We start from the raw sequence: 111,833 nt of genomic DNA, 5'->3' as shown, positions 1-111,833 counted from the left end.
GGCCGCCCCGGCAGTCGCCGTTGTCCGTTCACCCGGAGAACGCCGCGCGAGCCAGCACCTCCGCCGTCCGCGTCCCCGCCTCGACGGCCTGCCGGGCCGTGGTCGGCAGACAGCGGGCCCGCTCCGGGACGAACTCCGTCATCACCACACCGGCGTGATCCGCGGTCACCTCGCTGAGCGACACCGGCCGCCAGTGCTCCGCCAACGCCGCCCGCAACTCGCGCGAACGCTCGACCGGCACCACCGGATCGGCCGTACCGTGCACCAGCCACACCGGCACCGGCGGCCCGCCTCCGCAGACGTCGTCGATCGGCACGGTGCCGGTGGACGGCGCCACCGACCCGTACGCGCCGGCGATCCCCACCGCGGCGTGCGGCCGCCACCCGCCGAACGCGGCGGGATTCAGCGCCGCGCCCACCGCGGCCTTGCCGCCCGGCGACCAGCCGGCGAGCACGATCCGCCCGGAATCCCCGCCGAAGTCCGCCACCCGCTCCCGCGCGAAGACCGCCGACTCCCACAGCTGCGCCCGCCCGCCGTCCGGCGCGTCGGGACGCCAGTCCGGCACCAGGGCCTGTCCGGCCGATCTTGCCGGGCGCGCGACGCCGGATCATCCGCCCCCAGCCCTGGCGGGCCGGGAGGTGCCCCCACCCCCAGCCCTGGCGGGCTGGGAGGTGCCCCCACGGACGCACCGGCAAAACATCCAAGTACACCCAGTACGAGGACGTTTCGCCGGCACGCCCAGCCGGGCGCGAAATGGGGGCACCTCCCAGCCCCCAAGGGCTGGGGGAGCCGCGCGCCGATCCGACAAGATCGGCCGGACAGGCCCTTGCACGAGGACGCCCAGCTCCGCCGCCGCGCGGGCGACCGGCGCGAGCACGTCCCGCTCGTCGGGACCCCGGCCGTGCCAGAGCAGCACCGCGGGCACCGGCCCCGACCTGGTCACCGGCCGGTGGACGTCCATGAGTCCGCCCCCGGCCCCGTACCTGACGATCACTGCTGTGCCCCCTCACTCGTCGGGCCCCACGGTATCCGGCCCGATCAGGGGAAGTCCGGGGTGCGCTCGCGGGCGCCGTCTGGGCGGACGGCGAGGGCGGGGACGCCGCGGGCGGAGAGCCAGCGCAGCGGGTCGGGCATGGCGAACGCGGCGGTGGCGAGGGCGTCGAGGCGGGCGAGCCGGGGGCCGAGCAGGGTGAGCGAGGCGAGAGCGGTGGCGGGGCGGCCGGTGTGCGGGTCGAGGATGTGCGGGCCGCGTTCGGCGGTGCCCGAGGTGGCGACGGCGAGGTCGTGCCCGGTGACGACGTGGGCGACGGCGCCGGGGCGGTGCGGGTCCGCGATGCCGATCCGCCAGGGGCCGCCCGCGGTCTGGACGTCGCCGCCGCCGCTGACGCAGTGCCGGCCGGAGCCGGCCTCGCGCAGCGCCCGGGAGGCCTCCTCGACGGCCCAGCCCTTGACGTATCCGCTTGGGTCCAGGCGTCCGCCGGGCGTCGCGCTGAAGTAGCCGTCGGTCTCGGCGGCGAGTTCCGCGCAGCGGTCCAGCACCCACCCGACCTCGGGGTCGCACCCGGCGAGCCGGACCTCGCCGCGCCCGAGCCGGCTGACGTCGCTGTCCTCGCGGTACGGCGAGAACACCGTGTCGATCCGGTGCAGGCGGGCGACGATCCGGGCCAGGGCGTCGGCGGTGCGCGGGCCGGGGTCGCGGACGGAGAAGGAGAAGACCGTCCCCATCACGTGCTCGACATGGGTGAGCGTCACTGCTTCGCCGCCTGGTCGAGGGCGCTCTGCAGGGAGCGGGTGTAGCCGTCGCTGGTGTAGGTCGCGCCGGAGACCACGTCGATGTGGGCGCTCTGCGCGGCCATCGCCTCCTGGTTGAGCTGCGGGACGGCGTAGGTGTTGATCTCCCGGTCGCGGCGGTCCCGGGTGGGGTACTGGATGACGTCGATCTTGCTGATCGCGCCGCCGTCCATGGTGACCCGCACCTGGACCGGCCCGTACCGGGTGTTGACGGCGGTGCCGGTGAGCGTCCGGGTGCCCCCGCTCTGCGGCGCCGCCGACGCCGTCCCTCCGGTGGCGGCCGGCGCGGGTGCGGGGGTGGTGGATATCGCGCCGGTGGTGGACGGCTCGTGCGGCTTCAGGGAGAGCAGCAGGACGACCCCGGCGGCGGTCGCGGAGGCGGTGATGACGGCTCGGCGCATGGCGGTGGGGGCTCCTAGAGGGCGAAGGACTCGTGGTGGATGCGGGACGGCCGCACCCCGGCGGCGCGCAGCGCGCGGACCGCCTCGGCGGTGAACGCCTCCGGCCCGCACAGGAACACCTCGTGCCGGCCGAGATCCGGCACCAGCCGGTGCAGCGCCGCGCCGAGGTCGCCGACCTGCTCGCGGCTGCCGAGCAGCTCGTGCACGCGCCGGCCCCGGCCGCCGGCCGCGACCGCCGCCAACTCGTGCCGGAACAGCACGTCCTGGTCGAGCCGGGCCCGCTGCACCAGCGTCACCGGCCCGGGCAGCGTCTCGAACAGCGCCCGCAACGGGGTGACGCCGACGCCCGCGCCGAGCAGCAGCACCGGCCCGCCGTGCCGGCGGCGCGCGGTGAACGCCCCGTACGGTCCCTCCACGCGGACGGCCGTACCGGGCCCGAGCGCGGCGACGGCGGCGCTGTGCGCGCCCAGGCCCTTGACGGTGAACCGCAGGAAGTGCGGGTGCGGGGGAGCGGACAGCGAGTACGGGTTGGCGGCCCAGCGCAGCTGCGGCGTGAGGAACTGAAGACGGAAGAACTGGCCGGGCTCGGCCCGCAGTTCGTCCAGGCGCCGGCCGGTCAGGAAGACCGACACCACGCCCGCGCCCTCGGGCCGGACCTCGGCGACCCGCAGCCGGTGCCGGCGGTCGCGCAGGAACGGCCGCAGCAGCCGGTACCAGCCGAGGACGGCGGCGGTGCCGACGTACAGCAGGGACCAGGCGGCCTTCGCGGGCCCGTCCGCCAGGTCCGCGCCGGTGGTCAGCTGATGGCCGAAGCCGAGGGCGACGGCCAGGTAGCCGGCCAGGTGCAGGTAGTACCAGGCCTCGTAGCTCAGCCGGCGGCGGGCGGCCCGGGCGGAGACCGCGCCGGTGCCGAGCAGCAGCAGGGTCCCGGCGGACGCCTTCAGCATGTCGGGGAAGTGGAAGACGATCTCCACGCCCTGGTTCCACAGGCCCTGACCGCTGGTCAGCGCATAGCCCCAGATCACCGTCAGCACGTGCACGGTGAGCAGCGACACCAGGTAGCGGCCGCCGAACGCGTGCCAGCGCGCCATCCGGTCCGCACCGACCTCCCGTTCGAGCAACGGGATCCGCGCCATCAGCAGCAGCAGGACGGGCGCGGCGTAGCCGGCCAGCAGGCCGGTGATCCGGCCCGCGCCGGTGAGCCAGTCCGCGGCGCCGGCGACCCGCGGGGTGTCGGCCCACCACAGGGCGAGCACCCCGAGCGCGCCGAGCACGATCAGGGCGAGCGCGCCGCGGCGGACGGCGTCCGGCGGGAGGCCCCGGCGCGGGGCGGCGCGGCGGGCGGCCCGGCCCGGGGTGGTCAGTGCGGTCAACGGCCCTCCTTCGGCGGTGCTCCGCCACGGTGGCACCGGAAGCTCTCAGTTCCCTATGAAAGGACGCCGCCCCGGGACCGCGCCGACAGCGTTCACGCAGGTCACCGCAGGGGCACCCGCTCCGCTGCGGTCGGATGATCTCACCGCTTTCTCATGCCGGAGCGCAAGAATGGACCCATGCAGCACGCGGACACCCCCTGGCGGGTCCTGGTGGTCGACGACGAACCCGACCTGGTCGAGGTGATCTGCGGCGCCCTGCGCTACGAAGGCTGGCAGGCCCGCGGCGTCACCGGCGGCCTCGACGCCGTCACCACCGCCGCCGCCTGGCACCCGCACGCCATCGTGCTCGACGTCATGCTCCCCGACTTCGACGGCCTCGAAGTCCTGCGCCGCGTCCACCGCACCGACCCCGAGGTCCGGGTGCTCTTCCTGACCGCCCGCGACGCCGTCGAGGACCGCATCGCCGGCATCTCCGCCGGCGGCGACGACTACGTCACCAAACCGTTCAGCCTCGAAGAGGTCGTCGTCCGGCTCCGCGGCCTGCTCCGCCGCACCGCCCCCGCCGGCCCCGCCACCCCCGACACCCTCACCGTCGGCGACCTCCACCTGGACCCGACCGCCCGCGAAACCAGCCGCAGCGGCGAGAACATCGACCTCAGCCCCACCGAATTCGCCCTGCTCCGCTACCTGATGGAGCACCCCCGCCAGGTCCTCAGCAAGGCCCAGATCCTGGACGCCGTCTGGTCCTACGACTTCGGCGGCCAGGCCCACGTCGTGGAGCTCTACATCAGCTACCTCCGCCGCAAGATCGACGCCGGCCGCACCCCCATGATCCACACCGTCCGCGGCGCCGGCTACGTCCTCAAGGCCCCCACCGGATGACGGCCGCCGGGCGGCTGATGCCCCGCACCCTCCGGGCCCGGCTGGTGGTGGGCGTGCTCGTGCTGATCGCCGTGATCTGCGGCGGCGTCGCGGTCGCCACCGGGGCGGCCCTGCGGCACTTCCTGGTCGACCGGCTCGACCAGCAGCTGAGCGCGTCCGGCGGGCGCTACGCCACCAGCCTCGAACACCCCGACCAGAACGGTCACGACACCCGCGCCCAGTCGCCCGGCACCTTCGGCGCCCGACTGCTGAACGGCACCGTCACCCACGCCGCCGTGGTCGGCGGCATCCCGCCCGGCGACGACGACCCCGTGCCGATCGTCGGCGGCGGGGCCGGCGACGCCGCCGTCCCGCTCACCGACGCCGACGTGCGCACCCTGCGCGCCCTCCCGCCGACCGGCCGGCCGCACGACATCACGCTGTCCGCGCTCGGCGACTACCGGACCGCCGCCGTCGTCGGCCACGACGGGGACGTGCTGATCACCGGCCTGCCCCTGCACCCCGTCGACGAGACCGTCCAACGCCTGCTGCTCATCGAACTCGTGGTGTTCGCCGCCGCGTTGGCCGTCGCCGCAGCCGCCGGCACGCTCGGCGTCCGGCTCGCGCTGCGCCCGCTGGAACGGGTGGTCGCCACCGCCGAACGGGTCTCCGCGCTGCCGCTGGCCAGCGGCGCGGTCGACCTCGGCGAACGCGTCCCGGACGACGACCCCGGCACCGAGGTCGGCCGGGTCGGCACCGCGCTCAACCGGATGCTCGGCCACATCGGCGACGCGCTGACCCGCCGCCAGGACGTCGAGGAACGCCTGCGCGCGTTCGCCGCCGACGCCAGCCACGAACTGCGCAACCCGGTCGCCGCCGTCCGAGGCCACGCCGAACTCGCCCTGCGGCACCCCGGGCCGGTGCCCGAACCCGTCCGGCACTCGCTGGAACGGATCACCGCCGAATCGCAGCGGATGGGCACCGTCGTCGAGGACCTGCTGCTGCTCGCCCGCCTCGACGCGGGCCGCCCACTGGCCGTCGAGGACGTCGACCTGACCCGGATCGCCCTCGACTGCGCGGCCGACGCCCGCGCCGCCGCCCCCCTGCACCGCTGGCGGCTCGAACTGCCCGCCGAGCCCGTCACCGTCCCCGGCGACCCGCACCGGCTCACCCAGGTGGTGGCCAACCTGCTCGCCAACGCCCGCACCCACACCCCCGACGGCACCGAGGTCACCCTCCGCCTCGACACCGACGCCACCGGAGCCCGACTCACCGTCACCGACAACGGGCCCGGCATCCCGCCCGACCTGCTGCCCCACGTCTTCGAACGCTTCGTCCGCGGCGACCCCACCCGCTCCCGCCGCACCGGCTCCACCGGCCTCGGCCTCGCCATCGTCCAGGCCGTGGTCCAGGCCCACGGCGGCACCGCCACCGCCCACAGCACCCCCGGCGCGACGGTCTTCCGCACCACCCTCCCCGCGCACCACCAGGGGCGCGAGGAACTGCGCGAAGGGGAACGCACCCATCTGCAAGATCGCGATCCAGGACAATGACCTGCACGTGCTTGCGACCTGACGGACCGGCCGGCGCTTGCCGCGCAGCCCCCGGCCCTGCACACCCGAAAACGCCGGAGGCCCGGGAGGACAAGTCCCCCCGGGCCCCTCTCGGACCTGGCGTCAGCGATCCGCGGACTGGGCCTTCAGCGCCCGCTCCACGCCCGCCCGCGCCTCGACGACCTGGCGGCGCAGCGACGGCGCCGGCTCGGCGTCGGCGAGCCACGCGTCGGTGGCGTCCAGGGTGGCCTGCGAGACCGCGTACGCGGGGTACAGGCCGCCGATGATCTGCTGCGAGATCTCGTGGCTGCGGGTCTCCCACACGTGCTTCACCGAGGCGAAGTACTTCTCGGTGTACGCCGCGAGCAGGTCCCGCTGGTCGGGCTGCTGGAAGCCGGCGATGACGGCCTCCTGGACGTAGTTGGTGAGGGTGTCGGAGTCCACCACGGACGTCCACGCCTCGGCCTTGGCCTCGGCGGTCGGGCGGGAGGCGCGGCAGGAGGCGGCGTGCTCCTGGCCGGAGGAGGTGTTGTCGCGGGCGAGCTCCGCCTCGATCGCGGCCTCGTCGGCGCGGCCGGTGGCGACCAGTCGGCCGAGCAGGGTCCAGCGCAGCTCGGTGTCGACGGCCAGGCCCTCGATGCTCTCCGTGCCGTCCAGCAGAGAAGCCAGCAGCGCGAGCTGACCGTCCGTCCGGGCGGAGGCGGCGAGCGCGCGGGCCCAGGCGAGCTGGTGGTCGCTGCCGGCGGGGGCCTCGCGCAGCGCCGTCTCGGCGGCGGCCGCCCAGCGCTGCAGGCCGGTCTCGCGCCACGCCGGGTCGGCGTACAGCTCCAGGGAGAGCTTGACCTGGCGGTGCACGGACTGGACGACGCCGATGTCGCTCTCGCGGCGCAGGCCGGACAGCGCCAGCGACAGGTAGTCGCGGGTGGCGAGTTCGCCGTCGCGGGTCATGTCCCAGGCGGAGGCCCAGCACAGTGCGCGCGGCAGCGAGTCGGTGAAGTCGCCGAGGTGCTCGGTGACGACGGCCAGCGAGTCGGCGTCGAGGCGGACCTTCGCGTAGGACAGGTCGTCGTCGTTGAGCAGCAGCACGGCGGGCCGCTGCCGGCCGGTCAGCTGCGGGACCTCGGTGCGCCCGCCGTCGACGTCGAGTTCGATCCGGTCGGTGCGGACCAGGTCGCCGTCGACCAGTTCGTACACGCCGATGGCGATGCGGTGCGGGCGCAGCACGGCCTCGCCGCGGGCGCCGGCGGGCAGCGCGGGGGCTTCCTGCAGGACGGCGAAGGACTCGATGCGCCCGTCCGGGTCGACGACCAGCGACGGCCGCAGCACGTTGATGCCGGCGGTCTCCAGCCAGGCCTTGGACCAGGTGCGCAGGTCGCGGCCGCTGGCCTCCTCAAGGGCGCCGAGCAGGTCGGTGAGGCGGGTGTTGCCCCAGGCGTGGCGCTTGAAGTAGGCGCGCACGCCCTGGAAGAAGGCGTCCTGGCCGACGTACGCCACCAGCTGCTTGAGCACCGAGGCGCCCTTGGCATAGGTGATGCCGTCGAAGTTGACCTGGACGTCCTCCAGGTCGTTGATCTCCGCCATGATCGGGTGGGTGGACGGCAGCTGGTCCTGCCGGTACGCCCAGGTCTTCATCTGGTTGGCGAAGGTGGTCCAGGAGTGCGGCCACTTGGAGCCGGGGGCCTCGGCCTGGCAGACGGCCTCGGCGAAGGTGGCGAACGACTCGTTCAGCCAGAGGTCGTTCCACCACTCCATGGTGACGAGGTCGCCGAACCACATGTGGGCGAGCTCGTGCAGGATGGTCGCGGCGCGCAGCTCGTAGGAGGCGTCGGTGACCTTGGAGCGGAACACGTACTGGTCGCGCAGGGTGACGGCGCCCGCGTTCTCCATCGCGCCGGCGTTGAACTCCGGGACGAACAGCTGGTCGTACTTCGCGAACGGGTAGGCGAAGTCGAACTTGTCCTGGAAGTAGTCGAAGCCCTGCTTGGTGACGGCGAAGATGGCGTCGGCGTCGAGGAACTCGCGCAGCGAGGGGCGGCAGTAGACGCCGAGCGGCACGTTCTGCGCGCCGTTCCGGTAGCTGTCGAAGACGCCGACGTAGGGGCCGGCCACCAGCGCGGTGATGTAGGTGGACATCCGCGGGGTGGGCTCGAAGGTCCACACCCGGGTGTCGCCGTCGCTGGTGGGCTCGGGGGTCGGCGAGTTGGAGATGACGACCCAGCCGGCCGGGGCGGTGACGGTGAAGGCGAAGGCGGCCTTCAGGTCGGGCTGCTCGAAGTTGGCGAACACCCGGCGGGCGTCCGGGACCTCGAACTGGGTGTAGAGGTAGGTCTCGCCGTCGGCCGGGTCGACGAAGCGGTGCAGGCCCTCGCCGGTGTTGGTGTAGGCGCAGTCGGCGACGACGCGCAGCTCGTTGTCGGCGGCCAGGTCGGGCAGCGCGATGCGGCTGTCGGCGAAGTTCTCCAGCGGCAGCGGGCTGCCGTTGAGGACGATCTCGGTGACCGCGGGGGCGACCAGGTCGATGAAGGTGGAAGCGCCGGGCTCGGCGGCCGTGAACCGGACCACGGTGGTGGACCGGAACGTGCCGCCCTCACGCGCCGAGCTCAGGTCGAGCTCGATGTCGTACGCCTCCACATGCAGGAGCGCGGCCCGGGTACGGGCCTCCTCACGGGTCAAGTTGGTGCCAGGCACGCAGGACTCCTTCGTCAGAGCTTGGATACCGGGCATCCTCCCACGTGCGTAACGATCCGTGTTCGTACTTGACTGCCCCTCCGACAGGTACCTGAGCATAGGGTTCAGAAGTTGAAGCTGAACGCTGAACGAACTCAAGCGCGCCCTGGAGGGTCGAACATGTCGACGGACACACCGGGATCGCAGTCCTCGCTGCACCGGGCGAATCTCGAACGGGTGCTGCGGGCGGTGCGGATGGCCGGATCGCTGACCCAGGCCGAGATCGCCCGGGGCACGGGTCTGTCGGCCGCGACGGTGTCCAACATCGTCCGGGAGCTCAAGGAGTCCGGCACCGTGGTGGTCGCCGACACCTCCTCGGGCGGGCGCCGGGCGCGCAGCGTCTCGCTCAGCGGGGACGCCGGGATCGTGGTGGGCGTGGACTTCGGCCACACCCACCTGCGGGTGGCGGTCGGCAACCTGGCCCACCGGGTGCTGGCCGAGGAGAGCGAGCCGCTGGACGTGGACGTCTCCGCGCAGCAGGGCTTCGACCTGGCCGAGCGGATGGTGGCGCGGCTGCTGGAGCAGGCCGGCTTCCCGAGCGACAAGGTGATCGGCGTGGGCCTGGGCGTGCCCGGCCCGATCGACCAGGAGACCGGGGCGCTCGGCTCGACGGCGATCCTGCCGGGTTGGACGGGCGTGATGCCCGGTCAGGAACTCGCGCAGCGCCTCGGCATGCCGGTGCACGTGGACAACGACGCCAACCTGGGCGCGCTGGGCGAGCTGGTGTGGGGCGCCGGCCGGGGCCTGGGCGAGCTGGCGTACATCAAGGTGGCCAGCGGCGTCGGCGCCGGCCTGGTGATCAACGGCCAGATCTACCGCGGCCCGGGCGGCACCGCCGGTGAGATCGGCCACATCACGCTCGACGAGGCGGGCCCGGTGTGCCGCTGCGGCAACCGCGGCTGCCTGGAGACCTTCGTCGGCTCCCGCTACCTGCTCAACCTCTTGAACGCCAACCACCCGGGCGAACTGACCCTCGGAAAGGTGGTGCAGCTGGCCCAGCAGGGCGACCTGGGCTGCCGTCGGGTGATCGCCGACGCGGGCCGCCAGATCGGCATGGGCGTGGCCACCCTGTGCAACCTGCTCAACCCCCGCCGGGTGATCCTGGGCGGAGACCTGGCCGAGGCCGGTGAGCTGGTGCTTTCCCCGATCCGGGACTCGGTGGCCCGGTACGCGATCCCCAGTGCCGCGCGCCAGCTGTCGGTGGTCCCGGGAACGCTCGGCGGCCGGGCCGAAGTGCTCGGCGCACTGGCCCTGGTGATGAGTGAGATGGGGGAGACGGGCGGTCTCTGAGCGGCCCCGTGGGACGCGGAAGTGGCCGTCCGGTATCGGGTCAGCCTTCAGGAAGATAACGAAAGGGTCTGAATCCCGAGGCCTGATGCTTTACTTATTGACGACAAGCTCGGTGACGGGGTTGACTCCTGCCCACCTCGCCGCAACGTTGCGGCTCTGTCAGGGAGGCACCCCTCACCATGAACGCAATGATGCGTCGCGTTGTCGTCGGCACCGCCGCCGTCTCGATGGCTCTGACCATGGCCGCCTGCGGCAAGGCCGGCAGTGACAAGAAGGACGGCGCGGCCTCGGGCAACAACAAGTCGATCGGCCTGCTGCTGCCGGAGAACGCGTCCTCGACCCGTTACGAGTCCTTCGACAAGCCGTTCATCGAGGCGAAGGTCAACGCGCTCTGCTCCGACTGCAAGGTCGAGTACAGCAACGCCGAGGGTTCTGCCTCCAAGCAGAAGCAGCAGTTCGACACCCTGATCGCCCAGGGCGTCAAGGTGATCATCCTGGACGCGTTCGACGCCAAGTCGACCCAGTCCTGGGTGAAGGAGGCCGCCGACAAGGGCGTCAAGGTCATCGCGTACGACCGCCTGGCCACCGGCCCGGTCTCCGCCTACGTCTCCTTCGACAACGAGAAGGTCGGCGAGCTCCAGGGCCAGGCCCTGGTCGAGGCCCTCGGCGCCAAGGCCGCCGACGCCAACATCGTGATGATCAACGGTGACGACGCCGACCCGAACGCCGGCAAGTTCAAGTCCGGTGCGCACAAGGCGCTGGACGGCAAGGTCAAGAAGGTCGTCTACGAGCAGAGCGGCGAGTGGAAGCCCACCGTCGCGGGCCAGAAGATCGGCGCCGCCATCTCCTCGCTCGGCAAGGACGGCTTCCAGGCCGTCTACTCGGCCAACGACGGCATGGCCGGCGCGATCATCACCCAGCTGAAGGCCCAGGGCATCAACGTCCCGGTCGGCGGCCAGGACGCGGGCCTGGACGCGATCCAGCGCCTGGTCTCCGGCGACCAGGCCTACACCATCTACAAGGCCTACAAGCCGCTGGCCGAGGGCGCCGCCGAGCTCGCGGTCAACCTGCTCCAGGGCAAGGACATCAAGGGCGTCGCCACCGCGACCGTCGACAGCGACACCGACAAGGGCATCCCGGCCACCCTGCTGGAGCCCAAGGTCGTCACCAAGGCGAACATCAAGGACACCGTGATCGCCGACAGCCTGTACAAGGTCTCGGACATCTGCACCGCCGACTTCGCCGCCGCCTGCACCGCGGCCGGCCTGCAGTAATTCCCGTCCGGCGGGGGCTTCCTGACCACCCGGAAGCCCCCGCCGGCCCCTTTTGTTCCCGCAGTCCCACCCCGCGCGCCCGGACCGGCGCGCGGGTCGCCCGTGTCGGAAACGTCAGGTCCGACACGGAACTCAAGGAGATGGTTCACGTGACAGGCGCACCCGTACTGGCGTTGCGCGGGGTCTCCAAGCGCTTCGGCGCCGTCCAGGCACTCACCGACGTGCAGCTGGAGGTCCATGCGGGCGAGGTCGTCGCCCTGGTCGGCGACAACGGCGCCGGAAAGTCCACCCTGGTCAAGACCATCGCGGGCGTCCACCCGATCGACGAGGGCGTCATCGAGTGGGAGGGCAGGCCGGTCTCCATCGGCCGCCCGCACGACGCCCAGACGCTCGGCATCGCCACCGTCTACCAGGACCTCGCGCTCTGCGACAACCTCGACGTGGTCGGCAACCTGTTCCTCGGCCGCGAGCTCAAGCGCTTCGGCACCCTGGACGAGGTCGCCATGGAGAAGCGCGCCCGCGAACTCCTCGACACCCTGTCGATCCGCATCCCGAGCGTCCGGATCCCGATCGCCGGCCTGTCCGGCGGCCAGCGCCAGGTGGTCGCGATCGCCCGCGCCCTGGTCGGCGACCCGAAGATCGTGATCCTGGACGAGCCCACCGCCGCCCTCGGCGTCGAGCAGACCGCCCAGGTCCTCGACCTGGTAGAGCGGCTGCGCGAGCGCGGCCTCGGCGTGATCCTGATCAGCCACAACATGGCCGACGTCAAGGCCGTCGCGGACACCGTCGCGGTGCTCCGCCTGGGCCGCAACAACGGCAGCTTCGAGGTGGCCACCACCTCGCACGAGGAGATCATCTCCGCCATCACCGGCGCCACCGACAACGCGGTGACCCGTCGTCAGGCCCGTATCGCGGAGGACGCCAAGTGACCACCGAAACCCCCACCACGCCCACCCCGCCCGCCGTCGACCCGCGCCTGCTGGTCCGCAAGGAGGGCCTGGCCGGCTACTTCGAGGAGTTCGGCCGCAAGGTCCGCAGCGGCGAGCTCGGCTCGCTGCCGGTCGTGATCGGCCTGATCATCATCGCCGCCATCTTCCAGTGGAAGACCGGCTCCTTCCTCAACGCCGACAACCTCACCAACATCACCAAGTGGATCGCCGGCCCCGGCCTGATCGCCACCGGTGTGGTCTTCGTGCTGCTGCTCGGCGAGATCGACCTCTCGCTCGGCTCGGTGGCCGGCGCCAGCGCCGCGATCTCCTCGGTGCTCGCGGTCCGCCAAGGCGTCAACGAGTGGCTGGCGGTGCTGATCGGCATCGCGGCCGCGGTCGCCCTGGGCGCCCTGCACGGCTTCTTCTTCTCGAAGATCGGCGTGCCCGCGCTGCTGGTCACACTGGCCGGCATGCTCGCCTGGAGCGGCCTGCAGTACCTGGTCATCGGCAGCCTCGGTACCGTCAACAACCTCAACGACGGCGTCATCGCCAACCTGGACACCTACTTCCTGGGCGACGGCGACATCATCTGGGCCTGGCTGTTCGCGATCCTCGCCATCGTGCTGTTCGGCACCGGCCAGCTGCTGGAGGCCCGCCGCCGGGTGGCCGCCGGCCTGCCGGCCCGCCCGATCGCCGAGATCGCGCTGCGCACCGGCGCGCTCGCCGTGGTCGTGCTGGTGGTCGCCTACGTGCTCAACCAGGACCGCGGCCTGCCGCTGCCGCTGGTGCTGTTCGTCGGCATCGTCGCGCTGGGTGACTTCGTGCTCCGCCGCACCACCTACGGCCGGCAGATCTTCGCGGTCGGCGGCGGCATCGAGGCGGCCCGCCGGGCCGGCATCAACGTCGCCTGGGTGCGCACCTCGGTGTACATGATCTCGGCCGGCCTGGCCGGCTTCGGCGGCCTGTTCATCGCCTCCCAGCAGGGTTCGGCGGACAAGGGCCTCGGTGGCGCGAACATGCTGATGAACGCCATCGCGGCGGCCGTCATCGGCGGCACCAGCCTGTTCGGCGGCCGCGGCAAGACCTGGTCCGCGCTGCTCGGCATCCTGGTCATCCAGTCCATCACCACCGGCCTGGACATGGTCCACGCCCAGCAGGCCATCCAGTACATGATCACCGGCGCGGTGCTGCTCGCCGCCGTGGTCCTGGACTCGGTCTCCCGCCGCACCCAGAAGTCCAACGGACGCGGCTGACCCGGCACCACCCGCAACCGCGCGACCGGCACACCTCCCCGCCATAGCGGGGCCGGTCGCGCGGTTCGGTGCTTTTCCGCTCCCGCCACCCGAACGGGCGACGGGGTTGCCCGCCGCACTGCTGCCGGGTAATGGACATTAGACTCAAGCGGGGCGTACGCCCTCCGGGCCCATGCGGGCGCGAGAACTTGGACGAGGAGGAACGGGTGGCCCTGCTGACCCGCATTCGGGGACCGCGCGATCTCGATCGACTCACGGCCGCGCAGCTCGCGGAGCTCGCCGAGGAGATCCGCGCCTTCCTGGTGGAGGAGGTCTCCAAGACCGGCGGCCACCTCGGACCCAACCTCGGCGTGGTCGAACTGACCCTCGCCATGCACCGGGTCTTCGACTCCCCGCGCGACCGGATCCTGTTCGACACCGGCCACCAGAGCTACGTCCACAAGCTGCTGACCGGCCGCCAGGACTTCTCCCGGCTGAAGATGAAGGGCGGCCTGTCCGGCTACCCCTCGCGCGCCGAGTCCGAGCACGACGTGATCGAGAACTCGCACGCCTCGACCGTCCTCGGCTACGCCGACGGCCTCGCCAAGGCCAACAAGATCCAGGGCCACAAGGACCGTCCCGTGGTCGCCGTGATCGGCGACGGCGCGCTCACCGGCGGCATGGCCTGGGAGGCGCTGAACAACATCGCCGACAGCCAGGACCTGCCGATCGTCATCGTCGTCAACGACAACGAGCGGTCCTACTCGCCGACCATCGGCGGCCTCGCCAACCACCTCGCCACCCTGCGCACCACCCAGGGCTACGAGCGCTTCCTGTCCTGGGGCAAGGACGCGCTGCAGCGCACCCCCGTGGTCGGCCAGGCGATGTTCGACACCCTGCACGGCGCCAAGAAGGGCCTGAAGGACTTCATCGCCCCGCAGGGCATGTTCGAGGACCTCGGCCTGAAGTACCTCGGCCCGATCGACGGCCACGACCTGCAGGCCCTGGAGTCCGCGTTCACCAAGGCCCGCAACTTCGGCGGCCCGGTCATCGTGCACTGCATCACCGAGAAGGGCCGCGGCTACCACGCCGCCGAGAACAACGACGAGGACCGCTTCCACGCGGTCGGCGTGATCCACCCCGACACCGGCCTGCCGGTCAAGACCTCCGGCAAGGACTGGACGTCGGTGTTCGGCGAGGAGATGGTCGCGCTCGGCCGCGAGCGCCGCGACATCGTCGCCATCACCGCCGCCATGCTGCACCCGGTCGGCCTGGCCCCGTTCGCCAAGGCCTACCCGGACCGGATCTTCGACGTCGGCATCGCCGAGCAGCACGCCGCCGTCTGCGCCGCCGGCCTGGCCACCAACGGCCTGCACCCGGTGGTCGCCGTCTACGCGACGTTCCTGAACCGCGCCTTCGACCAGGTCCTGATGGACGTCGCCCTGCACAAGCTCGGCGTCACCTTCGTGCTCGACCGGGCCGGCGTCACCGGCACCGACGGCGCCTCCCACAACGGCATGTGGGACATGTCGATCCTCCAGGTCGTCCCCGGCCTGCGGCTCGCCGCCCCGCGCGACGCCGAACAGGTCCGCCTGCAGCTGCGCGAGGCTGTCGAGGTCGCCGACGCCCCCACCGTGGTCCGCTACTCCAAGGGCAACGTCGGCCCCGCCGTGCCCGCCGTCGGCACCGTCGGCGGCATGGACGTGCTGCGCCGTTCCGAGGACGGCTCCGCCGACGAGGCCGCCGATGTGCTCATCGTCTCGGTCGGCGCGATGGCCCCGACCTGCCTGGAGGTCGCCGAGCTCCTGGCCGAGCAGGGCATCACCAGCACCGTCGTCGACCCGCGCTGGGTCAAGCCGGTCGACGCCGCGCTGCCGGGCCTCGCCGCCCAGCACCGCCTGGTCGTCACCGTCGAGGACAACGGCCGGGCCGGCGGCGTCGGCTCCGCGATCGCCCAGGCGCTGCGCGACGCCGACGTCGACGTGCCGCTGCGCGACTTCGGCATCCCGCAGGAATTCCTCGACCACGCCTCGCGCGGCGAGATCCTGGAGGAGATCGGGCTCACCGCCCCCGCCCTCGCCAAGAAGATCGAGGCCCTGGTCAGCACCCGCTCCTTCGCCCGGAGCTGACCACCCGGCATCACCCTCGCGCACCGTCACGGGACCGCCTTTCGGCCCTGTGACGGTGCGCTTATTGTCGGACCGTCACACTCATTAGTGGACTGGCACTGACTACGCCCGTCCACGCCCGGTAGGTTGTCATCCGTGTCCCAGACCCTCACGAGCCCGCGACGTACCCTCGCCGAGCGCCTCCCAGAGCGCCTCCGCACCGGGTACTGGACCAGACTGGTCCCGCTGCTCGCCGTGCTGGCCACCCTCACCCACCTGCCGTCCTTCCTGCGGCCGGTGTGGAGCCCCGACGAGGGCTACCTCGCCACCCAGGCCCGGATGCTCGCCGACGGCGGCGTCCTCTACGACACCGTCGTCGACCGCAAACCCCCGCTGCTGCCCTGGCTGTACGAAGCCTGCTTCGCGCTCTTCGGCTCCGCCTCGCTCTGGCCGCTGCGCACCCTCGCGATCGTCGCCCACCTGGCCACCGCGATCCTGCTCGCCTCGCTCGCCCGCGGCCGCTGGGGCGACCGGGCCGGGCGCTGCGCCGGCGTCCTCTACCTGCTGGTCTCCATCGGGCTCTCGCCCGAGGACACCCAGGCCGCGACCTTCGAAGTCTTCATGCTGCCCGCCATGGTCGCCGCCTTCCGCTACGCCGAACGCCGCCGCTGGCTGGCCGCCGGCATCGCGGTCGCGCTCTGCTCGCTCACCAAGCAGACCGGCGGCGCCGTCATGCTCCCCGTGCTGTGGATGCTCCTCCAGGACACCCGCCGCCGCGGCGTCCGCTGGCCCCCTGCGCTCGCCAAGATCGGCTTCGGGTTCGCGCTGCCGATAGCGCTGGTCGCCGTCATCCTCACCAAACCCAAGGGTTTCCTGTTCTGGGTCGTCACCGGCTCCGGCGACTACGCCGGCCTCGGATCCAACTGGCCCCAGATGATCGGCCGGGCACTCGGCAACTCCGCCATCCTGATGAGCGCCGGGCTGGCCTTCCTGCTGCCCTTCGCCCACCGCCTGTGGCTGCGCCACCGCCGACGACCCGTCCCCGCCCGCGGGCCCGAGCACGGCTCGACCGTCGACCTGTGGATGTGGCTCGCCTCCTCGGTGGTCGCCGTCTCGGTCGGCTTCCACTTCTTCGGCCACTACTACCTCCAGCTGATGCCCCCGCTGGTCCTGCTCGGCGTCGGCGCCGTCGCCACCTCCGCCGTCCCGTGGAAGCCCGTCCTGGTCTACTCCACCCTCGCGTGCAGCTTCTTCTGGGGCCTCGCCGTGCTCTGGCCCGGCCAGCGCCTCACCCAGACCACCGAGGTCGCCACCGCGATCGCCGCCCAGACCACCCCGAAGGACACCGTCCTGATCTGGGGCATGCACCCCGAGCTCTACTGGCTCGCCGACCGGCGCCCCGCCACCCGCTACCTCACCGCCGGATTCCTGACCAACTTCAGCGGCGGCAAGGGCGGCGAGAAGGTCGGCGAACAGTACTCCGTCGCCGAGGCCTGGCAGACCTTCGACGACGAGATCTCCACCAACGGCTTCCCCGAGGTCGTCGTCGACGACTCCGGCACCGCGCCGTACCAGCCCGACATGGTCCCCCGGATCGCCACCCTCCTCGACACCCACTACGAGGTGGTCGGCGCCACCGGAGACACCGTCATCTACCGCCTCAAGAAGTAGCCCCGCCGACGGCCGCCGCGAAGCCCGCCAGCGCCGCCACCAGCCCCTCCGGCCGGAACAGCGGATGCGGCGGCTCCGGACACCCCGGCAGCTCCACCGCCCCCGGCACCAGCCCCAGCAGCGCGTCGGCCGTGTGTCGCTGGTGCACCGGGTTCTCCGGCACCGACGGCAGCACGGCCACCGGCAGCCGGAGCCCCGCCAACTCCTCGTCCGCGACCCCGCGCAGTACGCCGCCCGCCAGCAACGGCGCCGCCTCGGTCGGCGCCCGCCCGTCCACCCGAGGATCCCCCGCCGTCGCGGGCCACGCCAGCACCAGCCCCCGCACCCGTTCCGGCACCGCGAGCGCCAACCGCACCGCCGCCGAGCAGCCGTTCGACCCGCCCACCAGCACCACCGGCCCGTCCGGCAGCCGGGCCGCCAGGTGTTCCGCCTCCGCGGCCCAACTCCCGGCCCGCATCAGCCGATCCGGCGCCAGCACGTCGAGCCCCTCGCCCCGCAGCCCCGCCACCACCCCGGTCCGCCCCCAGAACCGCTCGGCGTCCATCTCCTCGTCCCACAGCCCGCCGTGCACCAGCACCAACACCGGCCGACCCCCTTCGCGCAGAAACGGCGCAGCATACAACGCCGACGGGCGGCACTCCCCGTCCCGGAGGAAGGGGGGTGCCGCCCGTCGTGGGTGCGCTGTGCGTCAGGCGGGGACCGAAGCCAGGCCGGGGGCCAGGAACTTCTTGCCGTTGACGCGCTCGGAGACGCCCTCGCGGTCGAGGTAGGGGGTGATGCCGCCGAGGTGGAAGGGCCAGCCGGCGCCGGTGATCATGCACAGGTCGATGTCCTGCGCCTCGCCGACGACGCCCTCGTCGAGCATCAGGCCGATCTCCTGGGCGACGGCGTCCAGGGCGCGGGCGCGGACCTGGTCCTCCGTCAGGACGGAGTCGCCGAAGGTGAGGAGGGCGAGGACCTCGGGGTCGAGGACCTGGGCGCCGTCCTGCCAGATGTAGAAGCCGCGCTTGCCGGCCTCGACGACCTTGCCGAGGTTCTCGGAGACGGTGAACCGCTCCGGGAACGCGCCGTGCAGGGTCTCGGAGACGTGCAGGGCGATGGCCGGGCCGACCAGTTCGAGCAGGGCGATCGGCGACATCGGCAGGCCGAGCGGCTTGACCGCGGCCTCGACGGTCTCGAACGAGGTGCCCTCGTCGATGATGTTCTGGATCTCGCCCATGAAGCGGGTCAGGATGCGGTTGACCACGAACGCCGGGGCGTCCTTGGTGAGCACCGCGGTCTTCTTCAGCTTCTTGGCGACACCGAACGCGGTGGCCAGCGAGGCGTCGTCGGTCTTCTCGGCCCGGACGATCTCCAGCAGCGGGAGGATCGCGACCGGGTTGAAGAAGTGGAAGCCGACCACGCGCTCCGGGTGCTGGAGCTTGGACGCCATCTCGGTGACCGACAGCGAGGAGGTGTTGGTGGCCAGGACGGTGGTCGGCGCGACCACCGCCTCCAGCTCCGCGAACACCTTCTGCTTGACGCCCATCTCCTCGAAGACGGCCTCGATGACGAAGTCCGCGTCGCCGAACGCGACGGCCTTGTCGAGGTGGCCGGAGACCAGGCCCTTGAGCTTGTTGGCCTTGTCGCCGCCGATGCGGCCCTTCGCCAGCAGCTTGTCGATCTCGCCGTGGACGTAGCCCACGCCCTTGTCGATGCGCTCCTGGTCGATGTCGGTGAGCACCACCGGCACCTCCAGGCGGCGCGCGAACAGCAGCGCCAGCTGGGAGGCCATCAGACCGGCGCCGACGACGCCGACCTTGGTGACCGGGCGGGCCAGCGACTTGTCCGGCGCGCCGAACGGCTTCTTCGCGCGGCGCTGCACCAGGTTGAAGGCGTACAGGCCGGCGCGCAGCTCACCGCTCATGATCAGGTCGGCCAGCGCGGCGTCCTCGGCGTCGAAGCCGGCCTGCAGGTCGCCGTCCTTGACCTGCTGGATGATGTCGAGCGCCTTGTACGCGGCCGGAGCGGCCCCGTGCACCTTGGCGTCGGCGACCCAGCGGCCCCACAGCACGGCGTCGTCCCACGCCTTGCCGCGGTCGAACTCCTCGCGCTCGACGACCACGTCGCCCTTGAGCACGCGAGCCGTCCACAGCAGCGACTGCTCCAGGAAGTCGGCCGGCTCGAAGATCGCGTCCGCGATCCCCAGCTCGAACACGTCCTTGCCCTTGAGCTGCTTGTTCTGGGCCATCGAGTTCTCGACGATGACCTTGACGGCCTTGGCCGGGCCGATCAGGTTCGGCAGCAGCGTGCAGCCGCCCCAGCCGGGCACCAGGCCGAGGAAGACCTCGGGCAGCGAGAACGCCGGGACGCCCGCGCTGACGGTGCGGTAGGAGCAGTGCAGGCCGACCTCGACGCCGCCGCCCATCGCCGCGCCGTTGTAGAACGCGAAGGACGGGACGGGCAGCGCGGCGATCCGCTTGAAGACGTCGTGGCCGCCCTTGCCGATGGCCAGCGCGTCCGAGTGCTCCTTGAGCACCTCGACGCCCTTGAGGTCGGCGCCGACCGCGAAGATGAACGGCTTGCCGGTGATCGCGACGGCGACCACCTTGCCCTCGGCGGCCTCGGCCTCGACCTGGTCCAGCGCCTCGGACAGCTTCGCCAGCGAACCCGGGCCGAAGGTGGTCGGCTTGGTGTGGTCGAAGCCGTTGTCCAGGGTGATCAGCGCCAGCTTGCCGGCCTGCAGCGGCAGGTCCAGGTGGCGCACGTGCGCGGTGGTGACGACCTCGCCGGGGAACAGTTCGGCGGCGCGCTGCAGCATCTCAGTGGTGCTCATGGTCACTTACCACCCTCGAAGTGCGGGTTCTCCCAGATGACGGTCCCGCCCATGCCGAAGCCGATGCACATGGTGGTCAGGCCGTAGCGGACGTCCGGGCGCTGCTCGAAGCGGCGGGCCAGCTGCGTCATCAGACGCACGCCGGAGGAGGCCAGCGGGTGGCCGAACGCGATCGCGCCGCCGTACGGGTTGACCCGCTCGTCGTCGTCCGCGATGCCGTAGTGGTCCAGGAACGCCAGCACCTGGACGGCGAACGCCTCGTTGACCTCGAACGCGCCGATGTCGTCGATGGTCAGACCGGCCTTGGCCAGCGCCTTCTCGGTCGCCGGGACGGGACCGATGCCCATCACCTCGGGCTCGACGCCCGCGAACGCGTAGCTGACCAGGCGCATCTTGACCGGCAGGCCCAGCTCGCGGGCCACGTCCTCGGCGGCCAGCAGCGAGGCGGTCGCACCGTCGTTCAGGCCCGCCGCGTTGCCCGCGGTGATGTTGCCGTGCGGACGGAACGGGGTCTTCAGGGCGGCCAGCGACTCCATGGTGGTGCCCGGGCGCATCGGCTCATCCGTGGTCGCCAGGCCCCAACCGGTCTCGCCGACCGCGGGGTTGGTGTTGCGGATCGCGATCGGCACCAGGTCCGGCTGGATGTCGCCGTTGGCGTACGCCTTCGCCGCCTTCTCCTGCGAGCGCACCGCGTACGCGTCGCAGCGCTCCTTCGTCAGGTGCGGGAAGCGGTCGTGCAGGTTCTCCGCGGTCATGCCCATGAACAGGGCGGACTCGTCGACCAGCTTCTCCGAGACGAACCGCGGGTTCGGGTCCACGCCCTCGCCCATCGGGTGCCGGCCCATGTGCTCCACGCCGCCGGCCACGACCACGTCGTAGGCGCCGAACGCGATGCCGCCCGCGGTGGCGGTGACGGCCGTCATCGCACCCGCGCACATCCGGTCGATCGAGTAGCCCGGAACGGACTTCGGCAGGCCCGAGAGCAGCGCGGCGGTGCGGCCGATGGTCAGACCCTGGTCTCCGATCTGGGTGGTCGCCGCGACGGCGACCTCGTCGATCCGCTCGACCGGCAGGCCCGGGTTGCGGCGCACGAGCTCGCGGATGCACTTGACGACCAGGTCGTCCGCCCGCGTCTCGTGGTACATGCCCTTCGGGCCGGCCTTGCCGAACGGGGTGCGGACGCCGTCGACGAAGACGACGTCCCTCGCGGTACGAGGCACGGGGGCTCTCCTCCCAGGGGGATGGCGGGGCGAGCGCGCAAATCAGCGACGCTGCTACGCGACCAATCTACCCACGAGTAACAACGGTGGGCAAGGAGATGGAAGAGTGAGCGAGAACGCACCGCGAGTGTGCGCCCCTGCTTTCGCACTCGCCCGCGCTGCTATTCGCTCGCCGTCCCGAACGCCTCCGCGAGCGCCGGTGCGACCAGTTCCGTCTGCCAGGCGCGGGCCCCCAGGGAGTGCAGTGCGTCGGCGATCGACGTCGCGTCCGGTCGGGCCGGCGGCTCCCAGGAGACGCGGCGGACCAGGTCGGGGGTGATCAGGTTCTCCGCGGGCAGGTGGTGCTGCTCGGCGAGGGCCGCGACGGCGGCCCTCGCACCGGTGAGGCGGGCCGCGGCGATCGGGTCCTTCTCGGCCCAGGCGCGCGGCGGCGGCGGCCCGTCGTGCGGGGCGGTCGCGGAGGGCAGCGCGTTCTCCGGAATCTCCCGGGCCCGTTCGATCGCGCCCAGCCACTGTTCGAGCTGACGCCGGTTCACCCGGGGCCCGAAGCCCTGGACGGCGATCAGCGCGGGCGCGTTGAGCGGCATCGCGAGGGCCGCGTTGACGATCGCGGTGTCGGCCAGCACCCGGCCGGGGGAGACGTCGCGTTCGCGGGCGATCCGGTCGCGGGTCAGCCAGAGTTCGCGGACGACGGCGAGCTGCCGACGGCGGCGGACCTTGTGCAGCTGGGAGGTGCGCCGCCAGGGGTCGACCCGCGGGGCGGGGCGGGGTGCGGCGGCGAGGGCGGCGAACTCCTGGTGCGCCCAGTCGAGCTTGCCCTGCCGGTCGAGTTCGGTCTCCAAGGCGTCGCGCAGGTCGACCAGGACCTCGACGTCGAGCGCGGCGTAGCGCAGCCAGGGCTCGGGCAGCGGGCGGGTGGACCAGTCGACGGCGGAGTGCTCCTTGGCCAGCGAGAGGCCGAGGACGTTCTCGGTCATCGGGCCGAGGCCGACCCGGGGGAAGCCGGCGAGCCGGCCGGCGAGTTCGGTGTCGAACAGCACGCCGGGGTGCATGCCGACGTCGAACAGGCAGGGCAGGTCCTGGGTGGCGGCGTGCACGACCCACTCGGTGTCGTGGATGGCCTCGTCCAGCGCGGAGAGGTCGGGGCAGGCGATCGGGTCGATCAGCGCGGTGCCCGCGCCGTTGCGGCGCAGCTGGATCAGGTAGGCGCGCTGGCCGTAGCGGTAGCCGGAGGCGCGTTCGGCGTCGACGGCGACGGGGCCGGTGCCGGTACGGAAGGCCGCGATGGTCGCGGCGAGCGCCTGAGGGTCCGACACCACCGGTGGGAGTCCGTCCCTGGGTTCGAGGAGCGGAACCGGGGCGGTCTCTTCGGGGATGGAGGCTACGGCGTCGGTCACCCCCCAAGGGTACGTCGTGTGCCGCCGCCGGGAGTGTTGTCCGACTGGTCGGACCATGTTCGGACCTCTGCCGGGCCGGGTCGGCGGGCCGGTCCGGGGGCTGCGGCGGCAGGTGACGGATCGTCGGCGGAGGGCACGGGAACGGCCCGGAGGAAACGTTCCTCCGGGCCGCCACCAGGGACGATGTGGGTCAGTGGATGATGCCGGTGCGCAGCGCCACCGCCACCATGCCGGCCCGGTCGCCCGTTCCGAGCTTGCGGGCGATGCGGGCGAGGTGGCTCTTCACGGTGAGGGCGGAGAGGCCCATCGCGACGCCGATCGCCTTGTTCGACTGGCCCTCGGCGACCAGCCGCAGCACCTCGACCTCACGGCCGGAGAGCTCGCGGTAGGCGGAGGGCTGCGCGCCGGGTGCACCGGGAGCGCCGGGGGCGCCGCCGGGCTGGCCGGGAGCGCCGTGCATGCCGGGGTGGTGGTGGCCGGGGATGCCGGGACGGCGCATCCGACCGGCCAGGCCGGCGCCGATCGGCAGTCCGGGACGGCCGGGCATCGGCATGCTGGTGCGGGTGCCGGTGACCACGTATCCCTTGACGCCGCCGGCCAGGGCCGAGCGGACCGCGCCGATGTCGTCGGCGGCGGACAGTGCCAGGCCGTTCGGCCAGCCCGCGGCGCGGGTCTCGGCCAGGACGGTCAGGCCGGAGCCGTCGGGGAGGTGGACATCGGCGATGCAGATGTCGCGGGGGTTGGAGATCCGGGGCCGGGCCTCGGCGATCGAGGAGACCTCGATGACGTCGCGGACACCGAGCGCCCATAGATGCCGGGTCACCGTGTTTCGGACCCGGGGATCCGCGATGACCACCATGGCGGTGGGCTTCGTCGGACGGTAGGCGACCACGTTTGCGGGGTGCTCAAGAAGGACCGACACCTGAGGCCTCCTGCGGGGGAGTGGCGGACGGAACCCCGAGGGGGCGGTCGGAGTGTTCCGCGTCTGGAAAGGGTCACTGACACCTTCGGCATCAACCGTGACCGGCTTTAGCGGGTGATCACGATCTGGTGAGTAACAATACGGACAAATCGCGCAGGCGACCGGTATGACGTGCCCGGAAATCGCACGGATTCGATCGTTTCCGGCGACACGACGATCGGGAACGGTCGGGTAATTGACCGGGAGCGTCTACGAAGTCACACTCCGTCAGTCCTGCGGGTGGTCGCCGGTCCAAGGCGTGCGACTGTCCCCCGGGGTGTCTACGGGGTGCGGACAGCCGTGCGAGCGGCGGAGTGGGAAAAAGGGGTGCCGGGCGGAGGTCAGTGTGGGTTGCGCGGCCGACGGCGGGCCGGCATCGGCACCACGCCGCCCAGTCCGCCGGACTCGGCGGCCGGCGCCGCCGACGGGGCGGGCGGCAGCCCGGCGCACACGCACAGCAGGTCGGCCCAGGCGGCCAGGTGCCGCTCGAAGCGGCCGTCGGCGGGCGTCCAGGAGGCGCGCAGCTCGATCTCGGTGGAGGCGCCGCGTTCGGCCAGCGCCCCGAAGTACTGCGAGTGACACCTGGTCACGGTGCCGCTGGGCTCGGCGAACCCGGCGCCGTGCGCCTGCAGGGCGTCCACCAGCCAGCTCCAGCCGACCTCGGACAGCAGCGGGTCGCCCGCCATCTCCGGCTCCAGCTCGGCCCGGGTCATGGTGACCACGCGGAAGTCCCCGTTCCAGGCCTCCGGCGCGGACGGGTCGTGCAGCAGGACGAGGGTGCCGTCGGCCAGCTCCTCGCCGTCCACCTCGACGGAGGCGGAGAGTGCGAAGGTGTGCGGGGCCAGTCGGCGGGGGGCGGGCTGCGGGGACAGCCGTACCTCGGGGCGCAGTCGCGCCCCGGTCAGCGCCTCGACCGCCTCGCGGAACTCGATCGGCGCCGACTCCCTGCCCGTTCCTCCACCCTGTGCGGATTGCCCGCCGACCGCTGCCATGTCCGGAAGCCTAGGTGGCGCGGGCTCGCAATCCGAGCACTTTCGTTCCTCCGGCGTGCCGAAATTCCGGAAATCGGCCAGGCCGGGACCGCTCTGTGCACCACGGGTGTCCGAGCTGTCCGTTTTGCCTGGTCGGCGGCCGGGGCGGGAGTGGCCGCGTGCGAGGATGTGACGCGTGAGTGAGACCCCCGCAGCCCAGTCCGGTCAGCGGCCCCGCGGCGCCGCGTACGACTCCGTCTTCCTGCGCGCCGCCCGCAACGAGCCGGTGCCGTACACCCCCGTGTGGTTCATGCGGCAGGCCGGCCGCTCGCTGCCCGAGTACCTGAAGGTGCGCGAGGGCGTCCCGATGCTCGACGCCTGCATGCGGCCCGAGCTGGTCAAGGAGATCACCCTGCAGCCGGTGCGTCGGCACAAGGTGGACGCGGCGATCTTCTTCTCCGACATCGTGGTCCCGCTCAAGGCGGTCGGCATCGACGTGGAGATCAAGGGCGGCGTCGGTCCGGTCATCGCCGACCCGATCCGCACCAAGGCCGACCTGCAGCGGCTGCGTCCGCTGGAGCCGGACGACATGCCGTACATCACCGAGGCGGTCGGCGCGCTGGTCGAGGAGCTCGGCGCCACCCCGCTGATCGGCTTCGCCGGTGCGCCGTTCACGCTGGCGAGCTACCTGATCGAGGGCGGCCCGTCGAAGTCGTACGAGAACACCAAGGCGATGATGTACGGCGAGCCCGAGCTCTGGGCGGAGCTCGTCGAGCGGCTCGCGCAGATCACCTCGGCGTTCCTGAAGATCCAGATCGAGGCGGGCGCCTCGGCGATCCAGCTGTTCGACTCCTGGGCGGGTGCGCTCGCCCCGGACGAGTACCGCCGCTCGGTGATGCCCGCCAGCGCCAAGGTGTTCGACGCGGTCGCGCCGTACGGGGTGCCACGGATCCACTTCGGCGTCAACACCGGTGAACTGCTCGGCCTGATGGGCCAGGCCGGCGCGGACATCGTCGGCGTCGACTGGCGGGTCCCGCTCGACGAGGCCGCCAACCGGGTCGGCCCCGGCAAGGGCCTGCAGGGCAACCTCGACCCGGCCGTGCTGTACGCGCCCACCCACGTGGTGGAGACCAAGGCCCGCGAGGTGCTGCACGCCGCCCAGGCGCTCGGCGGCAGCCACCACATCTTCAACCTCGGCCACGGCGTCATGCCGACCATGGACCCGGACGCGCTGACCCGACTGGTCGCCTTCGTCCACGAGGCCAGCGCCCGCTGACCTCAGGCCCGTTCGTCGCCGCCGAGGAACGCCAGCACCGCCAGGACCCGGCGGTGGGTGTCCTCGGCGGGCGGCAGGTCGAGCTTCAGCAGGATGTTGCCGATGTGCTTGGCCACCGCCGCCTCCGACACCACCAGTCGGCGGCAGATCTCCGCGTTCGAGCAGCCCCGGGCCATCAGCTCCAGTACCTCCCGCTCCCGGGGCGTCAGCCGCTCCAGCGGGTCCCGGCGGCGGGCCAGCAGCCGGCGCACCACCTCCGGGTCCACCACGGTGCCGCCGGACGCCACCGTGTGCAGCGCTTCCAGGAACTCCTCGACGTGGCCGACCCGGTCCTTCAGCAGGTAGCCCACGCCCGAGCCGTCGCCGCCCGCCAGCAGCTCCGCCGCGTACGAGCGCTGCACGTACTGGCTGAGCACCAGCACCGGCAGCCCCGGCCGTTCGGTGCGCAGCGCGATCGCCGCGCGCAGGCCCTCCTCGGCCAGGCCCGGCGGCATCCGGACGTCGGTGACCACCAGGTCGGGCCGGTGCTCGGCGACCGCCGCCAGCAGCGACGGGGCGTCACCGACGGCCGCGGACACGGTGTGGCCGAAACGTTCCAGCAGGCCCACCAGGCCCTCCCGCAGCAGGACGGAGTCCTCGGCGAGCACTAGGCGGAGCGGACGTCGGGCAGCAGGGGGCACGGGATCTCCACACGCAGCAGGGTCGGCCCGCCGGGCGGGCTGCTGACGGACAGTCTGCCGTCCACCACCGCGACCCGGTCCGCCAAGCCCGTCAACCCCGTGCCCCGGGACGGGTCCGCGCCGCCCCGGCCGTCGTCGGAGACCTCCAGCACCAGCAGCCCGCCCTCGCGGCGGCCCGCCACCCGGGCCCGGGACGCACCGCTGTGCCGGGCCGCGTTCGTCAGCGCCTCGCACACCGCGAACCAGCCCGCGGACTCCACCGCCGCCGGCAGTCGGCCCGGCAGGGCGACGTCCACGTCCACCGGGAGCGGCGAACGGTCCGCCAGATCCGCGCAGGCGTCCGGCAGTCCGCGGTCGGCCAGCACCCGCGGGTGGATGCCGTGGATCAGCTCGCGCAGCTCCGCGAGCGCCCGGTCCGCCTCGGCGTGCGCCGCTGCCAGCCGCTCCCGCAGCGGGCCGTCCGGCGGGGCGTCCAGCCGGGCCAGGCCGAGCGCCATCGACAGCGCCACCAGCCGCTGCTGCGCGCCGTCGTGCAGGTCGCGTTCGATCCGGCGGCGCTCCGCCTCGAAGGCGTCCACCAGCCGGGCCCGCGAACGCACCAGCTCGCCGACCCGCTCCTGAGCACCCGTCAGCATCCGCACCAGCGCCGCCCGGGCGCCCGCCAGCGCCGTCAGCGGGTACCCGGCGGCGGGCAGCAGCACCGCGCCCGCCGCCGCCAGCGCCCACGCCGGGCCGGGGGAGTCCACCTGCGCCACCTTCAGCACGTTCACCTGCTCGCCGTCCCACGCCAGCAGCAGCGGCGTGGCCAGCAGGGCGACCGGCACCAGCGTGCCCGCCACCGCCAGCAGGTCCAGCGGCCACAGCAGGAACGCCGACAGCACCGCGCTGCCCGACTCCCGCCAGGTCGCCCCCTCCGCGAGGCGGGTGCGCAGCCACGACCGGACGCCCGGGGCGTCCGGAAGCCGGTGCGGATCGGCCGGCGGCGCGCCCATCAGCCGCAGCAGCCGCCGCTCCCACGCCCCGAACGGCAGCCCCGCCAGCGGCAGCGCCAGCACCAGCGGCAGGCCCACCAGCAGCAGCGACAGCGCCGCGCCGGCCACCGTCCAGACCAGCAGCAGCACGCACAGCAGCAGCCCCGACACCCCGCTCACCAGCAGGTACGCCACCGAGCGCCACGGCCACGCCGTCCGCAGAAAGCCCGGCCGGCGCAGCGCCTGCCAGCAGTCCGTCGCCATCCGGTGCCCCCTCGTCGTCGCCGGTCCGCGACACCATAGGGCCCGGCCCCGGGGCGGCGCGGTGGAGCGGGCTCTACCTTTCGGGGTGGGGCTGGCGTGGCTGTGCCCGCGGGCCCGGAAGGGTTGGCTGACGGAGCATGACGACCGGAATGCTCAGGCTCGCCACCCGCTCACTGCGGGCCGGCGGGCCCGCCCTGCTCGCCCCCTTCACCGCCCTCGCCCTCGGCGTCGCGCTGATGGCCACCACCCTGCTCGGCCTCGTCGCGAGCACCGCACTGCCGCCCGGCGACGAGCGGACGGCGCTGATCGCGCAGCTCGGGACCGGCTGCGGGGTCGCCGTGTTCACCGCCGGGTTCGTGGTGGCCTCCACCTACGCGTACGCCGTCGCCCGGCGACGACGCGAACTCGGCCTGCTCCGGCTGGCCGGCGCCACCCGCGGCCAGGTGCGGCGCAGCGTGCTCGGCGAGGCCGCGCTGCTCGGACTGCTCGCCGCCTCGGCCGGCGCCGCGCTGGCCCGGGGCGGTGTTCCGCTGTTCGCCCGGCTGCTGACCGCCGCCGACCTCGCCCCCGCGGGCTTCCGGATCGGCACGCCCGCCTGGCCGCTGGTCACCGCGTTCTGCACCGGCCCGCTGGTCGCCGTCACCGCCGTCGCGGTCGCTGCCCGGCGGGCCGGCCGGGTCCGTCCGCTGGAGGCGCTGCGCGAAGCCGACGTCGACACCCGGGTGATGACCCCCGGCCGGTGGCTGTGCGGCCTCGCCCTGCTCGGCACCTCCGCCGTGCTCACCGGCACCGCGCTGATCGGCGACCCCGCCGAGCTGCTGCACCGCAAGACGTACACCCTCCAGCCGATGGTGCTGATCACCGCCGCCGCCCTGCTCGCCCCCGCCCTGGCCCGGCCGCTGCTGCGCCTGCTCACCGCCCGCCGCGGCCGGGTGACGGGACGGCTGGTGCGCGGCGGCGCGCTCACCGGCGTGCGCCGGACCGGGGCGATCACCGCGCCCGTCCTGCTGTCCGTCGCCCTCGCCGGCTCGCTGACCGGGGCCCCCGCGACCGTCGCCGCCGCCCGCGCCGCCGAAGCCCGCGAACGCACCGCAGCCGAGCAGGTGCTGACGCCCCGGGACGGCGACGGCGACGCACTGGCCGCCGCGCTGCGCGACGCCCTGCCCGGCGCGGTGGTGTCGGCGACCGCCACCGCCGGGCTGTCCGTCGTCGAGCCGGACGGCACCGCCGTGCGCACCGAGGCCCAGGCCGTCGCCGACCCCGGCGCGCTGACCGCCCTCACCCGGCTCCCGGTGGCGGACGGCTCCGTCACCGCGCTCGACGACGACAGCCTGGTGCTCGCCGAGGAGTGGGGGCACCCGGCCGTCGGCGACCGCGTGCCGGTGGTGCTCGCCGACGGCACCCGCCGCACCCTGCGGGTCGCCGCCGTCCTGCGCGACGGCACCGGCGACAACCCCGTCTACCTCACTCCGCGCAACGCCCCCGGCGCGCACACCGACCGGATCGACCTGACGACCGCCCCCGCCCCCGGCACCGGCACCGGCACCGGCACCGGGACCGAGGACCGCCTGCGGGCCGTCGCCCACGCACACGGCGCGACGCTCGCCACCCGCGCCGAATGGCTCGCCGCGTACTACCCGACCGACGACCCGAAACGCCTCCGGCGGATCGCGGGCGTCCTCGGCCTCGCCCTGCTCTACACCGCGATCGCCCTCGCCCACGCCGCCCTCACCACCACCGCGGACCGCCGCCGCGAACTCGCCCAACTCCGCCTCGCCGGCGCCACCCGCGCCCAGGCAGTCCGCCTGGTCGCCACCGAGACCTTCACTGTGGTCGTGACGGGCGCCCTGCTCGGCACCCTCGTCACGGCCGCCGGGCTCGCCGCCATGCAGACCGCCCTGCGCCTGCTCGGCACCACCGGACCGCTCGTCGTCCCGTGGGGCGCCCTGGGCGCAACGGCCCTGCTGTGTACGGCGATCGCCGTCCCGTGCGCGAGCACGGCCGCGGCCTTCGCGGTACGGGCCCGGCCGGTCACGGCGCTGCGCTGAGCGACGGGGCGACGTGGGGGCAGCGCGGTGCCGAGCGGGCGTGGGCGTTGAGATGCGGGCTCGGTGCTGCGGTCACGCTGCGCGGGGCGGTGGGCTGTGGCGGTGTGTTGTCGGGTGGGCCCGGGGGCGAGGTGGCTGTGGTGCTGTGGACCCGCCGACCGGTCGCGCGGCGCGGGCCTGGCCAGTGCGGCCACGCTGCGCGGGCCTCGGCCGTTCACGGTGCTGCGCCGGGGTGGCGGCTGGGTTCCCTTGCCTGTGGCCACGCTGCGCGGGCTGATCGCGCTACGGCCGGGACTCTGGCGCGGGCCTGGCCGCTGCGGGCCCCGGCCGTTCACGGTGCCGTCCTCCGTTGCCTGCGGCTGCACTGCGTGGGCCCGGCCGGGGGTGGGGTCGTGTGGCCGGGCCCTCGGGGGTCAGTCCTCCGGGGTGGTGGTCGGGGGGTGCTGGGGCGGGGAGGGGAAGCCGGGGCCGGTGGGGGTGGGACGGTGGCGGGGGTGGGTGCGGCGGTGGCGGTGGAGGAGCCAGGCGAGGGGGGCCAGGACGAGGAGGAACGGCGCGCCGGCGGCCAGGACGGTGAGGAGGACGCGCAGGACGGTCAGCAGGGCGTGCCAGCCGCCGGCGAGGGCGTTGGCGACGGAGGCCCAGAAGCCGTCGTCCTTGTGCTTGACGACCGCGCCGGTGGGGCGCCGGTCGTCGGTCATCAGGTCGAGGGTGACGGTGGAGAGGGAGGTGCGCGAGGACAGCTCCTGCTGCTGGCGTTCGAGCGCCTCCAGGTCGGACTCGCGGCGGGTCAACTCGCTTTCCAGGGACACCACTTCGCTGAGCGACTTGGCGTCCGTCATCAGCGCCCGGACCCGGTCCACGCTGGCCCGCATCGACTTGACGCGGCTGTCGACGTCGGCGATCTGCCCGGTCAGGTCGTCGGCCTGGCTGGTGAGGGCGAGTCGCTGTCCGAGGCCGCCGAGCGCCTCCAGGACGCCCTGGTACGCATCGGCGGGCACCTTCAGCGTCAGCGTGGCCTGCGCGCCGTCGCCCGCGCCGCGGCGGCTCTCGCTGCCGACGTAGCCGCCCGCCTTCAGGGCCACGTCGACGGCCTTGTCGCGGGCCGGTTCCAGGTCGCCCACCTTGACGGTCATCCGGGCCTGGTAGGCGATCTGTCGATTCGTCGGCTGCCCGGACGGACCGGCCGACGCCGGTGCGGTCGCACCGCCCGCCCCCGCGCCGCCCGTTCCTGCTGCGCCACCCGCCCCCACTGCGCCCGCCGCCTTGGCGTCGGCCGGCGCGACCGCCGGCACCCCGTTGTCGGCCTTGCCCACAGACGCGGCGCTGCCGCCGCTCGCACTGCACCCGGCCAGCAGCAGCACCGCCGCCAGGGCGCCGGCCGCCCCCGCGCTGCGCACCCGCACTCGCATCCTGTGTTCCTCCCCGTGTGGCGGGGCGGGCCGCTCGCCCGCCCCCTTCGGCACTGTGACGCGCGGGCCCGCGGATCGGACCCGCCTCGGCGGTACCGGACGGATCACGCCTCGGCCTCGTGGCGGTCTCGGCCCCCCGCGTGGGCCGGTGCGGGATCCGGGATAAGGGCTGGAAGACTTCGGGACATGGCGAAACCTCACGTCGTGGTGATCGGTGGCGGCATCGCGGGCCTGGCCGCGGCCGCCTTCCTCAGTGACCGGCCGGTGCGGGTCACCGTGCTGGAGGCGTCCGACCGCTTCGGCGGCAAACTGCGCGGCGGGGAGGTCGGCGGCGTCCGGGTCGACCTCGGCGCGGAATCGATGCTGGCCCGCCGCCCCGAGGCCGTCGAGCTGGCCCGGAAGGTCGGCCTCGGCGAGCGGCTGGAGCCGCCCACCACCGCCAAGGCGTCGATCTGGACCCGCGAGGGCCTGCGTCCGATGCCCGGCGGCCAACTGATGGGCGTGCCCGGCGACCTGGACGCGCTGAAGGCGTCCGGCGTGCTCACCCCCGAGGGCCTGGAGCGGGCCGCGAACGAGCAGCCCGCCGCGATCGGCGAGGACGCCGCGATCGGCGGCTACATCGCCGCCCGGCTCGGCCGCGAGGTGGTCGACCGGCTGGTCGAGCCGCTGCTCGGCGGCGTGTACGCCGGGCACGCCGACGAGATCTCGATCCGCGCCGCCGTCCCGCAGCTGCTGGCGCTCGCCCGGCGCGGCGGCTCGCTGACCGAGGCCGTCCGGGAACGCGCTGCCGCCGCCACCGCCGCCGGCCCGGTCTTCCAGGGCCTGCGCGGCGGTCTCGGCACCTTCCCCGAGGCGATCGCCGCCCACGACCGCGCGCACGGCGCGGAACTGCTCACCGACCACCCCGTCGAGGCGCTGCGCCGCACCCCCGACGGCTGGCAGATCACCACCGCCGGGCGGCAGTTGCACGCCGACGCCGTGGTGCTGGCCGTCCCCGCGCCGCACGCCGCCGCGCTGCTCGCCGCCGACGCGCCCGCCGCCGCGGCCGAGCTGCGGGAGATCGAGTACGCCTCGATGGCGCTGGTCACGCTGGCCTTCCGGCGCGCCGACCTGGCGGACAGCCCGCTCACCGGCAGCGGCTTCCTGGTGCCGCCGGTGGACCGCCGCAACATCAAGGCGTCCACCTTCTCCAGCAACAAGTGGGGCTGGCTGGAACGCTCCGCGCCCGACGCCTTTCTGCTGCGTACCTCGCTCGGCCGGCACCGCGAGGCCGCCGCGCTGCAGCTGGACGACGTCGAACTGGTCGCCCGCTCGCTGGCCGACCTGCACACCGCCGTCGGCCTGACCGCCACCCCGTACGACCACGCCGTCACCCGCTGGACCGACGGTCTGCCGCAGTACCCGGTCGGCCACCTGGACCGGGTCGCCCGGATCCGCGCCCGGCTGGACGAGCTCGGCGCGATCGCCGTCTGCGGCGCCGCCTACGACGGCGTCGGCATCCCCGCCGTCGTCGCCGGCGCCCGCCGGGCCGCCGAGGTGCACCCCGTCATCGGAACCACCCGCACAGAAGGGACAATGGGCTCATGACCGAAAGCACTGAGCAGCCCGTGAAGAAGAAGGCCCGCGACCTCAACCAGGTCATCCGCTACACCATGTGGTCGGTGTTCAAGCTGAAGGACGGCCTCCCCGAGGACCGTTCCGCCCTGGTCGCCGAGGTGGACGCCCTCTTCGAGCAGCTCTCCGCCAAGGACGTCACCATCCGCGGCACCTACGACGTGTCCGGTCTGCGCGCCGACGCCGACCTGATGATCTGGTGGCACGCCGAGAACTCGGACGACCTGCAGGAGGCGTACAACCGCTTCCGCCGCACCGAGCTGGGCCGCCGCATGGAGCCGGTCTGGTCGAACATGGCGCTGCACCGCCCCGCCGAGTTCAACAAGTCGCACATCCCGGCGTTCCTCGCCGACGAGCATGCGCGCGAGTACGTGTGCGTCTACCCGTTCGTCCGCTCCTACGAGTGGTACCTGCTCCCCGACGAGGAGCGCCGGGCGATGCTGTCCGAGCACGGGCAGATGGCCCGCGGCTACCCGGACGTGCGCGCCAACACCGTCGCCTCGTTCGCGCTCGGCGACTACGAGTGGCTGCTGGCCTTCGAGGCCGACGAGCTGCACCGGATCGTCGACCTGATGCGCGACCTGCGCCCGTCCCGCGCGCGGCTGCACGTGCGCGAGGAGGTGCCGTTCTTCACCGGCCGCCGCAAGTCGGTCGGCGACCTGGTCGCCGGACTGTTCTGAGCCGACACACCGACAGCCGCCGCCGTGCGAAGGCACGGCGGCGGCTGTCTGCGTGTCGGGGCGCGGTCGGGGGATCAGACGGGGGCGTTCTGCAGGTCGTCGATGACCAGGTCGGGCAGCCGCAGCCGGTAGTCGACCGGGATGGTGGAGCCGTCGTCCCACTGCTCGGTGAGCAGCACCGTGGTGTGTCCGGCGCCGCTGTCGCCCTGGGTGACGTTCCAGCTGGTCGGCACGTTCTGCGCCCGGAAGACCGGGTCGGCGCCGTGGTCCTCGGCCCACTGGTCGAGCCGGGCGTTCAGGTCGTCGGTCAGGTACTCGTCGCGGACCATCCTGGCCGAGTCGGGCGACCCGGCCAGGACGGCGTCGCGGTACTTGGAGAAGAAGGTGTCGACCTGCTGCTCGGCGGGCGTCAGGTACTCGTGCGACTGCGAGGCCCGGGCGAGGCGGGGCTGCTCGACGGCGTGCGCCGCCGGGGCCGGGCCGGGGGCGAGCAGGCCGGCCAGGGACAGGGCGAAGACCGCCGCGGTGGCGGTGCGGAATCGAATCATGCCGAGCAGTCTGCGAGCGGCCAACGGTCCTTCGTGTACGGCGCGCTGGTGAGGCGTCGGAAGTGGGCCCGGTCGGCTCCCGGCGGGCCGGGTCTAACGGTGGATCAGCGCGGCCCGCAGGCGCGGGTCCTGGACGGCCTCGGGGCCGCGCATCGCGACCGCCGTGAGCAGGTCGTCGGCGGCGCCGGCCCGGCAGAGGTGCGGGCGGCGCAGTGCGCGCAGCAGGTGCTGGCCGGCCGGGGCGGCCCACGCGGTGTAGGCGTGCACGTCGACCCGGGCCATCAGCAGGGTGCCGCCGGTCAGCACCAGCGGCAGGGCGTACCAGGCGACGGCCGTCCGGGCGGACCGGCCGTCGGCGTTCAGCACCACCGTGACCAGCAGCATCGCGACGGCCGTGAGCAGCGCGTACCGCACGTGCCCGACCGCCCGGCGGGCCCGGTCCCGGACCGCCGCGGGCGTCGCCAGCCCGGCCACGGCGAGCCGGTCGCCGATGTCCCGGACGGTCGGGTGGGTGGCCAGTGCGGCCTTCAACTGGGCGGTGCGGCACTGGCCTTCGGGGCCGATCGCGGTGATCAGCGCCCGCTCCAGCCGGCCCCGGCCGAGCGGGTCGACCACCGTCGTCCACCCGGTGTGCGCCAGGTGCAGCCGACCCAGCCCGGCCATCCGGACCAGCGCCAGATCGACCACCCGGGCCGGGCCGCCTGCCAGGTACGCGGTCTCGTACAGGCCGATCCCCGCGGCCCGGTCGGCGGCCGGCAGGTGCTCGACGAGCGCGTCGGCGATCGCGGCGACCCGGACCAGGCGCAGACAGGACAGCACCGCGGCGGCACAGGTCGGGATCAGCAGCAGCACCCACATGGTGTTTGTTCTAGTCCCGTGTGCGCGGCAAACGGAACTGATCCACCTGCCGCGATACCGAACTGTGACACAGGATTCGTTCAGGAACCGCAGCCCCCGCCGCCCCCGCAGCTCGAACCGGACGACCCGCACGAGCTGGACGAACCGCACGAGTGCGAGGAGCCGCCGCAGGAGTGGCCGCCCGAATGCCCGCCCGAATCCCCGCCGGAGGACGAGCCGCACGAGTGCGAGTGCCCGCCGCCGGAGTGGCCGCCGCCCGAATGCCCGCCCGAGTGGTTCGAGGACGAGCCGCAGGCGTAGGAGGCGGCCCCGCACCACGCGTTGCCCGCGGCCGCCGACCCGCCGGCCAAGCTGCTGACGGACCGGCGGCCCGCCTTCGTCAGCCGGACCGGCCGGGCCACGGCGCCGCCGAACGCCTCGCGCAGCAGGTGCTCCTCGTCGGTCAGCGCGGCGGCCCCGTCCAGGGCGAACGCGCCGACCAGCACGGCGTGCTCCCCGCTCACGTCGCGCGGACGCCACGGGCTGCTGCCGCGAACCAGTCCCAGCTGGCGCAGCCCGGCGGGCGTGATCGGCGCCTTCGGCGGCCGCCCGATCACCAGGTACAGCGCGGCGATCATGGCCAGCGCGCCGAACGGGAAGAACGGCGGAGCGCTCTGGTCCCGCGCCGGCCCGGACAGCCACTGGAGGGTGGCGGCCGTGCCCAGCGCCAGGGTGACCACCAGCGCGAGCACCACCAGCCGGCGGGCCCGCCAGGCCGCCCTGATCGCGGTGGGCCGGCGCAGCAGGCCGCGGGCGGCCAGCGGGTCGCCGATCCGCTGCACGTCCCGGCTGCCCACCACGGAGGTGCGCAGCACGGACAGGTCCCGCCCGGTGCGGCCGCCGACCGCGGTGATCAGCACGGACTCGACGGCGTCGCGCGGCTCGCTGTCGGTGACCGTCACCCGGTGGGCCCGGGAGATCACCACCCGGCCCTCGCGCTCCATCCGGACCAGCGCGGTGTCCACCGCCCGGGCCGGGCCGCCGGCCAGGTACGCGGCCTCCAGCAGCAGCATGCTGCGTCCGGGCAGGCCTTTCGGTTCGGTGACCCGGCGGCAGCGCCGGTTGAAGACCGTGGCGACGGCCACGGCCGACGCGACCAGGGCCAGGGCCACGACGAACTGGGTGTTCCACATTCCCCCGATGTCCTTTCGTGCGGTGGTGCGGGATGGCGGCGGTGCGGCGGCTACCCGTGCGCCCGGGCGGTGCGGCGCGGCAGCAGGCGGGCCCAGCGGCGGGCCGTCGGGTGGAGCAGGCGGTGCAGTGCCGGGTGCCACGGCGCGGTGGGCGCGGCGTCCAGTGCCCAGTCGGCGAAGGCGCGGGCGTCGGCCCGGTAGCCGCCGGTGAGCGGTCGGTCGGTGGCGTAGCGGCGGAACAGCGGCGCGAAGTCCGCGCCGAGCAGCTCGGGAAGTTCGGGCATCAGATGGCCGACGGTCTCGCGGCGCTTGGCGAGCAGGCCTTCGGCCTGGATGCGCAGTTGCGCCGGGTCGAAGCCGGCCGGCGCGGGGCCGCCGGCCACCAGTGCGGTCAGCAGCTCTTCCTGGCGTGCTGCCAAGTGGCGGCGGGCCAGGGCGAGTTCGGCGTCGGCGCGGTCACGGATCAGGTATTCGTCCCGTTCGGACAAGGTCGGGCTCCTCCCGATGGGCACGGGCCGTGCGGTGGACCCGGCGGATGGCGTCGAGTTCGGCGGACAGTTCGGCGGGCGGCGGGTAGGCGCCGTCCCGCTCCAGCAGCACCCCGGGCGGGTCGGTGCGTTCGCACAGCGCGGCGAGCACCTCCAGCACGGGCGCGGTGACGGGGTGGGTGTGGGTGTCGTGCCAGACGCCGTCGCGCTCCACCCCGCCCGCGACGTGCACGTAGGCGAGCGCGTCCAGCGGCAGCCGGTCGAGTTCGGCGGCCGGGTCGATGCCCAGGTTGACCCGGTTGGTGTGCAGGTTGGCGACGTCCACCAGCAGGTGCACGCCGGTGCGCTCGACGAGCTCGGCGAGGAACTGCGCCTCCGTCAACTCGTCGCCCGGCCACGCGAGATGGGCGGCGATGTTCTCCAGCGCCAGCGGCACCGGCAGCTCCTGCTGGGCGATCCGCACATTGGCCGCCACCACCCGCAGCGCCTCCCGGGTCCGCGGCACCGGCAGCAGGTGACCGGCCTCCAGACCGCCCGCCCGGACGAACGCCAGATGCTCGCTGACCAGCGGCGAACCCAGCGCCTCGGCGACCGACGCCAGCCGGGCGACGCGCGCCGGAGCGGGCTCCGCGGCATCCCCGAGACCCAGCGAGACACCGTGCGGGACGACGGTGACGCCCCGGGCCCGCAACGCCACCAGCGACGGCGGCAGATGATCGGCGCAGACGTTCTCCGCGACCACCTCCACCCAGTCCAGCCCGGGCAGCCGCTCGACGGCGGTGTCGATCTCGGGGCGCCAGCCAAGACCCGTGCCCAGCCGCGGAATTCCGTGCGACGACATATTCCACCCCTTCCCGCCGGGCCTTTCGACGGCCTCGGTCCCCCTCGCCGAGGGTGTATCCGGTCGGGCCCCTTGCCAAGCGGGACACCGGAAACTCAGAGCTGAACTTGAGCTTTCCCGCCCACTGAACACCACGGCCCGCAGGTGGGGGAAATTCAGCGGCGCGCAGGCGAACGACTGACTAACGTGACATGCCTATGACTTCGATGCCGTACCACATCCGCCCGTTCGCCCCCGAGGACGCCGCCGGGGCCACCGAGGCCTACCGGGCCGGCCGACCGCACCTGGTCATCACGCCCGAGGTGACCAACTGGCTCGTCGGCCTTCCGCACTACCACCTGCTGGTCGCCGAACGCGGCGGGCAGGTCGTCGGCTCCGCGAGGTTCGGCCCGGTCACCGAGAGCACCACCCCCCACCAGGGCTTCCTGAACGTCAGCGTGCTGCCCGAGCACCGCGGCGCGGGCATCGCCACCGCGCTGCTCGCCGCCGCCGAACGCGAACTCGCCGCGCTCGACGTCCGCGACGTCCACGGCTGGGCGGACGGCACCCCCGAAGCCCTCGGCTTCGCCGCCGCGCGCGGCTACCGCCGCGGCCGCCGCGCCCAGTTCGCCGGCCGCGACCTCACCGTCCCGCTCCCGCCGCTGCCGCCCACCCCGGCCGGCATCGAACTGCGCACCGCCGCCGACTTCCTGGACGACCCCTACCCGATCTACCTGGTCGACATCGACGGCACCCGCGCCGAACCCGGCGACCTCGCCCTGGAGGACCAGTCCTACGAGGGCTGGCTCGCCGAGATCTGGCAACGGCCCGACCAGGACCACGCCTTGACGTCGGTGGTGCTCGACGGCGGCGAGGCCGTCGCGTTCTCGGCGGCCCAGACCGACGGACGCAACTACTGGTCGGGCTTCACCGCGACCCGCTCCACGCACCGCGGGCGCGGGCTGGCCAAGCTCGCCAAGGCCCATGCGCTTCGGCGCGCCCAGGAGCGGGGGCTGGCGGCCGCGTACACCAACAACGACGGGGACAACGCGCCGATGCTCGCGATCAACGACTGGTTCGGGTACCGGGTCTGCGCGGAGGAGTGGAAACACAGCCGGACGCTGTAGGGGCGCGAAACCTGTGCCCGCGCCCCCGGGTCACTCCACCTCGACGCCGTGGTCGCGAGCCAGGCCCGCGAGGCCGTCGGACCAGCCCTGGCCGACGGCGCGGAGTTTCCAGCCGTCGGCGGGGTGGCGGTAGAGCTCGGCGACCAGCATGGCGGAGATGGCCGGGTCGGTGGGCGGGCGGAAGAGCCAGCGGGCGGGGCCGGAGGCGAGTTCCACGGTCGGGTCCACCAGGTCGGCGCAGGTGGCGTCGGTGTCGGCGTCGAGGTTGACCGAGATCGCGACCCGGTGGATCGCGGCCGGCAGCCGCGCCGTGCGGACGGTCGCGCTGCCGTCGCCCGGCTCCAGGGTGACGGCGCCGTTCTCGGCGGTCGGCTGGTGGTAGAAGACGAAGTCCTCGTCGGCCCGGACCTTGCCGCCGGTGTCGAGCAGCAGCAGCGTCAGGTCGGCGTCCGCGCCGCCGGCCCGGAAGCGCACCCGCACCTCGCCGTCGGGCAGCACGGTGTTCTGGCCGGGCGCCAACTCGACGGCGGCCGGCTCCTCGGCGCGCTGCGCCGGGATCTCGGCGGGGCCGAGCCGCCCCGGGAGGCCGTGCTCGCGGAGCAGGGTGAGCAGCATCGGGCCGTCCACCAGGGTGAGCGGCTGGCCCGCGGCGTGCTTGCGGGAGCCGGGGCCGAAGCCCGAGGTGGTGACCAGGATGCCGCGGTTGGCGCCCTGGCGGCGCATGGTGGACTCCAGGTCGCGGACGGCACTGGGGGAGACGGTGTGCCGGTAGCGCTTGGCCTGGATGACGATCTTGCCGCCGGTGATCGGGTCCGGGTCCTCGGCGAGGACGTCGACGCCCTCGTCCCCGCTGCGGGCGGTGGTGCTGGTGCGGAAGCCGCGGCGGCGGAACAGTTCGGCGATCAGCTTCTCGAACTCGATCGGGTCCATCGCGAACAGGTCCGGCTCGTCGCCGTCGACGGCGGAGGTCGCGGCGGCCGGGATCGCGGCCACCGTGTCGGCCTTCTCGGGACGGGCGGAGAGTCGTCCGCCGAGCGCCTCCAGCAGGCAGTCCAGTGGGGCGACCCGGTCCAGCGCCAGTCCGGCGAAGGTCTCCCGGTCGACCTCGACGGCCAGCAGGCAGCGGTCGCCCTCCTGGCCGGTCGCCGGGTCCGGGGCCACCACGACGCCGTTCAGGCCGACCGAGGAGATCAGCCCGCCGGTGTCGGCCCGGAACACCTCCGCCAGCACCCGCAGCGCGCACTGCGCGAGCACCTCGCGGTAGATCTCCTTGCGCTGGGTGGCCGGTCGCGCCACCTCGTCCTCGCGGTCGTCGGAGCGGACGTACCGGTACCGGCCGACGGAGGGCACCACGTCGAACGGGGGCAGCTCCCACCGCACCACCAGGCGGCGGGTGTCGGCGTCCCAGGAGGTCTCGCCGTCGGTGGGGAAGTCGTCCGGCCAGTCCTCCCGCCAGTCGATCACCGCCTCGAAGTACTCGGCGACCGCCGCCGCCTCGCCCGCCCGCAGCCGCGCTTCGAGCCGGCCCGCCTGGGTGCTCTGCCCGGCCAGCAACCGGTGCCGCTCGGTCGCCCACGCGTCGTACTGGGTGCGGTAGTCGGCGAGTTGACGCTGCCGCTGCTGCTCGGCCGCCCACGCCGCCTGCCAGTCGTACTCGAACCGGGCCCGCGCGTGCGCGGCCTGCTCCTCCCACTGGCGGCGGGCCGCCGGGTTGTACGCCTGCGCGCCCGTCAACGGCGGCACCAGGTACCAGTTCTGATCGGGCATCGGCACCGGCGTACCGAGCGGACCCGGGTCGAACGGCGGAATCGCGCCCTGTCCGCCCCGGCTCTGCTCCGCCAGCGAGAACCCGGGCCCGGCCAGGCCCGCCGCCAGCACGCCGCGCAACTCGGCCACCCGGTCGTCCAGTTCGGCCGTCCGGCGGGCCGCGTCCGCGTCCCGCTGCTGCTGGTACGCCTTCAGCGCCTCACGTTCGCCCCGGGCCGCTGCCCGCTGCGCCTCGCGCTGCGCGCGCTCGTGGTCGCGCTGCTGCGCGGCCGCCGCCTTCCGCTGCGCCTCCACGCGGCGGTGCTGCTCACGCTGCGCCTCCGCCAGTACCGACCACACCCCGGAAGACCGCCGCCGCGCCACGCCCGCCCCACCCACGTCCAGACCGATCGAGAGCGACCAGTCTTCCACGGGGCGGGCGTGGTCGCGCCCTACTCGGCGGGCTTCAGCCGCAGCGAGATCGAGTTGATGCAGTACCGCTGGTCGGTCGGCGTGCCGTAGCCCTCGCCCTCGAACACATGCCCGAGGTGGCTGCCGCAGCTCTTGCACCGCACCTCGACCCGGCGCATCCCGAGCGTGCTGTCCTCCAGGTACTCCACCGAGTCCCCGGCCAGCGGCGCGTAGTACGACGGCCAGCCGCAGTGCGAATCGAACTTCGTCTCGCTGCTGAACAGCTCCGCCCCGCATGCCCGGCAGCTGTACACGCCGACCGTCCTGGTGTCGGTGTACTCGCCGACGAACGGGCGCTCGGTGCCGGCCTCGCGGAGCACGTGGTACTCCTCGGGGCTCAGCTCGGCGCGCCACTCGGCGTCGGACTTCTCGACCTCGTAGCTCACGACACTCTCCAGGGCTCGCCGTTCGACTCAGACAGCAGGTGCAACGTCCGCCAGGGCGGCCAGAATTTCCGGGCCCAGGTTGGTGACGTCGCCCGCGCCCATGGTCAGCACCAGGTCACCGGGCCGGGCCAGGGCGGCCAGCACGGCGGGCGCGGCGGCGAACTCGTGCTCGGCGCGGACGTCCGCACCGGCCCGGCGGGCCGCGTCGATGATCAGCTCGGCGGTGACGCCCGGGATCGGGTCCTCGCGGGCCGGGTAGATGTCCAGCACCACCGAGCCGTCCGCCAGCGCCAGCGCCTGGCCCATCTCCTCGGCCAGCTGCTGGGTGCGGGAGAACAGGTGCGGCTGGAACACCACCAGCACCCGGGCCTCGCCCGCGGCCTCGCGGATCGCCTCCAGGTCGGCGGCCATCTCGGTCGGGTGGTGCGCGTACGAGTCGATCACCTGCACGCCGCGCGCCTCGCCCTTCAGCTGCAGCCGCCGCTTCACGCCGGTGTACGCGCCCAGCGCCTTCGCCAGCCCGTCCGCCGGAACGCCCAGCGCGACGCCCGCGGCCAGCGCCGCCACCGCGTTGTGCGCGTAGTGCCGGCCCGGCACCGAGACGGTGAACGCCAGCTGCTCGCCGCCCAGTTCGACCGTCACCTCGCTGGTCATGCCGCGCGCCGCCACCGACAGCACCCGCACGTCCGCGTCCTCGGCCGCGCCGACCGTCACCACGTTCAGGCCCTCGCGCCCGGCGACCCGGCGGGTCAGCTCCCGGGCGCCCTCGTGGTCGGCCGACACCACCAGGGTGCCGCCGGGGACGATCCGGCCGACGAAGGTCTCGAAGGATTCGTAGATCTCCTCCATCGACGCGTAGTTGGCGTGGTGGTCCAGCTCCACGTTGAGGACGATCGCCACCTCGGGCGCGTACTTGTGGAAGCTGCGGTCGCTCTCGTCCGCCTCCGCGACGAAGATCTCGCCCGCGCCGTGGTGCGCGTTCGACCCCGGCAGGTCCAGGTCGCCGCCGATCGCGTACGACGGCTCCAGACCCAGTTCGCCCAGGCTGACCGCCAGCATCGAGGTGGTGGTGGTCTTGCCGTGCGTGCCCGCCACCGCGAGCGCCCGACGGCCGCCCATCAGCGCGGCCAGCGCGTCCGAACGGTGCACCACCGGGACGCCGCGCTCCTGCGCAGCGACCAGCTCCGGGTTGTCGGCGCGGATCGCGCTGGAGACCACCACGCTGCTCGTCCCGGCCGGCAGGTGCTCGGCCGCGTGGCCGACGTACACCGTCGCGCCCAGCTCGCGCAGCGCCCGCACGGTCTCCGACTCCTTGGCGTCGCTGCCCGAGACGGTGGCGCCGCGCACCGCGAGGATCTTCGCCAGGCCGGACATGCCGGCGCCGCCGATGCCGATGAAGTGCGGGGCGTGCAGGTCGTGCGCGGCGTCGTTCAAGGCTGCTCCGTACAGGCGAGGTCGGAATGGGGCGTCCCGCGGCCCGCTTGCAGGGCGGTGCCACGGGACGATTCTGCCCTAATCGGGAGGGCGGTCAGGAGTCGCTGGCGAACAGCTTGAGGACGGGGACGCCGACCTCGTGCCGGGCGCGGGAGGCCCAGTCGCGGTGGAAGAACTCCTCGACGAAGTGCGGCGAGGTCAGCACCAGCACCTCGTCGGCCCGGAACTCCTCGACCACCTCGCGCAGACGCACCAGCGGCTGCTGCTCGACCACCTCGCCGACCGCCTCCGCACCGGAGCGGCGCAGGTGGCGCAGGCTGTGTTCCAGGGACTCCCCGGCCAGGGTCGGTTCGTCGCCGGCGGCCTCGTCGTGCTCGTGCACCGCCTGGTCGAGATGGCCGAGGGCCACATCGTCCAGGGCGCGCAGCAGTTCGTCCTGCTTGCCGCGCGGTTGCATCAGGACGACGAAGGACACCTTCTCCTCGCCGTGGAGCGTGGTGACCAGTTCCACGTCGGCGTCGGAGAGTGCCTTTTCGATCATCAGTACGGTCTTGAACACGCGAGTCCCTTCGCTGGTACGGGCCCCCGGGTCCGGCTCCACAGCCCCTCCTTCATAGTGCCCGGAGGAAGGATTCCTCACGCTGCACACGCGCCACATGGAACACGTGGTCCACATCGGTCAGGAAGTGGCTCAGGTGAGGGCGGGGTCGCTCGGCGAGCGGTCCGGATCGGTCGACCGCAGATAGCGGGTGAAGAGGAAACCTTTCTCCTCGATCAATGACACCAGCCGCATCCGCCGGACGTCCGCGATGTGCGGGCCGTTCACGATCCTCGGTGAATCACCGCCCGTGACCAGAGGGGCCACCGAGAGGCACAACTCGTCCAGCAGGCCGTCCGCCGCGAGCTGTCCGAGCAAGCGGGGACCGCCCTCCGTGAGCTGCCGGCGCCAACCACGCTCCGTGAGCGCCGCCACCGCCCGGGGGAGGTCCACCGAGCCCGTTCCTGCGGTGATCACGTCGGCGACCTCGGCGGTCCGGGCCAGCTTCTCGGCCGGGGCGTCCGAGACGGTGATCACCGCCGTCGGCACCAGCGGGGACGTGAACAGCGGGGCGGACAGGTCCAGGTCGAGGCTCCGCGACACCATCGCGATCACCGGCGCGGGCAACTGGCCTGCGGCCCGCCGCCGCTCGGCGAACTCCGCCCGCGCACGACCCGGCCGGTACCCCTCCGCCCGCACCGTCTCGGCCCCCACCAGCACCACGTCGCACAGCGCCCGCAGCACGCCGAAGATCCGCTTGTCCGCTTCGCTGGACAGGCCGTCCGAGAGGCCGTCCAACCGCGCGGCGCCGTCCAGCGAGGACACCATGTTCGCCCGCAGCCAGGGTGTGTCCGAGGGGTACGCGTACGCCTGGGCCAGCCACTCCAGGGTGTCGGGGGTGCCGGGGGTGTTGCCGATCAGTTGCTCCATGGCTCAAGTTTTGCAGGCAGGGCGCCGGCGGGCGGGCGCGAGCGGGCGGGCGCGAATCCAGGGGTGGTGCGTCGCCGGCGTTTCGCGCCCACCAGCGCCCGCGTCCCCCGTTTCGCGCCCACCTGTACGCTTATCGTCTGTGTCTGCACCTGCCTCGGAGTCCGAAATCCGTACCGTGACAGCCCTCGCCTCTCGGCGGCCGGTGGTTCCGGCCGAGCGGCTGGTGGCCGAGATGGTGCCGCCGCCGCGGTTCACCGGTGTGAGTTTCGGCAGTTATCTGCCGGATTCCTCGCAGCCGAGCCAGTACGAGGCCGTGCAGATCCTGGAGGGTTTCGCGGCGAGCCTGAACGCGGGTGCGGAGCCGGCGAAGCGCGGGTGGTTCCGGCGGTCCGCGCCGGTGCCGAGCGGGCCGGCGGGGATCTACCTGGACGGCGGGTACGGCGTAGGAAAAACGCATCTGCTGGCCTCGTTGTGGCATGCGGTGCCGGGGCCGAAGGCATTCGGCACCTTCGTCGAACTGACCAACCTGGTCGGCGCGTTGACGTTCCAGGGTGCGGTGAGGACGCTGAGCTCGCACCGGTTGCTGTGCATCGACGAGTTCGAGCTGGACGACCCGGGCGACACCGTGCTGGTGTCGACGCTGCTGAGCCGGCTGGTGGAGAACGGCGTCAAGCTCTGTGCGACGTCGAACACGCTGCCGGAGAAGCTCGGTGAGGGCCGGTTCGCCGCCGCGGACTTCATGCGGGAGATCCAGGGCCTGTCCGGGCACTTCCGCCCGGTGCGGATCGACGGCCAGGACTACCGCCACCGCGGTCTGCCGGCCGCGCCGCCGCCGTACACCGACGCCGAGGTGACCGCGCGGGCCGAGCAGACCCCGAACGCCTCGCTGGACGACTTCGACGTGCTGCTGGAGCACCTGAAGGAGGTGCACCCGAGCCGCTACGGCGCGCTGCTGGACGAGGTCGGCGCGGTGTTCCTGCGCGGGGTGCGGCAGGTCGACGACCAGGCGACCGCGCTGCGGCTGGTGGTGCTGGCGGACCGGATGTACGACCGGGAGCTGCCGATCACCGCGTCCGGTGTGCCGTTCGACCAGGTGTTCACCGAGGAGATGCTGCGCGGCGGCTACCGGAAGAAGTACCTGCGGGCGGTCTCCCGGCTGGTCGCGCTGGCCCGGGACTCCGCCAAGTAGTCCGGACTGTCGGTGGCCGGTCGTACCGTGGAGTGGTGCGTCCCATCACGAGTATCGAGCGGTCCGTGGCGCCTTTCGAGGTCGTCAGCCCCTTCCAGCCCAATGGTGACCAGCCGGCGGCCATCGCCGAGCTGGAACGCCGGATCCGCGCCGGGGAGAAGGACGTCGTCCTGCTCGGCGCGACCGGCACCGGCAAGTCCGCCACCACCGCGTGGATGATCGAGAAGCTCCAGCGCCCCACCCTGGTGATGGCGCCGAACAAGACGCTGGCCGCGCAGCTGGCGAACGAGTTCCGCGAGCTGCTGCCGAACAACGCCGTCGAGTACTTCGTCTCGTACTACGACTACTACCAGCCCGAGGCGTACGTCCCGCAGACGGACACCTACATCGAGAAGGACTCCTCGATCAACGAGGAGGTCGAGCGGCTGCGGCACTCCGCCACCAACAGCCTGCTCACCCGGCGGGACGTCGTGGTGGTGGCGTCGGTGTCGTGCATCTACGGCCTCGGCACGCCGCAGGAGTACGTCGACCGGATGGTGCGGCTGAAGGTTGGCGAGGAGGTCGACCGGGACGCCCTGCTGCGCCGCTTCGTGGACATCCAGTACACCCGCAACGACCTGGCGTTCAGCCGCGGCACCTTCCGGGTGCGCGGCGACACCATCGAGATCTTCCCGGTGTACGAGGAACTCGCCGTCCGGATCGAGATGTTCGGCGACGAGATCGAGGCGCTGTACACGCTGCACCCGCTGACCGGCGAGGTGATCAGCCAGGACGACTCGGTGCACGTCTTCCCCGCCTCGCACTACGTGGCCGGCCCGGAGCGGATGGAGCGGGCGGTCCGCGACATCGAGACCGAGCTGGAGCAGACCCTCGCCCGGATGGAGAAGCAGGGCAAGCTGCTGGAGGCCCAGCGGCTGCGGATGCGCACCACCTACGACATCGAGATGCTCCGCCAGATCGGCACCTGCTCGGGCGTGGAGAACTACTCGATGCACTTCGACGGCCGCGAGCCGGGCTCGCCGCCGAACACGCTGCTCGACTACTTCCCCGAGGACTTCCTGCTGGTCATCGACGAGTCGCACGTGACGGTCCCGCAGATCGGCGCGATGTACGAGGGCGACGCCTCGCGCAAGCGCACGCTGGTCGAGCACGGGTTCCGGCTGCCCTCGGCGATGGACAACCGGCCGCTGAAGTGGGAGGAGTTCCAGGAGCGGATCGACCAGACCGTCTACCTGTCGGCCACCCCCGGCAAGTACGAAATGGCGCGCGGCGACGGGCAGGTCGAGCAGATCATCCGCCCGACCGGCCTGATCGACCCCGAGGTGATCGTCAAGCCGACCGAGGGCCAGATCGACGACCTGGTGCACGAGATCCGGCAGCGGGTGGAGAAGAACGAGCGCGTCCTGGTCACCACGCTCACCAAGAAGATGGCCGAGGACCTCACCGACTACTTCCTCGGCCTGGACATCCGGGTCCGCTACCTGCACAGCGACGTCGACACGCTGCGCCGGATCGAGCTGCTGCGCGAACTGCGGGCCGGCGAGTACGACGTGCTGGTCGGCATCAACCTGCTCCGCGAGGGCCTGGACCTGCCCGAGGTGTCGCTGGTGGCGATCCTGGACGCCGACAAGGAGGGCTTCCTGCGCTCCGGCACCTCGCTGATCCAGACCATCGGCCGTGCCGCGCGAAACGTCTCCGGCCAGGTGCACATGTACGCCGACAAGATCACCCCGGCGATGGACCTGGCGATCTCCGAGACCAACCGCCGGCGCGTCGTCCAGCAGGCGTACAACGAGGAGCACGGGATCGACCCGCAGCCGCTGCGGAAGAAGATCGGCGACCTGCTCTCCACCATGGCCGGCGAGGACGTCGACACCGAGGAGCTGCTCGCCACCGGGTACCGGCAGCAGGGCAAGGGCAAGGCCGCGGTGCCGTCGCTGGGCATCGACCGGAAGCCCGCCAAGAGCCTGCCCGCGGCCGAACTCGCCCAGCTGATCCAGGACATGACCGATCGCATGCACACCGCCGCCGCCGAGCTGCAGTTCGAGGTGGCGGCCCGGCTGCGCGACGAGGTCAAGGAGCTCAAGCGCGAGCTGCGCCAGATGCGCGAGGCCGGCATGGCCTGATCCGGGCGGTCCGAAACGGTCGCCATGTCGTGGTTCTGCCACAGTCTCGCCGTCCCGGACCGGGGCGGCGGGGCGGCGGCGTAGGGTGGTGCGCGACCGGCCTGGGGCCAGGACGCTCCTGTCGCGGCCGGTCGCGCGCGAGAGGCCGGGGCAGCCCGGAGGAATGGGGTGGTCGGGGTGTCGGTGAGCCTGGCGAAGGGGCAGAGCGTCAGCCTGGAGAAGTCCAGCGGCGGGACGCTGAGCGTGGTCCGGATGGGCCTCGGCTGGAAGTCCGCCCCGGGCAAGCGCGGCTTCTTCAGCCGCCGCCCGAAGGACATCGACCTGGACGCGTCCGCCCTGCTGTACGACGGCAGGACGATGAGCGACGTGGTGTTCTTCTCGCACCTGGTCAGCAACGACGGTTCGGTGCAGCACACCGGCGACAACCTGGTCGGCGGCGCGGGCGGCGTGGACGACGAGAGCATCCTGGTCGACCTGACCAAGGTGCCGCGCCGGGTCACCCAGATCGTGTTCACCGTCAGCTCGTACAGCGGACAGAACTTCCTCGAGGTGCAGAACGCGCACTGCCGGCTGGTCGACGAGACCACCAACCAGGAGCTGGCCCGCTACGAGCTCACCGGCGGCGGCATCCACACCGGGCAGATCATGGCCAAGGTGGAGCGGGACGGCGCGGGCTGGAAGATGACCGCGATCGGCGCTCCCGCCACCGGCCGCACCTTCCGGGACATGCTGCCGTTCATCGAGCCGTTCCTGTAGGTCGGTGGGCCGAGGGCGGCCCTTTACCTTCTTTACCTTCCCTTGGCGTTCCTGTTACTCTCGACGGGAGCGGAGGGGAGTATTCCCCGTTCAGTGACCCCGTCATCACGGCTGCCCGTCGCGGCATCCCGGGGCACTGGTCGCACGGCGCCGACCGATGGGCGCGCCGTGCGGCGGAAGAGACCTCCGGCAGTGACGATGTTCGCCTAGCTGCCGGAGGAGCAGTCATGGACGTTTCCGCAGGCCTGTGGGCCGGCACCATTGCGGTGCTGGCCCTGTTGATCCTGGCCGATTTCTTCATCGGCGGTCGCAAGCCGCACGAGGTCTCGCTCAAGGAGGCCGGGATCTGGACGGCCGTCTGGGTCGTGCTGGCGGTGCTGTTCGGCGGGTTCCTGTGGTGGTACGGCGGCGGCCAACCGGCCGGGGAGTTCTTCGCCGGCTACATCACCGAGAAGTCGCTCAGCGTCGACAACCTGTTCGTGTTCATCCTGATCATGGGCAAGTTCGCGGTGCCGAGGATCTACCAGCAGCGGGTGCTGATGTTCGGTGTGATCATCGCCCTGGTGCTCCGGGCGATCTTCATCGCCGGCGGCGCGGCGCTGGTCTCCAGCTTCTCCTGGGTGTTCTTCATCTTCGGCGGGTTCCTGATCTGGACGGCCTGGAAGCTGCTCAAGGAGGCCCGGGCCGAGGAGGAGGGCGAGGAGGACTTCGAGGAGAACCGGCTGCTCAGGTCGATCCAGAAGCGCATCCCGTCCACCGACCGGTACCACGGCACCAAGCTGTTCATCCGGGAGAACGGTCGCCGGCTGATGACCCCGATGCTGATCGTGATGATCGCGATCGGCACCACCGACGTGCTGTTCGCGTTGGACTCGATCCCCGCCATCTTCGGTCTCACACAGGACCCGTACATCGTCTTCACCGCCAACGCCTTCGCGCTGATGGGTCTGCGGCAGCTGTACTTCCTGATCGGCGGGCTGCTGAAGAAGCTGGTCCACCTGTCCTACGGCCTGTCGGTGATCCTCGGCTTCATCGGCGTGAAGCTGGTGCTGCACGCGCTGCACGAGGCCGGGGTGAGCGTCCCGGAGATCAGCATCCCGGTGTCGCTGGGCTTCATCCTGCTGACCCTGGCGGTCACCACCGTCACCAGCCTGATCGCCGCGCGCAAGCAGGACGACGACTCCGACAGGCCGGAGAAGATCGACGCCTGACCGACAGCGCATGAATGAGGGCCCCCGCCTCGGCGGGGGCCCTCTTCGCATGCCGTTCACCAGCCGCGTTCGCGCCACTCCGGCAGGTGCGGGCGCTCGGCGCCGAGCGTGGTGTCGCTGCCGTGGCCGGGGTAGACCCAGGTCTCGTCCGGGAGGACGTCGAAGATCTTCCGGTTGACGTCCCGGAACAGCGAGTCGAAGGCCTCCGGGTCGCCCCAGGTGTTGCCCACCCCGCCCGGGAACAGGCAGTCGCCGGTGAACAGGTGCGGGTGGCCCTGCGGGTCGTCGTAGACCAGCACGATCGCGCCCGGGGTGTGGCCCACCAGGTGGCGGACGGTCAGCTCGATCTGCCCGACCCGGAGCACCGACCCGTCCTCCAGCGTGACGTCGGTGGGCACCTCGATGCCCTCCGCGTCGATCCGTCCGGCGGCGGTGCGCGCCCCGGTGGCGGCGACCACCTCGGCCAGCGCGCCCCAGTGGTCGTGGTGACGGTGGGTGGTGACCACCACGGCCAGCCGGTTGCCGACGGTCTCCAGCAGCACCGGCGCGTCGGCGGCCGCGTCGATCAGCAGCTGTTCGTCGGTGGCCCGGCAGCGCAGCAGGTAGGCGTTGTTGTCGTACGGTCCGACCGCCACCTTGGTGATGATCAGGTGAGCCAGCTCCCGGACGTCCGGTGCACCGCCGACCTTGACCGTTCCGTGGTACGTCATCACGCGCTCCTCGCTGCCGCTGGGTGTCCCGTCAACCGGCACCATCATCCCATCGGGGGCAGCTGGGGGAGGGCGGTGCGCGCGTCGACCAGGTGGCCGTCGCGGTGGACCTGCAGTCCGTCGCCGTCCGAGCGGCCCGACAGCCAGCCGGTGAGCGCCCGCACCGGGCCCTCCACGGTCAGCTCCGGCTCGCCCGCGCCGCCGAGCCGGGCCTCGACCCCGGCGTCCTCGGCGATCAGCCGGAGCACCGGGAGGCCCTCCAGGGCGCCGAAGTGGGTGCCCAGGCGGTGGAACTCGGCGATCGCGAACTGCTCCGGCCAGTGCGCCGGGGTGTAGCCGGCGTTCAGGTCGACGTGGTGGTACTCCAGTTCGGCCTGCCGCTTGCCGGGCAGCTGCCAGGCCGGGAACCTGTAGCCGGAGCGGTGGGTCAGCACGGCCTGCCAGTGCTCGGGGGCGAGCAGCCGGGCGGCGTCCACGAAGCGCTGCTGGCTCTCGCGGACGTCGGCCAGCTGCACGTCCAGCGGCCGGCCGGAGCCGGCCTCGATGTCGGCGTCCCGGGCGGCCGCACTGGCGTACTGGGGAAGGTCCTGGCCGGTGCGGGCGTTGTTGAGCAGGATCACCAGGGAGTCGGCGTTGCGGGCGATGTGCGTCAGCACGTGGCCGCGGGTCCAGCCGGGCAGGGCGGACGGTTCGAACAGCGCTTCGGGCTTCAGCTCGGCCAGGGTGTGCAGCAGTTCGTCGGTGCTCTCGACAGTGGCCCGCAGCTGCTCGGCTGCGGTGGTCGCGTCGCTCATCGGGTGGTGCCTTTCGACGGTCGGTGGAGCGGTTCCAGGCGTTCTCGGCCGCCCCGAACCGTTGCCGGGGGCGGTTGTCAGTCGTTGACGCTACCGTCGGCGGCGGGTGCCGTTCACTCGTCCGGGTGGACCCCGCTGGACAGGTTCGAAATTCGAACACATGAGCTAGTACGCTGGCGGGCGCATCCTGGAAGAAGCAGAACTCACATTTCGACCCGGAGAAAGGCGCCAGAAGCAGTGGCAGACCGCCTCGTCGTCCGCGGTGCACGCGAGCACAACCTCAAGAACGTCTCGCTCGACCTGCCCCGGGATTCCCTCATCGTCTTCACGGGCCTCTCCGGGTCCGGCAAGTCTTCGCTCGCCTTCGACACGATCTTCGCCGAGGGCCAGCGGCGCTACGTCGAGTCGCTGTCCTCGTACGCCCGGCAGTTCCTCGGGCAGATGGACAAGCCGGACGTCGACTTCATCGAGGGACTCTCCCCGGCCGTTTCGATCGACCAGAAGTCCACCAGCCGCAACCCGCGGTCCACCGTCGGCACCATCACCGAGGTGTACGACTACCTGCGCCTGCTGTTCGCGCGGATCGGCAAGCCGCACTGTCCGCACTGCGGCCGCCCGATCGCCCGGCAGTCGCCGCAGGCCATCGTCGACAAGGTGCTGGAGCTGCCCGAGGGCACCCGGTTCCAGGTCCTCAGCCCGGTCGTCCGGGAGCGCAAGGGCGAGTTCGTCGACCTCTTCGCCGACCTGCAGTCCAAGGGCTACGCCCGCGCCCGGGTCGACGGCCAGACCATCCAGCTGACCGAGCCGCCGACGCTCAAGAAGCAGGAGAAGCACACCATCGAGGTGGTCATCGACCGCCTCACCGTGAAGGCCGGTGCCAAGCGCCGGCTCACCGACTCGGTGGAGACCGCCCTCAAGCTGGCCGGCGGCATGGTGGTGCTCGACTTCGTCGACCTCGCCGAGGACGACCCCGAGCGCGAGAAGATGTTCTCGGAGCACCTCTACTGCCCCTACGACGACGTCTCCTTCGAGGAGTTGGAGCCGCGCTCGTTCTCCTTCAACTCCCCGTTCGGCGCCTGCCCCGACTGCTCGGGCCTGGGCAACCGGATGGAGGTCGACGCCGAACTCCTCGTCCCCGACCCGGAGAAAACGCTCGACGAGGGCGCCATCCACCCGTGGTCGCAGGGCGCCACCAAGGAGTACTTCCAGCGCCTGGTCAACGCGCTGGCCGGCGAACTCGGCTTCCGCACCGACATCCCGTGGGCCGGGCTGCCCGCCCGCGCCCGCAAGGCCCTGCTGTACGGCCACAAGACCCAGGTCGAGGTGCGCTACCGCAACCGCTACGGCCGCGAGCGCTCCTACACCACCGCGTTCGAGGGCGCCGTCCCGTTCGTGACGCGGCGGCACTCCGAGTCGGAGAGCGACTCCAGCCGCGAGCGCTTCGAGGGCTACATGCGCGAGGTGCCCTGCCCGACCTGCAAGGGCACCCGGCTCAAGCCGGTGGTCCTCGCCGTCACGGTGATGGACAAGTCCATCGCCGAGGTCTCCGCCATGTCGATCAGCGACTGCGCGGACTTCCTCGGCGCGCTGCGCCTCGACGCCCGCGACAAGAAGATCGCCGAGCGGGTCCTCAAGGAGGTCCTGGAACGGCTGCGCTTCCTGGTCGACGTCGGCCTCGACTACCTGTCGCTGAACCGCGCCGCCGGCACCCTCTCCGGCGGCGAGGCCCAGCGCATCCGGCTCGCCACCCAGATCGGCTCCGGCCTGGTCGGCGTGCTCTACGTGCTCGACGAGCCGTCCATCGGTCTGCACCAGCGCGACAACCACCGCCTGATCGAGACCCTGGTCCGGCTGCGCGACATCGGCAACACCCTGATCGTCGTCGAGCACGACGAGGACACCATCAAGACCGCCGACTGGATCGTCGACATCGGCCCCGGCGCCGGCGAGCACGGCGGCAAGGTCGTGCACTCCGGCTCGCTCAAGGAACTGCTGAAGAACGACGAGTCGCTCACCGGCCAGTACCTGTCCGGCAAGCGCGGCATCCCGATCCCGGTCGCCCGCCGCCCGCGCGACAAGAAGCGGCAGATCGTGGTGCACGGCGCCCGCGAGCACAACCTCAAGGACGTCACGGTCGCCTTCCCGCTGGGCACCTTCACCGCGGTCACGGGCGTCTCCGGCTCGGGCAAGTCCACGCTGGTCAACGACATCCTCTACACGCACCTGGCCCGCGAGCTCAACGGCGCCCGCAGCGTCCCCGGCCGGCACACCCGGATCACCGGCACCGACCTGGTCGACAAGGTCGTGCACGTCGACCAGTCGCCGATCGGCCGCACCCCGCGCTCCAACCCGGCCACCTACACCGGCGTCTTCGACCACGTCCGGCGGCTGTTCTCGGAGACCCAGGAGGCCAAGGTCCGCGGCTACCTGCCCGGCCGGTTCTCGTTCAACGTCAAGGGCGGCCGCTGCGAGAACTGCTCCGGCGACGGCACCATCAAGATCGAGATGAACTTCCTGCCGGACGTCTACGTCCCCTGCGAGGTCTGCCACGGCGCCCGCTACAACCGGGAGACGCTGGAGGTCCACTACAAGGGCAAGTCCATCGCCGAGGTGCTCGACATGCCGATCGAGGAGGCCCTCGACTTCTTCGAGGCCGTCCCCGCGATCGCCCGCCACCTGCGCACCCTCAAGGAGGTCGGCCTCGGCTACGTCCGCCTCGGCCAGCCCGCCACCACCCTCTCCGGCGGCGAGGCCCAGCGCGTCAAGCTCTCCGCCGAACTCCAGAAGCGCTCCACCGGCCGCACGGTCTACGTCCTCGACGAGCCCACCACCGGCCTGCACTTCGAGGACATCAGCAAGCTGATCAAGGTCTTGGAGGGCCTGGTCGACAAGGGCAACACCGTCATCGTCATCGAGCACAACCTCGACGTCATCAAGACCGCCGACTGGCTCGTCGACATGGGCCCCGAAGGCGGCTCCGGCGGCGGCGCCGTCGTCATCGAGGGCACCCCGGAAGAGGTCGCCGCCTCCACGGCCAGCCACACGGGCAAGTTCCTCCGCGACATCCTCCCGGGGGTCTCGGACGCGACGCCGGTGAAGCGCAAGAAGAAGTAGCCGAGTGACGGCGCGGGCCGTCCGGGGAGAGCACGAGGCTCCCCGGGCGGCCCGCGTCGTGCGTGCTACGTTGCTGGCGCCCTTTCCCGCACCGAGGAGTTCCCGATGTCCGAGCCCGTCGCTTCCCGTCGTACCGTCCTCTGCTGTGCGGCCGTCGCACTGGCAGGCGCCACGGCGGCCGGCTGCTCCTCCGGCAGCGGCAAGGAAGAGCCGAAGTCCTCGGGCCCGATCGACCTCGGCTCGGCCTCCGAGGTCCCCGTCGGCGGCGGCAAGGTGTACCGGGAGCAGGCCGTCGTGGTGACGCAGCCGGCCGCCGGCGAGTACAAGGCGTTCAGCGCGAAGTGCACGCACGCCGGGTGCCTGGTCAACGGCGTGGTCAAGGAGCAGATCCAGTGCCTGTGCCACGGCAGCCGTTTCGGGATCTCCGACGGCGCCGTGCAGGACGGCCCCGCGCCGAAGCCGCTGCCCGAGTACAAGGTCGCGGTGCAGGACGGGAAGCTCGAGGTCACCAAGTAGCGTCCGCCTGTCGGTGATCGCTCCGGGGTGTCGGCGTCAGTCGGTACGGTAGGGGCATGGCTGACCCGTCCACCTACCGTCCGGCTCCGGGGGCGATCCCGCTCTCGCCCGGGGTGTACAAGTTCCGTGACGCGCACGGGCGGGTCATCTACGTCGGCAAGGCGAAGAACCTGCGCCAGCGGCTGTCCTCGTACTTCCAGGACGTCGCGAACCTGCACCCGCGCACCGCGACGATGGTGACCACCGCGGCGTCGGTGGAGTGGACGGTGGTGTCCACCGAGGTCGAGGCGCTGCAGCTGGAGTACTCCTGGATCAAGGAGTTCGACCCGCGGTTCAACGTCAAGTACCGGGACGACAAGAGCTACCCGGAGCTCGCGGTCACGTTGAACGAGGAGTTCCCGCGGGTCCAGGTGATGCGTGGGGCGCACAAGAAGGGCGTGCGCTACTTCGGGCCGTACGGGCACGCGTGGGCGATCCGCGAGACCGTCGACCTGCTGCTCCGGGTGTTCCCGGTGCGCACCTGCTCCAACGGCGTGTTCAAGCGGGCCCAACAGGTCGGCCGCCCCTGCCTGCTGGGGTACATCGGCAAGTGCGCCGCGCCCTGCGTGGGCCGGGTGGACGCCGCCGAGCACCGCGAACTCGCCGAGGAGTTCTGCGACTTCATGGCCGGCCGGACGGGCAACTACCTGCGCCGCCTGGAGCAGCAGATGCAGGAGGCGGCCGCCGACATGGAGTACGAGAAGGCGGCCCGGCTGCGCGACGACCTGGGGGCGCTGCGCCGCGCGATGGAGAAGAACGCGGTGGTGCTGGGCGACGGCACCGACGCGGACCTGCTGGCGGTGGCCGAGGACGAACTCGAAGCGGCCGTGCAGATCTTCCACGTCCGCGGCGGCCGGGTGCGCGGCCAGCGCGGCTGGGTGACCGACAAGGTCGAGGACGTGGACACGGCCGGCCTGGTCGAACACGCGCTGCAGCAGCTGTACGGCGCGGGCACCGAGCAGGTGCCGCGCGAGGTGCTCGTCCCGGCGGTGCCCGGCGAGGCCGTGCACGAGTGGCTGTCCGGCCTGCGCGGCGCCCACGTCGACCTGCGGGTGCCGCAGCGCGGCGACAAGAAGGACCTGATGGAGACCGTCCAGCGCAACGCCCAGCAGGCGCTGGCGCTGCACAAGACCAAGCGCGCCTCGGACCTCACCACCCGCAGCCGGGCGCTCCAGGAGATCGCCGACGCACTGGAGTTGGACTCGGTGCCGCTGCGGGTCGAGTGCTTCGACATCTCGCACCTGCAGGGCGAGGACGTGGTGGCGTCCATGGTGGTGTTCGAGGACGGCCTGGCCCGCAAGAGCGAGTACCGCCGGTTCCAGATCAAGGGCTTCGAGGGCCAGGACGACGTCCGCTCGATGCACGAGGTGATCACCCGGCGGTTCCGCCGCTACCTCCAGGAACGCGAGCAGACCGGCGAGTGGGCCGTCCCGGAGGAGGTCCCCGCCCCGGAGGAGACCCCGGAAACCCCGGAAACCCCGGACGGCGACGAGGCGTTGACCGACGAGAACGGCCGCCCGAAGCGCTTCGCCTACCCGCCGCAGCTGCTGGTGGTCGACGGCGGGCAGCCGCAGGTCGCGGCGGCGCAGCGGGCGTTGGCCGAACTGGGCATCGACGACGTCGCGGTGTGCGGCCTGGCGAAGCGGCTGGAGGAGGTGTGGCTGCCCGGGCAGGACGACCCGGTGGTGCTGCCGCGCTCCAGCGAGGGCCTGTACCTGCTGCAGCGGGCGCGCGACGAGGCGCACCGGTTCGCCCTCACCTATCAGCGCTCGAAGCGGGCCAAGCGGCTCACGGCGGGGGAGCTGGACTCCGTCCCCGGGCTCGGCGAGACTCGCCGCCGGGCCCTGCTGAAGCACTTCGGTTCGCTGAAGAAGCTCCGCGCGGCCACCGTCGACGAGTTGTGCGAAGTCCCGGGGATCGGGCGCAGGACCGCCGAGACTGTTGCCGCAGCCTTGGCCTCCCGTACACCTGCCGCATTCGCGATCAACACCGCGACGGGCGAGATCATCGAAGACAGCAGCACCACAGCGGTACCGAGAAGCGGGGAAGAGACGTGACTGTGTCCAACGGGGGAGAGACCACCCCCGAGCTGGTGATCATTTCCGGCATGTCCGGGGCGGGCCGTTCCACGGCGGCCAAGTGCCTGGAGGACCTCGGCTGGTTCGTGGTGGACAACCTGCCGCCGGCGCTGATTCCCACCATGGTCGACCTGGGGGCCCGCTCGCAGGGCGCGGTGCCGCGGATCGGCGTGGTGGTCGACGTGCGGAGCCGGACGTTCTTCGACGACCTGCTGACCTCCCTGGAGGAACTGGAGAAGCGCGGCGTCCGACTCCGGGTGGTGTTCCTGGACTCCTCCGACGACGCCCTGGTGCGCCGCTTCGAGTCGGTCCGCCGCCCGCACCCGCTGCAGGCCGACGGCCGGATCGTCGACGGCATCGCCCGTGAGCGCGAACTGCTGCGCGAGCTGCGCGGCGAGGCCGACCTGGTGGTCGACACCTCGAACCTCAACGTGCACCAGCTGCGCGCCAAGATGGACGCCCAGTTCGCCGGCCAGGACGAGCCGGAACTGCGCGCCACCGTGATGTCCTTCGGCTTCAAGTACGGCCTGCCGGTCGACGCCGACCTGGTGGTCGACTGCCGCTTCCTGCCGAACCCGCACTGGGTGCCGGAGCTGCGGGCCCGTACCGGAACCGATCCGGACGTGGCAGAGTACGTGTTCCAGCAGCCCGGGGCGCAGCCGTTCCTGGACGGCTACACCGAGCTGCTGCGGATCATCACCGAGGGTTACCGCCGCGAGGGGAAGCGTTACATGACGCTTGCCGTAGGCTGCACCGGAGGCAAACACCGCAGCGTCGCGATGTCCGAGCAGCTGACGAAGCGTCTGATCGCGGACGGAGTCGAGACGGTGCTGGTCCACCGGGACATGGGCCGGGAGTAGCGGCCGGGAACCCCCCGTAACCGCCGCCCCGGCCGAGCACGAGACAGGAACATGGGGTCGGCGTGACGGGATACGTGCCAGCGCGGCAGCAGCTCCGGACCAGACCTGCCGAGCGGGCCTCGGGGCAGCGCCCCGGCGCCCCGAGGATCGCCGCGCTGGGCGGCGGCCAGGGCCTGTCCGCCTCACTGTCCGCGCTGCGCCGGCTGACCACCGAGCTGACCGCCGTGGTCACCGTCGCCGACGACGGCGGCTCCAGCGGGCGGCTGCGCGCCGAGCTCGGCGTGCTGCCGCCCGGCGACCTCCGCAAGGCGCTGGCCGCGCTGTGCGGCGACGACGACTGGGGCCGCACCTGGTCGGAGGTCATCCAGCAGCGCTTCACCGGCACCGGCGAACTCGGCGGCCACGCCGTCGGCAACCTGCTGATCGTGGCGCTGTGGGAGAAGCTCGGCGACCCGGTGGAGGCGCTGAACTGGGTGGGCCGGCTGCTGAACGTACAGGGCCGGGTGCTGCCGATGTCCGCGGTGCCGCTGGACATCGAGGCGCAGGTCCGCGGCCACGACCCGCTGCGCCCGGGCGAGGTGTCGGCGGTCCGCGGCCAGGCTTCGGTCGCGGTGACGCCGGGCACCGTGCAGTCGATCCGGCTGGTCCCGGACGAGCCGCCGGCCGTCCCCGAGGCGGTGCAGGCCGTGCTGGAGGCGGACTGGGTGGTGCTCGGACCGGGCTCCTGGTTCACCAGCGTGCTGCCGCACCTGCTGGTCCCCGAGCTGGCCAAGGCCCTCACCGAGACCCGGGCCCGCCGCCTGCTGACCCTCAACCTGGCGCCGCAGCCCGGCGAGACCGAGGGCTTCACCCCGCAGCGCCACCTGGAGGTGATCGCCGACCACGCTCCGGACCTCGTGGTGGATGCGATCCTGGTGGATGAGCGGGCCGTCAGCGGAGGTGCTTTCGGGCTCGCCGACCTGACGGGCCTGGAGCAGGCCGCGAAGCGGATGGGCGCCTCCCTGGTGCTCGATTCGGTGGCGCGCGCCGACGGGACCCCGCGACACGACGCGGAGCTCTTGGCCGCGGCGTACGACCGGATTTTCCGGACTCATGGAAGGATCGGCCCATGGCGATGACGGCAGCGGTGAAAGACGAGATCTCCCGGCTTCCCGTCACCCGTGCCTGCTGCCGCAAGGCGGAGGTCTCGGCGATCCTGCGTTTTGCGGGCGGACTGCACATTGTGAGCGGACGCATCGTGATCGAGGCGGAGCTGGACACCGGCATTGCGGCACGGCGGCTGCGCAAGGACCTCCTGGAGATCTTCGGACACTCCTCGGATCTGGTGGTGATGGCCCCCGGCGGGCTGCGTCGCGGCAGCCGGTACGTGGTGCGGGTGGTGAAGGACGGCGAGCTGCTGGCCCGGCAGACCGGGCTGGTGGACGGACGCGGACGCCCGATCCGGGGCCTGCCCCCGGCGGTGGTGTCCGGGGCGACGTGCGACGCGGAGGCCGCCTGGCGCGGTGCGTTCCTGGCGCACGGCTCGCTCACCGAGCCGGGCCGCTCCTCCTCGCTGGAGATCACCTGCCCCGGTTCCGAGGCGGCCCTCGCGCTGGTCGGCGCGGCCCGCCGGCTCGGCATCCCCGCCAAGGCCCGCGAGGTCCGCGGCGTGGACCGGGTGGTGATCCGCGACGGCGACGCGATCGGCGCGCTGCTCACCCGCCTCGGCGCGCACGAGTCGGTGCTGGCCTGGGAGGAGCGCCGGATGCGCCGCGAGGTCCGCGCCACCGCCAACCGGCTGGCCAACTTCGACGACGCCAACCTGCGCCGCTCGGCCCGCGCCGCGGTCGCGGCCGGCGCCCGGGTCGCCCGCGCCCTGGAGATCCTCGGCGAGGAGGTGCCCGAGCACCTGGCGGCCGCCGGCGCACTGCGCATGCAGCACAAGCAGGCCTCGCTGGAGGAGCTCGGCGCGCTCGCCGACCCGCCGCTGACCAAGGACGCGGTGGCCGGCCGGATCCGCCGCCTGCTGGCGATGGCCGACAAGCGCGCGGCCGAACTCGGCCTGCCCAACACCGAGGCCAACCTGACCGAGGAGATGGCCCTGAACTGACGGGCCGTCAACCTCCCGGAACGCAACCCCGAAGGGGCGTGCGGAGCGTGACGCGGCATCCGCCGCGGACAAGCCCGCACGCCCCTTTCGGCCATCTGGGCCCTTGCGCCCTACCGGTGAGGCGATGTGCCTTGCGACACTTGGGGGAGGTAGGGTCATCAGTGGTCGGGGAAACCCAAAATTTCACCCCCGTCGGGCTCCGGCCCGGCGTACCTGTTAGGAGATCGGTTCGTGACGATCCGGGTAGGCATCAACGGGTTCGGCCGCATCGGCCGCAACTTCTTCCGTGCGGTCAAGGCCCAGGGCGCGGACATCGAAATCGTCGGTGTCAACGACCTGACCGACACCAAGACGCTGGCTCACCTGCTCAAGTACGACACCACTCTCGGAACCTTCCCCGGCGAGGTCTCGCACACCGAGGACACCATCACCGTCGATGGTCACACCTTCAAGGTCACCGCTGAGCGTGACCCCGCGAACCTCCCCTGGGCCGCGCTGGGCGCCGACATCGTCGTCGAGTCCACCGGTATCTTCACCAAGGCCGAGGGTGCGAAGAAGCACCTGACCGCCGGTGCGAAGAAGGTCGTCATCTCGGCGCCCGCCAGCGGCGAGGACATCACCATCGTGCTGGGCGTCAACGACGACAAGTACGACGCGGCTGCGCACAACATCATCTCCAACGCCTCCTGCACCACCAACTGCGTGGCGCCGATGGCGAAGGTGCTCGACGAGAACTTCGGCATCGTCAAGGGCCTGATGACGACCGTGCACGCCTTCACCAACGACCAGGTCACCCTGGACTTCCCGCACAAGGACCTGCGTCGCGCCCGCGCCGCCTCGCAGAACATCATTCCGACCTCGACCGGCGCCGCCAAGGCCACCGCCCTGGTCCTTCCGCAGCTGAAGGGCAAGCTGGACGGCACCTCGCTGCGCGTCCCGGTGCCGACCGGCTCCATCACCGACCTGGTGGTCACCCTGGAGCGCGAGGTCACCAAGGACGAGGTCAACGCCGCGTTCCAGAAGGCCGCCCAGGAAGGCTCGCTCAAGGGCATCCTGGCGTACACCGAAGACCCGATCGTGTCCTCGGACATCGTGAACGACCCGCACTCCTGCATCTTCGACTCGCAGCTGACGATGGTTCAGGGGAACCAGGTCAAGGTGCTCGGCTGGTACGACAACGAGTTCGGCTACTCGAACCGCCTCGTCGACCTGGTCGCCATCATCGGCGAGCAGCTCTGACTCCCAGCGGTAGCTGACGTGACGTAAGGGGCAGGGCCCGGACGGCTGTGACCGCCGACCGGGCCCTGCCGCTGCGCCCACCCTCGTCCGTCCTACCTTTTCCCGGTGGCTCGCTGCGCCGTGTCGCCGCCTGCCGATCCATCCATCGAGGAGCAAGACCGTGAAGACGATCGAAGACCTGGAGGTCTCCGGCAAGCGGGTGTTCGTCCGCGCCGACCTCAACGTGCCGCTGTCCGGTGACACCATCACCGACGACGGCCGGATCCGCGCCGTCGCGCCGACCATCGCCAAGCTCGTCGAGCGCGGCGCGCGGGTGGTCGTCGCCTCGCACCTGGGCCGCCCGAAGGGCGAGCCGGACCCGAAGTTCTCGCTCGCGCCGGTGGCGGTCCGCCTCGGCGAGATCCTCGGCCGCCCGGTGAGCTTCGCCACCGACACGGTCGGGGACAGCGCGAAGGCCACCGTCGCCGCTCTCGGCGACGGCGAGGTCACGCTGCTGGAGAACCTGCGGTTCAACGCCGGTGAGACGTCCAAGGACGACGCCGAGCGCGGCGCGTTCGCCGACCAGCTGGCCGGCCTGGCGGACCTGTACGTCGGCGACGGCTTCGGTGCGGTGCACCGCAAGCACGCCTCCGTCTACGACCTGCCGGCCCGGCTGCCGCACGCCGTCGGCGACCTGATCGCCACCGAGGTGGGCGTCCTCAAGCGCCTCACCGAGGATGTGGCCCGCCCGTACGTGGTGGTGCTCGGCGGCTCCAAGGTCTCCGACAAGGTCGGGGTGATCGAGAACCTGCTCGACAAGGCCGACCGGATCCTGATCGGCGGCGGCATGATGTACACCTTCATCGCCGCCCAGGGCCACGGCGTCGGCGCCTCGCTGCTCCAGGAGGACCAGATCCCGGTCGTCCAGGACTACCTGAAGCGCGGCGCCGAGCAGGGCGTGGAGTTCGTGATCCCGCTGGACACCGCGGTGTCCGGCTCCTTCCCGGACGTCAAGGGCGGCGCCCCGGTCGAGGACTTCACGGTCGTCGGCGTGGACGCCATCCCGGACGGCGCGATCGGCCTGGACATCGGCCCGAAGACCGCGCAGCTGTTCGCGGAGAAGATCGCCGACGCGAAGACGGTGTTCTGGAACGGCCCGATGGGCGTGTTCGAGCACCCGGCGTTCGCCGACGGCACCCGGGCGGTCGCCCAGGCGCTGCTCGACTCCGAGGCGTTCACGGTGGTCGGCGGCGGCGACTCGGCGGCGGCGGTGCGCACCCTGGGCTTCGACGAGACGAAGTTCGGACACATCTCGACCGGCGGTGGCGCGAGCCTCGAGTACCTGGAGGGCAAGACCCTCCCCGGTCTCGCCGCCCTGGAGGACTGAGAGAGACATGACTGAGCGTCTCCCGCTGATGGCGGGCAACTGGAAGATGAACCTCGACCACCTCGAGGCCATCCGGCACACCCAGAAGCTGGCGTTCTCGCTGGCCGACAAGGACTACGCGGCCGTCGAGGTCGCCGTCCTCGTCCCGTTCACCGACCTGCGCTCCGTGCAGACCCTGGTCGACGGCGACAAGCTGAAGATCAAGTACGGCTCGCAGGACATCTCGCAGCACGACGGCGGGGCCTACACCGGCGAGGTGTCCGGCCCGATGCTGTCGCGGCTGAACTGCACCTACGCGGTGATCGGCCACTCCGAGCGCCGCCAGTACCACGGCGAGAACGAGGAGATCGTCAACGCCAAGGTCAAGGCCGCCTACCGCAACGGGATCACCCCGATCCTGTGCATCGGCGAGCCGCTGGAGATCCGCAAGGCCGGCACCCACGTCGCGTACACCCTCGCGCAGCTGGACGGCGCGCTGGACGGCGTCCCGGCCTCCGACGCGGAGAGCGTCGTGGTCGCGTACGAGCCGGTCTGGGCGATCGGCACCGGCGAGGTCGCCACCCCCGAGGACGCGCAGGAGGTGTGCGGCGCGATCCGGGCCCGGCTCGGCGAGCTGTACGGCACCGACCTGGCCGACAAGGTCCGCGTCCTGTACGGCGGTTCGGTGAAGTCCTCGTCGGCGGCCGGCCTGATGGCCAAGCCCGACGTCGACGGCGGACTGATCGGCGGCGCCTCGCTGGACGCCGACGAGTTCGTCAAGATCGTGCGCTTCCGTGACCAGGCAGTAGGCTAACGCCGCCACCGCAACGTAGGCTTTGGGGCCGGACCGCTCAAGCGGGCCCGGCCCCTTCGCCGAAGATTCGAGAGAGTTGGTCCCGTCGTGGTTCTCGGGTTCGAGATTGCACTGATCGTCCTCAGTGTGCTGATGATCATGTTGGTCCTGCTGCACAAGGGCAAGGGCGGCGGCCTGTCCGACATGTTCGGCGGCGGCGCGATGTCCACCGGTGGCGGCTCCGCAGTGGCCGAGCGCAACCTGGACCGCATCACCATCGTCATCGGCCTGGCCTGGTTCGCGTGCATCATCGTGCTGGGCCTGCTGCTCAAGGGCAACTGACGTTCGTGACGGACGCCGACAACTGACAGGAAGTCGGCGGGCGGTGGTGGCACAGTCTTAACCGCCGCTTACACTAGGACGACTTCGCCACCGTCCGCCCAGCCGCGGCCGGACGGCACCAGCACGCAGGGGAGTCAGACCGTGGCAAGTGGCAACGCGATCCGAGGCAGCAGAGTCGGTGCCGGCCCGATGGGGGAGGCGGAGCGCGGCGAGTCCGCCCCCCGCAACCGGATCTCCTTCTGGTGCGCCAACAAGCATGAGACGCGCCCCAGTTTCGCCGCGGAGGCGGCCATCCCGGACACCTGGGACTGCCCCCGCTGCGGCTTCCCGGCCGGCCAGGACGAGCACAACCCGCCCGCCCCGGCCCGCAACGAGCCGTACAAGACGCACCTCGCGTACGTGCGCGAGCGCCGGACGGACGCGGACGGCGAGGCGATTCTCGCTGAGGCGCTGGCCAAGCTGCGCGGCGAGATCTGAGCCGTTCGGCAACGCGAAAGCCGCCCACCTGGAGGGTTCTCCGGGGTGGGCGGCTTTCTGCTTGGTGGCGTTCCCCTTTCGGGGAGTGCGCCGGGTCGGACAGCGAAAAGCCGCCCACCGGGGGTTGGATTCCCTGGGTGGGCGGCTTTCTGCTTGTCGCGTTGCCCTGAGCGGGAGCGCACCTGATATTGCGAGAGCCGCCTGCCGGAGGATGGAGCTACCTGAGCGGGCGGCTTTCCGGTTGTCGCGTTCCCCTTCGCGCAGTTCCCCGCGCCCCTTGCGGGGCACGGGACTGTGGGCGGTCCCTGCGGGGCTGCTGGCGGTTCCCTGACGGAGCGTGGGGAACTGTGGGTAGCGCGGGGGTTGGGTCAGGTCACCTGGCGGGGTGCCGGGTGGGTGGGTGGGTGCAAGGGCCTTGACGGGGTGTCAGGGGAGCTTGCTCGCTGCGGCTTCGTCCAGGAACCAGAGGGTCTGTTCGGTGCCCTTGACCGCGCCGGCCGGGGCCGTGGCGGCGGGCGGGGCGGTGTGGGCGAGGGCGACGGCTTCGGCCTTGTCCTCGCCGGCCGCGAGGAGCCAGACCTGGCGGGCGGTGCGGAGGGTGGGGAGGGAGAGGGAGATGCGGGTCGGCGGGGGCTTGGGGGAGTCGTGGACGGCGATGACGGTGGTGTCGGTCTGGTGGACCCCGGGGTGGCCGGGGAACAGCGAGGCGACGTGCGCGTCGGGGCCGACGCCCAGGAGCAGGACGTCGAACGCCGGCCGGCCCGCGGCGGCGAGGTCGGCGGCGTAGCGGGCGGCGCCGTCCTCGGCGCTGGTGGTGCCGTCGGCGGGGGGCATCTCGTGGATGCGGGCGCCGAGCGGGCGGACCGCGTCCAGGAACGCGGCGGCCTGGACGGCGTTGCGGTCCGGGGAGTCGTGCGGCACGAAGCGCTCGTCGCCCCACCAGAGGTCGACCCGCGCCCAGTCCACCGCGTCGCGCGCCGGGTGGGCGGCGAGCGCGGCGAGCAGGGCGTTGCCGTTGCGGCCGCCGGTGAGCACCAGGTGGGCGGTGCCGCGTGCGGCCTGGGCGTCCACGGTGGCGGTGATCAGCCGGGCGGCGGCCGCCTCGGCGAGCAGCGCCGGGTCGCGGTGGACCAGGATCCGGTCGGTGCTCACTGGGCGGTCTTCTTCCGGGCGGCGGCCTTCTTGGTGGCGGCGGGGGTCTCCCGTTCGCCGACCGGGTGCTCCTCGACGTGGGCCTGTTCGACGGTGCCGCCGGGGCCCGCGTGCTCGACTCCGGCGATCCGCTCGCGCAGCCGGTCCACGGGGGTGCGGACGGCGGTGGCGTAGATGTCGTCGGGGTCGAGGCGGCGGAGCTCCTCGGCGATCAGCTCGGCGGTGTCGCGGCGCTTGAGCGCGACCATGCGGTCGGGCGCGCCGGGCATCGACAGGGTGCCGAGCAGGCCGTCGGGGCGGTCCAGGACGATGTCGCCGTCCTTGGTGCGGAGCGTGACGGAGGTGATGCCGGGGCCGCCGGTGACGACGCGTTCGACCGGCACCCGCAGGCGGTTGTGCAGCCACAGGCCGAGCAGTTCGACGCTGGGGTTGTACGACTCGCCCTCGACCACCGCGGCGGTGGTCTCGACGTCGCGCTGGTCGAGCGCGGCGGCCAGCATGGAGCGCCAGCCGGTGATCCGGGTCCACGCCAGGTCGGTGTCGCCGGGGGTGTAGCCGGTGGCCCGCTGGGCGAGCTGCCCGACCGGGGACTCGGCGGTGACGGCATCGGTGATCCGGCGCTGGGCGAGCGCGCCCAGCGGGTCCTGGGCGGGGTTGAGCGGCGCGTTGTCCGGCCACCAGACCACCACGGGGGCGTCCGGCAGGAGCAGCGGCAGGACCACGGACTGGGCGTGCGAGGCGAGTTCGCCGTGCATGCGCAGGATGACCGTCTCGCCGGAGCCGGCGTCGCTGCCGACCAGGATCTCCGCGTCCAGCCGGGTCTCGGCGCGGGCGCGGGGCGAGCGTCCGGCCCGCTTGATGACGGCCAGGGTCCGCGAGGGGTGCTCGCGGGAGGCGTCGTTGGCGGCCTTCAGGGCGTCGTAGGCGCTGCCCTCGTCGGTCACGATGACCAGGGTCAGCACCATGCCGGCGGCGGTCGAGCCGCTGGCCCGCCGGGCGTCCATCAGGGCAGCGTTGATCTTGCTGGACGTGGTGTTCGTCAGATCGATCTTCATGGCCGACGCCAGCTCCTGCCGTCTCGTGCGAGCATCTCGTCCGCCTCGACCGGGCCCCAGGTGCCGGCCGGGTACTGCGCGGGCTTGCCGTTGGCGTCCCAGTACTGCTCGATCGGGTCGAGGATCTGCCAGGACAGCTCGACCTCCTGGTGCCGCGGGAAGAGGTTGGCGTCGCCCAGCAGGACGTCCAGGATCAGGCGCTCGTACGCCTCGGGGCTGGACTCGGTGAACGACTCGCCGTAGGCGAAGTCCATGGTGACGTCGCGGACCTCCAGCGCGGTGCCGGGGACCTTCGAGCCGAAGCGCACGGTGACGCCCTCGTCCGGCTGGACGCGGATCACCAGGGCGTTCTGGCCGAGCTCCTCGGTGGCGTAGGAGTCGAACGGCAGGTACGGGGCACGCTGGAAGACCACCGCGATCTCGGTGACCCGGCGGCCCAGCCGCTTGCCGGTGCGCAGGTAGAACGGCACGCCCGCCCAGCGCCGGTTGTTGATCTCCAGCTTGATGGCCGCGTAGGTGTCGGTCTTGGACTCGGGGTTGATGCCGTCCTCGTCCAGGTAGCCGACCACCTCCTCGCCGCCCTGCCAGCCGGAGGAGTACTGGCCGCGCACGGTGTGCTTGCCCAGGTCGGCGGGGAGCTTGACGGCGCTGAGCACCTTCAGCTTCTCGGCGACCAGCGCCTTCGGGTGGAAGGACGCGGGCTCCTCGATGGCGGTGAGCGCCATCAGCTGGAGCAGGTGGTTCTGGATGACGTCGCGGGCCGAGCCGATGCCGTCGTAGTAGCCGGCCCGGCCGCCGATGCCGATGTCCTCGGCCATGGTGATCTGCACGTGGTCGACGTACGAGCGGTTCCAGATCGGCTCGAACATCTGGTTGGCGAAACGCAGCGCCAGGATGTTCTGGACGGTCTCCTTGCCCAGGTAGTGGTCGATCCGGAAGACCTCGTCACGGGGGAAGACCTCGTGGACGATCCGGTTCAACTCCTGGGCGCTCTCCAGGTCGTGGCCGAACGGCTTCTCGATGACGGCCCGGCGCCAGGAACCCGGCGCCGGGTCGGTCAGGCCGTGCTTCTTCAGCTGCTGGACCACGGTGGGGAAGAACTTCGGCGGCACCGACAGGTAGAACGCGAAGTTGCCGCTGGTGCCCTGCGCCTGGTCGAGCTCCTCGATGGTGCGGCGCAGCATGTCGAAGGCGTCGTCGTCACCGAAGTCGCCCTGGACGAACCGCATGCCCTTGGCGAGCTGCTGCCAGACCTCCTCGCGGAAGGGGGTGCGCGCGTGCTCCTTGACGGCGTCGTGCACCACCTGCGCGAAGTCCTCGTCGGCCCACTCGCGCCGGGCGAAGCCGATCAGCGAGAAGCCCGGCGGCAGCAGGCCGCGGTTGGCGAGGTCGTAGATGGCCGGCATCAGCTTCTTGCGCGACAGGTCGCCGGTGACGCCGAAGATGACCAGGCCGGACGGCCCGGCGATCCGCGGGAGCCGGCGGTCGGCAGGGTCCCGAAGGGGGTTGACGGGCCGGTCCGGGGTGTCTCCCGCGGTCGGCTCCGTTCCCTCCACGTCCGGGTACGGCTGGGTGTTGCTCACTGTGGTGTGCTCCGCTTTCCGTGCGTCGGTTCCGTGAGCAGGGTCAGTTGTCGCCGTGCGACCGGAGCGCGGCGGTGACGGTGTCGAGGAGCTCGTTCCAGGACACCTCGAACTTCTGCACGCCCTCCTCCTCCAGCACCCGGACCACGTCGTCGTAGTCCACGCCGGCCGCGGCGACCGCGTCCAGCACGGCCTGGGCGTCCGCGTAGTTCGGGGTGATGGTGTCGCCGGTGACGACGCCGTGGTCGTCGGTGGCGTCCAGGGTGCCCTCGGGCATGGTGTTGACGGTGCCGGGGGCGACCAGCTCGGTCACGTAGAGGGTGTCCGGCAGGCTCGGGTCCTTGACGCCGGTGGACGCCCACAGCGGGCGCTGCGGCTTGGCGCCGGCCGCCTCCAGGGCCGCCCAGCGGGCCGAGGCGGGCTTGGCGCCGTCGACCGAGCCGTAGACCTCCTCGTACGCCTGGTAGGCGAGGCGGGCGTTGGCGACCGCGGCCTTGGAACGCAGGTCCTTGGCCTCGCCGCCGAGCGCGTTCAGACGCTTGTCGATCTCGGTGTCGACGCGGGAGACGAAGAACGACGCGACCGACTCGATCTGCGAGAGGTCCAGGCCGGCGGCCTTGGCCTGCTCCAGGCCGGTCAGGTGCGCGTCGATGACGGCCTTGTACCGCTCCAGCGAGAAGATCAGCGTGACGTTGACGCTGATGCCCTTGGCGAGCACCGCGGAGATCGCGGGCAGACCGGCCAGCGTGGCGGGGATCTTGATCAGCACGTTGGGGCGGTCGACCAGCCACCACAGCTGCTTGGCCTCGGCGACGGTCGCCGCGGTCTCGTGGGCGAGGCGCGGGTCGACCTCGATGGAGACCCGGCCGTCACGGCCGTTGGAGGCGTCGTACACCGGGCGCAGCACGTCGGCGGCGTCGCGGACGTCCGAGGTGGTGATCATGCGGACGGCCTCGTCGGTGGTGACCTTGCGTACCGCGAGGTCCTCCAGCTGGCGGTTGTACGCGCCGTTGCCCGCGATGGCCTTCTGGAAGATGGTCGGGTTGGTGGTGACGCCGACGACGTGCTTCTCCTGCACCAGCTCGGCCAGGTTGCCCGAGTTCAGGCGCTCCCGGCTGAGGTCGTCCAGCCAGATCGCCACGCCTTCTTCGCTGAGGCGGTTCAATGCGTCGGTCATGGTGCTTCAGTCCCTCTTCTTCTTTTCGTACGTCTGGTGGAGTCCGGGGCCCGGCCCGGGGGAGTGCGGATCCCCCGGGCCGGGGTGAGCGCTAGCGGGAGACGGCCTCGACCGTGCGCAGCGAGGCGCGGGCCGCGTTGGCGACGGCGTCCGCGGTGATGCCGAACTCCTGGTAGAGCACCTGGTAGTCGGCGGAGGCGCCGAAGTGCTCCAGGCTGATGATCCGGCCGGCGTCGCCGACCAGCTCGCGCCAGCCCTGCGCGATGCCCGCCTCGACAGAGACCCGGGCCCGGACGTTCGGCGGCAGCACGCTGTCGCGGTACGCCTGGTCCTGCTCGTCGAACCACTCCACCGACGGCATCGAGACCACGCGGGTCGGGACGCCCTCGGCCTGCAGCGCCTCGCGGGCCTGCACGGCCAGCTGCACCTCGGAGCCGGTGCCGAGCAGGATGACCTTGGGCTCGCCGCCCTCGGCCTCGGCCAGTACGTAGCCGCCCTTGGCCGCGCCCTCGGCGGAGCCGAACACCTCGCGGTCGAAGGTCGGCACGCCCTGCCGGGTCAGCACCATGCCGACCGGGCCGGGGTGGCTGGTCTGCCGCTCCAGCACGGTGCGCCAGGCCACGGCGGTCTCGTTGGCGTCCGCCGGGCGGACCACGGCCAGGCCGGGGATGGCGCGCAGCGCGGCCAGGTGCTCCACCGGCTGGTGGGTCGGGCCGTCCTCGCCGAGGCCGATCGAGTCGTGCGTCCAGACGTACGTCACCGGCAGCTTCATCAGCGCGGCGAGTCGGACCGCGGGGCGCATGTAGTCGGAGAACACCAGGAAGGTGCCGCCGTAGATGCGGGTGCGGCCGTGCAGCGCGATGCCGTTCATCACGGAGCCCATGGCGTGCTCGCGGATGCCGTAGTGGATGGTGCGGCCGTACGGCGAGGCGCTCTTGAGCGGGTTGCCCTCCGGCAGGAAGGAGGACTCCTCGTCGATGGTGGTCAGGTTCGACTCGGCGAGGTCCGCGGAGCCGCCCCACAGTTCGGGGACGAGCTTGCCGACGGCCTTCAGGGCGTCGCCGGACGCCTTGCGGGTGGCGACGTCCTTGCCGGCCGGGAAGGACGGCAGCGCCTTCTCCCAGCCGTCGGGCAGCTCGCCGATCTGGATCCGGTCGAACTCGGCGGCACGCTGCGGGTTGGCGGCGCGCCACTCGCGCAGCTGCTCCTCCCAGGCGGTGCGGGCGGCCTGGCCGCGCTGCACGACCTCGCGGGTGTGCGCGACGACCTCGTCGGTCACCTCGAAGGTCTTCTCCGGGTCGAAGCCCAGCACCTTCTTGGTGGCGGCGATCTCGGCGTCGCCGAGGGCCGAGCCGTGGGCCTTGGCGGTGTCCTGGGCGTTCGGCGCGGGCCAGGCGATGATGGTGCGCATCGCGATGATCGACGGCCTGCCGGTCTCGGCCTTGGCGGCCTCCAGCGCGGCGGCCAGCGCGACGACGTCGATGTCGCCGTCCGCCTTCGGGACGACCCGCTGGACGTGCCAGCCGTACGCCTCGTAGCGGGCCAGCACGTCCTCGGAGAACGCGGTGGCGGTGTCGCCCTCGATGGAGATGTGGTTGTCGTCGTACAGCGCGACCAGGTTGCCCAGCTTCTGGTGGCCGGCCAGCGAGGACGCCTCGGCGGAGATGCCCTCCTGGAGGTCGCCGTCGGAGACGATCGCCCAGACGGTGTGGTCGAACGGCGAGGCGCCGGCCGGCGCGTCCGGGTCGAACAGGCCGCGCTCGTAGCGGGCGGCCATCGCCATGCCGACCGCGTTGCCGACGCCCTGGCCGAGCGGGCCGGTGGTGGTCTCGACGCCGGCGGTGTGGCCGTGCTCGGGGTGGCCCGGGGTGCGGCTGCCCGCGACCCGGAAGGCCTTCAGATCGTCCAGCGACAGTCCGTAACCGGACAGGAACAGCTGGGTGTACAGCGTGAGGGAGGTGTGCCCCGGCGAGAGCACGAAGCGGTCGCGGCCGACCCAGGTCGGGTCGGTCGGGTCGTGGCGCAGGAAGCGCTGGAAAACGAGGTAGGCGGCGGGGGCCAGCGACATGGCCGTGCCCGGGTGCCCGTTCCCCACCTTCTGCACGGCGTCCATGGCCAGGACCCGGGCCGTGTCCACGGCTCGTTGGTCCAGCTCGCTCCACTCGAATACATTCGGCGTCGTGCTCACCCTGACTCAGGGCTCCTTCCGGATTTCTGTAGAAGTGTCACCCCGTGAAGGGGACCGGTCGGCCACGCCGCTGTGGCTGGTGCCGATCACGGAGGGTTGATCCCGCTTCTCTGTGCGAGCCTACCGTTTGCGGGGCACCTCACCCTGCGTGCCGGGCAACGTGGACCGGCGGCGTCGCATTCCCCTGGCTGGTCGTCAACTGCTCTGTCCTACATTCACCCGGCAGGGGAGGGTTTGCCCGTCCGAGGGGCAAGACGCGCGCGGGCACGGCTCGCCGGAGGACCCCGGGGCGGATCGGGAGATATGGAACGTCTATGGTTGCGTGGTACGCGCAGCGCGGACGGTGGGCACCCTGCGGGTCTCCGGGACGCCTGTGGAAGTTCATCGACTGTTGAGGTGTCCGTGACCGCCGTCGAATCCCGCCCCGCCGGGGTGGTAGGGACGAGCACCGCACGCCGGCCGTTCGGGGCCCGCATCGGGGCCTTCGTCGCCCTCACCAAACCTCGGATCATCGAGCTGCTGCTGATCTCCACGGTGCCGGTGATGTTCCTGGCCCAGGGCGGCGTGCCCAACCTGTGGCGGGTGCTCGCGGTGGTGGTCGGCGGCTACCTGTCCGCGGGTGGCGCCAACGCGCTCAACATGTACATCGACCGCGACATCGACGCGGTGATGTCCCGTACCGAGCGGCGCCCGATCGTCACCGGCATGGTCTCCCCGCGGGAGGCCGTGGTCTTCGGCGTGACGCTGGCCGTGGTCTCCACCGTCTGGCTCGGGGTCCTGGTCAACTGGCTGTCCTCGGCGCTCGCGCTGGCCGCACTGCTGTTCTACGTGTTCGTCTACACGCTGGGCCTGAAGCGGCGCACCGCGCAGAACGTCGTCTGGGGTGGCATCGCCGGCTGCATGCCGGTGTTCGTCGGCTGGGCGTCCGTCACCAACTCGCTCTCCTGGGCGGCGCTGCTGCTGTTCCTGGTGGTGTTCTTCTGGACGCCGCCGCACACCTGGGTGCTGTCGATGAAGGTCCGCGACGACTACACCCGGGCCGGCGTGCCGATGCTGCCGGTGGTCCGCGGCAACATCGGCGTCGCCAAGCAGGTCGTCGTCTACTCCTGGGTGATGGTGGCGACCTCGCTGCTGGTGTGGCCGGTCGCGCACACCAGCTGGCTGTACCCGGCCACCGCCGCCGTGCTCGGCGTGCTGTGGATGAAGGAGGCGTACGCGCTCCAGTCGCGCGCCAAGGCCGGCGTCGTGGGCGCCAAGCTCAAGGAGATGCGGCTGTTCCACTGGTCGATCACCTACCTGACGCTGCTCTTCCTGGAAATCGCGATCGACCCGTTCATCGGCTGATCGGTTCTCGGTCCCCCCTTCTGACACTCGGCCTCAGCGCGGCGCAAGCCCGCTGGGGCCGACGTGGTTCTCCAGCCACTCGTGCAGCGGGGCCGCCGCGTGCAGGAAGCCGGTGATCCGGCCGTACGCCTTCGCGGTGCCCAGCCACGGCGCGGGCTCCCACTGCTGCCAGGCGATCAGGCCCTTGTGCCGCAGCAGCTCGATCCGCGGATGGTCCTTCGGGTAGCCGCGCGGCGCGGTCTTCAGGCTGTCCCGGCCGACCACCTCGGGCCCGGCCGCGCGCACCGCCGCCACCACCCGCTCCAGCTCCGCGCCCGGCAGGTCCTCGGCGACCGCGGTGCGGTAGGCCGCCAGCTGGTCGCTCGCCAGGTGGTAGTAGCCGAGCCCGCAGGCCAGCCCGTCGGCGGACAGCTGCACGTACCCGCCGGACTCCAGCACCGCGCCGATGTGCGTCTTGTACGGCGACTTGTCGGCCGAGAAACGGACGTCCCGGTTCGGCCGGAAGATCTTCCCCGGGCCGAACTCGGGCTCCAACCGGGCCAGCAGCGCCTCCATCGGGGCGCGCACCAACTCCTCGTACCGGGCGCGGTGCGCCGTCCAGAACGTCCTGGAGTTGTCGGCCTCCAGGTGCTCGTAGAACTCCAGGGCCTCGGCGGGCCAGCCACGGAAATCGTTCACCCGGCCAGTATTCACGTCTCCGGGGCGGGTTCGAGGGGTGACGGTTCGTCAGCGGAAACAGTTCTCCAGTAGGGTCGGCCACCGCCGTGCGCCCATCGTCATCTTTTCGGGGGAACCGATGCCGCTGCAGTCCATCGTCGTGTCCGGGTACCGCCTCCGGGTCCGTGAACCGGCCGAGCTCGCCGAACGGATCGGCGCCTTCGCCGAACCGGCCACCCGGATACTGCTCGGCGCGGACGGCCTGACCACCACACTGCTGGCCGCCTGGACCGGGGCGCCCGTGCGGGTCGGGTGCGCCGACCACCGGCGGGTGACGGCCGCCGGGGCGCCCGCCGGGGCGGCGGCGCTGCTGCGGGCCGCGGCGGACGAGGAGCTGATCGTCCGCCGCTCGGTGCTCACCGGCCCCGCCGGCGCCGAACTCTCGCGCAACCTGGTGGTCGCCCGGCCGGTGCTCTCCGCCGCCGCCGAACAGTGCCTGACCGACCCCGCCGCGCCCATCGGCGCCGCCCTCCAGGCCTCCGGCACCGGCCTGCGGCGCACCGTACTGGACGCCGGGGTGCGCGACTGGGACGGCGCGGACGCCGCGTACAAGACCTACCTGATGTGGCACGGGACGCAGCCGCTGGCCGTCGTCACCGAGACCTTCAACCCGGCCGCGGTGCCCGCCGCGTCCGTCGCCGCACTGCTCGCCGGAGGCCGCCGATGACCCGCCGCACCACCACCGTCGCGATCGTCGGGGCCGGGCCCGCCGGGCTGGTGCTCGCCCACGTGCTGCACCGGGCCGGGATCGCCGTCACCGTCCACGAGCGCCTCTCCCGGGCCGCCGTGGAGAGCGCCGCCCGGGCCGGGGTGCTGGAGCACCGGGTGGTCGAGTACCTGCGGGCGCTCGGCCTGGCCGACCGGCTGACCGCCGAGGGCGAACGGCACGGCCGGTGCGAGATCACCTGCCTCGGCGAGAACGTGCTGGTCGACTACGGCGCGCTGTCCGGCGGCGTCCGGCACTGGGTGTACCCGCAGCAGCAGCTGCTGCGCGACCTGATCGCCGCCTACGAGCAGGCCGGCGGCTCCGTCGCCTTCGACCGGCCGGTGCGGGGCGTCACGGCGGACGCCGCCGGCCGGCCGGTGCTGGACACCGCCGACGGCCCGCTGCACGCCGAGTACGCGATCGGCTGCGACGGCGCGCACGGCATCGTCGCCGCCGCCTTCCCCGACCGCGCGCAGGGGCCCGGGCGGCGCTACCCGTACGACTGGCTGACGGTGCTGGCGCGGATCTCCCGGCCGGTCGAGCAGATCCGGTACGCGGTGCACGCCGACGGGTTCGCCGGGATGATGCCGCGCACCGCCGACGTCGGGCGGTTCTACCTGGAGGTGCCCGCCGGGGAGGAGCCCGCCGCCTGGGACGAGCCGCGGATCCGTGCCGAGCTGCACCGCAGGCTGGCCCTCGGCGGCGACGACCCGGTGCTCGGCGAGCTGCTGGAGACCGGCATGCTGCGGATGCGCGGCCGGGTCGCCCACCGGATGCGCTCCGGCCGGCTGCTGCTCGCGGGGGACGCCGCGCACACCGTCACGCCGTCCGGCGCGAAGGGCCTCAACTCGGCGGTCGCCGACGCCGCCGACCTGGCGGGCGCGCTGCTCGCCGAACTCCGCGACGGCGACGGCGACGGCGACGGCGGCGCGCCGGACGGCGGCGACGCGCTGGACGGCTACGAACGGCGCAGGCTGGACGCGGCCTGGCAGACCCAGGAGTTCTCCGAGCAGCTGCTCGACCTGCTGCACCTGCCCGCCGGGCTGGCGGCCGAGGAACGCGGGTTCGCGCTGCGGCTGCGCCTGGAACGGATCCGCCGGATCGCCGCCGCCGGGCCGGAGGGCGCGGCCTTCGCGCTGGCCTACGCCGGGGCCGGTGAGCTGCCGCTGCCCGCCATGTGGCCGTCGGCACAGGGCGGTGCCGTCGCCACCGGCACTACCGGTCGGTAGCATGCGGGCATGACCAGCGCAGAGACCGCCACCACCGCCGCGCCGGACGCCCGCATCGAGCGCCGCGCCAAGCGCATTGCCAAGCACCTGAGCAGCTTCGCCGCGCAGCACGGCGGCAGCGCCGACGGCGTCGTCGAGTACGTCGGCCGCACCGCCACCCGGATCGTCGTGGTCGGCGCGGACGGCACCTGGGGCGACCAGGTCGCCCCGACCTACGCGATCGGCCGCCGGGCCGCCGAACTCGCCGGGCTCACCCTGCACGACGACTTCGAGGGCGAGCTCGGCCTGAAGGTGAAGACCGGCCCGTACGAGTGGAAGCGGATGGCGGGCATCCAGATCTGACGGGGCCCGTCACCGCTGGGCGGTGAGTTTGAGCAGGAGCGCGGACAGCTGTCCGCGCTCCTGTGCGTTCAGCGGGGCGAGCGCCTCGTCCAGCAGGGCGGGCACGGCGGTCTCGGCGGCGGCCAGGCGGCGGCGGCCGGCCGGGGTGAGGGTGACGGCGTAGGCGCGGCGGTCGGCGGGGTCGCGTTCGCGGCGGACCAGGCCGTCCTGCTCCAGGCCGTCGCAGACGCCCACCATCACGGTGCGGTCGATCCGCAGCTGCTCGCCCAGGGCGCGCTGCGAGGACGGGCCGCGCTCGGCGAGCATCTTCAGCACCAGGTGCGGGCCCACGCCGAGGCCGGCCGCGCGGGCGTGCGCCTCGGCGATCCGGGCCACCGCCGAGGAGGCGCGGCACAGCGCGATGTCGGGCCGCTCGGCGGCGAGCTGCGGGAAGTAGCCGTCGGTCATCCGTCCTCCTGATCGGTCGTGGGCAGCAGTGTAATCGTCTGGCCGCAGATTGTTTGACCGTCGATCGATGGCCTCATATGCTTCCAGATCATCTGCGCAACAACTGTCTGCCGCCAGACGATAGGGGAGTGCTGTGCTGCTCGACCTCGATCCCGACCAGTTGCTGTCCACCACCCGGGCCGTCCGCAAGCGCCTGGACCTCGACCGCGAAGTCTCCCGCGAGCTGATCGAACAGTGCGTCGACCTCGCCACCCAGGCCCCCACCGGCCGCAACCGGCAGCGCTGGCACTTCCTGGTGGTCACCGAGACCGAACAGCGGCTGAAGGTCGCCGAACTCTTCCGCACGGCGCTGCGCACCGGCGGCGGCGCCCCGCCCACCGCCCGCGACCACGCCCGGATGCACGCCCACCCCGGCAGCATGGAGCGGATCTACGACGGGCTGCAGCACCTGTACGACAACGTCCACCGGGTGCCGGCGTTCGTCGTCCCGGCGATCGAGGGCCGCACCGAGGGCGCCTCGGTGCTCGACCAGTCGATGACCTGGGGCTCGATCCTGCCCGCCGTCTGGAGCTTCATGCTGGCCGCCCGGGCCCGCGGCCTCGGCACCGTGTGGACCACCGCGCAGGGCCCGGTGGAGCGGGAGCTGGCCGAGCTGCTCGGCGTCCCGCACCGGGAGGTGATGCTGGCGGCGTTCATCCCGCTCGCACACACCGTCGGGACCGACTTCAAGCCGGCCCGACGGATCCCGCGCGAGCAGGTCCTGCACTGGGACAGGTGGTGAGCGCTACGCGACCAGCTCGGCGGACGGGGCGCCGGCCTGGGCCGGGATCTGCGCGCGGCTGCGCAGTGCCAGCGGGATCCGCAGCGCGGCGCCCCAGACCAGGGCGGCGCCCAGCATGTGCACGCCGACCATGATCTCCGGCGCGTCGGTGAAGTACTGGATGAAGCCCAGCACGCCCTGCGCCAGCAGCAGCACGAACAGGTCGCGCACCCGGGCACGGGCCGCCGGCGGGGCCTTCACGGCGGCGAACACCAGCAGCGCGGCCAGCGTCAGGCCGACCGAGAGGAACACCAGGTCGGCGTGGGCCTGGGTGAGCCGGTCGTAGTCGAAGGTGGTGATGCGGGGGGTGCCGGCCGAGCCCGGGTGGTGGCCCGCGCCGGTGACCAGGGTGCCGACCAGCGCGAGCGCGCCGATCGAGGCCACCAGCACCTGCGCGAAGCGGTGGATCGCCGGGGCGACCAGCAGCCGCGGCTCGCCGTCGCCCTCCTTGGACCGCTCCCAGCTGAGCACCGCCGTCCACACCAGGCCCAGCGCGGCCACCATGTGGAAGCCGACCACGTACGGGTTGAGGTGGGTGAGCACCGTGATGCCGCCGATCACCGCGTTCGACATCACCAGCCAGAACTGCGCCCAGCCGAGCTTGGTCAGCGCGGGCCGCCACGGCTTGCAGCAGCGGGCGGCCAGGATGAACCAGCCGACCGCGGCGGACAGCACGTAGGTGAGCATCCGGTTGGTGAACTCGATGATGCCGTGGATGCCCATCGCGGCCGTCGGCGTCAGGCTCTCGCTGGTGCAGCGGGGCCAGGTGGTGCAGCCGAGGCCGGAGTCGGTGAGCCGGACGGCGCCGCCGGTGACCACGATCACCACGCTCATCACCAGGGCGGCCATGGCGGCCAGGCGGACGTGCTGCGGGCTCGGATGCCAGCGCTCGGCGAGGAGGGAGAACGGATTGGTCACCGGACCATCGTAGGCGGGCTTACACGCGGCCCCGGCGCGGGCGGGTCCGGCGGCCGGTCCGGCAGGGGACGCGCGGACAAATGGGGCGGATCGAGCGTGTCGGGTCATTGGTCTTGACCACTCGGCGAGTGGCCGAAAGAGTGCGGTTTGGTCCAGACCTTTCACGGTTCGGGCTCATCTCCCCCTGCCCGTCTCCACCCCCGCGGAGTCCTGCACATGCGCAAGTCCATATCCGCTGCCGCCGTGGCACTCGGTGGCTCTCTCACCCTCGCGGCCCTGGTCGTCCCCACCCCGGCGACCGCCTCCCCCGGCGAGGGCACCTGTTTCAGCCTCGGTGTCGCCGGCCGGTACGGCGAGTTCATCGAGGGCGACGACACCCACAGCCCCGACGCCGAGGGCGCGGTGGCGATCGGCGGGAACGCCGATTTCAGCCACGGCGGCTTCACCGTCGGCAACGAGCTCACCGCCGCCCAGGTGGCCGCGCTGCCCGGCGGCAACGCGCTGGTGGTCGGCGGCAACCTGATCCAGAACGGCGCCCACGTCCAGGTGATGAAGGGCAAGGGCGTGGTGGCCGGCCAGGTCGTCGGCGGCGGCCAGCTGGAGGGCGTCACGAAGGGCGCCAGCCCGATCGACTTCGCCGCCGAGTTCGCCAAGCTGCGGGCGCTCTCCGCCGAGCTGGCGAAGACCGCCGGCGCGGCCCCGACGGCGGACGGCCGGACGCTGACCTTCACCGGCGCCGACGCCAAGGCCAACTTCTTCACGGTGGCGGCGGACACCCTGCAGAAGGCGGGCGAGATCCAGCTGAAGGTCCCGGCCGGCTCGTCCACCGTGATCACCGTCACCGGCGGCAGCTACGACCAGACCAAGGCCCCCACCAGCGGCTTCCTGATCTGGGACAACGCCAAGAAGAGCTACGTGCTGGACGACAAGCTGCAGTCCGCGGACGGCGGCGCCGAGCGGGCGAAGCTGCTGTGGAACTTCCCCACCGCCACGAAGATCACCAAGCACAGCGGCAACGCCTGGCCGGGCAGCATCCTGGCGCCGAACGCGGCGTTCGACCTGGGCAAGGGCGGTCCGGTGAACGGCTCGGTGTGGGCGAAGTCGCTCACCGGCAGCGGCGGGGCCGAGACCCACCACTACCCGTTCGAGGGCTGCCTGCCCGGCACCGTGGTGCCGCCGGTCTCGCCGTCCTCGACGCCGTCGAGCTCCACCGGCGGCTCGGAGAGCCCGTCGCCGTCGAGCAGCGCCTCGACCCCCGGCGGCAGCGAGTCGCCGACCCCGGGCGGCTCGGGCAGCCCGGCGCCGAGCGGATCGGCCGGCGCCACCCCGTCGGCGTCCGCGAGCCACGGCGCCTCGGGCGGCAGCGGCAGCGGCGGCGGTGGCGGGCTGGCGTTCACCGGCGCCGAGGGCCTGGTGCCGCTGACCGTCGGCGGGGCGCTGGTGATCGCTGCGGGCGGCGCGCTCGTGTACAAGGCGCGCCGCAAGAAGGCCGCCGCCTCCTCCTGACCCAGGAGTAGGGCCCCCTCCCGGGGCCCTACTCCCAGCGGAAGAAGCGGGCCGCGGCGGCCAGGCCCAGCACCGACCAGACGGCCAGGATGCCGAGGTCGGCCCAGGGCGTGCCGCCGCCGAGCTGCAGGACCGAGCGCAGGCCGTCGGAGAGCGCCGAGATCGGCAGCAGCTCCAGCACCGGGCGCACCGCGTCCGGGAACTTGGCGAGCGGGACGACCACGCCGCCGGCCAGCAGCAGCAGGATGAACACCAGGTTCGCGCCGGCCAGGGTGGCCTCGGCGCGCAGGGTGCCGGCCATCAGCAGGCCGAGGCCGGAGAACGCCGCGGTGCCGAGCACCAGCAGGAGCAGCACCGCCAGCGGGTTGCCGTGCGGCGACCAGCCGAGGGCCAGCGCGATGCCGGACAGCAGCAGCACCTGGAGCAGCTCGGTGACCAGCACGCAGCCGGTCTTCGCGGTCAGCAGCGCCCAGCGGGGCAGCGGGGTCGCGCCGAGCCGCTTGAGGACGCCGTAGCGGCGCTCGAAGCCGGTGGCGATGGCCTGGCCGGTGAAGGCGGTGGACATCACGGCGAGCGCCAGCAGGCCGGGGGCGAGGAAGTCGACGCGCTTGCCGGGGCCGTCCACGGCGACCACGTCGACGGCGGAGAACAGCACCAGCAGCACGGTGGGGATGACCACCGTGAGCAGCAGCTGTTCGCCGTTGCGCAGCAGCATCCTGGTCTCCAGGGCGGTCTGCGCGAGCAGCATCCGGCCGACCGGGGCGGCGCCCGGGCGGGGGGTGAGGTCGGTGGCGGTCATCGCAGTTCCCGTCCGGTCAGGTCGAGGAAGACGTCTTCGAGGCTGCGGCGCTGCACCGCGAGCTTGTCGGGCATCACCCCGGCCTCGGCGCACCAGCCGGTGACGGCGGCGAGCAGGGCGGCGTCCAGGGCGCCCTCCACCCGGTAGGAGCCGGGCGTGGGCTCGGCGACCACGGCGGTGTCCGGGAGCACCTTGCGGAGGCCGGCGAGGTCCAGTCCGGCGGGGCCGTCGAAGCGCAGCTGGGCTTCGCTGCCGCGCAGTTCGTCGGGGGAGCCCTGGGTGATCACGCGACCGCGGTCGATGATCGCGACGTCGTCGGCGAGCTGTTCGGCCTCGTCCATCTGGTGCGTGGTGAGGACGACGGTGACGCCGGCGGCGCGGAGTTCGGAGACCAGCTCCCAGGTGGCGCGGCGGGCCTGCGGGTCGAGGCCGGCGGTGGGCTCGTCCAGGAAGACCAGCTCGGGGCGGCCGACCACGGCCATGGCGAGGGCCAGGCGCTGCTGCTGGCCGCCGGAGAGCCGGCGGTAGGGGGTGCGGCCGCAGGAGTCCAGGCCGAGGCGTTCGGCGAGCGGGCCGACGGGCAGCGGGTTCGCGTACAGCTTCGCGGTGTGCTGGAGCATTTCGAGGGCGCGCGCACCGGCGTACACGCCCCCGGACTGCAACATCACGCCGATCCGCGGCCGCAGCTGCGCGGCCTGTGCGACCGGGTCCAGCCCGAGTACCCGGACGGTGCCGGCGTCGGGGCGGCGGTAGCCCTCGCAGGTCTCGACGGTGGTGGTCTTGCCTGCGCCGTTGGGGCCGAGCACCGCGGTGACGGTGCCGCGCGCGATGGCCAGGTCCAGGCCGTCCACGGCGATCTTGTCGCCGTACCGCTTGACCAGTCCGGTCACCTCGACGGCGGGGTCTGCATGCATACCGGCGAGTGTAGGAGCAGTTCACGGCCCCGATCAGGTAAGGCATGCCTTCCGTGACGGAGGCCACCGGTGAGACCGGGGTCACGGCTTGTTTCCGGCCGACGAATTACGCAACAATCGTGTTGTGAAAAACAATCGCGAGCATGCCGCCCAGCGGGAGCCCGAGGCTCCCGGCTGCGACATGCCTGCGACGGCGATGCCGGAGGCCCTGACCGAGGGGCACCGGGCGACCCGGGAACGGGTGGCCCGGTCGATCCTCGACCACGGGCCGTCCTCGGCCGCCGACCTGGCCGGACGCCTCGGCCTGACCAGCGCCGCGGTGCGCCGTCACCTGGACGGCCTGACCGCCGCCGGGCTGGTCGAGTCCCGCGAGCAGCGGGTGTACGGCAGTCGCGGTCGCGGCCGCCCGGCCAAGGTGTTCGCCCTGACCGACGGCGGCAGGGACGCCTTCCACCAGGCCTACGACCAGCTCGCCGCGGACGCGTTGCGCTGGATCTCGGAGGCGGCCGGCGGCGGCGAGGCGGGCGGGCAGGCGGTTGCCGCCTTCGCCCGGGCCCGGCTCGCCGAGCAGGGCAGGAAGTACCGGGGCGCGGTCGAACAGGCCGACGCGCAGCAGCGCGCCGAGGCACTCGCCAGGGCTCTGAGCGACGACGGGTACGCTGCCACGGTGCGGCGTGTTCCGACCGCCGGCTCGGCGCCCGCCGCCCCGGCCGGCGCCCAGCTCTGCCAGCACCACTGCCCGGTGGCGCACATCGCCGAGCAGTTCCCGCAGCTCTGCGAGGCCGAGACCGAGGTCTTCTCGCAGCTCCTGGGCACCCATGTGCAACGGCTGGCCACCATCGCCCACGGCGACGGGGTCTGCACCACGTATGTGCCGGCATCCGGTGCCGCACCGTCGTCCTCCCGGACGCCCGGTGCCGTGCCGCCTGCCGGTACGTCCCCCAACGAAACCGGCTCCACCGCGCGGAGGAACCTCGCATGACTGACATCGCACACCCCGAGCTCGAAGGCCTCGGCACGTACGAGTACGGCTGGGCCGACTCGGACGCGGCCGGTGCCGCCGCCAAGCGCGGCCTGAGCGAAGCGGTCGTCCGGGACATCTCGGCGAAGAAGAACGAGTCCGAGTGGATGCTCAACCTTCGCCTCAAGGGTCTGAAGCTGTTCGGCAAGAAGCCCATGCCGACCTGGGGCTCCGACCTGTCGGGCATCGACTTCGACAACATCAAGTACTTCGTGCGCTCGACCGAGAAGCAGGCGGAGTCCTGGGAGGACCTGCCCGCCGACATCAAGGCGACCTACGACAAGCTGGGCATCCCGGAGGCGGAGAAGCAGCGCCTGGTCGCCGGTGTCGCCGCCCAGTACGAGTCCGAGGTCGTCTACCACCAGATCCGCGAGGACCTGGAGGAGCAGGGCGTCATCTTCCTGGACACCGACACCGCGCTGCGTGAGCACCCGGAGCTGTTCAAGGAGTACTTCGGCACCGTCATCCCGGTGGGCGACAACAAGTTCGCCTCGCTGAACACCGCGGTGTGGTCCGGCGGATCGTTCATCTACGTGCCGAAGGGCGTGCGCGTGGACATCCCGCTGCAGGCCTACTTCCGGATCAACACCGAGAACATGGGCCAGTTCGAGCGGACGCTGATCATCGTCGACGAGGACGCCTACGTCCACTACGTCGAGGGCTGCACCGCGCCGATCTACTCCTCGGACTCGCTGCACTCCGCGGTGGTCGAGATCATCGTCAAGAAGGGCGGCCGCTGCCGCTACACGACCATCCAGAACTGGTCGAACAACGTCTACAACCTGGTAACCAAGCGCGCCGTGGCGTACGAGGGCGCGACCATGGAGTGGGTCGACGGCAACATCGGCTCCAAGGTCACCATGAAGTACCCGGCCGTCTACCTGATGGGCGAGCACGCCAAGGGCGAGACGCTGTCGATCGCGTTCGCGGGCGAGGGCCAGCACCAGGACGCCGGCGCGAAGATGGTCCACATGGCGCCGAACACCTCGTCGCACATCGTCTCCAAGTCGGTGGCGCGCGGCGGCGGCCGGACCTCCTACCGCGGTCTGATCGAGATCGGCGAGGGCTCGCACGGCGCCAAGTCGAACGTGCTGTGCGACGCGCTGCTGGTCGACACCATCTCCCGTTCGGACACCTACCCGTACGTGGACGTCCGCGAGGACGACGTGTCGATGGGCCACGAGGCGACCGTCTCCAAGGTCTCCGAGGACCAGCTCTTCTACCTGATGAGCCGCGGCCTGAGCGAGACCGAGGCGATGGCGATGATCGTCCGTGGCTTCGTCGAGCCGATCGCGCGCGAGCTGCCGATGGAGTACGCGCTGGAGCTGAACCGGCTGATCGAGCTGCAGATGGAGGGCGCGGTCGGCTGACGTACCGTCAGCCCCCGCCCGTCCGTCGACCATTTCCGAAAGAGAGCAACACGAACAGCCATGGCTGAGCAGAACACCCCCGGCTCCACCACCGCCGGTTCGATCGAGGTGGGCACCGCCGGCGCCGGCACGCAGCTCGCCGGTCCGGGCACCGGCCGCGAGAGCGTCCGGCAGCCGATCGACGCCCGGGTCGCCGTCAAGCCGTCCTTCGACGTCAACGACTTCCCGGTGCCGACCGGCCGCGAGGAGGACTGGCGCTTCACGCCGATGCACCGCCTCGGCGGCCTGCACGACGGCACCGCCCTTGACTCCGTCCGCGGTGAGGACAAGATCGAGCTGGGCCTGCCGGAGGGCGTGACCTCCGAGCTGGTCGGGCGCGACGACGCCCGCCTCGGCAAGGCCGGCACCCCGGTGGACCGAATCGCCGCGCAGGCGTTCAGCGCCTTCGAGCAGGCCCTGGTGGTGACCGTCCCCAAGGAGACGGTGCTGACCGAGCCGGTCCGGATCGACGTGCACGGCGAGGGCGGGGTCCGCTTCGCCCACGTGGTGATCGAGGTCAAGCCGTTCGCCGAGGCGGTCGTGGTGCTGAACCACACCGGCACCGGCACCCGCGCCGCCAACGTCGACCTGCTGGTCGGCGACGGCGCGAAGCTGACCTTCGTCTCCGTCCAGGACTGGGAGCGGGACGCGGTGCACGCCGCCCAGCACAACGCGCTGGTCGGCCGGGACGCCACCTTCAAGTCCGTGGTGGTCACCTTCGGCGGCGACGTGGTGCGCCTGCACCCGCGGGTCTCCTACGCGGGCCCCGGCGGCGAGGCCGAGCTGTTCGGCCTGTACTTCGCCGACGCGGGCCAGCACCTGGAGCACCGCCTGATCATCGACCACGACACCCCGCACTGCCGCTCCAACGTCGCCTACAAGGGCGCGCTGCAGGGCGAGGACGCGCACGCGGTGTGGATCGGCGACGTGCTGATCCGCGCGGCCGCGGTCGGCACCGACACCTACGAGCTCAACCGCAACCTGGTGCTCACCGACGGCGCCCGGGTCGACTCGGTCCCCAACCTGGAGATCGAGACCGGCGAGATCGTCGGCGCCGGCCACGCCTCCGCGACCGGCCGCTTCGACGACGAGCAGCTGTTCTACCTGCAGTCCCGCGGCATCCCGGCCGACGAGGCCCGTCGCCTGGTGGTGCGCGGCTTCTTCGCCGAGCTGGTCCAGCAGATCGGCGTCGCCGAGATCCAGGACCGCCTGCTGACGAAGATCGAGGCCGAGCTGGAAGCGACGGTCGCATGAGCGCCGGTTATGTGCGTGCCTGCGCGCTGAGCGTGCTGCAGGAGGACGTGCCCAAGAAGGTCGAGCTGAACGGCGTCCCGGTGACGATCGTCCGCACCGACGAGGGCGTGTTCGCGATCAACGACATCTGCTCGCACGCCAACGTCTCGCTCTCCGAGGGCGAGGTCGAGGACTGCATGATCGAGTGCTGGCTGCACGGCTCCAGCTTCGACCTGCGCACCGGAAAGCCGTCCGGGCTGCCCGCGACCAGGCCGGTCGCCGTCTACCCCGTAAAGATCGAAGGGGACGATGTGCTCGTCTCCGTCAACCAGGAGAACTGAGTACCCCATGGCAACGCTTGAAATCCGTGACCTGCACGTCTCCGTCAACGCCGAGGGCGGCCCGCGCCAGATCCTCAAGGGCGTCGACCTGACGGTCAAGCAGGGCGAGACCCACGCGATCATGGGTCCGAACGGCTCCGGCAAGTCCACCCTGGCCTACTCGCTGGCCGGCCACCCGAAGTACACCGTCACCGGTGGTGAGGTGCTGCTGGACGGCGAGGACGTGCTGGAGATGTCGGTCGACGAGCGCGCCCGGGCCGGCGTGTTCCTGGCCATGCAGTACCCGGTCGAGGTCCCCGGCGTCTCGGTCTCCAACTTCCTGCGCACCGCCGCCACCGCCGTCCGCGGCGAGGCCCCCAAGCTGCGGCTGTGGGTCAAGGAGGTCAAGGAGGCGATGGCCGCCCTGCAGATGGACCCGGCGTTCGCCGAGCGCAACGTCAACGAGGGCTTCTCCGGCGGTGAGAAGAAGCGCCACGAGATCCTCCAGCTGGAGCTGCTCAAGCCGAAGATCGCGATCCTCGACGAGACCGACTCCGGCCTCGACGTCGACGCGCTGCGGATCGTCTCCGAGGGCATCAACCGGGTCCGCTCCACCGGCGAGGTCGGCACCCTGCTGGTCACCCACTACACCCGCATCCTGCGCTACATCCAGCCCGACTACGTGCATGTCTTCGCGGGCGGCCGGATCGTCGAGTCCGGCGGCGCCGAGCTCGCCGACAAGCTGGAGGAAGAGGGCTACGAGAGCTACGTGAAGGGCGGCGCTTCCGAGTGACCCACTCCCATCTGACCGGACTCCTGGACACCGACGCGATCCGCAAGGACTTCCCCGTCCTGTCGCGGGTGCTGCACGACGGCAAGCCGCTGGTGTACCTGGACAACGCGGCGACCTCGCAGAAGCCGCGCCAGGTCCTGGACGCGCTGAACGCCTACTACGAGCAGCACAACTCCAACGTCCACCGCGGCGTGCACGTGCTCGCCGAGGAGGCGACCGCGCTGTACGAGGGCGCCCGGGACAAGGTCGCGGCGTTCATCAACGCGCCCAGCCGGAACGAGGTGATCTTCACCAAGAACGCCTCGGAGTCGCTCAACCTCGTTGCCAACATGCTGGGTTGGGCCGACGAGCCGTACCGGGTGGACGCCGACTCGGAGATCGTGATCACCGAGATGGAGCACCACTCCAACATCGTTCCGTGGCAGCTGCTCGCGCAGCGCACCGGCGCGAAGCTGAAGTGGTTCGGGCTCACCGACGAGGGCCGGCTCGACCTGTCCAACATCGACGAGCTGATCACCGAGAAGACGAAGATCGTCTCCGTCACGCTGGTGTCCAACCTGCTGGGCACCGTCAACCCGGTGGAGACCATCGTCCGCAAGGCCCAGTCGGTCGGCGCGCTGGTCGCCATCGACGCCTCGCAGGCCGCCCCGCACGCCGTCCTCGACGTGCAGGCGCTGGAGGCCGACTTCGTCGCCTTCACCGGCCACAAGATGCTCGCCCCGACCGGCATCGGCGTGCTGTGGGGCCGCCAGGAACTGCTGGAGGACCTCCCGCCGTTCCTCGGCGGCGGCGAGATGATCGAGACCGTCACCATGGGCTCGTCCACCTACGCGCCCGCGCCGCACAAGTTCGAGGCCGGTACCCCGCCGATCGCGCAGGCCGTCGGCCTGGGCGCCGCCATCGACTACCTGTCGGCGATCGGCATGGACAAGGTGGCCGCGCACGAGCACGCGATCACCGCGTACGCGATCGAGCGCCTCGCCGAGGTGCCCGACCTGCGGATCATCGGCCCGCGTACGGCCGTCGACCGCGGTGCGGCGATCTCGTTCACGCTGGGCGACATCCACCCGCACGACGTCGGCCAGGTCCTCGACGAGCAGGGCATCGCCGTCCGGGTCGGCCACCACTGCGCACGGCCGGTCTGCCTGCGGTACGGAATTCCGGCGACCACCAGGGCGTCGTTCTATCTGTACTCCACGCCCGGCGAGGTGGACGCGCTGATCGACGGCCTCCACCACGTCCGCAACTTCTTCGGCTGAGGTGGCTGCCATGAAGCTCGACTCGATGTACCAGGAGATCATCCTGGACCACTACCGCAACCCCCACGGCAAGGGGCTGCGGGACGGCGACGCCGAGGTGCACCACGTCAACCCGACCTGCGGCGACGAGATCACCCTGCGGGTGAAGCTCGACGGCGCGGTCGTCGCGGACGTCTCCTACGAGTCGCAGGGCTGCTCGATCAGCCAGGCCTCCGCCTCCGTGCTCAACGACCTGGTGGTCGGCAAGACGGTGGGCGAGGCCCAGCAGGTCCAGGAGGCGTTCCTGGAACTGATGCAGAGCAAGGGCCAGTCCGAGGGCGACGAGGAGATCCTGGAGGACGCCGTCGCCTTCGCCGGGGTCTCCAAGTACCCGGCCCGGGTCAAGTGCGCCCTGCTCGGCTGGATGGCCTGGAAGGACGCCACCGCCAAGGCGCTGGCCGGCCACCCCGAGATTTCCGACTGACGTCCCGTTAGGACACTGAATTCATGAGCGAGAACGAGACCCCCGAGGCCGCCCCGGCCGAGGTCGCGGTGTCCGACAGCCCCGGTGCGTTCACCACCGCCGGGACCGTCTCCACCGAGGACCTCATGGAGGCCCTGATGGACGTCGTCGACCCCGAGCTGGGCATCGACGTCGTCAACCTGGGCCTGATCTACGGCCTGCACATCGACGAGGACGACACCGCCACCGTCGACATGACGCTGACCTCCGCGGCCTGCCCCCTCACCGACGTCATCGAGGACCAGGCCCGCACCGCCACCGACGGCCTGGTCAAGGACCTGCGGATCAACTGGGTCTGGATGCCGCCGTGGGGCCCCGACAAGATCACCGACGAGGGCCGCGACCAGCTGCGCGCGCTCGGCTTCAACGTCTGATCGACCCGGACGGTTCGAAGGGGCGGGATCCGCACGGATCCCGCCCCTCTTGGCGTCTCCGGGTTCTAGAATCCGGACCCATGACTTTTGGGGCGGGCGGCGGCGAACCGGACTGGGCCGAACTGGCGAACGAGCACGAGCGGGAGACCCGGCGGCGCAGACGCGTGCGGCAGATCGGGGCCGCCGTGGGGGCCGTGGTGCTGATCGGCGGGGGGACCGTCGCGGTGACGGCGCTGACCGGCGGGACGCGGGCGCCGAAGGCCGCGGGCGGGACGAGCGCCTCGCCCGCGGACGGGGCGGTGCGCCCGTCCCTCGCCCCGCAGCCCTCGGGCACCGTCTCCGCCCCGGCGACCGCCCCGGGCGGCCCCGCCACTTCGGCCGCCACGCCGTCCGCGGCTGCCGATACTCCCACCGCGCCTGCCACGCAGGCGCCCGCCGACATCAGCGGCGGCATCCTCAACGCCAACAGCGGCATGTCGTTGGAGATCGAGGACTCCGTGACCGAGGACGGCGGCCGCGCCCAGCAGTGGACCTACGACGGCATCCCCACGCAGCAGTGGGTGCTGCACTGGGTCGGGGACAGCTGGGAGATCCGCAACGTCAACAGCGGCAAGTGCCTGGAGATCCCGGGCCCCGGCATGGACGACGGCATCCACGCCCAGCAGTGGGCCTGCAACGGCGGCGCCGGGCAGCACTGGGACCTGCGCGGCGGCACCGGCAACCGGATGCTGGTCAACCACCGCAGCGGCAAGTGCCTGGAGGTGGAGGACTCGGACCTGGACGACGGCGCCACCGTCCAGCAGTGGGACTGCGACTCGACCATGTCGAACATGGCCTGGAAGATCTGACGCCCCACCGGCCGTGAAGGGCCTGCGGGGCGTCAGGAGCGCGGGCGGTCAGCGCTTGCGGCGCAGGACGGCGGCGGCCAGGGCCAGCGAGGCGGTGGCGGCGAGGACGGCGAAGGCGGTGACGGCGGGGAGCAGGCCGTAGGCGCGGGTGAGGGCGCCGACGGCGATGATGGGGGCGGAGGAGCCGAGGTAGACGATCACCCAGAGGGCGGAGAGTTCGCTGCCGCGGCGGGCGGGGTCGAGGGCGGCGACGGCGGTGGTGAACAGGGAGCGGAAGGCGATGCCCTGGGAGACGCCGGCGAGGACGCTGCCGACGAACAGGAGCGCGGGGGTGCCGGTGGCGGCGGCCGCGGTGAGCAGGCCGAGGCCGGCGGCGAGACCGGTGAGGCCGGCGGCGACGACGACCCGGTCCGAGGTCGGCGGGACGACCAGCTGGGCGAGCGCCGAGGAGCCGAGCAGGAGGGCCGCGACGGCGGCGCCCGCCATCCGGGACTCGGTGTGCAGGAGCGTCCCGGCGAATGCGGGGGCGAGGGCCAGGTAGACCCCGAAGACCGCGTACGAGACGAAGCCGGCGCCGGAGGCGAGCAGGAACTCGCGGCGTCCGGAGCGGGGCAGCCGCAGGCGCTGCGGGCGCAGGTGGGCGGGGGTGGTGATGCGCGGCGCGGAGGCCGGCGGGCGGACCGAGCCGGGCATCCGCGGGTGCACCAGGGCGAGCGGCACGCACAGGGCGAGCAGCGCGACGGCGTGGGTGAGGAAGAGGCCGGGCAGCGGGTTGGCGCCGCTGGCGGCGGCCGCGCCGACCAGCGGGCCGAGGGCGACGCCGCCCGCCGAGCAGGCCAGGGTGAGCTTGGCGGCCAGGGTGGGCCGGTCGGGCAGCAGGTCGCCGAGGGCGGCGCCGGCCGCACCGGTGGAGAGGCCGACGGCGATGCCCTGGACGGCGCGTCCGGCGGCCAGCTGCCAGAACGAGTCGGCGGTGGCGAAGACCGCGTCGCCGGCGGCGGAGAGCGCCACCGCGGGGAGGATCATGGCGCGCCGGCCCAGGTGGTCCGACCAGTGGCCGACCGCGGCCAGCACCGGGACCAGGGCGAACACGTAGACCGTGAACAGGACCGTGGTGTCGAGCGGGGTCAGACCGAGCCGTACCTGGAGCGCCGGGTAGAGCGGGGTGACCAGGTTGGCGCCGATCAGCATCAGCAGCAGGGCGGCGGCGACCAGGCCGACGCGGATGCCGCGCAGCGCGTTCCAGCGGCTGATCGCGGAGAGCTGGAGCTGCTTGCGGGGCGCGAGTTCCAGAGGAAGCAGGGCCTCCGACAGTCGGCGGCCGGCGTACTGAGCGGTGCTCAGGCCGGGGCCGGCGGGGGAGAGGTCCGCCATGGCAGGGGTCTCCTGTGGCAAGGCGCCGTCGGGCGCGGCCAGGCCGGGAGTGGTGGCACGGCGGCGTGACCCGAGCGGTGCGGGTGTGCACATGAAAGGGGTTCGGAGCCTCGTCGCTCCGCGGGCGCCCGCGCGGGGGTGTGCGCGATGCCCACCGAAGGATACGTGCACTCGGGGACTCGTTCGGATGCACCCTGTCCCACTCGTTCGGGCGGACGCCCGCCCGGTGCGGGGTTTCGGTGATGGCGGCCGATACGCTGGGTTGACGGGCCGACACACGTGTCGGCCCGCGCCGCCGAAGCCCGTCGGGCTGCCCACCGGGCGGCGGCGCCCTCCGACGAACCTGCGGGAGATCGCGCGCGATGGCCGGACGAAGCCGTAACACCCCTGAGCAGCAGCCGTCCGACGCCGAGGGCCTGCTGCCCGCGGACTACGACCTCGCCGACCTGTACGGCTCGCACAGCGGCGACGAGGACCCCGACGACACCGCGGTGCTGATCCCGCCGATCGCGCTGCCCACGGACCGCGAACTCGCCGACGCGGCGCTCGCCGTCCCGCTGATCGCCCGGGTGGTCGCGCTGGCCCGCTGGGTCGACCCGCACCGGGACGTCGACGAGCACGGCGACCTCGGCCCCGAGGACCGCGTCCGGGCGGCCCGGATGCTGGGCTACGAGGACCCGGACGAGGAAGACGTCATCGAGGCGATGCGGGCCTGGGCGCTGGCCTGCGACCTCGGCGTCGTGGAGACCGGCACCACCGAGGGCGGCACCCACATCGCCGTCCCCGGCCCCGACCTGCCGGCCGTCGAGGCGGGCGAACCGGCGGCCGTGCTCGGCCTGTGGTTCGAGGCCGCCGAGCTGGTCCGCGAGCTCGCCGCCGAGGCCGAGTCGGTGGACCCGGAGGTGGTCGAGGGCGACGTGAACGCCGGCGCCGAGGACTCCGACGGCCTCGCCGAGGTGGAGGACGCCCGGGACGAGGCCGCCGAGATCCTCGACGAGGCGCTGCACGTGCTGTACGAGACCACCGCGTTCGCCGAGCCCGGCCAGGAGACCGCCCCGCTCGGCGTGCTGGCCGCGCTGCTGGTCGTCCCCGACGGCGAGGAGCCGGACGAGGAGATGCTCGGCGAGATCACCGACCTGATGGTCGTCCTCGACCCGATGTTCGGCGACCTCGCGGAACTCGGCCTGGTCGAGCACACCCCGATCGACCCGGAACTGTTCGAGGAGGACGACGAGGAGGGCGCGGCCGTCGACCCCGGCCGGCCGCTGACCGACGAGGACGCCGCCCGCTTCGGCACCGTCCGGCTGACCCCGCTCGGCCAGTACGCCGTCCGCGAGTGGCTGATCGCCGACGGCTTCGACGCCCCGCTGGTCGGCGACCTCGCCGACCACGACGGCCCCGCGCTGCTGCGCGCGCTCGCCTCGGACGGCGTCCTGTTCGCCGAGCCCGAGCTGAAGGCCTGGCTGGCCGCCCGGGAGGACGCCGCCGGCGCCGCCCACGAGCTGCTGGCCGGCGGGCGCGGGCGCGACGTGCAGTCGCCGGTGCGCCGCTACTTCAGCACGCTGGGGCTCGACCAGATCGGCGACGCCGCCGTCCCCGCCGTCCGCGAGGCCGTCGACGACCCCGAGCTCGGCGGCCTGGCCCGCGAGTGGCTGCGCGCCCGCGGCGAGGACGTCGCCGCCGCCGAACGCCCCGTCGCGCTGTGGCGGGTGGTCGACTCGGTGGCCGCCGTGCTGCTGCTCACCGCCGGCGAGGGCGGCCGCCTGCAGGCGGTGATCGCCGACCTTCCGGTGACCGACAACCCGGCGAGCTACTTCGGCGAGATGTGGCGGGTGCCGCACCCGTTGACGGCGGAGGTGCTGGAGGCCGTCGGCGGGCTCCACCTGGACCGCAAGGTCGCCAAGGAGGCGCGGCGGGCCGCGATCAAGGCACGCTCGCTGCGGGCCGGGGGCTGACCGGCAACCAGGGCGTGCACCCGCCGCGTCCAACTGTCGGAAGGCCGCCACGGAGCTGATGGATCGACAGGTTCCCCGGGCCGTATGGTGGGGCGCGTTGTCGGGCCCGCCCGGCGGCGGAATCCGCCGGGCGGGCCCGGTGGCAGAACGGTGTGGCGAGTGCCGGGGGTGCGGCGAGTAATGAAGAGGCAGCACGCGAGCGGGCCGTGGGAGATCGAGGAGGTCTACGCGGACCAGGAGGCGTACAGCCGACGGCTGATGGCCGGGGCCGGGTTCCCGGTGTTCGGCTGGGAGCACCGCGCGGGCGGCCTGCCCGGGCGGGACGTCCTCGCCGAGTTCCAGGTCGACGACGGCGAACTCGGCTGGGCGGAGGTCCGTTCCGGCGACTGGAACCGCGCCGACGGCCCGTACGTCACCGTCCGCACGTACCGGCCCGGCGCGGAGCTCGCCGGACCGCTGCCCGACCTGGAGGACGTCGTCGAGGACGAACGCGACCGGGTGTTCGAGCAGCTCGGCGTCGACGAGGGCGACACCACCGGCGGCGTTCGGGCGCTGCGCGAATGGATCAGCGTGGACGGCGACCCGCGCGCCCTGCAGATCCACGAGGACCGCCGCCCCGGCGCCGGCACCGTCTGGGCCGGCCGGCTGTGGATGGACGGCGTGACCGTGACCGTCACCGGGCGCGGTGTGCCGCCCGGCGCCGTCGAACTGCGCCGGATCGACGACTTCGAGCAGTACATCATCGGCCGCACCGCGCTGCTGCGGACGCTCGCTGCCCGCCGTCCCGCCGCGTCCGCGCCCGCGGCGGAGCCGACGCCCGGCCAACTCGGCCTGGCCGCCCACCGCGAACTGGTCGAGCACGGCATCGCCCGGGCCGCCGCGATGGCGTCCCAGCTGCGCGCCGGGCGCTCCGCGCGGCTGCCCCGGCACCTGCGCGGCGAGGACCGCAAGGCGCGCTGGGAGACCGTGGTGCGCCAGCAGATGTGGCTCGCCTCCGAGACCGAGGGCGAGGCGGACGGCGCCGTCACCTCGATGGTCAACCACCTCGGCCGGCTCGCCCACCACGTGGACTGGCTGACCGGCACCGCGGAGGGCACCGCGGCCGTCGAGGAGGTGGTGCGGTACACGGTGTTCGCCAGCGAGGTGCCGAGCCTGCCCGCGCAGCGGGCCTGGGAGCGGCTGTGGGCGGGAGGTACGCCCGAGCTGCCGTCCGGCACGGAGGACGCCTGGCTGACCGCGTGGGAGCAGTGGCGGGTCGAGCGTACCCAGCACGGCGGGCGGCGGTAAAGCGCTGGTCATGGGACGATCTTCGGTTGGCAAAACGGTTGGCGGATCGGTGCGTTGACGCCGCGTCGGGTTCACGTCCGGTTCATTCCGGGCCCGGACTCTGTCGGTCACCGACCCGCCCCCTCCCCTCAGGAGTGACCGTCATGTCGCTGTCCCGCCGGGACTTCGTGAACCGTTCGACCGTGCTCGGCGCCGGCGTTCTGATCGCCGGCAGTGCCGAGGTGCTCGCCACCGCCCCCGGGGCGATCGCCGCCCCCGCCGGGGGTGACGCCGCCCTCGCCAAGGGCGGGCACGCCGCGGTCGGCTACGGCGAGCTGGTGTCCGACCCGCACGGCATCGTGGCGCTGCCGAAGGGCTTCTCGTACGAGATCATCACGCACTCCGGCAGGACCAGCCTGGTCACCGGCGAGAGCACGCCCAGCAACCACGACGGCACCGCCGCGTTCGAGGGGCGGCACGGCGCGACGCTCCTGGTCAACAACCACGAGCTGGCCGGGCCGCGGGCGAACTGGGCACACCCCGTACCGCTGCTGGACGGCTACGTGTACGACCCGAAGGCGGCCGGCGGCTGCACCGTCGTCGAGGTGTCGGGGCACGGGAACGGGCACGGCAACGGGCACGAGGGCGGCCACGGGAAGGGCGACGGGCACGCCCACGGCAGGCGGAAGGTGCGGGAGTGGGTCGGCATCGCCGGCACCGCGACCAACTGCGCCGGCGGGGCCACCCCCTGGGGCACCTGGCTGACCTGCGAGGAGACCGAGGACAAGGCCGGCACCAACGGCTTCACCAAGGACCACGGCTACGTCTTCGAGGTCGACCCGCACGACCAGGACGCCAACCGCAACCCGCAGCCGATCAAGGCCCTCGGCCGGTTCGCGCACGAGGCCGTCGTCATCGACGAGAAGCGCGGCCACGCGTACCTGACCGAGGACGCCGCCAAGCCGAACGGCCTGTTCTACCGCTGGACGCCGCCGGCCGGCTTCAAGCACGGCAAGGGCAAGCTGCGCACGCTGGCCGCCGACGCGGGCGTGCTGGAGGCACTGAAGGCGTTCGACTCGCAGGGCAAGCCGGTCGACGACCTGTCGCGGGCCACCAAGCCCGGCACCACGTACGGCGCGGACTGGGTCAAGGTCGCGGACCGGGACGCGCGGACCACCTCGATCCGCAAGCAGTTCAAGGACGGTGAGATCACCCGGGCCCGCAAGCTGGAGGGCATGTGGTGGGGCGACGGCGGCATCTACTTCGTGTCGTCGTTCGCGCGCGAGGAGTCGCCGCTGCAGCACGACGGGCAGGTCTGGTTCTACGACCCGGCGCGGCGGACGCTGACGCTGAAGGTGATTCTCGGCGTCAACGCGGACGTGTGGACGGACAAGGGCAACTTCGACGGGCCCGACAACATCACCGTCTCGCCGCACGGCGGTCTGATCATCGCGGAGGACGGCAACGGCCTGCAGCACCTGTTCGGGACGACGCCGGACGGGCGGACGTACGCGCTGGCGCGCAACGAGCTGAACAACGGGACGGCGGAGGCGCCGGAGTTCAGCGAGTTCACGGGCGTGACGTTCTCGCACGACGGGCGGACGCTGTTCGCCAACATCCAGGAGCCGGGGATCATGCTGGCGATCACGGGGCCGTGGCACCGGATGTGACGCGCTGACCGATGGGTCCGGGTCCGCCCGGGGAGGGTTGTCGCTCTCCCTCGGGCGGACCTTGCCGTTGCTGGGTGGTTGCTCGCGCAGTTCCTCGCACCCCTGACGGGGCGCGGAACTGCAGAATGCTTGGGGGAGGGGGGAGTTCAGCTTTCGGCAAGCCTCAACTGGAGCATGGCCAAGAGGCGTTGCTGGGGTTGGGTCAGGTCCAGGCCGGTGAGTTGTTCGGCCCTTCGGACCCGATACCTCAACGTATTCGGGTGGATGTGGAGGGCGTCGGCCGCGGTGCGGACCTCGCCGAGGGCGTCGAGGTAGGCGAGGACGGATTCGGCGAGACGGGTCTGGTGGCGGCCGTCGTAGGTGGTGAGGGCGGTCAGGCGGGGGTCGCGGAGTTCCGGGCGGTCCTGGAGGAGGGCGAGGACCTCGGAGACCAGCACCTCGGCCTGGACGTCCTGGAGGGCGGCGACGTCGGGGGCGACGTTGCCGCGGCTCATGGCGTCGAGGATGCGGTCGGCCTGGGCGCGGGAGGCGGGGACGTCGGCGAGGCCGGGGACGGTGGGGCCGATGGCGGCGCGCAGCGGGATGGCGAGGTGGGCGCGGGCGGCGTCGACGGTCTCCTGGGCCCAGTCGCGGAGGGTGGCCTGGGGGAGGCCGGGCGGGAGTTCCGGGAGCAGGACGTAGACGCGGGAGTCGACGGGGGCGAGCAGGGCGCCGCGGTGGCGGGCGGCGGTGTGGACGGAGATCAGGCCGGTGACCTCGTCGCGGGAGAGTTCGGCGTCGCGGCCGTCGGTGGCGGCCGGGGCGTAGGCGAGCACGGTGGTCGGGCGGCGCAGGTCGAGGCCGAGGTGGGTGGCGAGGGACTGGGGGCCGGTGGAGCCCTCCAGCAGGCCGGTGAGCAGGGTCTGGGTGAGCCGGGCGTCCGCAGTCAACTCCCTTCGGCGGCGCACCAGTTGACCGGCGGCGACGCGGGCGGCGCCGACCAGGGACTGGGCGGCGGCCGGGGCGAGGGGGCGGGCGCCCTCCTGGACCCAGATGGTGCCGAGGGGCTGGGCGCCGGAGCGGATCGCGATGGCGAGGCGGCGGCGGATGCCGAGTTCGGGGTGGGCGGCGATCTCGATGGCGCCGTCGGAGCCGCGCAGGTGGGAGAAGACACCCCACTCGCGGAGCTTGGCGAGGTACGGCTCGGGGCCCTGCCGGCCGAGGATGGACAGCCGGCGGAGGTCGTCGACCTCGTCGGAGTCGGAGGTGCGGGAGTAGGCCAGGACCCGGCTGGAGGTGTCCTCGATGGAGACGATGCCGCCGGTCAGGACGGCCACGGTCTGGGCGAGCGAGAACAGGTCGCCGGTGTCGGCCTCGCCGGGCTCGGCGCTGTCGGGGCCGCTGAGCAGGGTGCGGGCCAGCGAGTCGAGGTGTTCCCAGCGGGTCTCGCGGCGGACCGACAGGAGCGCCACGCCGGCCTCGGTGGCGGCCTCGCGGAGGGCGTCGGCCTGTCCGGGCCCGTCGAGTTTGACCGCGACGGCGGCGGCCCGGGCGCGGCCGGCGGCGCGCAGGGCGGGGAGGGCGGCGCGGCCGCGGGCGCCGATGGCGAGGACGAGTTCGCCGGGGGCGGCGGTCGGCGGGTCCTCCGGGTCGAGGATGGCGACGTGGCGGACCGGGACGTCGAGGCCGGCCGGTGCGGCCTGGAGTTCGACCAGCGGTTCGCCGAGCGACATCAGCAGCTGGCGCAGCGGCAGGCCGTTCATGTGCGGGTCCTTCGGCAGGGTGGTCGTCGGGTCTTCGTCGGGTCGTCGGCAGGGTGGTCGGCGGGTGGTCGGCGGGTGGTCGGCAGGTCTTCGGAAGGTCGTCCTCGGGTCTTCGTCGGGTCTTCGTCGGGTCGGACAACATCCCGCTCCCGAGTTTAGTGAGCCGGACAGGATCGGGCGGCCGTGACCGGGGCGTGACGGTGTTCGTCCGGGCGGACAACGGCGAGCGGGGGACTTTGGCGGCGCGGCCAACATCAGGCGCCGAGGACGGGGAATAGCGTTCGTCCATGGCCGACGTGTGATCCCCGTCGGCGTCCCATGACGAGAAGGAGAGCGTGCGCCATGGATGCTGTGACCCAGGTCCCCACGCCGGTGAACGAGCCGGTCCACAGCTACGCCCCGGGCAGCCCCGAGCGGGCCCGCCTGGAGGCGAAGCTGAAGGAGCTGGGCGGCCAGGGGCCGATCCAGCTGACCATGACGATCAACGGTGAGCAGCGCCTCGGCGGCGGCTCCGAGTTCCACGTGGTGCAGCCGCACAACCACGCGGCCCGGCTCGGCACCCTGCGCAACGCCACCCAGGACGACGCGCGCGAGGCCATCGACACCGCGCTGGCCGCCGCCCCGGCCTGGCAGGCGCTCTCCTTCGACTCGCGCGCCGCGATCTTCCTGCGCGCCGCCGACCTGCTGGCCGGCCCGTGGCGCGAGACGCTGGCCGCCGCCACCATGCTTGGTCAGTCGAAGACCGCCCAGCAGGCGGAGATCGACACCCCCTGCGAGCTGGTCGACTTCCTGCGCTTCAACGTGCACTTCGCCCGGCAGATCCTGGCCGAGCAGCCGGTCTCCTCGGACGGCGTGTGGAACCGCATGGACCACCGCCCGCTGGAGGGCTTCGTCTACGCGATCACCCCGTTCAACTTCACCGCGATCGCCCTCAACCTGCCGACCGCGCCCGCGCTGATGGGCAACGTGGTGATCTGGAAGCCGTCCCCGACGCAGCAGTTCGCCGCGCACTACCTGATGCGTCTGCTGGAGGCCGCGGGCCTGCCCAAGGGCGTCATCAACATGGTCACCGGCGACGGCCTGGACGTCTCCGAGGTCGCGCTGAAGCACCCGGCGCTGGCCGGCATCCACTTCACCGGCTCCACGGCGACCTTCCAGCACCTGTGGCGCGAGGTCGGCGCCAACATCTCCGGCTACCGCACCTACCCGCGGATCGTCGGCGAGACCGGCGGCAAGGACTTCCTGGTCGCCCACCCGTCCGCCGACAAGGCGATCCTGAAGACCGCGATGACCCGCGGCGCCTTCGAGTTCCAGGGCCAGAAGTGTTCGGCGCTGTCCCGGGCGTACGTCCCGGCGTCGCTCTGGGCCGAGCTGAAGGACGACTTCCGCGACGAGGTCGAGTGGCTCACCATGGGCGACGTCACCGACCTGGCGAACTTCATGGGCGCCGTGATCGACGAGCGTTCGTTCGCCAAGAACAAGGCCGCGATCGACCGCGCGCAGGCCGACCCGGACGTCGAGGTCCTGGCCGGCGGCACCTACGACGACTCGGTCGGCTACTTCGTCCGCCCGACCGTGCTGGTCGGCAAGGACCCGTCCGCCGAGTACTTCAAGGACGAGTACTTCGGCCCGATCCTCGCCGTGCACGTCTACGAGGACGAGAAGTACGACGAGATGCTCGCGCAGATGGAGTCGGTGTCGACCTACGGCCTGACCGGCTCGATCATCGCCCAGGACCGTACGGCCGTCGAGCACGCCATGCACGTGCTGCGCAACGCGGCCGGCAACTTCTACATCAACGACAAGCCGACCGGCGCCGTCGTCGGCCAGCAGCCCTTCGGCGGCGGGCGTGCCTCCGGCACCAACGACAAGGCCGGCGCCAAGCAGAACCTGATGCGCTGGACGTCCACCCGGTCCATCAAGGAGACGTTCGTCCCGCCGACGGACTACCGCTACCCGCACATGGGCTGACCTTCGCCCTGTGCCACCCGCGGGGCGGCCGCCACCCCGGCCGCCCCGCACCTCTCGCCACCAGCTGATCCTTGATCGGGAGTCCACGATGCTCCGTTCCGCCCTCCTCGCCGCCTCGCGCTCCCCGCAGGTGCGCACCATGGTCGAGAAGTTCCCGCCCACCCACGCGATAGTCGAGCGCTTCGTCGCCGGCGACCGCCTCGACCAGGGCGTGAGCGCGACCGAGACGCTGGTCGACAGCGGCCGCAAGGTCACCCTCGACCACCTCGGCGAGGACACCAAGGACGCCGCCCAGGCCGCCGGCACCGCCCTGGCGTACGAGCACCTGCTGACCGCCCTCAAGGAGACCGGCCTCGCCGCCGACGCCGAGGTCTCCGTCAAGCTCTCCGCGGTGGGCCAGTTCCTGCCCGTGGACGGCGAGAAGATCGCGCTGGAGAACGCCCGCCGGATCTGCCGGGCCGCGGCCGACGCCGGCACCACGGTGACCCTCGACATGGAGGACCACACCACCACCGACTCCACCCTCTCCATCGCCCGCGAGCTGCGCGCCGACTTCCCGTGGCTCGGCGTCGTCCTCCAGGCGTACCTGCGCCGTACCGAGGCCGACTGCCGCGACCTCGCCCACGAGGGCTCGCGCGTGCGCATCTGCAAGGGCGCCTACAAGGAGCCCGAGTCGGTGGCCTTCCAGGGCAAGCGCGACGTCGACCTCGCGTACGTCCGCGCGCTGAAGGTCCTGATGGCGGGCGAGGGTTACCCGATGGTGGCCTCGCACGACCCCAACATGATCAAGATCGCGGGCCAGCTGGCCGAGTGGAACCGCCGCGACACCACCTCCTTCGAGTACCAGATGCTGTTCGGCATCCGCCCCGAGGAGCAGCTCCGCCTCGCCGAGGCCGGCAACACGATGCGCGTCTACCTCCCCTACGGCCAGGAGTGGTACGGCTACTTCATGCGCCGCCTCGCGGAGCGCCCCGCGAACCTGACGTTCTTCCTGCGGGCGATGGCGACCCGCGGCTGACGTATCGTCAACTTCCCTACGGGGCCCACGGCTTGATGCCATGGGCCCCGTAGTGCGTGGTGGCGGTCAGTCGTGCAGGGCCCGGAAGGCGGCGAGTGAGGAGACGAAGTCGTCGCGGGCGGGATCGTCGGCCGGGAGACGGGGCAGCTCGGTGCGGGCGAGGGCTTCGGCGGCCGTGAGGAGCGCGTCCACGAGGACGGGAGCCGGGACGGTGGCGATCGCCTTCTTGCGGACGGCGACGGCCACTGAGCCCTTCGCGACGGAGAAGTCGAGGCGGAACGAGGAGTCCACGCCGTGGAAGGCGAGCGTGCCGCGTCCGGCGTCGAGCAGTGCGCGCACCTGGTCGAGGAGCAGTCCGACCGACGGGACGAGCATCATTCCCTGATCCGGTGCCCGGTCGGCCGAACTCACCGCGGCGGCCGGGCCTGAGACGGACATGTCGCCCAGGTCGAAGCCGGACGGTCCGCCCTGGGCGGGGCGCGGGGTGAACCGGAAGGCGATCACGGGCGGTAGCTCTTTTCGACGGGGAAGAACGTGATGACGCGGTTGAAGTCGTGCGAGTCGACCAGTACCCGATAGCGGGCGCTCATGCCGTTGACGGTCAGCCGGTGCTCGTAGAGTTGCATGCGCTTGGCTGGATCGGAGATTCGCTGACCACGTTTCACCAGCTTTTCGGCGGCCGACTGGACCTGATTTCTGGTCGTTCCCGGGGGCATCAGGTCACCGGGGCCGTGCGGGTGGTTGCCGGTGACGTGGCGCCCGTCGATGTGGATCCACCCCTCTTTGTCGTTGCCGGTCTCGATCCGCGGGCGGTGACGGTGCGGGGAGAGGCCGAGGGGGTCGGTCCAGGTGTGCGGATTGGTGACGTAGGTTTCGGGATTGACAGCTGGGCCGAGCCCCAGTGGATCAGGGCTGGTGTAGCGGCCGGTCTCGGGGTCGTAGTAGCGGTGGACGTTGTAGTGCAGGCGGGATTCGGGGTCGAAGTACTGGCCGGGGAACCGCAGCGGGATGTACGTCGCACTGTCGCTGGGCCAGCTGGTGGGGCCCCACAGCGCCGAGACACCGTGCCAGGCGATGGTGCCGCGGTCCGGATCGAGGAGTTCGACCGGGGTGCCGACCAGGTCGGTGACGATGGCGAAGAACCGGCGGTCGGTCTCGCCCTGGTGGGTGATGGTCTCCGTCTGGCTGAGCGGGTGGAGTCCGCCGTGGTCCCAGCTGAGCGTGTGCGGGCCGGGCAGGTACGGCGCGGTGGTCGTCTGTTCGGCGAGAACCGGGCCGTCCCAACTGAACTCGGTCTTCTCGACGACGTGGTCGCCGTCCAGTCGTTGCTTGGCGATGCGCCGGCCGAGTGGGTCGTACAGGTAGCGCCAGCGGCTGCCGTCCGGAGTGGTGACTTCGGTGAGGCGGTCCTCGGCGTCCCAGGTGTAGTGCCAGGTGTCCGGTTTCCTGGACAACCGGCTGACCTGGCGCAGCACCGTGCGTCCGGCGGCGTCGTGCTCGTAGCGGACTCGACCGGCGCCGATCAGTCTGGTCCCGGTGTAACTGCGCGGGCCCAGTGCCGATTTGGCGGTGCTGTGGGCGGGCCAGTCCGCTTCGGTGGGGTTGCCGAGGGCGTCGTAGCGGTAGCGCTCGCTCCAGCTGTCCCCGGTGACGGCGGTGACCCGTCCGGCCGGGTCCAGTTCGAAGGCGCGCGGGCCGTTCCACCGGTTCGCCACACCGACCAGGTGGCCGTCGGCACGGTACGAGTACGAGTGTTCGGCGAGAACGGATCCGCCGCTTCGGACGCTTTGGCCGGTGAGGCGGTGAGCGGGACTCCAGGTGCTGGCGATGGTGAGGCGCTCGTTGACAGAGCGTTCGGTCTCGCGTCCGATGACGTCGTAGCTGAAGGCGAGTCGGCCGGACGTCGTGTCGAGGAGCAGCGGGCGGTCCAGCGGGTCGTAGGACCAGGCGCTCACATGGTCGGCCGGTGTGGTGCGGCGGACTCGTCGGCCGAGGGCGTCCCGTTCGTGGCTGACTGTGCGCCCGTTGACGGTTTCGGCGACCAGCAACCCCAATGGGTCGACGGTGCGGACCAACTCGGCGTCGCGGTTGCGGGCGTGCACGAGGTACCCGGCCGGGTCGTAGCCGAAGGTGGTGAGGCTGCCTGCCGCGTTCACCGAGGTGGTTCGTCCCAGTAGGTCGTAGCCGTAGGTGGTGCGCCGGCCGAGCGGATTGGTGTGGGCGACGAGTTGGCCGGCGGGGTCGAGCTGGTACTCGATCGTGCGTCCGGCGAAGTCGCACTCGCCGATGACCCGTCCGGCCGGGTCGTGACGGTAGGTCCACTGCTCGCCGAGCGGGTTGGTGACGGCGACAAGCTGCATGTGGGCATCGTGGGTGAAGGAGTAGTGAGTGCCGTCCGGGTCGGTGCGGGCGGCGAGGGTCTCGAAGTGGGTGTACTCGAAGGCGGTGACCTGGCCGAGCTGGTCGGTGTGGGTGAGGCAGTTGCCCTCGCCGTCGTAGGCCCAGCTCTCGGTGTGGCCGTCGGCGTCGGTGCGGGAGGCGGGGTGGCCCTCGGTGGTCCAGGTGGTGCGGGTGGTGTGGCCCAGCGGATCGGTGGTGCTGGTGGGGCGGCCGAAGGCATCGTAGGCGTGGCGGGTGGTGCCGCCGGTCGGGTCGGTGACTGCGACGGCCAGGCCGGCCGGGTTGCAGCGGACGAGAGTGGTGTGGCCGAGGGTGTCGGTCACAGTGGCGAGGTGACCGCGTTCGTCGTGGGTGTACCGAGTGGTGGCGCCGAGCGGATCGGTGAGTGAGGTGCGCAGGCCGGTGGGGTCGTACGTCTGCCTCCATACGGCCCCGCCCACGTCGGTGATCAGCGTGGGCAGCGAGTATCCGTCCACGTAGCTCGCGGTGGACTGGTGGCCGTCCGGGCGGGTGATGGATATGAGGTCGCCGGCGCCGTCGTACGCGTAGCGGGTGGTGCGGCCGAGCGGATCGGTCTCGGCCAGCAGGCGGTCGTAGTCGTCGCGTTCGTAGTGGGTGGTGTGGCCGAGGGGGTCGGTGACGGCGGCGACCTGGGCGTGGTCGTTGATCAGGTACGTGGTGGTGTGGCCGAGGGCGTTGGTCTCGGTGTGCGTGCGCAGCCCGGTTGCGGGGTCGGCGTCGCCGTAGGTGAAGGTGAAGTGCAGGGCGCCGCTGGCGCCGCCTTCGTCGGTGACGCGGTCGTGGGTGTCGTAGGTGTAGCGGTACTGGGAGGCGTTGCGGTCGGTCCAGGACAGGACGCGGCCGGCGCTGTCGTTGGCGAAGCGCATCGGCTTGCCGGAGGAGTTGTAGACGGCCGACAGATGGCCGTCGGTGTAGCCGTAGCGCATCAGCAGGGCGTCGCCGCCGGCGTCGGTGGCGTTGGCCAGGCGTAGCGCGGTGATGCGGTCGTTGTCGACGGTGACGAGGAGTTGGTAGCCGCCGGAGTGGGTGATCGAAAGGGGGACGCCGTCGGCGTCGTAGGCGAGGGTGTAGTGGCGTCCGTGGCGGTCGCGGACCTCAGTGAGGAGAGCTTCGTCGCCGTCCGGGGTGGGGGTGAAGGTGCGGACCAGGCCGGTTGAGGGGTCCGAGATGGTGAACAGGCCTTCGGCGAGGTCGAGTTCGTTGCGTGAGCCGGCGGAGGCGTACACCGGGTCCCCGGGTTCCGGGTGAGGGTAGGCCTGGGTGATGCGGTCGGGGCGGATGTGGATGACGCCCTGTTCGTCGAGTTCGAGTCGTTCGTCGAAGGTGCAGATCCACTTCGGGCCCATCCAACGCCCCGTCAGCAGACCGGACTCGAAGTCGCGGGTGAACTCCAGCGGCAGTGAGCCGGGCAGGGAGGCGTCGACCTGGTCGATGAACATCCGCCCCGTCGCGATGTCGACGGGCTCGCCCGGACACTTGCGGGAGCCGTGGTCGCGGCCCTCGGTGCGGGGGCTCTTCACCTGGTCGCGGCCCCGGCCCTTCGGGTGCGAGCCGCCGCCCCGGCCTCGCCCGCCGCCGCCCGAACGCGGGTGCGGGACGCCGCCCTTGCCATCGCCCTTGAAGATCTTCTCCAGGTCCTTGGCGTGCTTCTCCTCCACCTCCCGGACGTTCTTGGCGACCTTCTTCAGGTTGTCGCCGGCCTTGCGGTAGAAGCCCTTCAACGCCTTCCCGGCGTCCTCCGCCAACGTCTTGCCGAGCTTCTGCGCCCCGTGCTCCAGCGCCTTGACGATCTGGTTGCTCACCGCAGCCCCCCGCGAACGGCCTTGCCCAGTAGGTCGGTTGATGCCGTGCTGGGAGAGACGGTAGTGCGCCGGGGGCGGTTGCGGGGGTGGTTCAGAGCATGGCGGCGGCGGGCTTGACCATGGAGCGGGCGGTCTTGGCGTCGACGTATTCGCCGAGGGCGGTCATGACCCACTCGCCGGAGAACTGGCGGACGAGCTTGCACATGGCGACGCCGGTGCGGGGTTCGGCCTGGGTGAGGTCGAAGCGGACGAGTTCCTCGCCGGTGGCGGCGTCGACCAGGCGGCAGTAGGCGTTCTTGACGTCGGTGAACTTCTGGCCGGAGAAGGAGTTGACGACGAAGACCAGGCCGCAGACTTCGGCGGGCAGGCCTTCGAGGTGGACGGTGATGGATTCGTCGTCGCCGCCGCCCTTGCCGGTCAGGTTGTCGCCGGAGTGGGCGATCGCGCCGTTGAAGACGGACAGCTTCATGAACCAGGCGGTGTCGACCTTCTCGCGCTTGGCGTCGAACGCGATCACCGAGGCGTCCAGGTCGATGCCGCGGCCCCGGTTGGCGGGCTCCCAGCCGAGGCCCATCCGGACCGAGGCCAGGTACGGCTTTCCGGCCTTCTCCAGCGAGACCGAGCCGCCCTTGACCAGGTTGACCCGGCCCTTGTCGAGGGTGATCTTGCCGACGGCCGGGGAGCCGGACGGCATCGGCGGGGCGGTGGGCGCGGTGGTGGGCATCGGCGGCGCGACGGGCGCCGCCGGGGCCTGGTCCTCGACAGTGACGCCGAAGTCGGTGGCGATGCCCGCCAGGCCGTTGGCGTAGCCCTGGCCGACCGCGCGGATCTTCCACTCGGCGCCGCGCCGGTACACCTCGACCACCACCAGGGCGGTCTCCCGGCCCAGGCGGGGCGGGGTGAAGGTGAACAGCGCGCGGCCGCTGTCGGCGTCCCGGACGGTCGCGGTGGGCTCGGTGCCGGAGAAGGTCGCCCGCCGGTCGTCGAGGGAGGCCGTGACCACGATCCGGGTGACGGCGGCGGGCACCGCCGAGGTGTCGACGCTGATCGCGTCAGGGGTGGCGCCGGCGGCCGGGCGGTGCGTCACGCCCGGGCCGTTCGGGGCGTTGAAGAAGACGAAGTCGGCGTCCGAGCGGACCTTTCCCGACTGGTCGAGCAGCAGCGCCGACACGTCCAGTTGCTTGGGCGCGGTGACCTCCACCACGACCCGGCCCGCACCGAGCGACGCATTGCCGCCCTGCACCAGAACAGACGTCACGTGCTCCTCCTCGACTCGCCGCCGCGACACACCCTAGCCGTCACTCTCGAACACCCCGGGTACGCCACCAGCGAATCCGGGTCGAACGCGCTTGCCGGGCCCGGGCGGGCTGGGCAAGCATGCAGTCATGCCAGCACTGCAACGAGCCGAAGCAACTGTCCGTGCCCGCCTGTTGGAGGTCCACGGCTACACCGTCGACCTCGACCTGACCCGGGGACCCGACCGGTTCGGCAGCACCGCCGTGATCCGGTTCGGCTGCACCGAGCCCGGCAGCGACACCTTCGTCGACCTGGAACCGGCGACCCTGCACCGGGCCGTCCTGAACGGGCAGCCGCTCGACGTGGCCGCCCTGGACGGCAACCGCCTCGCGCTGCCCGGCCTGCGCGCCGAGAACGAACTGCTGATCGAGGCCGAGATGCGCTACTCGCGCACCGGCGAAGGCCTGCACCGCTACACCGACCCGGCCGACGACGCCGTCTACCTGTACGCCAGCTGCGGCCCCGACCTCGCCGCCAAGGTGTTCGCCTGCTTCGACCAGCCCGACCTGAAGGCCCCGATCACCCTCACCGCCACCGCCCCCGACGAGTGGACCCTGGTCTCCAACGGCGCGCCGGTCAAGTCCGAGGGCGGGCACTGGGAGTTCGCCGCCACCAAGCCGATCTCCACCTACCTGTTCACGGTCGTCGCCGGCCCGCTGCACTCGGTCTACGGCGAACACGACGGCATCCCGCTCGGCCTGCACGCCCGCCGCTCGCTGGCCGCCGAACTCGACCGCGAAGCACCCGAGTTGTTCGAGGTGACGGCCGCCTCCTTCGACCGGCTGCACGAACTCTTCGACGAGCGTTACCCGTTCGGCGAGTACCACCAGGCGTTCGTCCCCGAGTTCAACTGGGGCGCGATGGAGAACCCCGGCTGCGTGGTCTTCCGCGACGAGATGCTGTTCCGCTCCCCGGCCACCTTCTCCGAGCACGAACGCCGCGCCATGGTGATCTGCCACGAGATGGCCCACATGTGGTTCGGCGACCTCGTCACCATGCGCTGGTGGGACGACCTGTGGCTGAACGAGTCGTTCGCCGAGATGCTCGGCTACCGGATCGCCGCCGAATCCACCCGCTTCACCGGCACCTGGACCGGCTTCTCCGTGCAGCGCAAGGGCTGGGGCTACGACGCCGACCAGCGCGCCTCCACCCACCCGGTGGCCGGCAACGGCACCCGCTCGGTCGCCGAGGCGATGGTCAACTTCGACGGCATCTCCTACGCCAAGGGCGCCTCCGCGCTGCGCCAGCTGGTCGCCTGGCTCGGCGACGAGGCCTTCTTCGCCGGCCTGAACGCCTACTTCGCCGACCACCTGTACGGCAACGCCGAACTGCCCGACTTCCTCGCCGCGCTGGCCGCCGCGAGCGGCCGCGACGTCCACGGCTGGGCCGAGAGCTGGCTGCGCACCAGCGGCGTCGACACCCTGCGCGCCGAGGCCGAACGCGCCGACGACGGCACCCTGACCGCGCTCACCGTCGTCAACGAGGGCGAACGGCCGCACCTGATCGAGGTCGGCGGCTACCGCGTCGAGGACGGCCGGGTCGTCCCCGTCGGCCGCGTCGCCGTCGAACTCGGCCCCGGCCGCCGGGTCGCCGTGCCCGCGCTGGTCGAGGCCGGTGCGCAGCTGATCGTCCCCAACGACAGCGACCTCACCTGGGCGAAGATCCGGCTGGACACGCACTCCTGGCAGCTCGTCACCGAGACGCTCTCCGCGGTCGAGGACGACGTCACGCGGGCCGTGCTGTGGGCGCAGGCCCGCGACCTCGTCCGGGACGCCGAGCTCGACCCGGCGGTCTACCTCGACCTGATGGAGCGGCACCTGCCCGCGGAGACCGCCGACGTGATCGTCGAGGCGGTGCTCACGTTCGCGCACATGCACGTGGTCGGGCGGTACCTGACCGGGGACCGGCGGGCTGCCGGGTCGGCGGCGATCAGCCGCACCGCGCGGGCGCTGCTGGCCGGCGACGGCGGCCAGGGGATTCGGCTGGCGGCGCTGCGGGCGGCCGTGGAGAGTTCCGGCGGCGAGGAGCAACTCGCCGAGCTGCGCGGCTGGTTGAACGGGGAGAACGTGCCGGCCGGGCTGCTGGTCGGCCCCGAGCTGCGGTGGGCCGGGCTGGCCCGGCTGGCCTCGCTCGGCGAGCTCGACGAGCACCGGATCGCGGCCGAACTCGCCCGCGAGCCCGGCACCGAGGCCCAGTTCGGCGCCGCCCGCTGCCGGGCCGCGCTGCCCGACGCCGAGGCCAAGGCCCGCGCCTGGCGGGACCTGTTCACGCCCGACGCGATGTCCAACCGGCTGCTGGAGGCCACCGCGCGCGGCTTCTGGGCCTCCGGCGACGACACCGGGAAGAGCGCGTACGCGCTGCGGTACTTCGAGCGGATCGGGGAGGCCGCCCACCGCGGCGACATCATCGCCCGCCAGCTCGGCGAGACCCTCTACCCGGTCGCCCAGGCCACCTCCGAGGTCCTGACGGCCGCCGAACAGGCCCTCGCCGACCAGGAGTTGACCCCGTCGCTGCGCCGCAACCTGGCCGACTGCACCGACGACCTCCGCCGTACCCGCGCGGTCCGGGCGGCATTCGAGTAGGCCCGCGAACCGGCCGCCGGCGGGAGCGCGGGTGTGGGCTCCCGTCGGTGGCTGGTGGCAACTGGCTTTCGTCGATGGCGAGTTGACGCCGGTCGACGGCGCGGCTTGGAGGCGTTCGTCCGGCCGGGAGGGGCTGTCGCCGAACAGCCGGTGACTTTCGGGGAGTTGACGCAGCGCGCGTCGTCGGCGGTGTCGCGAGCCCGTGGCGCGGCGGTACCTGTGTGAGCCAGGGGGGCGGGCGGAGGCATGTGGGCGGCCGCTCGGCCGGGGCGGAGAGGTGCGCTCGGGTGCCCGGCGCGCGGCTTAACAGGCCCTTGGTCGGCGGGAGTCGGCTCTGATGGTGCGCACGGTGCAGAGCGTCCGCAACGCGGCCGCGCCAGGGGTGCGGCCGAGGTCGGCCGGCGGGCGGGGAGGCGTGCGGCGTCCCGGGGTGCCGTGGAACGGGCTGCTGTGTGTCGCAGGCTGCGCCGAGCGCCCGTGCCGCCGGACGGGCCCTGGTGGGGCGGGAGTTGGCGGCTTCGTCGGCAGTGCGGCGGGGGTCAGAAGGTACCGCGGGCGGCTACGGCGCGGGTGGTGGGGAGGGCGAAGGCGGAGGCGGTCCAGGTTTCGGGGGCGGCGGGGGTGGGGGCGGGGAGGGCGCCGGTGACGGTGAAGGTGTAGGTGCCGGGGGAGAGGGGGAGGTCGGCGGGGGTGGTGAAGCGGTAGACGAGGGTGTCGCGTTCGAGGGCGACGGTGGCCACTGCGCCGGGGAGGTCGGTGGCGGGGGTGGTGCCGGGGAGGGCCGTCGGGCGGGCCAGGCGGAACTCGACCTGGAGGGCCGTCATGGTCTCGTCGAGGCGTACCTGCACCACGTGGCGGGTGCCGGTGCGGCCGAGGGCGTCCACCCGGGAGGTGCCGCTCAGGGGCTGCGGCGCGGTGGGGGCCGGTTCGGGGTGCGAGGCCAGGGGCGAGGGGGTGTCGCTGGGCGACGGCGAGACGGGGACCGACGGCGAGACAGGGACCGACGGCGAGGGGCGGCTCGGCGGGGCGGCGGCGGGGCTGCCGGGCACGGCCGCGGGTCGGGCGGGGGTGCGGGTGGGGCCGGGGCCGGGGAGCGGGGAGGCGGTCGCCGAGCCGCGCGGGGCCACCGGGGAGGTCTGCGGGCCGGCGGCCTCGTCGACGGGGGCCGGCCCGGAGGCGTCCGGGCTGGGCACGGGCGGGCCGCCGACGGTGACGCCGGGGCGGCGGCCGATCTGCTGCTGCTCGTTGAGCAGCCAGGTGGTGGCCAGACTGATCCCGACCACCGTGGACATCGCCATCGCCGCGCCCGAGAACCGGATGGTGGGCAGCCGGAGCCGTCCGCCGAAGGGTCCGGGGCGGCCGTGCCGTCCGGTCCGGCCCGCGGCGGCGGGCCGGGAGTGCTCGCGGAGCGCCACCGGGCTCCCCTTCCTGGGTCTGGTCCGCGTCCGGCGTCCGGTCCGAACGCCGCGCCGCACCCCGCGCCGCCGGGGGTGCCCGGACGAACGGCACGGGAGGGACGAGACTACCAGCGGTCTGACGGACCGCCAGATCCGGTGCCGAACCGGGGTGCGAATCGAGTCCTGTGCCGGACGGGGTGGAGCGGGGCGGGCGGGACGGCCGTGCAACCCCCTGCAACCGTTGCACGCCGGGGTGCGCGGGAGCAGGCTTTGCGGGATCCCAGCCGCCTCGGGGAGGCCGTCATGCCGCGCGACCCGCTCTCAGCCCCGTCCGACCAGCCGCTCGCCGCCACCCCCACGGGCGGCGAGCCGGCCGGCGCTGCCGCGACCGGGGTGGTGGAGGAGACGCTGGTGCTGCGGATCGCGCTGGAGGAGGAGCAGGTCGGCGAGGTGCGGACCAGGTTCCGCTACGACGCCGCCGCGCCGTACGAGGTGCGCCTGACGTTCCACGCGGGCCGCCCGGACGAGGCGGACTGGGTGTTCTCGCGGGAACTGCTGCGCGACGGACTGGACTCGCTGAGCGGCCAGGGCGACGTCAAGCTGTGGCCCACCCACTGCCCGTGCCACGGGGTGACCCTGCACGTGGCGCTGGAGTCGCCGTACGGCAGTGCGCTGCTGGAGGCGTCCCGGCCGCAGGTGAAAGCCTGGCTGGAACGCACCTACCGGATCGTCCCGGACGGCCAGGAAGACGAACTGCTGCCCAGCGACGAAGAGTTGGCGCAGCTGATCGCGGAGGACTGATCCGGCGCGGCGGGCAGTCGCAGGATGCCGTGCGCGAGGTCCGTGCGCAGGGCGCGGACCGCCGGTGCGGCCGACCCGGGGAGCAGGTCGTGCGGGTCGTGCGGGCCGTGCACCGTCACCCGGGTGCAGGCCGTCAGCCGGTACGGGCGGGCCTCCAGCAGAGGGCCCAAGTGTCTTCGCAGGCGGGAGAGTTCGGCGCGGACGGTGACGGTGCGGGCGGGGTCGGCGAACAGCGCCTCGGCGAGTTCGGCGGCGCTCAGGCCGTCCCGGTGCAGGGCCAGCATCAGGAGCAGTTCGGTGTGCCGGGGGCTGGGGGTGTGCGACCAGCAGCCGACGCTGCCGCTGACCCGCAGTTCGGGCCGGTCGGGGCGGCGCAGGTCGAGTTCGACCAGGCCGCCGCCGGAGCGCTCGGCGTCCTCGGCGGGCTGCGGAGCGGACGGGCGGACCAGCCAGCCGTCGGCGAGCGGCTCGACCCGGCACTCGCCGAGGGTCGGCACCCAGTGCGTGCCGCCGCCCTCCCAGTTCTCCGCGGGCAGCGCCAGCCGGGGCGGGGCGGGCAGGCCGACCGCGGCGGCCGTCCAGCCGGACGGGTCGACGACCAGCGCGGGGTCGCCGAAGCGGGCCAGCAGCGGAACGGCGACGGTGCGCAGGCGGTGCAGGGACTCCAGGTGGGCGGCGCGCAGTTCGGTCTCGGCGAGGCGGGCGGCGGTCAGGGCGAGCTGCCGCAGGTAGTGGTGGTCGCCGGTGGCGGGGCCGCTGAGGTCGATCACGCCGGCGGGGCGGCCGGTGCGCGGGTCGCGGATCGGCGCGCCGAAGCAGCTCCAGGTGTGGTGGCTGCGCAGGTAGTGCTCGGCGGAGTGCACCTGGGAGGGCCGGGCGGTGCGGGCAGCCAGGCCGATGGCGTTGGTGCCGACCTCCTCCTCGGACCAGAGCGCGCCCTGTTCGAAGCCGATCGCGTCGACGGCGCGGCGCAGCCGCTGCTCGCCGTCCATCCAGAGGATCCGGGCCTTCGGGTCGGAGACCGCGAGCACCAGCGGCGTGGAGTCGCCGGGCGTGAACAGGGTGGAGCGCAGCACCGGCAGCACCTGGGCCAGGCCGGTGGTGCGGCGCAGCTCCTCCAGTTCGGCGGGCGCCAGCCGGTGGATCTCCCGGGACCGTTCCGGGTCCAGGCCGAGGCGGCGCAGCCGGGACCAGGAGTCCTCGATCTCCGGGCGGACCGCGCAGTCGTCGGGGGCGGGCCGCTCGCCCGCCATGAGCCGGTCGTAGGCCCGGGCGGGGGCGTGCACGCGGGTCGGGCGGAGGCCTCTGGTGCCGTGCTGCATGGGTACCCCCGGTCCTCGACGGTCGGCTGTCAGCGTAGGCCGGTCGACGTGGACACGCCGAGCCGGGGAAGGAAGGTCGTCCGCCCGGTGGCGGCCGGTGCACACTGATCGGTTCAGTGGTGCGGGGCGGGGCGCTCGCCCTGGGCGGTTTCGACGGCGCGGTGCAGGTCGTGGCCGGCCTCGGCGGTGGTGACCGCGGCGGCGGCCAGGCAGCCGGCCAGGGCGAGGGCGGCGAGGGTGCGGGCGGTGCGGCGGCTGCGCGGACGGCCGGGGGTGAGCAGGGCGCGGACCCGGCGGGGCACCGGGCCGCCGGCGGCGGCGGGGGCGAGTCGGGGGCGCGGGTCGGCGGGGGCGCGGGAGGCGGCGAGGGCGGCGCGGCCGATCGCCCGGGCGGTGAGGGCCCGGTCGCCGACCTCGGCGGCGGCGCACTCGTCGGCCCAGCGCTCCAGGTGGTAGCCGAGCGCGCCGCGCAGCGGCCGCAGCGCCGGGTGGCAGGCGGCGGCGTACTCGGCGGCGGCCAGCAGCAGGTGGTGGCGGCCGGCCAGGTGGGCGCGTTCGTGGGCGAGCAGCGCGGCGCGTTCGGGCGCGCTGAGCGCGGCCAGCATGCCGGTGGTGGCGACGATCCGGGGCGGCCGGCCGGGCAGCGCGTAGGCGTCGGCGCGGTGGTCGTCGAGGACGGTGAGCGCGGCCGGGCCGCTGCGGCGCAGCCGGGCGCGCAGCCCGGCGGGGGCGTCGCCGGTGGCGCGGCGGGCCCGGCGCAGGTCGGCCAGCTGGTGGTGGGCGGTGCGGGCGGCGAGCGCGCCGATCACCAGCAGGGCGAGCGCGGCGGCGGCCGCGGCGGGCGC

The 111,833-nt window shown here is 72.6% G+C and carries 92 protein-coding genes and 1 pseudogene (1 of these 93 cut by a window edge); 50 read left to right on the top strand and 43 right to left on the bottom strand.

Going from position 1 to position 111,833, the window contains the following annotated elements:
- Positions 1–28 precede the first annotated feature (28 nt).
- The 4 genes from AMK19_RS23380 to AMK19_RS23365 all read right to left on the bottom strand — a co-directional run bounded on the left by AMK19_RS23380 (position 29) and on the right by AMK19_RS23365 (position 3,565).
- Positions 29–565 carry a hypothetical protein gene (locus AMK19_RS23380; RefSeq protein ID WP_073814950.1) on the bottom strand — a complete coding sequence of 179 codons (537 nt, stop codon included), beginning with the start codon at positions 563–565 and terminating at the stop codon, positions 29–31.
- A gap of 473 nt (positions 566–1,038) precedes the next feature.
- Positions 1,039–1,725, bottom strand: a complete 687-nt coding sequence (locus tag AMK19_RS23375; protein WP_073814948.1) for an FAD:protein FMN transferase — start codon at positions 1,723–1,725, stop codon at positions 1,039–1,041.
- A 23-nt stretch (positions 1,726–1,748) separates the two neighbouring features.
- Positions 1,749–2,192: an FMN-binding protein gene (locus tag AMK19_RS23370; RefSeq protein WP_073814947.1), complete on the bottom strand. Its 444-nt coding sequence runs from the start codon at positions 2,190–2,192 to the stop codon at positions 1,749–1,751.
- A 14-nt stretch (positions 2,193–2,206) separates the two neighbouring features.
- A complete protein-coding gene (locus AMK19_RS23365) occupies positions 2,207–3,565 on the bottom strand; it encodes a ferredoxin reductase family protein (protein WP_073814945.1) in 1,359 nt (452 codons plus the stop codon).
- A 177-nt stretch (positions 3,566–3,742) separates the two neighbouring features.
- Between AMK19_RS23365 and AMK19_RS23360 the strand changes: the two genes are divergently transcribed.
- Positions 3,743–4,447: a response regulator transcription factor gene (locus tag AMK19_RS23360; protein WP_198953415.1), complete on the top strand. Its 705-nt coding sequence runs from the start codon at positions 3,743–3,745 to the stop codon at positions 4,445–4,447.
- Entirely contained in the window at positions 4,444–5,979 is a 1,536-nt protein-coding gene (locus AMK19_RS23355) for a sensor histidine kinase (protein ID WP_073814942.1), read from the top strand. The genes AMK19_RS23360 and AMK19_RS23355 overlap by 4 nt, the downstream gene beginning before the upstream one ends.
- Before the next feature lie 123 nt (positions 5,980–6,102).
- Here AMK19_RS23355 and pepN (AMK19_RS23350) read toward each other — a convergent pair whose 3' ends face one another.
- Positions 6,103–8,667, bottom strand: coding sequence for an aminopeptidase N (gene pepN / locus AMK19_RS23350; RefSeq protein ID WP_073814941.1), 2,565 nt, complete (start codon positions 8,665–8,667; stop codon positions 6,103–6,105).
- 159 nt (positions 8,668–8,826) lie between these two features.
- Between pepN (AMK19_RS23350) and AMK19_RS23345 the strand changes: the two genes are divergently transcribed.
- From AMK19_RS23345 to AMK19_RS23320, 6 genes are all read left to right on the top strand, one after another.
- The gene (locus tag AMK19_RS23345) at positions 8,827–9,996 is read left to right on the top strand and encodes an ROK family transcriptional regulator (protein WP_073814939.1); all 1,170 of its coding nucleotides are present in this window, start codon (positions 8,827–8,829) and stop codon (positions 9,994–9,996) included.
- 179 nt (positions 9,997–10,175) lie between these two features.
- Positions 10,176–11,270: a sugar ABC transporter substrate-binding protein gene (locus AMK19_RS23340; protein WP_073814938.1), complete on the top strand. Its 1,095-nt coding sequence runs from the start codon at positions 10,176–10,178 to the stop codon at positions 11,268–11,270.
- 140 nt (positions 11,271–11,410) lie between these two features.
- Positions 11,411–12,199: an ATP-binding cassette domain-containing protein gene (locus AMK19_RS23335; RefSeq protein ID WP_073814936.1), complete on the top strand. Its 789-nt coding sequence runs from the start codon at positions 11,411–11,413 to the stop codon at positions 12,197–12,199.
- A complete protein-coding gene (locus AMK19_RS23330) occupies positions 12,196–13,452 on the top strand; it encodes a sugar ABC transporter permease (RefSeq protein WP_073814935.1) in 1,257 nt (418 codons plus the stop codon). The genes AMK19_RS23335 and AMK19_RS23330 overlap by 4 nt, the downstream gene beginning before the upstream one ends.
- Before the next feature lie 206 nt (positions 13,453–13,658).
- A complete protein-coding gene (gene dxs / locus AMK19_RS23325; protein WP_198953413.1) occupies positions 13,659–15,560 on the top strand; it encodes a 1-deoxy-D-xylulose-5-phosphate synthase in 1,902 nt (633 codons plus the stop codon).
- A gap of 135 nt (positions 15,561–15,695) precedes the next feature.
- Positions 15,696–17,210: an ArnT family glycosyltransferase gene (locus tag AMK19_RS23320; RefSeq protein ID WP_073814932.1), complete on the top strand. Its 1,515-nt coding sequence runs from the start codon at positions 15,696–15,698 to the stop codon at positions 17,208–17,210.
- Here AMK19_RS23320 and AMK19_RS23315 read toward each other — a convergent pair.
- From AMK19_RS23315 to AMK19_RS23290, 6 genes are all read right to left on the bottom strand, one after another.
- Positions 17,200–17,793: an alpha/beta fold hydrolase gene (locus tag AMK19_RS23315; RefSeq protein WP_073814930.1), complete on the bottom strand. Its 594-nt coding sequence runs from the start codon at positions 17,791–17,793 to the stop codon at positions 17,200–17,202. The genes AMK19_RS23320 and AMK19_RS23315 overlap by 11 nt on opposite strands.
- A gap of 105 nt (positions 17,794–17,898) precedes the next feature.
- Entirely contained in the window at positions 17,899–20,025 is a 2,127-nt protein-coding gene (locus AMK19_RS23310; RefSeq protein WP_073814929.1) for a 3-hydroxyacyl-CoA dehydrogenase NAD-binding domain-containing protein, read from the bottom strand.
- A 2-nt stretch (positions 20,026–20,027) separates the two neighbouring features.
- Positions 20,028–21,245: a thiolase family protein gene (locus tag AMK19_RS23305; RefSeq protein ID WP_073814928.1), complete on the bottom strand. Its 1,218-nt coding sequence runs from the start codon at positions 21,243–21,245 to the stop codon at positions 20,028–20,030.
- 161 nt (positions 21,246–21,406) lie between these two features.
- Positions 21,407–22,642, bottom strand: a complete 1,236-nt coding sequence (locus AMK19_RS23300) for an HRDC domain-containing protein (protein ID WP_073814926.1) — start codon at positions 22,640–22,642, stop codon at positions 21,407–21,409.
- A gap of 190 nt (positions 22,643–22,832) precedes the next feature.
- On the bottom strand, positions 22,833–23,564 hold the full coding sequence (locus AMK19_RS23295) for a response regulator transcription factor (RefSeq protein WP_073814925.1): 732 nt from the start codon (positions 23,562–23,564) through the stop codon (positions 22,833–22,835).
- A 380-nt stretch (positions 23,565–23,944) separates the two neighbouring features.
- The gene (locus AMK19_RS23290; protein WP_073814923.1) at positions 23,945–24,595 is read right to left on the bottom strand and encodes a DUF3000 domain-containing protein; all 651 of its coding nucleotides are present in this window, start codon (positions 24,593–24,595) and stop codon (positions 23,945–23,947) included.
- Positions 24,596–24,770: 175 nt separating this feature from the next.
- Between AMK19_RS23290 and hemE the strand changes: the two genes are divergently transcribed.
- Complete coding sequence (hemE, locus tag AMK19_RS23285; RefSeq protein WP_073814921.1) at positions 24,771–25,850, top strand: uroporphyrinogen decarboxylase; 1,080 nt, start codon at positions 24,771–24,773, stop codon at positions 25,848–25,850.
- A gap of 2 nt (positions 25,851–25,852) precedes the next feature.
- On the opposite strand, the gene AMK19_RS37410 is transcribed toward hemE, so the two are convergent.
- A complete protein-coding gene (locus AMK19_RS37410) occupies positions 25,853–26,497 on the bottom strand; it encodes a response regulator transcription factor (RefSeq protein WP_073814920.1) in 645 nt (214 codons plus the stop codon).
- Positions 26,497–27,765: a sensor histidine kinase gene (locus AMK19_RS37405; RefSeq protein ID WP_073814918.1), complete on the bottom strand. Its 1,269-nt coding sequence runs from the start codon at positions 27,763–27,765 to the stop codon at positions 26,497–26,499. The genes AMK19_RS37410 and AMK19_RS37405 overlap by 1 nt, the downstream gene beginning before the upstream one ends.
- A gap of 137 nt (positions 27,766–27,902) precedes the next feature.
- On the opposite strand from AMK19_RS37405, the gene AMK19_RS23270 reads away from it, so the two are divergent.
- The gene (locus tag AMK19_RS23270) at positions 27,903–29,813 is read left to right on the top strand and encodes an ABC transporter permease (protein WP_083647242.1); all 1,911 of its coding nucleotides are present in this window, start codon (positions 27,903–27,905) and stop codon (positions 29,811–29,813) included.
- A 413-nt stretch (positions 29,814–30,226) separates the two neighbouring features.
- Here AMK19_RS23270 and AMK19_RS23265 read toward each other — a convergent pair whose 3' ends face one another.
- Complete coding sequence (locus AMK19_RS23265) at positions 30,227–31,225, bottom strand: DUF4349 domain-containing protein (protein ID WP_073814914.1); 999 nt, start codon at positions 31,223–31,225, stop codon at positions 30,227–30,229.
- Between the two features lie 186 nt (positions 31,226–31,411).
- On the opposite strand from AMK19_RS23265, the gene hemG reads away from it, so the two are divergent.
- Together hemG and hemQ are read left to right on the top strand one after the other, a co-directional pair.
- A complete protein-coding gene (gene hemG, locus AMK19_RS23260; RefSeq protein WP_073814912.1) occupies positions 31,412–32,812 on the top strand; it encodes a protoporphyrinogen oxidase in 1,401 nt (466 codons plus the stop codon).
- Positions 32,809–33,519, top strand: a complete 711-nt coding sequence (hemQ, locus tag AMK19_RS23255; RefSeq protein ID WP_073814911.1) for a hydrogen peroxide-dependent heme synthase — start codon at positions 32,809–32,811, stop codon at positions 33,517–33,519. The genes hemG and hemQ overlap by 4 nt, the downstream gene beginning before the upstream one ends.
- 74 nt (positions 33,520–33,593) lie before the next feature.
- Here hemQ and AMK19_RS23250 read toward each other — a convergent pair whose 3' ends face one another.
- The 4 genes and pseudogenes from AMK19_RS23250 to AMK19_RS35370 form a co-directional block, all read right to left on the bottom strand.
- Positions 33,594–34,067 (bottom strand): hypothetical protein, encoded by a 474-nt coding sequence (locus tag AMK19_RS23250; protein WP_073814909.1) that lies wholly within the window; start codon positions 34,065–34,067, stop codon positions 33,594–33,596.
- Positions 34,068–34,160: 93 nt separating this feature from the next.
- Complete coding sequence (locus tag AMK19_RS23245; RefSeq protein WP_073814907.1) at positions 34,161–34,925, bottom strand: TIGR04222 domain-containing membrane protein; 765 nt, start codon at positions 34,923–34,925, stop codon at positions 34,161–34,163.
- Positions 34,926–35,005: 80 nt separating this feature from the next.
- A complete protein-coding gene (locus AMK19_RS23240) occupies positions 35,006–36,097 on the bottom strand; it encodes a TIGR04222 domain-containing membrane protein (protein ID WP_073814906.1) in 1,092 nt (363 codons plus the stop codon).
- Positions 36,098–36,147: 50 nt separating this feature from the next.
- A pseudogene (locus AMK19_RS35370) lies at positions 36,148–37,426 on the bottom strand (DUF692 domain-containing protein).
- A gap of 191 nt (positions 37,427–37,617) precedes the next feature.
- Between AMK19_RS35370 and AMK19_RS23225 the strand changes: the two are divergent.
- Positions 37,618–38,532, top strand: coding sequence for a GNAT family N-acetyltransferase (locus tag AMK19_RS23225; protein ID WP_241844530.1), 915 nt, complete (start codon positions 37,618–37,620; stop codon positions 38,530–38,532).
- 30 nt (positions 38,533–38,562) lie between these two features.
- On the opposite strand, the gene AMK19_RS23220 is transcribed toward AMK19_RS23225, so the two are convergent.
- From AMK19_RS23220 to AMK19_RS23200, 5 genes are all read right to left on the bottom strand, one after another.
- Positions 38,563–40,710, bottom strand: coding sequence for a restriction endonuclease (locus AMK19_RS23220; RefSeq protein ID WP_143200347.1), 2,148 nt, complete (start codon positions 40,708–40,710; stop codon positions 38,563–38,565).
- 20 nt (positions 40,711–40,730) lie between these two features.
- Positions 40,731–41,135 (bottom strand): peptide-methionine (R)-S-oxide reductase MsrB, encoded by a 405-nt coding sequence (msrB, locus tag AMK19_RS23215; RefSeq protein WP_073814902.1) that lies wholly within the window; start codon positions 41,133–41,135, stop codon positions 40,731–40,733.
- Between the two features lie 27 nt (positions 41,136–41,162).
- Positions 41,163–42,569 carry a UDP-N-acetylmuramate--L-alanine ligase gene (gene murC, locus AMK19_RS23210; protein ID WP_073814900.1) on the bottom strand — a complete coding sequence of 469 codons (1,407 nt, stop codon included), beginning with the start codon at positions 42,567–42,569 and terminating at the stop codon, positions 41,163–41,165.
- Positions 42,570–42,663: 94 nt separating this feature from the next.
- Entirely contained in the window at positions 42,664–43,128 is a 465-nt protein-coding gene (locus tag AMK19_RS23205; RefSeq protein ID WP_143200346.1) for an indole-3-glycerol phosphate synthase, read from the bottom strand.
- A 132-nt stretch (positions 43,129–43,260) separates the two neighbouring features.
- Complete coding sequence (locus tag AMK19_RS23200) at positions 43,261–44,037, bottom strand: pyrimidine reductase family protein (protein WP_073814899.1); 777 nt, start codon at positions 44,035–44,037, stop codon at positions 43,261–43,263.
- 139 nt (positions 44,038–44,176) lie between these two features.
- Between AMK19_RS23200 and zapE the strand changes: the two genes are divergently transcribed.
- The 4 genes from zapE (at position 44,177) to AMK19_RS23180 (ending at position 49,319) form a co-directional block, all read left to right on the top strand.
- Positions 44,177–45,226 carry a cell division protein ZapE gene (gene zapE / locus AMK19_RS23195; protein ID WP_073814896.1) on the top strand — a complete coding sequence of 350 codons (1,050 nt, stop codon included), beginning with the start codon at positions 44,177–44,179 and terminating at the stop codon, positions 45,224–45,226.
- 35 nt (positions 45,227–45,261) lie between these two features.
- Positions 45,262–47,352: an excinuclease ABC subunit UvrB gene (uvrB, locus tag AMK19_RS23190; protein WP_073814893.1), complete on the top strand. Its 2,091-nt coding sequence runs from the start codon at positions 45,262–45,264 to the stop codon at positions 47,350–47,352.
- Between the two features lie 177 nt (positions 47,353–47,529).
- Complete coding sequence (locus tag AMK19_RS23185) at positions 47,530–48,108, top strand: TerD family protein (protein ID WP_073815124.1); 579 nt, start codon at positions 47,530–47,532, stop codon at positions 48,106–48,108.
- 227 nt (positions 48,109–48,335) lie between these two features.
- Positions 48,336–49,319 (top strand): TerC family protein, encoded by a 984-nt coding sequence (locus AMK19_RS23180; protein WP_073814891.1) that lies wholly within the window; start codon positions 48,336–48,338, stop codon positions 49,317–49,319.
- 56 nt (positions 49,320–49,375) lie between these two features.
- On the opposite strand, the gene AMK19_RS23175 is transcribed toward AMK19_RS23180, so the two are convergent.
- Together AMK19_RS23175 and AMK19_RS23170 are read right to left on the bottom strand one after the other, a co-directional pair.
- Positions 49,376–50,029 carry an MBL fold metallo-hydrolase gene (locus AMK19_RS23175; protein ID WP_073814889.1) on the bottom strand — a complete coding sequence of 218 codons (654 nt, stop codon included), beginning with the start codon at positions 50,027–50,029 and terminating at the stop codon, positions 49,376–49,378.
- Between the two features lie 44 nt (positions 50,030–50,073).
- Positions 50,074–50,823, bottom strand: coding sequence for a maleylpyruvate isomerase family mycothiol-dependent enzyme (locus AMK19_RS23170; protein WP_073814887.1), 750 nt, complete (start codon positions 50,821–50,823; stop codon positions 50,074–50,076).
- Positions 50,824–51,060: 237 nt separating this feature from the next.
- On the opposite strand from AMK19_RS23170, the gene uvrA reads away from it, so the two are divergent.
- The 11 genes from uvrA (at position 51,061) to AMK19_RS23115 (ending at position 63,715) form a co-directional block, all read left to right on the top strand.
- Complete coding sequence (gene uvrA, locus AMK19_RS23165; protein ID WP_073814886.1) at positions 51,061–53,937, top strand: excinuclease ABC subunit UvrA; 2,877 nt, start codon at positions 51,061–51,063, stop codon at positions 53,935–53,937.
- Positions 53,938–54,042: 105 nt separating this feature from the next.
- Positions 54,043–54,453: a Rieske (2Fe-2S) protein gene (locus AMK19_RS23160; RefSeq protein WP_073814884.1), complete on the top strand. Its 411-nt coding sequence runs from the start codon at positions 54,043–54,045 to the stop codon at positions 54,451–54,453.
- A 56-nt stretch (positions 54,454–54,509) separates the two neighbouring features.
- A complete protein-coding gene (gene uvrC, locus AMK19_RS23155) occupies positions 54,510–56,549 on the top strand; it encodes an excinuclease ABC subunit UvrC (RefSeq protein ID WP_073814883.1) in 2,040 nt (679 codons plus the stop codon).
- A 2-nt stretch (positions 56,550–56,551) separates the two neighbouring features.
- Positions 56,552–57,430 carry an RNase adapter RapZ gene (rapZ, locus tag AMK19_RS23150; protein WP_073814881.1) on the top strand — a complete coding sequence of 293 codons (879 nt, stop codon included), beginning with the start codon at positions 56,552–56,554 and terminating at the stop codon, positions 57,428–57,430.
- Positions 57,431–57,492: 62 nt separating this feature from the next.
- On the top strand, positions 57,493–58,548 hold the full coding sequence (locus AMK19_RS23145; protein ID WP_143200345.1) for a gluconeogenesis factor YvcK family protein: 1,056 nt from the start codon (positions 57,493–57,495) through the stop codon (positions 58,546–58,548).
- The gene (whiA, locus tag AMK19_RS23140) at positions 58,539–59,519 is read left to right on the top strand and encodes a DNA-binding protein WhiA (protein WP_043910002.1); all 981 of its coding nucleotides are present in this window, start codon (positions 58,539–58,541) and stop codon (positions 59,517–59,519) included. Before AMK19_RS23145 ends, whiA begins: the two co-directional genes overlap by 10 nt.
- A 231-nt stretch (positions 59,520–59,750) precedes the next feature.
- On the top strand, positions 59,751–60,758 hold the full coding sequence (gene gap, locus AMK19_RS23135) for a type I glyceraldehyde-3-phosphate dehydrogenase (protein WP_073814878.1): 1,008 nt from the start codon (positions 59,751–59,753) through the stop codon (positions 60,756–60,758).
- Positions 60,759–60,918: 160 nt separating this feature from the next.
- Positions 60,919–62,124, top strand: coding sequence for a phosphoglycerate kinase (locus AMK19_RS23130; RefSeq protein WP_073814877.1), 1,206 nt, complete (start codon positions 60,919–60,921; stop codon positions 62,122–62,124).
- A gap of 7 nt (positions 62,125–62,131) precedes the next feature.
- Positions 62,132–62,917: a triose-phosphate isomerase gene (tpiA, locus tag AMK19_RS23125; protein WP_073814876.1), complete on the top strand. Its 786-nt coding sequence runs from the start codon at positions 62,132–62,134 to the stop codon at positions 62,915–62,917.
- 87 nt (positions 62,918–63,004) lie between these two features.
- Positions 63,005–63,238 (top strand): preprotein translocase subunit SecG, encoded by a 234-nt coding sequence (gene secG / locus AMK19_RS23120; protein WP_073814875.1) that lies wholly within the window; start codon positions 63,005–63,007, stop codon positions 63,236–63,238.
- A gap of 141 nt (positions 63,239–63,379) precedes the next feature.
- Positions 63,380–63,715 (top strand): RNA polymerase-binding protein RbpA, encoded by a 336-nt coding sequence (locus AMK19_RS23115; RefSeq protein ID WP_073814874.1) that lies wholly within the window; start codon positions 63,380–63,382, stop codon positions 63,713–63,715.
- 426 nt (positions 63,716–64,141) lie between these two features.
- On the opposite strand, the gene pgl is transcribed toward AMK19_RS23115, so the two are convergent.
- The 5 genes from pgl to tkt form a co-directional block, all read right to left on the bottom strand.
- Entirely contained in the window at positions 64,142–64,867 is a 726-nt protein-coding gene (gene pgl / locus AMK19_RS23110; protein WP_073814873.1) for a 6-phosphogluconolactonase, read from the bottom strand.
- Entirely contained in the window at positions 64,864–65,922 is a 1,059-nt protein-coding gene (gene opcA, locus AMK19_RS23105) for a glucose-6-phosphate dehydrogenase assembly protein OpcA (protein ID WP_073814872.1), read from the bottom strand. Before opcA ends, pgl begins: the two co-directional genes overlap by 4 nt.
- Complete coding sequence (gene zwf, locus AMK19_RS23100; protein WP_073815122.1) at positions 65,919–67,478, bottom strand: glucose-6-phosphate dehydrogenase; 1,560 nt, start codon at positions 67,476–67,478, stop codon at positions 65,919–65,921. The genes opcA and zwf overlap by 4 nt, the downstream gene beginning before the upstream one ends.
- 70 nt (positions 67,479–67,548) lie before the next feature.
- Positions 67,549–68,682, bottom strand: coding sequence for a transaldolase (tal, locus tag AMK19_RS23095; RefSeq protein ID WP_073814870.1), 1,134 nt, complete (start codon positions 68,680–68,682; stop codon positions 67,549–67,551).
- Between the two features lie 91 nt (positions 68,683–68,773).
- Positions 68,774–70,870 (bottom strand): transketolase, encoded by a 2,097-nt coding sequence (tkt, locus tag AMK19_RS23090; protein WP_073814869.1) that lies wholly within the window; start codon positions 70,868–70,870, stop codon positions 68,774–68,776.
- 402 nt (positions 70,871–71,272) lie between these two features.
- On the opposite strand from tkt, the gene AMK19_RS23085 reads away from it, so the two are divergent.
- On the top strand, positions 71,273–72,214 hold the full coding sequence (locus AMK19_RS23085) for a heme o synthase (protein ID WP_073815120.1): 942 nt from the start codon (positions 71,273–71,275) through the stop codon (positions 72,212–72,214).
- Positions 72,215–72,247: 33 nt separating this feature from the next.
- On the opposite strand, the gene AMK19_RS23080 is transcribed toward AMK19_RS23085, so the two are convergent.
- The gene (locus AMK19_RS23080; RefSeq protein ID WP_073814867.1) at positions 72,248–72,892 is read right to left on the bottom strand and encodes a DUF2461 domain-containing protein; all 645 of its coding nucleotides are present in this window, start codon (positions 72,890–72,892) and stop codon (positions 72,248–72,250) included.
- Between the two features lie 118 nt (positions 72,893–73,010).
- Between AMK19_RS23080 and AMK19_RS23075 the strand changes: the two genes are divergently transcribed.
- The 3 genes from AMK19_RS23075 to AMK19_RS23065 are packed head-to-tail and all read left to right on the top strand — an operon-like array spanning position 73,011 to position 75,208.
- Positions 73,011–73,598 carry a chorismate pyruvate-lyase family protein gene (locus AMK19_RS23075; RefSeq protein WP_073814866.1) on the top strand — a complete coding sequence of 196 codons (588 nt, stop codon included), beginning with the start codon at positions 73,011–73,013 and terminating at the stop codon, positions 73,596–73,598.
- Complete coding sequence (locus AMK19_RS23070; RefSeq protein ID WP_073814864.1) at positions 73,595–74,866, top strand: FAD-dependent monooxygenase; 1,272 nt, start codon at positions 73,595–73,597, stop codon at positions 74,864–74,866. Before AMK19_RS23075 ends, AMK19_RS23070 begins: the two co-directional genes overlap by 4 nt.
- Positions 74,867–74,875: 9 nt before the next feature.
- On the top strand, positions 74,876–75,208 hold the full coding sequence (locus AMK19_RS23065; protein ID WP_073814863.1) for a hypothetical protein: 333 nt from the start codon (positions 74,876–74,878) through the stop codon (positions 75,206–75,208).
- A gap of 9 nt (positions 75,209–75,217) precedes the next feature.
- Here the strand turns inward: AMK19_RS23065 and AMK19_RS23060 are convergent, their stop codons facing one another.
- Complete coding sequence (locus tag AMK19_RS23060; protein ID WP_073814861.1) at positions 75,218–75,655, bottom strand: MarR family winged helix-turn-helix transcriptional regulator; 438 nt, start codon at positions 75,653–75,655, stop codon at positions 75,218–75,220.
- Positions 75,656–75,788: 133 nt separating this feature from the next.
- Here AMK19_RS23060 and AMK19_RS23055 point away from each other — a divergent pair, with 133 nt between their 5' ends.
- Positions 75,789–76,436 carry a nitroreductase family protein gene (locus AMK19_RS23055; RefSeq protein WP_073814860.1) on the top strand — a complete coding sequence of 216 codons (648 nt, stop codon included), beginning with the start codon at positions 75,789–75,791 and terminating at the stop codon, positions 76,434–76,436.
- A gap of 3 nt (positions 76,437–76,439) precedes the next feature.
- Here AMK19_RS23055 and AMK19_RS23050 read toward each other — a convergent pair whose 3' ends face one another.
- The gene (locus AMK19_RS23050) at positions 76,440–77,393 is read right to left on the bottom strand and encodes a COX15/CtaA family protein (RefSeq protein ID WP_073814858.1); all 954 of its coding nucleotides are present in this window, start codon (positions 77,391–77,393) and stop codon (positions 76,440–76,442) included.
- Positions 77,394–77,609: 216 nt separating this feature from the next.
- Between AMK19_RS23050 and AMK19_RS23045 the strand changes: the two genes are divergently transcribed.
- Positions 77,610–78,899, top strand: coding sequence for a choice-of-anchor A family protein (locus AMK19_RS23045; protein WP_073814857.1), 1,290 nt, complete (start codon positions 77,610–77,612; stop codon positions 78,897–78,899).
- 28 nt (positions 78,900–78,927) lie between these two features.
- On the opposite strand, the gene AMK19_RS23040 is transcribed toward AMK19_RS23045, so the two are convergent.
- Positions 78,928–79,698 carry an ABC transporter permease gene (locus AMK19_RS23040; RefSeq protein ID WP_073814855.1) on the bottom strand — a complete coding sequence of 257 codons (771 nt, stop codon included), beginning with the start codon at positions 79,696–79,698 and terminating at the stop codon, positions 78,928–78,930.
- Entirely contained in the window at positions 79,695–80,612 is a 918-nt protein-coding gene (locus tag AMK19_RS23035) for an ABC transporter ATP-binding protein (RefSeq protein WP_073814854.1), read from the bottom strand. The genes AMK19_RS23040 and AMK19_RS23035 overlap by 4 nt, the downstream gene beginning before the upstream one ends.
- Positions 80,613–80,793: 181 nt before the next feature.
- Between AMK19_RS23035 and AMK19_RS23030 the strand changes: the two genes are divergently transcribed.
- The 9 genes from AMK19_RS23030 to AMK19_RS22990 all read left to right on the top strand — a co-directional run bounded on the left by AMK19_RS23030 (position 80,794) and on the right by AMK19_RS22990 (position 88,371).
- Complete coding sequence (locus tag AMK19_RS23030) at positions 80,794–81,594, top strand: helix-turn-helix transcriptional regulator (protein ID WP_073814852.1); 801 nt, start codon at positions 80,794–80,796, stop codon at positions 81,592–81,594.
- A complete protein-coding gene (gene sufB, locus AMK19_RS23025; protein WP_073814851.1) occupies positions 81,591–83,003 on the top strand; it encodes a Fe-S cluster assembly protein SufB in 1,413 nt (470 codons plus the stop codon). The genes AMK19_RS23030 and sufB overlap by 4 nt, the downstream gene beginning before the upstream one ends.
- 60 nt (positions 83,004–83,063) lie before the next feature.
- Positions 83,064–84,296: a Fe-S cluster assembly protein SufD gene (gene sufD / locus AMK19_RS23020; RefSeq protein WP_073814849.1), complete on the top strand. Its 1,233-nt coding sequence runs from the start codon at positions 83,064–83,066 to the stop codon at positions 84,294–84,296.
- Positions 84,293–84,616, top strand: coding sequence for a non-heme iron oxygenase ferredoxin subunit (locus AMK19_RS23015; protein ID WP_073814848.1), 324 nt, complete (start codon positions 84,293–84,295; stop codon positions 84,614–84,616). The genes sufD and AMK19_RS23015 overlap by 4 nt, the downstream gene beginning before the upstream one ends.
- A gap of 7 nt (positions 84,617–84,623) precedes the next feature.
- Positions 84,624–85,388, top strand: coding sequence for a Fe-S cluster assembly ATPase SufC (gene sufC / locus AMK19_RS23010; RefSeq protein ID WP_073814846.1), 765 nt, complete (start codon positions 84,624–84,626; stop codon positions 85,386–85,388).
- Positions 85,385–86,647, top strand: coding sequence for a cysteine desulfurase (locus AMK19_RS23005; RefSeq protein WP_073814845.1), 1,263 nt, complete (start codon positions 85,385–85,387; stop codon positions 86,645–86,647). Before sufC ends, AMK19_RS23005 begins: the two co-directional genes overlap by 4 nt.
- 10 nt (positions 86,648–86,657) lie before the next feature.
- Positions 86,658–87,110, top strand: a complete 453-nt coding sequence (gene sufU / locus AMK19_RS23000; protein ID WP_073814843.1) for a Fe-S cluster assembly sulfur transfer protein SufU — start codon at positions 86,658–86,660, stop codon at positions 87,108–87,110.
- Between the two features lie 23 nt (positions 87,111–87,133).
- Positions 87,134–87,523 carry a metal-sulfur cluster assembly factor gene (locus tag AMK19_RS22995; RefSeq protein ID WP_380474180.1) on the top strand — a complete coding sequence of 130 codons (390 nt, stop codon included), beginning with the start codon at positions 87,134–87,136 and terminating at the stop codon, positions 87,521–87,523.
- 80 nt (positions 87,524–87,603) lie between these two features.
- Positions 87,604–88,371: an RICIN domain-containing protein gene (locus tag AMK19_RS22990; protein ID WP_073814842.1), complete on the top strand. Its 768-nt coding sequence runs from the start codon at positions 87,604–87,606 to the stop codon at positions 88,369–88,371.
- A gap of 48 nt (positions 88,372–88,419) precedes the next feature.
- On the opposite strand, the gene AMK19_RS38180 is transcribed toward AMK19_RS22990, so the two are convergent.
- Complete coding sequence (locus tag AMK19_RS38180) at positions 88,420–89,745, bottom strand: MFS transporter (RefSeq protein ID WP_158071933.1); 1,326 nt, start codon at positions 89,743–89,745, stop codon at positions 88,420–88,422.
- A 362-nt stretch (positions 89,746–90,107) separates the two neighbouring features.
- Here AMK19_RS38180 and AMK19_RS22980 point away from each other — a divergent pair, with 362 nt between their 5' ends.
- From AMK19_RS22980 to AMK19_RS22970, 3 genes are all read left to right on the top strand, one after another.
- A complete protein-coding gene (locus tag AMK19_RS22980) occupies positions 90,108–91,700 on the top strand; it encodes a hypothetical protein (protein WP_083647234.1) in 1,593 nt (530 codons plus the stop codon).
- A gap of 180 nt (positions 91,701–91,880) precedes the next feature.
- Positions 91,881–92,987 carry a hypothetical protein gene (locus AMK19_RS22975; protein WP_073814840.1) on the top strand — a complete coding sequence of 369 codons (1,107 nt, stop codon included), beginning with the start codon at positions 91,881–91,883 and terminating at the stop codon, positions 92,985–92,987.
- A 143-nt stretch (positions 92,988–93,130) separates the two neighbouring features.
- Positions 93,131–94,636: an alkaline phosphatase PhoX gene (locus AMK19_RS22970; RefSeq protein WP_073814839.1), complete on the top strand. Its 1,506-nt coding sequence runs from the start codon at positions 93,131–93,133 to the stop codon at positions 94,634–94,636.
- Between the two features lie 146 nt (positions 94,637–94,782).
- Here the strand turns inward: AMK19_RS22970 and AMK19_RS22965 are convergent, their stop codons facing one another.
- On the bottom strand, positions 94,783–96,378 hold the full coding sequence (locus AMK19_RS22965; RefSeq protein ID WP_073814837.1) for a PucR family transcriptional regulator: 1,596 nt from the start codon (positions 96,376–96,378) through the stop codon (positions 94,783–94,785).
- 342 nt (positions 96,379–96,720) lie between these two features.
- Here AMK19_RS22965 and pruA point away from each other — a divergent pair, with 342 nt between their 5' ends.
- Positions 96,721–98,349 (top strand): L-glutamate gamma-semialdehyde dehydrogenase, encoded by a 1,629-nt coding sequence (gene pruA, locus AMK19_RS22960; protein ID WP_073814835.1) that lies wholly within the window; start codon positions 96,721–96,723, stop codon positions 98,347–98,349.
- Positions 98,350–98,437: 88 nt separating this feature from the next.
- Entirely contained in the window at positions 98,438–99,367 is a 930-nt protein-coding gene (locus tag AMK19_RS22955) for a proline dehydrogenase family protein (protein WP_073814833.1), read from the top strand.
- 66 nt (positions 99,368–99,433) lie between these two features.
- Here the strand turns inward: AMK19_RS22955 and AMK19_RS22950 are convergent, their stop codons facing one another.
- The 3 genes from AMK19_RS22950 to AMK19_RS22940 form a co-directional block, all read right to left on the bottom strand.
- Positions 99,434–99,871 carry a hypothetical protein gene (locus AMK19_RS22950; RefSeq protein ID WP_073814831.1) on the bottom strand — a complete coding sequence of 146 codons (438 nt, stop codon included), beginning with the start codon at positions 99,869–99,871 and terminating at the stop codon, positions 99,434–99,436.
- Entirely contained in the window at positions 99,868–103,590 is a 3,723-nt protein-coding gene (locus AMK19_RS22945) for an RHS repeat-associated core domain-containing protein (RefSeq protein ID WP_073814829.1), read from the bottom strand. Before AMK19_RS22945 ends, AMK19_RS22950 begins: the two co-directional genes overlap by 4 nt.
- A gap of 91 nt (positions 103,591–103,681) precedes the next feature.
- Positions 103,682–104,836: a TerD family protein gene (locus tag AMK19_RS22940; RefSeq protein WP_073815115.1), complete on the bottom strand. Its 1,155-nt coding sequence runs from the start codon at positions 104,834–104,836 to the stop codon at positions 103,682–103,684.
- Positions 104,837–104,975: 139 nt separating this feature from the next.
- Here AMK19_RS22940 and pepN (AMK19_RS22935) point away from each other — a divergent pair, with 139 nt between their 5' ends.
- Positions 104,976–107,468, top strand: a complete 2,493-nt coding sequence (gene pepN / locus AMK19_RS22935) for an aminopeptidase N (RefSeq protein WP_073814826.1) — start codon at positions 104,976–104,978, stop codon at positions 107,466–107,468.
- A gap of 539 nt (positions 107,469–108,007) precedes the next feature.
- Here pepN (AMK19_RS22935) and AMK19_RS35365 read toward each other — a convergent pair.
- Positions 108,008–108,883 (bottom strand): hypothetical protein, encoded by an 876-nt coding sequence (locus AMK19_RS35365; protein ID WP_073814824.1) that lies wholly within the window; start codon positions 108,881–108,883, stop codon positions 108,008–108,010.
- Between the two features lie 285 nt (positions 108,884–109,168).
- Here AMK19_RS35365 and AMK19_RS22925 point away from each other — a divergent pair, with 285 nt between their 5' ends.
- The gene (locus AMK19_RS22925; RefSeq protein WP_073814822.1) at positions 109,169–109,666 is read left to right on the top strand and encodes an SsgA family sporulation/cell division regulator; all 498 of its coding nucleotides are present in this window, start codon (positions 109,169–109,171) and stop codon (positions 109,664–109,666) included.
- Here AMK19_RS22925 and AMK19_RS22920 read toward each other — a convergent pair.
- Both AMK19_RS22920 and AMK19_RS38175 read right to left on the bottom strand, forming a co-directional pair.
- Positions 109,585–110,988, bottom strand: coding sequence for a GAF domain-containing protein (locus tag AMK19_RS22920; RefSeq protein ID WP_073814820.1), 1,404 nt, complete (start codon positions 110,986–110,988; stop codon positions 109,585–109,587). The two genes, AMK19_RS22925 and AMK19_RS22920, sit on opposite strands and share 82 nt — an antisense overlap.
- Before the next feature lie 113 nt (positions 110,989–111,101).
- On the bottom strand, positions 111,102–111,833 hold the 3' portion of the coding sequence (locus AMK19_RS38175) for a M56 family metallopeptidase (protein ID WP_073814817.1). It continues 255 nt past the right edge of the window; only the last 732 of its 987 coding nucleotides appear in the window; the start codon falls outside the window, past its right edge; its stop codon occupies positions 111,102–111,104.

It is taken from the genome of Kitasatospora sp. CB01950 (assembly GCF_001905465.1).
In the GTDB taxonomy this organism is placed as follows: Bacteria; Actinomycetota; Actinomycetes; order Streptomycetales; family Streptomycetaceae; genus Kitasatospora.
The sequence above is the reverse complement of the archived record's forward strand: the minus strand, read 5'-3'. Positions and strand labels throughout refer to the sequence as shown.

Bases quoted from the DNA above. Each gene is read 5' to 3' on its own strand.
- AMK19_RS23375 (WP_073814948.1), bottom strand. From the start codon at position 1,725: ATGGGGACGGTCTTCTCCTTCTCCGTCCGCGACCCCGGCCCGCGCACC.
- AMK19_RS23370 (WP_073814947.1), bottom strand. From the start codon at position 2,192: ATGCGCCGAGCCGTCATCACCGCCTCCGCGACCGCCGCCGGGGTCGTC.
- AMK19_RS23360 (WP_198953415.1), top strand. From the start codon at position 3,743: ATGCAGCACGCGGACACCCCCTGGCGGGTCCTGGTGGTCGACGACGAA.
- AMK19_RS23355 (WP_073814942.1), top strand. From the start codon at position 4,444: ATGACGGCCGCCGGGCGGCTGATGCCCCGCACCCTCCGGGCCCGGCTG.
- AMK19_RS23345 (WP_073814939.1), top strand. From the start codon at position 8,827: ATGTCGACGGACACACCGGGATCGCAGTCCTCGCTGCACCGGGCGAAT.
- AMK19_RS23340 (WP_073814938.1), top strand. From the start codon at position 10,176: ATGAACGCAATGATGCGTCGCGTTGTCGTCGGCACCGCCGCCGTCTCG.
- AMK19_RS23335 (WP_073814936.1), top strand. From the start codon at position 11,411: ATGGTTCACGTGACAGGCGCACCCGTACTGGCGTTGCGCGGGGTCTCC.
- AMK19_RS23310 (WP_073814929.1), bottom strand. From the start codon at position 20,025: ATGAGCACCACTGAGATGCTGCAGCGCGCCGCCGAACTGTTCCCCGGC.
- AMK19_RS23290 (WP_073814923.1), bottom strand. From the start codon at position 24,595: ATGGCAGCGGTCGGCGGGCAATCCGCACAGGGTGGAGGAACGGGCAGG.
- AMK19_RS37405 (WP_073814918.1), bottom strand. From the start codon at position 27,765: ATGGCGACGGACTGCTGGCAGGCGCTGCGCCGGCCGGGCTTTCTGCGG.
- AMK19_RS23270 (WP_083647242.1), top strand. From the start codon at position 27,903: ATGACGACCGGAATGCTCAGGCTCGCCACCCGCTCACTGCGGGCCGGC.
- AMK19_RS23265 (WP_073814914.1), bottom strand. From the start codon at position 31,225: ATGCGAGTGCGGGTGCGCAGCGCGGGGGCGGCCGGCGCCCTGGCGGCG.
- hemG (WP_073814912.1), top strand. From the start codon at position 31,412: ATGGCGAAACCTCACGTCGTGGTGATCGGTGGCGGCATCGCGGGCCTG.
- hemQ (WP_073814911.1), top strand. From the start codon at position 32,809: ATGACCGAAAGCACTGAGCAGCCCGTGAAGAAGAAGGCCCGCGACCTC.
- AMK19_RS23250 (WP_073814909.1), bottom strand. From the start codon at position 34,067: ATGATTCGATTCCGCACCGCCACCGCGGCGGTCTTCGCCCTGTCCCTG.
- AMK19_RS23245 (WP_073814907.1), bottom strand. From the start codon at position 34,925: ATGTGGGTGCTGCTGCTGATCCCGACCTGTGCCGCCGCGGTGCTGTCC.
- AMK19_RS23240 (WP_073814906.1), bottom strand. From the start codon at position 36,097: ATGTGGAACACCCAGTTCGTCGTGGCCCTGGCCCTGGTCGCGTCGGCC.
- AMK19_RS23225 (WP_241844530.1), top strand. From the start codon at position 37,618: ATGCCTATGACTTCGATGCCGTACCACATCCGCCCGTTCGCCCCCGAG.
- AMK19_RS23200 (WP_073814899.1), bottom strand. From the start codon at position 44,037: ATGGAGCAACTGATCGGCAACACCCCCGGCACCCCCGACACCCTGGAG.
- AMK19_RS23180 (WP_073814891.1), top strand. From the start codon at position 48,336: ATGGACGTTTCCGCAGGCCTGTGGGCCGGCACCATTGCGGTGCTGGCC.
- AMK19_RS23175 (WP_073814889.1), bottom strand. From the start codon at position 50,029: ATGACGTACCACGGAACGGTCAAGGTCGGCGGTGCACCGGACGTCCGG.
- AMK19_RS23170 (WP_073814887.1), bottom strand. From the start codon at position 50,823: ATGAGCGACGCGACCACCGCAGCCGAGCAGCTGCGGGCCACTGTCGAG.
- AMK19_RS23160 (WP_073814884.1), top strand. From the start codon at position 54,043: ATGTCCGAGCCCGTCGCTTCCCGTCGTACCGTCCTCTGCTGTGCGGCC.
- uvrC (WP_073814883.1), top strand. From the start codon at position 54,510: ATGGCTGACCCGTCCACCTACCGTCCGGCTCCGGGGGCGATCCCGCTC.
- whiA (WP_043910002.1), top strand. From the start codon at position 58,539: ATGGCGATGACGGCAGCGGTGAAAGACGAGATCTCCCGGCTTCCCGTC.
- tpiA (WP_073814876.1), top strand. From the start codon at position 62,132: ATGACTGAGCGTCTCCCGCTGATGGCGGGCAACTGGAAGATGAACCTC.
- opcA (WP_073814872.1), bottom strand. From the start codon at position 65,922: ATGAAGATCGATCTGACGAACACCACGTCCAGCAAGATCAACGCTGCC.
- tal (WP_073814870.1), bottom strand. From the start codon at position 68,682: ATGACCGACGCATTGAACCGCCTCAGCGAAGAAGGCGTGGCGATCTGG.
- AMK19_RS23075 (WP_073814866.1), top strand. From the start codon at position 73,011: ATGCCGCTGCAGTCCATCGTCGTGTCCGGGTACCGCCTCCGGGTCCGT.
- AMK19_RS23070 (WP_073814864.1), top strand. From the start codon at position 73,595: ATGACCCGCCGCACCACCACCGTCGCGATCGTCGGGGCCGGGCCCGCC.
- AMK19_RS23065 (WP_073814863.1), top strand. From the start codon at position 74,876: ATGACCAGCGCAGAGACCGCCACCACCGCCGCGCCGGACGCCCGCATC.
- AMK19_RS23060 (WP_073814861.1), bottom strand. From the start codon at position 75,655: ATGACCGACGGCTACTTCCCGCAGCTCGCCGCCGAGCGGCCCGACATC.
- AMK19_RS23045 (WP_073814857.1), top strand. From the start codon at position 77,610: ATGCGCAAGTCCATATCCGCTGCCGCCGTGGCACTCGGTGGCTCTCTC.
- AMK19_RS23040 (WP_073814855.1), bottom strand. From the start codon at position 79,698: ATGACCGCCACCGACCTCACCCCCCGCCCGGGCGCCGCCCCGGTCGGC.
- AMK19_RS23035 (WP_073814854.1), bottom strand. From the start codon at position 80,612: ATGCATGCAGACCCCGCCGTCGAGGTGACCGGACTGGTCAAGCGGTAC.
- AMK19_RS23030 (WP_073814852.1), top strand. From the start codon at position 80,794: ATGCCTGCGACGGCGATGCCGGAGGCCCTGACCGAGGGGCACCGGGCG.
- sufB (WP_073814851.1), top strand. From the start codon at position 81,591: ATGACTGACATCGCACACCCCGAGCTCGAAGGCCTCGGCACGTACGAG.
- sufD (WP_073814849.1), top strand. From the start codon at position 83,064: ATGGCTGAGCAGAACACCCCCGGCTCCACCACCGCCGGTTCGATCGAG.
- AMK19_RS23015 (WP_073814848.1), top strand. From the start codon at position 84,293: ATGAGCGCCGGTTATGTGCGTGCCTGCGCGCTGAGCGTGCTGCAGGAG.
- sufC (WP_073814846.1), top strand. From the start codon at position 84,624: ATGGCAACGCTTGAAATCCGTGACCTGCACGTCTCCGTCAACGCCGAG.
- sufU (WP_073814843.1), top strand. From the start codon at position 86,658: ATGAAGCTCGACTCGATGTACCAGGAGATCATCCTGGACCACTACCGC.
- AMK19_RS22995 (WP_380474180.1), top strand. From the start codon at position 87,134: ATGAGCGAGAACGAGACCCCCGAGGCCGCCCCGGCCGAGGTCGCGGTG.
- AMK19_RS22990 (WP_073814842.1), top strand. From the start codon at position 87,604: ATGACTTTTGGGGCGGGCGGCGGCGAACCGGACTGGGCCGAACTGGCG.
- AMK19_RS38180 (WP_158071933.1), bottom strand. From the start codon at position 89,745: ATGGCGGACCTCTCCCCCGCCGGCCCCGGCCTGAGCACCGCTCAGTAC.
- AMK19_RS22980 (WP_083647234.1), top strand. From the start codon at position 90,108: ATGGCCGGACGAAGCCGTAACACCCCTGAGCAGCAGCCGTCCGACGCC.
- AMK19_RS22975 (WP_073814840.1), top strand. From the start codon at position 91,881: ATGAAGAGGCAGCACGCGAGCGGGCCGTGGGAGATCGAGGAGGTCTAC.
- AMK19_RS22970 (WP_073814839.1), top strand. From the start codon at position 93,131: ATGTCGCTGTCCCGCCGGGACTTCGTGAACCGTTCGACCGTGCTCGGC.
- AMK19_RS22965 (WP_073814837.1), bottom strand. From the start codon at position 96,378: ATGAACGGCCTGCCGCTGCGCCAGCTGCTGATGTCGCTCGGCGAACCG.
- pruA (WP_073814835.1), top strand. From the start codon at position 96,721: ATGGATGCTGTGACCCAGGTCCCCACGCCGGTGAACGAGCCGGTCCAC.
- AMK19_RS22955 (WP_073814833.1), top strand. From the start codon at position 98,438: ATGCTCCGTTCCGCCCTCCTCGCCGCCTCGCGCTCCCCGCAGGTGCGC.
- pepN (WP_073814826.1), top strand. From the start codon at position 104,976: ATGCCAGCACTGCAACGAGCCGAAGCAACTGTCCGTGCCCGCCTGTTG.
- AMK19_RS22925 (WP_073814822.1), top strand. From the start codon at position 109,169: ATGCCGCGCGACCCGCTCTCAGCCCCGTCCGACCAGCCGCTCGCCGCC.
- AMK19_RS22920 (WP_073814820.1), bottom strand. From the start codon at position 110,988: ATGCAGCACGGCACCAGAGGCCTCCGCCCGACCCGCGTGCACGCCCCC.